At 63.2% G+C, this 110,596-nt stretch carries 113 protein-coding genes (2 of these 113 only partly in view); 69 read left to right on the top strand and 44 right to left on the bottom strand.

All coding sequences use genetic code 11. From position 1 onward, the window contains the following. Positions 1-693: the end of a DNA mismatch repair protein MutS gene (gene mutS, locus GBJ34_RS09085; RefSeq protein WP_151718950.1), read on the top strand. The gene continues 1,947 nt to the left of window position 1, outside the view; only the last 693 of its 2,640 coding nucleotides appear in the window; the start codon falls outside the window, past its left edge; the stop codon is at positions 691-693. A 32-nt stretch (positions 694-725) separates the two neighbouring features. On the opposite strand, the gene GBJ34_RS09080 is transcribed toward mutS, so the two are convergent. Both GBJ34_RS09080 and hrcA read right to left on the bottom strand, forming a co-directional pair. After that, positions 726-1,259, bottom strand: coding sequence for a nucleotide exchange factor GrpE (locus tag GBJ34_RS09080; RefSeq protein ID WP_151718949.1), 534 nt, complete (start codon positions 1,257-1,259; stop codon positions 726-728). A gap of 24 nt (positions 1,260-1,283) precedes the next feature. Continuing rightward, positions 1,284-2,354 (bottom strand): heat-inducible transcriptional repressor HrcA, encoded by a 1,071-nt coding sequence (hrcA, locus tag GBJ34_RS09075; protein WP_151718948.1) that lies wholly within the window; start codon positions 2,352-2,354, stop codon positions 1,284-1,286. Between the two features lie 123 nt (positions 2,355-2,477). Between hrcA and rph the strand changes: the two genes are divergently transcribed. From rph to hemW, 3 genes are read left to right on the top strand one after another with little or no spacing between them, the layout of a single operon-like run. Further along, a complete protein-coding gene (rph, locus tag GBJ34_RS09070; RefSeq protein WP_151718947.1) occupies positions 2,478-3,200 on the top strand; it encodes a ribonuclease PH in 723 nt (240 codons plus the stop codon). Then, positions 3,187-3,801, top strand: coding sequence for an RdgB/HAM1 family non-canonical purine NTP pyrophosphatase (gene rdgB / locus GBJ34_RS09065; RefSeq protein WP_151718946.1), 615 nt, complete (start codon positions 3,187-3,189; stop codon positions 3,799-3,801). The genes rph and rdgB overlap by 14 nt, the downstream gene beginning before the upstream one ends. Continuing rightward, a complete protein-coding gene (gene hemW / locus GBJ34_RS09060; RefSeq protein ID WP_226341104.1) occupies positions 3,798-4,970 on the top strand; it encodes a radical SAM family heme chaperone HemW in 1,173 nt (390 codons plus the stop codon). Before rdgB ends, hemW begins: the two co-directional genes overlap by 4 nt. Positions 4,971-4,974: 4 nt before the next feature. On the opposite strand, the gene GBJ34_RS09055 is transcribed toward hemW, so the two are convergent. The 7 genes from GBJ34_RS09055 to hemJ form a co-directional block, all read right to left on the bottom strand. After that, positions 4,975-5,925, bottom strand: coding sequence for a ParB/RepB/Spo0J family partition protein (locus tag GBJ34_RS09055; RefSeq protein ID WP_151718944.1), 951 nt, complete (start codon positions 5,923-5,925; stop codon positions 4,975-4,977). Beyond that, positions 5,922-6,749 (bottom strand): ParA family protein, encoded by an 828-nt coding sequence (locus GBJ34_RS09050; protein WP_151718943.1) that lies wholly within the window; start codon positions 6,747-6,749, stop codon positions 5,922-5,924. The genes GBJ34_RS09055 and GBJ34_RS09050 overlap by 4 nt, the downstream gene beginning before the upstream one ends. Continuing rightward, entirely contained in the window at positions 6,742-7,356 is a 615-nt protein-coding gene (rsmG, locus tag GBJ34_RS09045; protein ID WP_151718942.1) for a 16S rRNA (guanine(527)-N(7))-methyltransferase RsmG, read from the bottom strand. Before rsmG ends, GBJ34_RS09050 begins: the two co-directional genes overlap by 8 nt. After that, the gene (gene mnmG, locus GBJ34_RS09040; RefSeq protein WP_192931158.1) at positions 7,356-9,221 is read right to left on the bottom strand and encodes a tRNA uridine-5-carboxymethylaminomethyl(34) synthesis enzyme MnmG; all 1,866 of its coding nucleotides are present in this window, start codon (positions 9,219-9,221) and stop codon (positions 7,356-7,358) included. Before mnmG ends, rsmG begins: the two co-directional genes overlap by 1 nt. A gap of 12 nt (positions 9,222-9,233) precedes the next feature. After that, positions 9,234-10,526 (bottom strand): tRNA uridine-5-carboxymethylaminomethyl(34) synthesis GTPase MnmE, encoded by a 1,293-nt coding sequence (mnmE, locus tag GBJ34_RS09035; protein WP_151718940.1) that lies wholly within the window; start codon positions 10,524-10,526, stop codon positions 9,234-9,236. A 22-nt stretch (positions 10,527-10,548) separates the two neighbouring features. After that, entirely contained in the window at positions 10,549-11,820 is a 1,272-nt protein-coding gene (gene rho, locus GBJ34_RS09030) for a transcription termination factor Rho (protein WP_151718939.1), read from the bottom strand. Positions 11,821-11,944: 124 nt separating this feature from the next. Continuing rightward, on the bottom strand, positions 11,945-12,394 hold the full coding sequence (gene hemJ / locus GBJ34_RS09025; protein WP_151718938.1) for a protoporphyrinogen oxidase HemJ: 450 nt from the start codon (positions 12,392-12,394) through the stop codon (positions 11,945-11,947). 414 nt (positions 12,395-12,808) lie between these two features. Here hemJ and GBJ34_RS09020 point away from each other — a divergent pair, with 414 nt between their 5' ends. The 4 genes from GBJ34_RS09020 to dnaQ are packed head-to-tail and all read left to right on the top strand — an operon-like array spanning position 12,809 to position 15,528. After that, positions 12,809-13,408, top strand: coding sequence for a Maf family protein (locus GBJ34_RS09020; RefSeq protein ID WP_151718937.1), 600 nt, complete (start codon positions 12,809-12,811; stop codon positions 13,406-13,408). Then, positions 13,405-14,244, top strand: coding sequence for a shikimate dehydrogenase (locus GBJ34_RS09015; RefSeq protein ID WP_151718936.1), 840 nt, complete (start codon positions 13,405-13,407; stop codon positions 14,242-14,244). Before GBJ34_RS09020 ends, GBJ34_RS09015 begins: the two co-directional genes overlap by 4 nt. Continuing rightward, positions 14,241-14,834, top strand: a complete 594-nt coding sequence (gene coaE, locus GBJ34_RS09010; protein ID WP_151718935.1) for a dephospho-CoA kinase — start codon at positions 14,241-14,243, stop codon at positions 14,832-14,834. The genes GBJ34_RS09015 and coaE overlap by 4 nt, the downstream gene beginning before the upstream one ends. Then, positions 14,827-15,528, top strand: coding sequence for a DNA polymerase III subunit epsilon (gene dnaQ, locus GBJ34_RS09005; RefSeq protein ID WP_151718934.1), 702 nt, complete (start codon positions 14,827-14,829; stop codon positions 15,526-15,528). Before coaE ends, dnaQ begins: the two co-directional genes overlap by 8 nt. Positions 15,529-15,576: 48 nt before the next feature. Here the strand turns inward: dnaQ and secB are convergent, their stop codons facing one another. Beyond that, the gene (gene secB, locus GBJ34_RS09000) at positions 15,577-16,074 is read right to left on the bottom strand and encodes a protein-export chaperone SecB (protein ID WP_151718933.1); all 498 of its coding nucleotides are present in this window, start codon (positions 16,072-16,074) and stop codon (positions 15,577-15,579) included. Between the two features lie 103 nt (positions 16,075-16,177). Continuing rightward, positions 16,178-16,633 carry an FxsA family protein gene (locus tag GBJ34_RS08995; RefSeq protein WP_151718932.1) on the bottom strand — a complete coding sequence of 152 codons (456 nt, stop codon included), beginning with the start codon at positions 16,631-16,633 and terminating at the stop codon, positions 16,178-16,180. Between the two features lie 93 nt (positions 16,634-16,726). Here GBJ34_RS08995 and GBJ34_RS08990 point away from each other — a divergent pair, with 93 nt between their 5' ends. Genes GBJ34_RS08990 through GBJ34_RS08980 form a run of 3 tightly spaced genes read left to right on the top strand, consistent with a single transcriptional unit; the run spans position 16,727 to position 19,014 of the window. Continuing rightward, entirely contained in the window at positions 16,727-17,380 is a 654-nt protein-coding gene (locus GBJ34_RS08990) for a Tim44/TimA family putative adaptor protein (RefSeq protein WP_151718931.1), read from the top strand. A 7-nt stretch (positions 17,381-17,387) separates the two neighbouring features. Next, entirely contained in the window at positions 17,388-18,410 is a 1,023-nt protein-coding gene (gene mltA, locus GBJ34_RS08985; RefSeq protein WP_151718930.1) for a murein transglycosylase A, read from the top strand. Between the two features lie 4 nt (positions 18,411-18,414). Continuing rightward, entirely contained in the window at positions 18,415-19,014 is a 600-nt protein-coding gene (locus GBJ34_RS08980; RefSeq protein ID WP_151718929.1) for a Smr/MutS family protein, read from the top strand. On the opposite strand, the gene GBJ34_RS08975 is transcribed toward GBJ34_RS08980, so the two are convergent. The 3 genes from GBJ34_RS08975 to hslV all read right to left on the bottom strand — a co-directional run bounded on the left by GBJ34_RS08975 (position 19,011) and on the right by hslV (position 22,075). After that, positions 19,011-20,129, bottom strand: coding sequence for an alpha/beta hydrolase (locus GBJ34_RS08975; protein WP_226341103.1), 1,119 nt, complete (start codon positions 20,127-20,129; stop codon positions 19,011-19,013). The genes GBJ34_RS08980 and GBJ34_RS08975 overlap by 4 nt on opposite strands. 96 nt (positions 20,130-20,225) lie before the next feature. Further along, positions 20,226-21,521, bottom strand: a complete 1,296-nt coding sequence (gene hslU / locus GBJ34_RS08970) for an ATP-dependent protease ATPase subunit HslU (protein ID WP_151718928.1) — start codon at positions 21,519-21,521, stop codon at positions 20,226-20,228. Beyond that, positions 21,518-22,075: an ATP-dependent protease subunit HslV gene (gene hslV, locus GBJ34_RS08965; protein WP_151718927.1), complete on the bottom strand. Its 558-nt coding sequence runs from the start codon at positions 22,073-22,075 to the stop codon at positions 21,518-21,520. The genes hslU and hslV overlap by 4 nt, the downstream gene beginning before the upstream one ends. A gap of 421 nt (positions 22,076-22,496) precedes the next feature. Between hslV and GBJ34_RS08955 the strand changes: the two genes are divergently transcribed. The 5 genes from GBJ34_RS08955 (at position 22,497) to GBJ34_RS08935 (ending at position 31,130) form a co-directional block, all read left to right on the top strand. Then, positions 22,497-25,469 carry an Ig-like domain-containing protein gene (locus GBJ34_RS08955; protein ID WP_192931157.1) on the top strand — a complete coding sequence of 991 codons (2,973 nt, stop codon included), beginning with the start codon at positions 22,497-22,499 and terminating at the stop codon, positions 25,467-25,469. A gap of 13 nt (positions 25,470-25,482) precedes the next feature. After that, complete coding sequence (locus GBJ34_RS08950; RefSeq protein WP_192931156.1) at positions 25,483-26,838, top strand: TolC family protein; 1,356 nt, start codon at positions 25,483-25,485, stop codon at positions 26,836-26,838. A 77-nt stretch (positions 26,839-26,915) separates the two neighbouring features. Beyond that, a complete protein-coding gene (locus GBJ34_RS08945; protein WP_151719158.1) occupies positions 26,916-29,063 on the top strand; it encodes an ATP-binding cassette domain-containing protein in 2,148 nt (715 codons plus the stop codon). Next, positions 29,060-30,238: an HlyD family efflux transporter periplasmic adaptor subunit gene (locus tag GBJ34_RS08940; protein WP_151718924.1), complete on the top strand. Its 1,179-nt coding sequence runs from the start codon at positions 29,060-29,062 to the stop codon at positions 30,236-30,238. Before GBJ34_RS08945 ends, GBJ34_RS08940 begins: the two co-directional genes overlap by 4 nt. 85 nt (positions 30,239-30,323) lie before the next feature. After that, entirely contained in the window at positions 30,324-31,130 is an 807-nt protein-coding gene (locus tag GBJ34_RS08935; protein ID WP_151718923.1) for a flagellar motor protein MotB, read from the top strand. Between the two features lie 43 nt (positions 31,131-31,173). Here the strand turns inward: GBJ34_RS08935 and GBJ34_RS08930 are convergent, their stop codons facing one another. Then, positions 31,174-31,608, bottom strand: a complete 435-nt coding sequence (locus tag GBJ34_RS08930) for a pseudoazurin (protein ID WP_151718922.1) — start codon at positions 31,606-31,608, stop codon at positions 31,174-31,176. 228 nt (positions 31,609-31,836) lie between these two features. Between GBJ34_RS08930 and GBJ34_RS08925 the strand changes: the two genes are divergently transcribed. From GBJ34_RS08925 to ureC, 9 genes are all read left to right on the top strand, one after another. Then, positions 31,837-33,135, top strand: a complete 1,299-nt coding sequence (locus GBJ34_RS08925; protein ID WP_151718921.1) for a flagellar hook protein FlgE — start codon at positions 31,837-31,839, stop codon at positions 33,133-33,135. 10 nt (positions 33,136-33,145) lie between these two features. Beyond that, on the top strand, positions 33,146-34,600 hold the full coding sequence (gene flgK, locus GBJ34_RS08920; protein WP_151718920.1) for a flagellar hook-associated protein FlgK: 1,455 nt from the start codon (positions 33,146-33,148) through the stop codon (positions 34,598-34,600). A 1-nt stretch (position 34,601) separates the two neighbouring features. Then, positions 34,602-35,600, top strand: coding sequence for a flagellin (locus tag GBJ34_RS08915; protein ID WP_151718919.1), 999 nt, complete (start codon positions 34,602-34,604; stop codon positions 35,598-35,600). Then, on the top strand, positions 35,597-36,691 hold the full coding sequence (locus GBJ34_RS08910; protein WP_151718918.1) for a flagellar basal body P-ring protein FlgI: 1,095 nt from the start codon (positions 35,597-35,599) through the stop codon (positions 36,689-36,691). The genes GBJ34_RS08915 and GBJ34_RS08910 overlap by 4 nt, the downstream gene beginning before the upstream one ends. Before the next feature lie 150 nt (positions 36,692-36,841). Next, the gene (locus tag GBJ34_RS08905) at positions 36,842-37,675 is read left to right on the top strand and encodes an urease accessory protein UreD (RefSeq protein ID WP_151718917.1); all 834 of its coding nucleotides are present in this window, start codon (positions 36,842-36,844) and stop codon (positions 37,673-37,675) included. Further along, a complete protein-coding gene (locus GBJ34_RS08900; RefSeq protein WP_151718916.1) occupies positions 37,672-37,974 on the top strand; it encodes an urease subunit gamma in 303 nt (100 codons plus the stop codon). Before GBJ34_RS08905 ends, GBJ34_RS08900 begins: the two co-directional genes overlap by 4 nt. 10 nt (positions 37,975-37,984) lie before the next feature. Beyond that, positions 37,985-38,551, top strand: coding sequence for a HupE/UreJ family protein (locus tag GBJ34_RS08895; protein ID WP_151718915.1), 567 nt, complete (start codon positions 37,985-37,987; stop codon positions 38,549-38,551). Between the two features lies 1 nt (position 38,552). Then, entirely contained in the window at positions 38,553-38,858 is a 306-nt protein-coding gene (locus GBJ34_RS08890; RefSeq protein ID WP_151718914.1) for an urease subunit beta, read from the top strand. After that, entirely contained in the window at positions 38,859-40,565 is a 1,707-nt protein-coding gene (gene ureC, locus GBJ34_RS08885) for an urease subunit alpha (RefSeq protein WP_151718913.1), read from the top strand. Here the strand turns inward: ureC and GBJ34_RS20515 are convergent. Further along, on the bottom strand, positions 40,562-40,735 hold the full coding sequence (locus tag GBJ34_RS20515) for a hypothetical protein (RefSeq protein ID WP_192931155.1): 174 nt from the start codon (positions 40,733-40,735) through the stop codon (positions 40,562-40,564). The genes ureC and GBJ34_RS20515 overlap by 4 nt on opposite strands. 57 nt (positions 40,736-40,792) lie before the next feature. Between GBJ34_RS20515 and GBJ34_RS08880 the strand changes: the two genes are divergently transcribed. From GBJ34_RS08880 to GBJ34_RS08865, 4 genes are all read left to right on the top strand, one after another. Further along, positions 40,793-41,326 carry an urease accessory protein UreE gene (locus GBJ34_RS08880; RefSeq protein WP_151718912.1) on the top strand — a complete coding sequence of 178 codons (534 nt, stop codon included), beginning with the start codon at positions 40,793-40,795 and terminating at the stop codon, positions 41,324-41,326. Between the two features lie 4 nt (positions 41,327-41,330). After that, positions 41,331-41,960 (top strand): urease accessory protein UreF, encoded by a 630-nt coding sequence (locus tag GBJ34_RS08875; RefSeq protein ID WP_151718911.1) that lies wholly within the window; start codon positions 41,331-41,333, stop codon positions 41,958-41,960. Beyond that, positions 41,957-42,577, top strand: a complete 621-nt coding sequence (gene ureG / locus GBJ34_RS08870; protein ID WP_151718910.1) for an urease accessory protein UreG — start codon at positions 41,957-41,959, stop codon at positions 42,575-42,577. Before GBJ34_RS08875 ends, ureG begins: the two co-directional genes overlap by 4 nt. Before the next feature lie 114 nt (positions 42,578-42,691). Continuing rightward, complete coding sequence (locus GBJ34_RS08865; protein ID WP_151718909.1) at positions 42,692-42,997, top strand: antifreeze protein; 306 nt, start codon at positions 42,692-42,694, stop codon at positions 42,995-42,997. Here GBJ34_RS08865 and GBJ34_RS08860 read toward each other — a convergent pair whose 3' ends face one another. Both GBJ34_RS08860 and GBJ34_RS08855 read right to left on the bottom strand, forming a co-directional pair. Next, positions 42,998-43,276 carry an SCP2 sterol-binding domain-containing protein gene (locus GBJ34_RS08860; protein ID WP_151718908.1) on the bottom strand — a complete coding sequence of 93 codons (279 nt, stop codon included), beginning with the start codon at positions 43,274-43,276 and terminating at the stop codon, positions 42,998-43,000. A gap of 148 nt (positions 43,277-43,424) precedes the next feature. Next, positions 43,425-44,654: an argininosuccinate synthase gene (locus tag GBJ34_RS08855; protein ID WP_151718907.1), complete on the bottom strand. Its 1,230-nt coding sequence runs from the start codon at positions 44,652-44,654 to the stop codon at positions 43,425-43,427. A gap of 122 nt (positions 44,655-44,776) precedes the next feature. Here GBJ34_RS08855 and GBJ34_RS08850 point away from each other — a divergent pair, with 122 nt between their 5' ends. Then, positions 44,777-45,526 (top strand): hypothetical protein, encoded by a 750-nt coding sequence (locus tag GBJ34_RS08850; protein ID WP_151718906.1) that lies wholly within the window; start codon positions 44,777-44,779, stop codon positions 45,524-45,526. Between the two features lie 36 nt (positions 45,527-45,562). Continuing rightward, positions 45,563-46,810 carry a threonine ammonia-lyase IlvA gene (gene ilvA, locus GBJ34_RS08845; RefSeq protein ID WP_151718905.1) on the top strand — a complete coding sequence of 416 codons (1,248 nt, stop codon included), beginning with the start codon at positions 45,563-45,565 and terminating at the stop codon, positions 46,808-46,810. On the opposite strand, the gene GBJ34_RS08840 is transcribed toward ilvA, so the two are convergent. Next, positions 46,811-47,137 (bottom strand): Hpt domain-containing protein, encoded by a 327-nt coding sequence (locus tag GBJ34_RS08840; RefSeq protein ID WP_151718904.1) that lies wholly within the window; start codon positions 47,135-47,137, stop codon positions 46,811-46,813. It abuts the gene before it with no gap. A gap of 198 nt (positions 47,138-47,335) precedes the next feature. Between GBJ34_RS08840 and GBJ34_RS08835 the strand changes: the two genes are divergently transcribed. Beyond that, positions 47,336-48,580, top strand: coding sequence for a PP2C family protein-serine/threonine phosphatase (locus GBJ34_RS08835; protein WP_151719157.1), 1,245 nt, complete (start codon positions 47,336-47,338; stop codon positions 48,578-48,580). Here the strand turns inward: GBJ34_RS08835 and GBJ34_RS08830 are convergent. Further along, the gene (locus GBJ34_RS08830; protein WP_151718903.1) at positions 48,558-49,028 is read right to left on the bottom strand and encodes an NUDIX hydrolase; all 471 of its coding nucleotides are present in this window, start codon (positions 49,026-49,028) and stop codon (positions 48,558-48,560) included. The two genes, GBJ34_RS08835 and GBJ34_RS08830, sit on opposite strands and share 23 nt — an antisense overlap. A gap of 72 nt (positions 49,029-49,100) precedes the next feature. Here GBJ34_RS08830 and hslO point away from each other — a divergent pair, with 72 nt between their 5' ends. The 7 genes from hslO (at position 49,101) to GBJ34_RS08795 (ending at position 57,411) form a co-directional block, all read left to right on the top strand. Next, the gene (gene hslO / locus GBJ34_RS08825; RefSeq protein WP_151718902.1) at positions 49,101-50,102 is read left to right on the top strand and encodes an Hsp33 family molecular chaperone HslO; all 1,002 of its coding nucleotides are present in this window, start codon (positions 49,101-49,103) and stop codon (positions 50,100-50,102) included. Further along, on the top strand, positions 50,092-50,685 hold the full coding sequence (locus GBJ34_RS08820) for a CoA pyrophosphatase (protein ID WP_151718901.1): 594 nt from the start codon (positions 50,092-50,094) through the stop codon (positions 50,683-50,685). Before hslO ends, GBJ34_RS08820 begins: the two co-directional genes overlap by 11 nt. Continuing rightward, positions 50,682-51,824 carry a CCA tRNA nucleotidyltransferase gene (locus GBJ34_RS08815; RefSeq protein ID WP_151718900.1) on the top strand — a complete coding sequence of 381 codons (1,143 nt, stop codon included), beginning with the start codon at positions 50,682-50,684 and terminating at the stop codon, positions 51,822-51,824. Before GBJ34_RS08820 ends, GBJ34_RS08815 begins: the two co-directional genes overlap by 4 nt. Before the next feature lie 61 nt (positions 51,825-51,885). Further along, complete coding sequence (locus GBJ34_RS08810; RefSeq protein WP_151718899.1) at positions 51,886-53,739, top strand: ABC transporter ATP-binding protein; 1,854 nt, start codon at positions 51,886-51,888, stop codon at positions 53,737-53,739. Beyond that, positions 53,736-55,580: an ABC transporter ATP-binding protein gene (locus GBJ34_RS08805; protein ID WP_151718898.1), complete on the top strand. Its 1,845-nt coding sequence runs from the start codon at positions 53,736-53,738 to the stop codon at positions 55,578-55,580. Before GBJ34_RS08810 ends, GBJ34_RS08805 begins: the two co-directional genes overlap by 4 nt. Further along, positions 55,577-56,797, top strand: a complete 1,221-nt coding sequence (locus tag GBJ34_RS08800) for a class I SAM-dependent RNA methyltransferase (RefSeq protein ID WP_151718897.1) — start codon at positions 55,577-55,579, stop codon at positions 56,795-56,797. The genes GBJ34_RS08805 and GBJ34_RS08800 overlap by 4 nt, the downstream gene beginning before the upstream one ends. A 110-nt stretch (positions 56,798-56,907) precedes the next feature. Then, on the top strand, positions 56,908-57,411 hold the full coding sequence (locus GBJ34_RS08795) for a L,D-transpeptidase family protein (protein WP_151718896.1): 504 nt from the start codon (positions 56,908-56,910) through the stop codon (positions 57,409-57,411). A gap of 110 nt (positions 57,412-57,521) precedes the next feature. Here GBJ34_RS08795 and GBJ34_RS08790 read toward each other — a convergent pair whose 3' ends face one another. Further along, on the bottom strand, positions 57,522-58,127 hold the full coding sequence (locus tag GBJ34_RS08790) for a CAP domain-containing protein (RefSeq protein ID WP_151718895.1): 606 nt from the start codon (positions 58,125-58,127) through the stop codon (positions 57,522-57,524). Between the two features lie 162 nt (positions 58,128-58,289). Between GBJ34_RS08790 and GBJ34_RS08785 the strand changes: the two genes are divergently transcribed. Both GBJ34_RS08785 and GBJ34_RS08780 read left to right on the top strand, forming a co-directional pair. Continuing rightward, on the top strand, positions 58,290-58,859 hold the full coding sequence (locus tag GBJ34_RS08785; RefSeq protein WP_151718894.1) for a L,D-transpeptidase: 570 nt from the start codon (positions 58,290-58,292) through the stop codon (positions 58,857-58,859). Between the two features lie 82 nt (positions 58,860-58,941). Further along, the gene (locus GBJ34_RS08780) at positions 58,942-59,139 is read left to right on the top strand and encodes a hypothetical protein (protein WP_151718893.1); all 198 of its coding nucleotides are present in this window, start codon (positions 58,942-58,944) and stop codon (positions 59,137-59,139) included. A gap of 57 nt (positions 59,140-59,196) precedes the next feature. Here the strand turns inward: GBJ34_RS08780 and hemH are convergent, their stop codons facing one another. Beyond that, a complete protein-coding gene (gene hemH / locus GBJ34_RS08775) occupies positions 59,197-60,249 on the bottom strand; it encodes a ferrochelatase (protein WP_151718892.1) in 1,053 nt (350 codons plus the stop codon). Between the two features lie 50 nt (positions 60,250-60,299). After that, complete coding sequence (locus tag GBJ34_RS08770) at positions 60,300-61,136, bottom strand: methyltransferase domain-containing protein (protein ID WP_151718891.1); 837 nt, start codon at positions 61,134-61,136, stop codon at positions 60,300-60,302. Positions 61,137-61,173: 37 nt separating this feature from the next. Between GBJ34_RS08770 and GBJ34_RS08765 the strand changes: the two genes are divergently transcribed. The 3 genes from GBJ34_RS08765 (at position 61,174) to GBJ34_RS08755 (ending at position 62,823) form a co-directional block, all read left to right on the top strand. Further along, complete coding sequence (locus GBJ34_RS08765) at positions 61,174-61,896, top strand: ComF family protein (RefSeq protein WP_151718890.1); 723 nt, start codon at positions 61,174-61,176, stop codon at positions 61,894-61,896. A 46-nt stretch (positions 61,897-61,942) separates the two neighbouring features. Continuing rightward, positions 61,943-62,200: a glutaredoxin 3 gene (gene grxC / locus GBJ34_RS08760; protein WP_151718889.1), complete on the top strand. Its 258-nt coding sequence runs from the start codon at positions 61,943-61,945 to the stop codon at positions 62,198-62,200. Positions 62,201-62,379: 179 nt separating this feature from the next. Further along, positions 62,380-62,823, top strand: coding sequence for a MarR family winged helix-turn-helix transcriptional regulator (locus GBJ34_RS08755; RefSeq protein WP_151718888.1), 444 nt, complete (start codon positions 62,380-62,382; stop codon positions 62,821-62,823). Positions 62,824-62,856: 33 nt separating this feature from the next. On the opposite strand, the gene GBJ34_RS08750 is transcribed toward GBJ34_RS08755, so the two are convergent. After that, on the bottom strand, positions 62,857-63,981 hold the full coding sequence (locus GBJ34_RS08750; protein WP_151718887.1) for a polysaccharide biosynthesis/export family protein: 1,125 nt from the start codon (positions 63,979-63,981) through the stop codon (positions 62,857-62,859). 113 nt (positions 63,982-64,094) lie between these two features. Between GBJ34_RS08750 and GBJ34_RS08745 the strand changes: the two genes are divergently transcribed. The 7 genes from GBJ34_RS08745 (at position 64,095) to GBJ34_RS08715 (ending at position 71,773) form a co-directional block, all read left to right on the top strand. Then, the gene (locus GBJ34_RS08745; protein WP_226341117.1) at positions 64,095-64,943 is read left to right on the top strand and encodes an NAD-dependent epimerase/dehydratase family protein; all 849 of its coding nucleotides are present in this window, start codon (positions 64,095-64,097) and stop codon (positions 64,941-64,943) included. Continuing rightward, a complete protein-coding gene (locus GBJ34_RS08740) occupies positions 64,940-65,563 on the top strand; it encodes a sugar transferase (RefSeq protein WP_151718885.1) in 624 nt (207 codons plus the stop codon). The genes GBJ34_RS08745 and GBJ34_RS08740 overlap by 4 nt, the downstream gene beginning before the upstream one ends. 93 nt (positions 65,564-65,656) lie before the next feature. Next, positions 65,657-67,582 carry a nucleoside-diphosphate sugar epimerase/dehydratase gene (locus tag GBJ34_RS08735; RefSeq protein WP_151718884.1) on the top strand — a complete coding sequence of 642 codons (1,926 nt, stop codon included), beginning with the start codon at positions 65,657-65,659 and terminating at the stop codon, positions 67,580-67,582. An 87-nt stretch (positions 67,583-67,669) separates the two neighbouring features. Continuing rightward, positions 67,670-69,826 carry a YjbH domain-containing protein gene (locus tag GBJ34_RS08730; RefSeq protein ID WP_226341102.1) on the top strand — a complete coding sequence of 719 codons (2,157 nt, stop codon included), beginning with the start codon at positions 67,670-67,672 and terminating at the stop codon, positions 69,824-69,826. Next, positions 69,823-70,491 carry a YjbF family lipoprotein gene (locus GBJ34_RS08725; protein ID WP_151718883.1) on the top strand — a complete coding sequence of 223 codons (669 nt, stop codon included), beginning with the start codon at positions 69,823-69,825 and terminating at the stop codon, positions 70,489-70,491. The genes GBJ34_RS08730 and GBJ34_RS08725 overlap by 4 nt, the downstream gene beginning before the upstream one ends. A gap of 75 nt (positions 70,492-70,566) precedes the next feature. Beyond that, on the top strand, positions 70,567-70,779 hold the full coding sequence (locus tag GBJ34_RS08720; RefSeq protein WP_151718882.1) for a hypothetical protein: 213 nt from the start codon (positions 70,567-70,569) through the stop codon (positions 70,777-70,779). A 115-nt stretch (positions 70,780-70,894) separates the two neighbouring features. Beyond that, positions 70,895-71,773 carry a YihY/virulence factor BrkB family protein gene (locus GBJ34_RS08715; protein WP_151718881.1) on the top strand — a complete coding sequence of 293 codons (879 nt, stop codon included), beginning with the start codon at positions 70,895-70,897 and terminating at the stop codon, positions 71,771-71,773. 55 nt (positions 71,774-71,828) lie between these two features. Here the strand turns inward: GBJ34_RS08715 and GBJ34_RS08710 are convergent, their stop codons facing one another. Both GBJ34_RS08710 and GBJ34_RS08705 read right to left on the bottom strand, forming a co-directional pair. Next, positions 71,829-75,659, bottom strand: a complete 3,831-nt coding sequence (locus GBJ34_RS08710; RefSeq protein WP_151718880.1) for a translocation/assembly module TamB domain-containing protein — start codon at positions 75,657-75,659, stop codon at positions 71,829-71,831. Beyond that, complete coding sequence (locus tag GBJ34_RS08705) at positions 75,659-77,494, bottom strand: autotransporter assembly complex protein TamA (RefSeq protein WP_226341101.1); 1,836 nt, start codon at positions 77,492-77,494, stop codon at positions 75,659-75,661. Before GBJ34_RS08705 ends, GBJ34_RS08710 begins: the two co-directional genes overlap by 1 nt. A gap of 230 nt (positions 77,495-77,724) precedes the next feature. Between GBJ34_RS08705 and xylB the strand changes: the two genes are divergently transcribed. The 6 genes from xylB to GBJ34_RS08675 all read left to right on the top strand — a co-directional run bounded on the left by xylB (position 77,725) and on the right by GBJ34_RS08675 (position 84,174). Further along, on the top strand, positions 77,725-79,164 hold the full coding sequence (gene xylB, locus GBJ34_RS08700) for a xylulokinase (protein ID WP_151718879.1): 1,440 nt from the start codon (positions 77,725-77,727) through the stop codon (positions 79,162-79,164). A 79-nt stretch (positions 79,165-79,243) separates the two neighbouring features. Next, entirely contained in the window at positions 79,244-79,918 is a 675-nt protein-coding gene (locus GBJ34_RS08695; RefSeq protein WP_226341100.1) for a transglycosylase SLT domain-containing protein, read from the top strand. Further along, a complete protein-coding gene (flhA, locus tag GBJ34_RS08690; RefSeq protein ID WP_151718878.1) occupies positions 79,918-81,993 on the top strand; it encodes a flagellar biosynthesis protein FlhA in 2,076 nt (691 codons plus the stop codon). Before GBJ34_RS08695 ends, flhA begins: the two co-directional genes overlap by 1 nt. Further along, positions 81,990-82,754 carry a flagellar biosynthetic protein FliR gene (locus tag GBJ34_RS08685; protein ID WP_226341099.1) on the top strand — a complete coding sequence of 255 codons (765 nt, stop codon included), beginning with the start codon at positions 81,990-81,992 and terminating at the stop codon, positions 82,752-82,754. The genes flhA and GBJ34_RS08685 overlap by 4 nt, the downstream gene beginning before the upstream one ends. Continuing rightward, positions 82,751-83,836 carry an EscU/YscU/HrcU family type III secretion system export apparatus switch protein gene (locus GBJ34_RS08680; protein ID WP_151718877.1) on the top strand — a complete coding sequence of 362 codons (1,086 nt, stop codon included), beginning with the start codon at positions 82,751-82,753 and terminating at the stop codon, positions 83,834-83,836. The genes GBJ34_RS08685 and GBJ34_RS08680 overlap by 4 nt, the downstream gene beginning before the upstream one ends. Beyond that, a complete protein-coding gene (locus GBJ34_RS08675; protein WP_151718876.1) occupies positions 83,833-84,174 on the top strand; it encodes a hypothetical protein in 342 nt (113 codons plus the stop codon). Before GBJ34_RS08680 ends, GBJ34_RS08675 begins: the two co-directional genes overlap by 4 nt. 60 nt (positions 84,175-84,234) lie before the next feature. Here the strand turns inward: GBJ34_RS08675 and GBJ34_RS08670 are convergent, their stop codons facing one another. Genes GBJ34_RS08670 through GBJ34_RS08630 form a run of 9 tightly spaced genes read right to left on the bottom strand, consistent with a single transcriptional unit; the run spans position 84,235 to position 88,740 of the window. Further along, positions 84,235-84,711, bottom strand: coding sequence for a flagellar basal body-associated FliL family protein (locus GBJ34_RS08670; protein ID WP_151718875.1), 477 nt, complete (start codon positions 84,709-84,711; stop codon positions 84,235-84,237). Positions 84,712-84,716: 5 nt separating this feature from the next. After that, positions 84,717-85,436 (bottom strand): flagellar basal body L-ring protein FlgH, encoded by a 720-nt coding sequence (gene flgH / locus GBJ34_RS08665; RefSeq protein ID WP_151718874.1) that lies wholly within the window; start codon positions 85,434-85,436, stop codon positions 84,717-84,719. Positions 85,437-85,465: 29 nt separating this feature from the next. Next, positions 85,466-85,888 carry a flagellar basal body P-ring formation chaperone FlgA gene (gene flgA / locus GBJ34_RS08660; RefSeq protein ID WP_151718873.1) on the bottom strand — a complete coding sequence of 141 codons (423 nt, stop codon included), beginning with the start codon at positions 85,886-85,888 and terminating at the stop codon, positions 85,466-85,468. Then, positions 85,888-86,673 (bottom strand): flagellar basal-body rod protein FlgG, encoded by a 786-nt coding sequence (flgG, locus tag GBJ34_RS08655; RefSeq protein ID WP_151718872.1) that lies wholly within the window; start codon positions 86,671-86,673, stop codon positions 85,888-85,890. The genes flgA and flgG overlap by 1 nt, the downstream gene beginning before the upstream one ends. Before the next feature lie 9 nt (positions 86,674-86,682). Further along, on the bottom strand, positions 86,683-87,396 hold the full coding sequence (locus tag GBJ34_RS08650) for a flagellar hook-basal body complex protein (RefSeq protein WP_151718871.1): 714 nt from the start codon (positions 87,394-87,396) through the stop codon (positions 86,683-86,685). A 1-nt stretch (position 87,397) separates the two neighbouring features. Then, positions 87,398-87,664 carry a flagellar biosynthetic protein FliQ gene (locus GBJ34_RS08645; protein WP_151718870.1) on the bottom strand — a complete coding sequence of 89 codons (267 nt, stop codon included), beginning with the start codon at positions 87,662-87,664 and terminating at the stop codon, positions 87,398-87,400. Beyond that, positions 87,661-87,954 carry a flagellar hook-basal body complex protein FliE gene (gene fliE, locus GBJ34_RS08640; protein ID WP_151718869.1) on the bottom strand — a complete coding sequence of 98 codons (294 nt, stop codon included), beginning with the start codon at positions 87,952-87,954 and terminating at the stop codon, positions 87,661-87,663. The genes GBJ34_RS08645 and fliE overlap by 4 nt, the downstream gene beginning before the upstream one ends. 12 nt (positions 87,955-87,966) lie before the next feature. Next, on the bottom strand, positions 87,967-88,356 hold the full coding sequence (gene flgC, locus GBJ34_RS08635; protein WP_151718868.1) for a flagellar basal body rod protein FlgC: 390 nt from the start codon (positions 88,354-88,356) through the stop codon (positions 87,967-87,969). 3 nt (positions 88,357-88,359) lie between these two features. Further along, positions 88,360-88,740: a FlgB family protein gene (locus GBJ34_RS08630; protein ID WP_151718867.1), complete on the bottom strand. Its 381-nt coding sequence runs from the start codon at positions 88,738-88,740 to the stop codon at positions 88,360-88,362. Positions 88,741-88,826: 86 nt separating this feature from the next. Between GBJ34_RS08630 and GBJ34_RS08625 the strand changes: the two genes are divergently transcribed. Beyond that, positions 88,827-90,140 (top strand): FliI/YscN family ATPase, encoded by a 1,314-nt coding sequence (locus GBJ34_RS08625; RefSeq protein WP_151718866.1) that lies wholly within the window; start codon positions 88,827-88,829, stop codon positions 90,138-90,140. On the opposite strand, the gene GBJ34_RS08620 is transcribed toward GBJ34_RS08625, so the two are convergent. From GBJ34_RS08620 to GBJ34_RS08605, 4 genes are all read right to left on the bottom strand, one after another. Beyond that, on the bottom strand, positions 90,137-90,946 hold the full coding sequence (locus GBJ34_RS08620) for a DUF1217 domain-containing protein (protein WP_151718865.1): 810 nt from the start codon (positions 90,944-90,946) through the stop codon (positions 90,137-90,139). The genes GBJ34_RS08625 and GBJ34_RS08620 overlap by 4 nt on opposite strands. Then, on the bottom strand, positions 90,943-91,347 hold the full coding sequence (gene flbT / locus GBJ34_RS08615; protein WP_151718864.1) for a flagellar biosynthesis repressor FlbT: 405 nt from the start codon (positions 91,345-91,347) through the stop codon (positions 90,943-90,945). The genes GBJ34_RS08620 and flbT overlap by 4 nt, the downstream gene beginning before the upstream one ends. Next, entirely contained in the window at positions 91,344-91,721 is a 378-nt protein-coding gene (gene flaF / locus GBJ34_RS08610) for a flagellar biosynthesis regulator FlaF (RefSeq protein ID WP_151718863.1), read from the bottom strand. Before flaF ends, flbT begins: the two co-directional genes overlap by 4 nt. 164 nt (positions 91,722-91,885) lie before the next feature. Beyond that, positions 91,886-93,103, bottom strand: coding sequence for a flagellin (locus GBJ34_RS08605; RefSeq protein ID WP_151718862.1), 1,218 nt, complete (start codon positions 93,101-93,103; stop codon positions 91,886-91,888). 263 nt (positions 93,104-93,366) lie between these two features. On the opposite strand from GBJ34_RS08605, the gene serB reads away from it, so the two are divergent. The 6 genes from serB to GBJ34_RS08575 all read left to right on the top strand — a co-directional run bounded on the left by serB (position 93,367) and on the right by GBJ34_RS08575 (position 99,815). Next, the gene (gene serB, locus GBJ34_RS08600) at positions 93,367-94,242 is read left to right on the top strand and encodes a phosphoserine phosphatase SerB (protein WP_151718861.1); all 876 of its coding nucleotides are present in this window, start codon (positions 93,367-93,369) and stop codon (positions 94,240-94,242) included. After that, entirely contained in the window at positions 94,239-94,715 is a 477-nt protein-coding gene (locus GBJ34_RS08595; protein ID WP_151718860.1) for a GNAT family N-acetyltransferase, read from the top strand. Before serB ends, GBJ34_RS08595 begins: the two co-directional genes overlap by 4 nt. After that, entirely contained in the window at positions 94,715-95,473 is a 759-nt protein-coding gene (locus tag GBJ34_RS08590) for a TSUP family transporter (protein ID WP_151718859.1), read from the top strand. Before GBJ34_RS08595 ends, GBJ34_RS08590 begins: the two co-directional genes overlap by 1 nt. A gap of 65 nt (positions 95,474-95,538) precedes the next feature. After that, complete coding sequence (locus GBJ34_RS08585) at positions 95,539-96,453, top strand: hypothetical protein (RefSeq protein ID WP_151718858.1); 915 nt, start codon at positions 95,539-95,541, stop codon at positions 96,451-96,453. A gap of 12 nt (positions 96,454-96,465) precedes the next feature. Next, on the top strand, positions 96,466-98,997 hold the full coding sequence (locus GBJ34_RS08580) for a hypothetical protein (protein ID WP_151718857.1): 2,532 nt from the start codon (positions 96,466-96,468) through the stop codon (positions 98,995-98,997). Continuing rightward, positions 98,991-99,815, top strand: coding sequence for a glycosyltransferase family 2 protein (locus tag GBJ34_RS08575; protein ID WP_151718856.1), 825 nt, complete (start codon positions 98,991-98,993; stop codon positions 99,813-99,815). The genes GBJ34_RS08580 and GBJ34_RS08575 overlap by 7 nt, the downstream gene beginning before the upstream one ends. Here GBJ34_RS08575 and GBJ34_RS08570 read toward each other — a convergent pair. After that, positions 99,812-100,588, bottom strand: coding sequence for a glycosyltransferase family protein (locus GBJ34_RS08570; RefSeq protein ID WP_151718855.1), 777 nt, complete (start codon positions 100,586-100,588; stop codon positions 99,812-99,814). The two genes, GBJ34_RS08575 and GBJ34_RS08570, sit on opposite strands and share 4 nt — an antisense overlap. Further along, complete coding sequence (locus GBJ34_RS08565) at positions 100,588-101,778, bottom strand: glycosyltransferase (protein ID WP_151718854.1); 1,191 nt, start codon at positions 101,776-101,778, stop codon at positions 100,588-100,590. Before GBJ34_RS08565 ends, GBJ34_RS08570 begins: the two co-directional genes overlap by 1 nt. 134 nt (positions 101,779-101,912) lie before the next feature. Here GBJ34_RS08565 and GBJ34_RS08560 point away from each other — a divergent pair, with 134 nt between their 5' ends. The 3 genes from GBJ34_RS08560 (at position 101,913) to GBJ34_RS08550 (ending at position 104,748) form a co-directional block, all read left to right on the top strand. Continuing rightward, positions 101,913-103,247, top strand: coding sequence for an oligosaccharide flippase family protein (locus tag GBJ34_RS08560; RefSeq protein WP_151718853.1), 1,335 nt, complete (start codon positions 101,913-101,915; stop codon positions 103,245-103,247). Between the two features lie 143 nt (positions 103,248-103,390). Then, the gene (locus tag GBJ34_RS08555) at positions 103,391-103,600 is read left to right on the top strand and encodes a hypothetical protein (RefSeq protein WP_151718852.1); all 210 of its coding nucleotides are present in this window, start codon (positions 103,391-103,393) and stop codon (positions 103,598-103,600) included. 431 nt (positions 103,601-104,031) lie between these two features. After that, positions 104,032-104,748, top strand: coding sequence for a sugar transferase (locus GBJ34_RS08550; protein ID WP_151718851.1), 717 nt, complete (start codon positions 104,032-104,034; stop codon positions 104,746-104,748). A 131-nt stretch (positions 104,749-104,879) separates the two neighbouring features. Here the strand turns inward: GBJ34_RS08550 and GBJ34_RS08545 are convergent, their stop codons facing one another. Continuing rightward, the gene (locus GBJ34_RS08545; protein WP_151718850.1) at positions 104,880-106,157 is read right to left on the bottom strand and encodes a Wzz/FepE/Etk N-terminal domain-containing protein; all 1,278 of its coding nucleotides are present in this window, start codon (positions 106,155-106,157) and stop codon (positions 104,880-104,882) included. 6 nt (positions 106,158-106,163) lie between these two features. Continuing rightward, positions 106,164-107,108 carry a P-loop NTPase gene (locus GBJ34_RS08540; RefSeq protein ID WP_192931153.1) on the bottom strand — a complete coding sequence of 315 codons (945 nt, stop codon included), beginning with the start codon at positions 107,106-107,108 and terminating at the stop codon, positions 106,164-106,166. 322 nt (positions 107,109-107,430) lie between these two features. Here GBJ34_RS08540 and GBJ34_RS08535 point away from each other — a divergent pair, with 322 nt between their 5' ends. Next, positions 107,431-108,387 carry a glycosyltransferase family 2 protein gene (locus GBJ34_RS08535; protein WP_151718848.1) on the top strand — a complete coding sequence of 319 codons (957 nt, stop codon included), beginning with the start codon at positions 107,431-107,433 and terminating at the stop codon, positions 108,385-108,387. A 3-nt stretch (positions 108,388-108,390) separates the two neighbouring features. On the opposite strand, the gene GBJ34_RS08530 is transcribed toward GBJ34_RS08535, so the two are convergent. Then, entirely contained in the window at positions 108,391-109,140 is a 750-nt protein-coding gene (locus GBJ34_RS08530; RefSeq protein WP_151718847.1) for a WecB/TagA/CpsF family glycosyltransferase, read from the bottom strand. Positions 109,141-109,494: 354 nt separating this feature from the next. On the opposite strand from GBJ34_RS08530, the gene GBJ34_RS08525 reads away from it, so the two are divergent. Next, positions 109,495-110,596, top strand: partial view of a hypothetical protein gene (locus tag GBJ34_RS08525; RefSeq protein WP_151718846.1) — the 5' portion only. Its footprint extends 314 nt past the window's final position; 1,102 of the gene's 1,416 nt are visible here — the first part of the coding sequence; its start codon is at positions 109,495-109,497; its stop codon lies beyond the right edge, outside the window.

Here is a 110,596-nt window from a genome sequence, read left to right as displayed (position 1 = left end):
CAGGCGGGGTCCTATGTGCCGGCGCGACGCGCGCATATCGGGCTGGTAAGCCAGTTGTTCAGCCGTGTCGGTGCCAGTGACGATCTGGCGCGCGGGCGATCCACCTTCATGGTGGAGATGGTGGAGACCGCGGCGATCCTCAATCAAGCCGATGCGCGGGCGCTGGTGATCCTGGACGAGATCGGGCGCGGCACCGCCACCTATGACGGGTTGAGCATCGCTTGGGCGACGCTGGAGCATCTGCATGACGTGAACCGCTGCCGCGCGCTGTTTGCCACCCATTACCATGAGATGACTGCGCTGGCGGGCAAACTGCCGGGGGTGGAGAACGCCACCGTCGCCGTGAAGGAATGGGAAGGCGAGGTGATCTTCCTGCATGAAGTGCGGAAAGGCGCGGCGGATCGCAGCTATGGCGTGCAGGTCGCGCGGCTGGCAGGCCTGCCTGATCAGGTCATCGAGCGCGCCAAGGTGGTGCTGGAGGCGCTGGAGGCCGGCGAGCGCGCGGGTGGCACGCGGCAAAAGGCGCTGATCGACGATCTGCCGCTGTTTCGAGCCGCAGCCCCTGCCCCGGTGAAAGCCGCGCCGAAGCAATCGCCGGTGGAAACCGCCCTGCGCGCGGTGAAGCCGGACGAATTGACCCCGATGGCGGCACTTCAACTGGTCTATGAATTGAAACAGGCGCTGGCGGAATAGCCAGCGCCTGCGCGTTCATCCGGGTGGAGCGTTCAGCCTGCGGTGTTGGAGCTGACCCCAACCTGCGCCGGGCGCAACAGGCGGTCATGCAGCAGGAAGCCTTCGGTCAAAACCTGAATGATCTGCCCCGCCTTGGTGCCGGGCAGCGGGGCCTCGAACATCGCCTGATGCTGCTGCGGGTCGAAAACATCGCCGACCTCAGGCACGATCGGCGTCACACCATGCTTGCCCAGAACCGAGATCAGTTCGCGCATCGTCAGCTCCACGCCTTCGATCAGGGCAGCGGATTGGGCACGGTTTTCCTCCGTCACCGTCGCAAGGGCGCGGCGAAGGTTGTCATGGACCGGCAACATATCGCGGGCCAGCTTGGAGCCGCCATATTGCTCGGCCTCGCGGCGATCCCGCTCGCCGCGCTTGCGGGCATTTTCCGCATCTGCCAGCGCCCGCATGAAGCGGTCGCGCAGGTCATCCCGTTCTGCACGCAGTGCCTCCAGCTCATCGGCACCGATGAACTCTTCAAACTCTTCCAGGTTCAGATCCTTCGATCCATCCTGATCCTGCGCCATATTCCTCGTCCTCTCTTCGCTTCGTCACCGCCCGCGGTCGGACACCATCCGACCGAGCAGCTGCGCCGTATAATCCACGATCGGAACGATCCGCCCGTAATTGAGGCGAGTCGGCCCGATCACGCCCACGGCACCAATGATCTTCCGATCAGCGTTCATATAGGGAGAGACCACCAAAGAGGAACCCGAAAGTGAAAAGAGTTTGTTCTCGGAGCCGATAAAAATGCGCACCCCATCGCCCTGCTCCGTCAAGTCGATGACATCGGCAATATCCTGTGTGCGTTCGAGATCATCGAACAGGTGGCGGATGCGCGTCAGCTCTTCGAGATCGGCGGAACCATCCAGCAAATTGGCACGGCCACGCACGATCAGCCGCTCGCTCGGCTCGCCCGCATTTTCCCAGACGGCCAAACCGCGTTCCACCAGAGCCCCGGCCAGGCTGTCAATCTCGCGGCGGCGCTGTTCGATATCACGGCGGACGGAGCCGCGCAGATCCGAGAAGGTGCGCCCCTCGGCCAAGGCATTGAGGAAGTTCGCCGCTTCCCGCATCGCTGAGGGCGTCAGACCGGGCGGCGGGGTGAAAAGGCGGTTCTCCACATGGCCATCGGCAAAGACCAGCACCACCAATGCCCGATCCTGCGCCAGATGGATAAACTCGATATGCTTGATCGGTGCCTCTTCATGCTTGGGGGCCAGCACGATGGAGGCACTGCCGGTCACCCCCGACAGCACCGCGCCCACGCGATCCAGCATCATGTTCACATCCGGCGTCGCCGCATCCACCGTGGCATCGATCCGCTCACGATCGGCATGGGCGACCGATCCGATTTCCAGCAGCCCATCAACAAACAGCCGCAGGCCAAGCTGCGTGGGGATCCGCCCTGCCGAGATATGCGGGCTACCCAGGAGGCCAAGATATTCCAGATCCTGCATCACATTGCGAATGGTCGCCGCGCTGATCCGCTCCGAGAAATCGCGGGTCAGCGTGCGCGAACCCACGGGATCGCCCGAGGTCAGATAGCCCTCGACCACACGGCGGAACACCTCCCGCGAGCGGGCATTCATCTCAGTCAGGAGTTGCGGCGTATCCATCATCTTCTTGCCCGGGCCACGGCTCTGCCCCAAATGTGGGTGGTGGCTTCATCTGCGTCAATAACGGTTGCACTCGCAAGACCGCGATGCGTATTTGATCGGGAAATTGAACTTGAGGAAAGCAAGATGCGGCCGTCCGGACGGAAACTCGATCAACTGCGCAATGTCAGCATTGAAACAGGTGTCACCAAACATGCAGAGGGCTCCTGCCTGATCCGCATGGGCGATACCCATGTGCTTTGCACCGCGACCATCGAAGACAAGGCCCCGCCCTTCCTGAAGAACACCGGGCTGGGCTGGGTGACGGCGGAATATGGGATGTTGCCGCGCGCCACCAATAGCCGCACCCGGCGTGAGGCGGCAGCGGGCAAGCAGAGCGGCCGCACCCAAGAGATTCAGCGCCTGATCGGCCGGTCGCTGCGCGCGGGCGTCGATCGTTCGGCCCTGGGCGAACGTCAGATCGTGGTGGATTGCGATGTAATCCAGGCCGATGGCGGCACCCGCTGCGCCTCGATCACCGGCGGCTGGGTGGCGCTGCGCCTTGCAGTGAACAAGCTGCTGAAGGCCAATCTCATCACCAGCGACCCGATCATCGATCATGTGGCGGCGGTGTCCTGCGGCATCTATGCCGGGCAGGCCGTGCTGGATCTGGATTATGCCGAAGATTCCACCGCCGGGACCGATGGCAATTTCGTGCTGACCGGATCGAAGCGAATGATCGAGGTGCAGATGTCTGCCGAAGGCGCGACCTTCAGCCGGGCCGAGATGGACGAGTTGCTGACCCTGTCGGAGCTGGGCATCGAGGCGCTGGTGGCAGCGCAAAAGGCGGCGATCGATGGCCGGGCGTAAGTTCACGGGCGACCAGCTTCTGGTCGCCACCCATAACAAGGGCAAGCTGGAAGAGATCGCCAAGCTGCTGGAACCCTATGCGCTGCGCGTCAGTTCGGCGGCGGAGTTCAACCTTCCAGAGCCGGTGGAGTCGGAAACGACCTTCATCGGCAATGCCCGCATCAAAGCCCATTCCGGGGCGCAGGCGACCGGCCTGCCTACACTTGCCGATGATTCCGGCCTGTCTGTCGCCGCGCTTGGTGGTGCCCCCGGCGTCTATACCGCCGATTGGGCCGAAACTCCGCAGGGGCGCGATTTCCCGATGGCGATGGCGCGGGTCTGGTCAGAGCTGGAGGCGCTGTCTGCGCCCCTGCCCCGGCTGGCCAGCTTTCACTGCACGCTGGTCATGGCCTGGCCGGACGGGCATGACGAGGTGTTCGAAGGTGTGATCAAGGGTCAGATCGTCTGGCCCGGCCGTGGTGATCAGGGCCACGGCTATGATCCGATCTTTCAAGCTGATGGCCATACCGAAACCTTTGGGGAAATGGACCGCTGGCAGAAGAACGAGATCAGCCATCGTGCGGATGCGTTTCGCAAGCTCATTGAGGGATGTTTCACGTGAAACATTCGGGTGCGGAAGATTGGCAGAATGCGGGCTTTGGCCTTTATTTCCATTGGCCCTTCTGCCAATCGAAGTGCCCCTATTGCGATTTCAACAGCCATGTCAGCGCGCAGATCGAGCAGGATAGCTGGTGTGACGCCTATCTGACTGAGATCCGACGCCTTGGGGATCTGGTGCCGGACCGCATCTTGCAAACCGTCTATTTCGGCGGCGGCACCCCGTCGCTGATGCCCCCGAAGACGGTGGAGCGCATTCTGGATGCGGTGCAATCCACCTGGCGCATCGCCAATGATATCGAGATCACGCTCGAGGCCAATCCGACCTCGGTAGAGATCGACAAGCTGACCGGCTTTCGCAGTGCCGGGGTGAACCGTCTGTCGCTGGGATTGCAGGCGTTGCGTGATGAGGACCTGCGCCGTCTGGGTCGGATGCACAGCGCCGCAGAGGGATTGCGCGCGCTTGAGGTCGCCGGTTCTGTCTTTGCCCGGCACAGTTTCGACCTGATCTACGCCCGGCAGCACCAGAGCCTTGTCGATTGGGAGCAAGAACTGCGCGAGGGGTTGAGCTTTGGCGCAGACCATATGTCGCTCTATCAGCTAACTGTCGAGGACGGCACAGTCTTCGGCCAGCGCCATGCGCGCGGCATGTTGCACGGGCTGCCGACCGAGGATCTAGGTGCCGATTTCTTCGACCTGACACAGCAGATCTGCGAGGACGCCGGTCTGCCCGCCTATGAGGTGTCGAACCACGCCCGGCCCGGCATGGAATCGCGACATAACCAAATCTACTGGAATTCCGGCGATTTTGGCGGCATTGGCCCCGGCGCGCATGGGCGGTTGACGATTGGCGGCAAGCGTATTGCCACAGCTGCCGAACGCAGCCCCGCCGTTTGGCTGGCACAGGCCAATAGCGGCACAGTGCAGGATATCGATCATAGCTTGGGCAGCGAGGAAATTGCCGTGGAGTTCCTGCTGATGGGGCTGCGGCTGCGCCAAGGCATATCCATGCGGCGCTTTACCGAATCCAGCGGCATGAGCCTGCCCGAGACCGCGATCATCGAGCTGGAAGAGCTCGGCATGGTGGAGCGTGTGGATGATATGCTCAGGGCGACCGCTGCCGGTCGCCCCCTGTTGAACGCCATCCTGCGCAAGCTGACAGAAGCGCTGTAGTGCCTCAGATCATGTCGCGACGCGCCAGCGATAGCGCGTTGCAGAGGAAATCCAGATCATCGAGCGAGTTGTAGCGGATCGACAGAACCCCCGCCTCGCCGCCTGGCTCATGCCGGATGGTGACACCCATGCCGAGATTGGCTGACAGGTCGCCCTGCAACGCCCGTGTATCGGCATCAACCTCGGGTCCTGTGGTGCTACGACCGCCGCCAGTGGACCTTCCACCACCCTTCGGCGCGGGCTTGCCAGCCTCATCGCGCACCAGATCCTCTGTCGCCCGCACACTCAACGCCTGATCGATGACTTTCTGTGCCAGTTCACCCGGATTTTTCGCGGTGATGAGGGCACGGGCGTGACCTGCCGACAGCTTGCCCTCCACCACATGCGCCTGCACATCTTCCGGCAGGTTCAGCAGGCGAAGCAGGTTCGCGATATAGGAACGGCTTTTCGACAGCGCTTCACCCAGACGTTCCTGGGTATGGCCGAACCGATCCATCAATTGCCGAAACGCCAGCGCCTCTTCGATCGGATTCAGATCAGCGCGCTGGATATTTTCGATGATTGCGACTTCCAGCACCTCGTGATCGTCAAAATCACGAATCAACACCGGCAGTTCATGCAGTTGCGCCATCTGCGAGGCGCGCCAGCGGCGCTCACCCGCGACGATCTCGTAATGCCCTGCGCGATCCGCAATCGGCCGGACGATCAAGGGCTGCAAGACGCCCTTGGCCCGGATGGAGGCCGCAAGATCATTCAGATGATCGTCCGAGAATTGCCGACGCGGCTGGTTCGGGTTGCGATGCAGCTTTTCGATGGGCAGCATGTCCGGGCGCCGGCGCGGCGCGGCCGCCGCTTGCTCGGGCACCTCCGCGACGGCGGGTGAGAGGTTGATATCTGCCATCAACGCGGACAGACCGCGCCCCAACCCCCGGCGCTCTGGCTTGCGATCGGTCATGCGTTCTCTCCCTCACTGCGAAACCTGGTCCCGGCGCGTGCCGCGATCTCTGTGGCAAGCGCGCGGTAGGCCTCGCTCCCCTTCGATGTCGGGTCATAGGACAACACCGGCAACGCAAAAGAAGGTGCCTCGCTGACACGAACATTGCGCGGGATCATCGTGGTGAAAACCAACTCACCCAAGGTTTGCCGCACGTCATTTTCCACCTGTTGCGACAGGTTATTGCGACCATCATACATCGTCAGCAGCACACCTTCGATGCGCAGGTTGGGATTGGCGCTTTCCCGAACCGTGCGAATGGTCAACATCAATTGCGACAACCCTTCCAGCGCAAAGAACTCTGCCTGCAGTGGAATCAGCACCGAATGCGCAGCGCAAAGTGCGTTCACCGTCAACAGATTGAGCGATGGCGGGCAATCGATCAAGATATAGTCAAGCTCCAGCCCGTCAATATCGCGATCCCGCAAGGCATCATGCAGCAGGAAACTGCGCTTTTCGTTCGATACCATCTCAATATCTGCCGAGGCCAGATCGGCATTGGCAGGACAGACCAACAGGTTCGGAATCACCGTGGTCTGCACCGCGCTGCTGACCGGCATATCCTCCAACAGAATATCATAGCTGGTCACGCTGCGCTGTGCGGCTTCGACGCCCAGGCCGGTCGAGGCATTGCCTTGCGGATCCAGATCGACGATCAGCACCTTGGCACCAAGCGCCACAAAGCCGGCCGCAAGGTTGATTGTGGTCGTCGTCTTGCCCACGCCACCCTTCTGATTGGTGATCGCGATGATCTTCGGCAGGCGCGGACGCGAAGGGTCAGACATGGCGTATCTCACTCAGGATCAGGATTCGGGCTTCGGCCTGGGTCAAGCTTGTCACCTCTTTCAGATCGAAGTGCCAGCGCTTTCGGGCGTCAGACAGCTCTTGCTCGAAAGTCGCACCCTTTGGAAAGATGGCCTGGCCATCTGGTGCAAGATGGCGATGTGCAAATCCACAAAGTACATCCAGCGCCGCAAGTGCCCGGGCCGAAATGACATCGGCACCCTGCGGTGCCAGCGTCTCGATTTTTTCCGTCGCAACCTTTACCGGCAGATTCAGCTGTCGCGAAACTTCGCGCAGAAAGGCTGATTTGCGCTGATCGACTTCGACCAGCGTCACACGCGCCTGTGGCGCGATCTCACGGGCAAGGATGGCAACCACAATTCCAGGCAGGCCACCACCCGACCCGAGGTCAACCCAATGCCTCAAATCCGGCTGGATCAGCGGTAAAAGCTGTGCCGAATCCAAAATGTGACGATCCCACAGGGCATCCAACGTTGATTTTGCCACCAGATTGACCACCGGGTTCCACTTACGAATCAGCCCGGCATAGGTTTCAAGCTGGTCCAGTGTTTCACGTGAAACATTGGCAAGCAAATTCTGCATCGTCATCAATCGGCCACCTTGCGAAGCGGCGCTTTCTTCAGATGTGCCAACAACAGCACCAGGGCGGCGGGTGTCATGCCCTCGATCTTCCCGGCATGGGCAAGGCTGCTGGGGCGCAGGCGATTGAGCTTCTGCAAAAGTTCCCCGGACAAGCCCGAAAGCGCCGCATAGTTGAAATCCGCAGGAATCAACATCGCCTCATCGCGCCGCAATGCCTCAACGTCATTGGATTGGCGTTCAGAAAAGCGCGCGTAAAGAGCATCTATCTGAACCTGCGTCTGGATATCCGCCGGAAGCGCCGCAAACTCTGGCACTGTCGTGGCAAATTGCGCCGGCTGAACCTCGGGATAGGTCAACAGATCAAGGGCCGTGCGTCTGCCGCCATCCCGGCTGACCTCGATACCGATCTCGCGCGCCTCACCCGGTGTCAAGCTGACGCCACGCAGCAAATCGGCACCGCGTGTAACCTGCGCCATCTTATCCTCCCAGATCGCTGCGCGCTCCGGCCGCACGCAACCAAGGCGCATCCCGAGCGGGGTCAGGCGCTGGTCCGCATTATCCGCCCGCAGCGTCAGTCGATACTCAGCGCGCGAAGTGAACATGCGATACGGTTCACTGACACCAAAGCCGATCAGATCGTCGATCATCACACCGATATAGCTGTCTGTCCGGCTGAATGTCACCGGATCGGCGTCGCGGACCAATTGCACGGCATTCACCGCCGCGACCAGGCCTTGGGCGGCGGCCTCTTCGTAACCCGTCGTGCCGTTGATTTGCCCGGCAAGGAAAAGCCCCGGCAAATGCTTGCTTTCCAGACCCGGCTTCAACGCACGCGGATCAAAATAGTCATATTCGATGGCATAGGCCGGTTGCAGGATCTTCACTGCCTCCAAGCCCCGGATCGACCGCACATAGGCTTCCTGCACCTCGATCGGCAGCGAACTGGAAATGCCGTTGGGATAGACCGTGTGATCATCGAGCCCCTCGGGCTCCAGAAACACCTGATGGCTGTCCTTATCGGCAAAGCGAACCACCTTATCCTCGATCGAGGGACAATAACGCGGCCCGACACCTTCGATATGCCCGCCATACATCGCCGATCTTGACAGATTCTGCCGGATGATCTCATGCGTTGCCGCATTGGTATGGGTGATGCCGCAGCTGATCTGCCGCAGCGCCGGGCGCTTGTTCAGGAAGGAAAACATCACCGGATCGGCATCACCATCCTGCCGATCCAGAATATCCCAGTTGATGGTCCGGCCATCAAGCCGCGGCGGTGTGCCGGTTTTCAACCGCCCGCGCGGCAAGCCAAACCCGGCCAGCCGCTGTGCGAGCGAGATCGACGGTCGATCGCCCATCCGCCCGGCGGCATGGCTGACATCGCCGATATGGATCAATCCGTTCAGGAAGGTTCCGGCCGTCAGGATGACAGCCTTTGCCGCAGTCTCGGCCCCGTCCGCCAGGACCACGCCCGTGACACGATCCCCTTGCTGGATCAGGTCGGAAACCTCAGATTCCAGAATCGTCAGATGCGGCTCAGCCTCCAGTGCGGCGCGCATCGCGATGCGGTATTGCTTGCGATCCGCCTGGGCGCGCGGCCCCTGCACCGCCGGTCCCTTACGGCGGTTCAGCAGCCGGAACTGGATCCCGGCCTGATCGGCAACGCGGCCCATGACCCCATCCAGCGCGTCGATCTCGCGCACCAGATGGCCCTTCCCCAGGCCACCAATCGCCGGATTACAGGACATCGTTCCGATATCCGCCATACGCAGCGTGATCAGCAGCGTCTGTGCGCCCATCCGCGCCGCCGTGGCCGCTGCTTCACATCCCGCGTGACCAGCACCGATCACAATGACATCGAAATGTTTCACGTGAAACACTCCTCATTTCCCGATACAGAATGACGAGAAGATCTCGCCCAGAATATCCTCGACGCCGACACGGCCGATCAGTTGATCAAGGCCCCGGATCGCCCGCCGCACGTCCTCGGCAACCAGCTCGATTCGATCTGGCCCATGCTGTAACTCATCCAGCGCGGATTCCAAAGCCGTCACAGCGCGGGTCACCAGCAAACGATGCCGTTCCCGGATCAGACTGCCCGAACCGGAAATGCGTCTGGCCAGAATCTGCCCGATTTCGGCAACAAGCGCATCAATGCCTTGCCCGGTCCAGGCGGAGATCATCCGATAACCGTGACCCTGTTGCAAATCCGCCTTGCCGATGACGACAATATCCTCGGGCTGCAAATCCATCGGCAATGCCTCTTCGGGCGCGCCAAGAATGATGATGCGTAGATCGGCAGCCTCGCCCCGTGCACGGGCGCGGGCAATGCCAATCGCCTCAATCTGGTCTGCGGTCTCTCGCATTCCCGCAGTATCGAGCAAGGTCACGGGTAGCCCCGCCAGATCCAGGCGGACCTCGATCACATCGCGCGTGGTGCCTGCGATTTCAGAGGTAATTGCAGCCTCTCGCCCCGCCAAAGTATTGAGAAGTGTGGATTTTCCGACATTCGGCGCACCAAGGATCGCAACTTCGAACCCGTCGCGCACCCGCTCGGTCAGCGTCGATTCCTGCAATTCGCGCTTCATCTCGGCGATCAGCCCGATCAGGATCTGCCGCACTTCCGGTGTCACGTCGACGGGCACATCCTCTTCGACGAAATCGATCACTGCTTCCAGCAGCGCCGCTGCCCGCAACAGCCCTGGTCGCCAACCGTCAATCCGTCGCCCCAGGTCTCCGGCAAGCACCCGAAACGCCTGTTTGCGCTGCGCCTCGGTCTCGGCATCGATCAGGTCGGCAAGGCCCTCCACTTGGGCAAGATCCAGACGGCTGTTCTCCAGCGCCCGACGGGTGAATTCCCCCGCCTCTGCCAACCGTAAACCGGGGATTTCACCCAGAACACGCAGCACGGCAGAGGTCACGGCGGTGGAGCCATGGAGTTGCAGCTCAGCGACGTCTTCGCCAGTAAAGCTTTCGCCTGCGGCAAATAAAAGCACCAGACCTTCATCCAGAACCTCACCTTGCCACAAGATCTTGCGTAAGGCGGCTTGCCGTAACGGTGGAAGGCTGCGGCCTGTCAATTGGGCCACAATCCCGTGCGCCTGTGGGCCAGAAAGCCGGATCACGGAAACACCCGCCCGGCCCCTGGCTGTTGCCAAGGCGAAGATCGTGTCCATCACATAACCCCTAGCCTGCGGATCAGGTGTTCATCGAATCGAAGAAATCCGCATTCGATTTGGTCTGTTTCAGCTTGGAAATCAGGAATTCGATGGCATCCGTGGTGCCCATCGGGTTCAGGATGCGGCGCAGGACATAGGTTTTCTGCAAATCGGTCTTCTCGACCAGCAGATCCTCTTTCCTTGTGCCGGATTTGAGGATGTCCATCGCCGGGAAGACGCGCTTGTCCGCGACTTTGCGGTCAAGCACGATCTCGCTGTTGCCGGTGCCTTTGAATTCTTCAAAGATCACCTCGTCCATCCGGCTGCCGGTATCGATCAGCGCGGTAGCGATGATGGTCAGGCTGCCGCCCTCTTCGATATTGCGCGCCGCCCCGAAGAAGCGTTTCGGGCGTTGCAGGGCGTTGGCATCCACACCGCCAGTCAGCACCTTTCCGCTCGACGGCACAACGGTGTTGAAAGCGCGGCCCAGACGGGTGATCGAATCGAGCAAGATCACCACGTCGCGCTTGTGTTCGACCAGACGCTTGGCCTTTTCGATCACCATTTCGGCGACCGCGACGTGCCGGGTTGCCGGCTCGTCGAAGGTTGAGGACACAACCTCGCCCTTCACTGACCGCTGCATGTCGGTGACTTCCTCGGGGCGTTCGTCGATCAGCAGCACGATCAGATAGCATTCAGGGTGGTTGACCTCGACCGAACGCGCGATGTTTTGCAGCAGAACCGTCTTACCCGTGCGCGGCGGTGCCACGATCAGGGCGCGCTGGCCTTTACCGATAGGTGCCACCAGATCGATGATCCGGGCCGAGCGATCCTTGATGGTCGGATCCTCGATTTCCATCTTCAGACGCTCATCCGGGTAAAGCGGCGTCAGGTTGTCGAAATGGACCTTGTGCTTGGCCTTTTCGGGATCATCGAAGTTGATCCGCTCGGCTTTCACCAGGCTGAAATACCGCTCATTGTCGCGCGGACCCTGAATGACGCCTGAAATCGTGTCGCCGGTGCGCAGGCTGAAGATGCGGATCATGTCTGGGCTGACATAGATATCATCCGGGCCGGGCAGATAGTTGGCCTCAGGGCTGCGCAGGAAGCCGAAACCGTCCTGCAACACTTCCAGCACGCCGTCGCCGCCGATCTCCCAACCCTCTTCGGCATGTTCCTTGAGAATGGAGAACATCATCTCGCCCTTGCGCATGGACGGCGCGTTCTCGATCTCCCATTCCTCGGCCATCGCCAGCAGTTCGGCCGGGGTTTTGGCTTTCAGATCGGAAAGGTTCAGGCGTTCAATGGTCATGGATTTGCTCATCCGCAAAGGCCCCTGACAGGGGCTCGGGCATTCTGGTCATCGGGAAATGCGTCAGGCCGGACGGCCCCGCTTGAACGCCACATAAGCGCGCAAGGTGCGAAAGTCAATGAAATCAGAATTTCACGATCACCGAGGCCACGATCACCACCATCAGAAGCGTGGGCAATTCGTTCATCATCCGGTAGCGGCGGCCGCTGAGCGTGTTGTTCCCCGCCGCGAAATCCTTGCGCCGGGCCGCCAGCCACATATGGAACCAGGTCATCGCCAGCACGCAGGCCGCCTTGCTCCAGGGCCAGAGCATCGACCAGTCCACAAGACCCGGGATCATCACCATGCAAAGGCCGAAGATCCAGCTTGCGATCATCGCCGGGTTCATGATCCCCCGCAAAAGCCGCCGCTCCATCACCTGGAACAGCGCATCTGTCTCACTGCCCTTTTTCACCACCTCGCTGTGATAGACGAACAGCCTTGGCAGGTAGAACAGCCCTGCCATCCAGCTGATGACCGAGATCACATGCAGGAATTTCACCCAGAGATAGGATTCAGCGAGAAAGTCGATCATGGCGCATCCCTTCGGCCTGACCCTCCTAAATAATATTAAAGAAAAGAAAAAGGATTGATGATGTAAGGCCCGTGGATAACCGGATATCCGGGGTCTTCCCCGGTTTTGCCCACAGGTGCCGGGCCGGGGATAAGTGCTGTATTCCAGAGGGCGGCAGTTCTAGATCAACTGTCTAAGAATTTGTAATCATGATACTATTTCATGAACTATCCGTCCACAATCGATCTAACCCGATTTTTGGCTTCGTGTGGGTAGGCGGGTTCTCCCCGCGACGGGGGAATCCCTCTCCACAAGTGGACAAGATCCGTGGATGTCTTGACAAGATGGGTGTGGCGTCGGCATCCCCGTTCGAACAGGTTTCGGTCCCGGATCCGGGCGCAGGAACAGAACCGGATTTTCCACAGGGCTTTCCCCATGCCACGTCCCCTTCTGCTTGCCTCTGCCTCCGAGACACGGCTTGCGATGTTGCGCAATGCCGGGCTTGAGGTCACGGCAATGCCCGCGCGTATCGATGAGGAAACCATCCGCCTGGCCCTGGAGGCCGAGGGTGCACATCCCCGCGACATTGCCGATGCCTTGGCCGAAATGAAGGCGCGCAAACTGGCCGACCGTAACCCGGAGGCGCTGATCTTGGGCTGCGATCAGGTGCTGCAATTCGACAATTGTGCCTTCGGCAAGCCCACCTCGCCCGAGGATGCGCTGGCGCAGCTGCGTCTGATGCGGGGCAAAAAACACCAGCTTCTGTCGGCGATCGTGCTTTACGATGCGGGCAAGCCGATCTGGCGTCATATCGGCAGGGCCGATCTGACCATGCGTGACTTCAGTGAGGACTGGTTGCAAGCCTATGTCACGCGCAACTGGGACAGCATTCGCCACTCCGCCGGTTGCTACAAGCTGGAGGAGGAAGGGATCCGCCTTTTCACCTCGGTCGAAGGTGACTACTTTACCATTCTGGGGCTGCCGCTCTTGCCGCTGCTCGGCTATCTTGAACTCAGGGGCTTTATCGAGGCATGACCTATCATCCGCGCATCCCGCTTGCTGGCGTCATTGGTTACCCGGTCGCGCATAGCCGCTCGCCTGCCCTGCACGGGTTCTGGTTGAAGCGTTACGGGCTGAAGGGCCATTATGTGCCGCTGGAGATCGCGCCGGGCGATTTTGAGGCCGCGCTGCGCATGTTGCCGAAAATGGGCTTTGTGGGGGTGAATGTGACGATCCCGCACAAGGAAAACCTGCTGCGCATCGCCGATATCGTGACGGATCGCGCCGCCCTGATCGGGGCCGCCAATACGGTCATCTTCCGCAAGGACGGCAAGATCCATGTCGACAACACCGATGGTCTGGGCTTCATCGCCAGCCTGCGGCAAAGCGCCCCGGATTGGCGCCCGGGGGATGGCCCGGCTGCGGTATTCGGGGCGGGTGGTGCGGCCCGCGCCGTGGTTGCCGCGCTGTTGGAGGTGGGCACGCCCGAGGTTCGCATCGCCAATCGCACGCGTCTGCGGGCCGAAGGCTTGCGCCAGGATTTCGGCACCAAGGTCGTGGTCTATGACTGGACGCAGGCCGGGCAGATGCTGGAAGGGGCTAAGACCGTGGTGAACACCACCGCCCTTGGCATGACCGGCAAGGCCGAATTTGGCGTGCCGCTGAACGCACTGGAACGCGGGGCGCTGGCCACCGACATCGTCTATACACCGCTGAAAACCCAATTTCTGATCGAGGCAGAGCATCGCGGTGCCCGCGTCGTGGATGGGTTGGGGATGCTGCTGCATCAGGCAGTTCCGGGGTTTGAGCGATGGTTTGGCCATAAGCCCGAGGTAGATGAGGAAACCCGCCGCGTGGTTCTTGCGACATGAGGCCATTCCGGCTTGGCCTGACCGGCTCCATCGGCATGGGAAAATCGACAACGGCTGGGTTTTTCGCGCGCGCGGGCCTGCCGGTCTGGGATGCCGATGCGGCTGTGCACAGGCTTTACGCGCCGGGCGGTGCGGCAGTTGCGCCGCTGTCGCAGCTTGTGCCCGACTGCATCCGCGATGGCGCTGTTTCACGTGAAACGTTGAAGGCGGCGATTGCCCAGGATGGCGGTCTGCTGCCACGGATCGAGGCGCTGGTGCATCCTCTGGTAGCTGCCGACCGCGCAGCATTTCTTGAAGCGGCGCAAAGCGATATTGTCGTGCTCGACATCCCGTTGCTGTTTGAAAAGGGCAGCGAGGCGGAAATGAATGCGACCCTTCTGGTCACCGCGCCGCCTGCCCTGCAACGCAAGCGCGTGCTTTCGCGCCTTGGCATGACGGCCGCGCAATATGAGCTGATCCTGTCGCGCCAGATGCCGGATCGTGACAAGCGCGCCCGCGCGGATCACATCATCGAAACCCTGAGCCTTGCTGCCGTTCAGGCGGCGGTAACCGCCCTGATCGCTTATATAAGGGAGGCAAGCGATGCGTGAGATCGTGATGGATACCGAAACCACCGGGTTCGAGCCATCCGAGGGCGACCGTATCGTCGAAATCGGCGCGGTGGAGTTGATCAACCACATGCCAACCGGCAAGGTTTTCCACGTTTATCTGAACCCTGAACGTCCGATGCCGCGTGCGGCTTTTGAGGTGCATGGCCTGGGCGATGATTTTCTGCGCGACAAGCCGCTGTTCAAGCATGAGGCGCAGAATTTTCTGGATTTCGTGGGCGATGCCAAGCTGGTCATCCATAATGCCAGTTTCGACATGAAATTCCTGAACTGGGAATTGCGGGTCAACGGCTTTCCCACCCTGCCCAATGATCGCGCCATCGACACACTGATGATCGCGCGCAGCAAGTTTCCGGGCTCTCCTGCCTCGCTGGACGCGCTGTGCCGCCGCTTTGGCATCGACAATTCGATGCGCGAAAAGCATGGCGCGTTGCTCGACTCGGAAATTCTGGCAGAGGTCTATCTGGAGCTGATCGGCGGGCGTCAGCCCGATCTCGTTCTGGCCCCTGCCAGTCAGCCGGGGCCGCAAAAGACCCAGGCGCAGACCGACAGCGACTGGCGCCCGCGTCCGCGCGCAGTACCGCTGCCGTCGCGGCTTTCAAATGAGGAAGCCGCCGCCCATGAGGCCTTTGTGGCCAAGATGGGCGACAGCGCAATCTGGCTCAAGCGGCGCTAGACGCGAGGGCGTGTGTCCAGCACGCCCTGCCCCCGCGCCGCAGCTTGATTATTGAACGGGTTGGGCTTCGGCTTGCTGCGCCTGGGCGCGGCGGGCGAGTTCCTGGCGATACAGCGCCAGATAATCCACGGTGTCGATGTTCAACGGCGGGAAGCCGCCATCGCGCGTCAGATCCGAGATGATGCGACGGATGAAGGGGAACAGCAGACGCGGGCATTCGATCAGCAGGAAGGGGTGCAGCTGGTCTTCCGGCACGCCTTCGACATGGAAGATGCCGCCATATTCCAGCTCCAGCAGGAACAGCGTCTCTTCGGTGTTCTTGTTCTTGGAGGTGACGCGGAACTTGTTCAGAACCTCATACTGGTTCTCGGCGGCGCGCTTGCGCGCATCCAGGCTGACCGCGACCTGCACGTCAGGCTGCACATCGCCGCCCGCCATGCCCTTCTGGGCCACCACATTCTCGAAGGACATGTCGCGCACGAACTGCGCCAGCACGCTCATCTTCACCTGCGGCGCTGCTGCGGCCGCTCCATTTTCTTCGGACATTTCATACTCCCGCCCTGAGGCTCAAACCGGCTTCTCTCTAGCAGGCTGTGCCGCCTGTCTCAATGCCGCAGTCTTGTTTGGGGCCTGCTGCCGTTTGGCCTGGCTATTCGCGGGTCCAGCCGGATTTGCCACGCGGTGGCGTGTGATCCGGGTCCAGCTCGATAAATTCGCCATCAATCACCACATCGGGTCGGCTGCGCACGCCGAAATCGACACGCGATTTCACCCGCCTTTCCAGATTGCGGCTGATGGCGCGCTGCACATGCGGGATCAGCAGGACAAGACCGATCACATCGCCCAGAAAGCCCGGCGCGATCAGCAGCAGGCCCGCCAGCATCTTCAGCCCTGCACCACCTGCGGGGGCCACGCCCCCGCCATTCATCGCGGCCCGCAGATCCAGCGCGACCTTCTCGCCCGTGCGGCGCAAGACTGCCGCGCCAAGGATCCCGGTCCCTAAGATGATGGCCAGCGAGGCCAGCAGGCCGATCCGGCCGCCAATGGTGATGAACAGGGCAATTTCTGCCAATATCCAGACGATAATCGGGCCAAACAGCCGCATCTTGCCTCTCTCCGCATTCCATGAGGTGGACTTGTCCACACCCCTTCCCTACATAGGGTTTCAAGCCCGACGTTACCACATCCAGAGGTCCGCATGAACGACGCCCTGATCCAACTTCTTGTGCTTGCCGGCATCGCGGTCTTTCTCATTCTGAAGCTGCGTTCGGTTCTTGGCACGCGGGAAGGGTTTGAAAAGCCGCCGCTTGCGACACCGGAGCGCGAGACGCCGCGCAATTTCGAGGTGATCGAAGGTGGGCCCGATCTCGACATCACCGATCATGTCTCGGAGGGCTCCGACAATGCCAAGGCGCTTGCGGCCATGAAGCAGGCCGAGCCAGGCTTTTCCGTCAATACCTTCCTGCAAGGCGCGCGTGGTGCCTATGAGATGATCCTCATGGCGTTCGAGCGGGGCGATCTGTCGCAGGTGCGCAATTTCCTCGCGCCCGAGGTTCTGGAAAGTTTCACCGAGGCCGTGGCCGCGCGTGAGGCGCAGGGTCTGACGGTCGAGGCCAATTTTGTCGGCCTGCGCGAGATGGTGCTGCAAGAAGCCACCTTCAATCCGGCGACCCGCCGCGCCGAAGTGACCGTGCGCTTTGGCGGTGAATTGACCACCGTTGTGCGCAACAAGGCGGGCGAGATCATTGAGGGTTCTGCCACCGAGGTGAAGCGTCAGCGCGATGTCTGGACCTTTGGCCGGACCATGGGTGCCGCCGATCCGAACTGGCAACTTGTGGCCACCGGGGAATGATCGCGCCATGCGGATCCTGCTCGCGGCGCTTCTGGCTCTTTTCATGACCGCGCCCGAGGGAGCCCGGGCCCAGGTTCTGACCTTTGAGGAACTGGACGGCTGGGCCGAGGATGATCCGCGCGACGCGCTGACCGCCTTTCTGGAAACCTGCGACCTGCTGAAAGACCCGCTTTGGGCACCGCTTTGCAAGCTGGCGCGGGATGCGGGTGCCAGCCCGGAAAGTGCGCGCGCCTATTTCGAGATGTTCTATCGCCCGGTGCTGATCGGCAATCCGCCTGCCCTGTTCACCGGCTATTATGAACCTGTGCTGGATGGGTCAACCACCCGCACTTCGCGCTATCGTTACCCGATCTATGCCCGTCCGCCGGAATTGCGCGACGGCACAGCCTTTTTCTCGCGCGCACAGATCGAGGGCGGTGCGATTTCGGGTCGCGGGCTTGAAATTGCCTGGCTTGACGATCCGGTCGAGGTGTTCTTTCTGCATATTCAGGGCTCTGGCCGCATCCGCCTGCCCGATGGCCGCATGATGCGGGTGGGCTATGCCGGCAAGAATGGCCATGCCTACCGCTCGGTTGGCAAGGAAATGGTGCGCCAGGGCACCCATACACCGGATCAGGTTTCGGCGCAGTCCATCCGCTCTTGGGTGCGTTCCAATCCGGGGCCGGGCCATGCCATGCTGGATCACAACCCGTCTTATGTCTTTTTCCGCCGCCTGCCCGATCTTGCTGCCCATAAGGGGCCGATCGGTGCGATGGGGCGGTCGATCACGGGTATGCGCTCGCTTGCGGTTGATCCGCGCTTCAACCCCTTGGGTGCACCGATCTGGATCGAGAAGGATGGTCGCAACCCATTGCGCCGCCTGATGGTGGCGCAGGATACCGGCGGCGCGATCAAGGGCGCACAGCGTGCCGATATCTTCTTTGGCACCGGCGATGCGGCGGGCGATGCGGCGGGCACAGTGAAAGATGGCGGCCGGATGCTGGTGCTTTTGCCCATCGATCTGGCCTATGCCATGAACCCGGAGGGTTAATTGAATGGCCCGCCGCCGCTCCCTGCGCCCGGATGAGGCCGAGCTTTGGCAAAGCGTCGCGCGCACGCTGCGCCCGATGCATGGTGCGCCACCGCTGCCAAAGGCCGAGCCCGAGACACCCATGCTGTTTCCCCGGATCGAGGCACCCGCCCCGCCCGCGCCAAAACTGAACCGTTTCCGCATCGGTGAACGGCAGGATACCGCCCCCCGTCACGATGTGCAGCCGGACCTGGCGGCGCGCCTCGCCACGGCACCGCTGGCGATGGATGCCAAAAGCCATGCGCGGATGATCAGGGGCAAGCTGACACCCGAGGCCCGGATCGATCTGCATGGCATGACCGTCTCCGAGGCGCATCCAGAGCTGATCCATTTTATCCTCAACAGCTGGTCACGCGGCCTGCGGCTGGTGCTGGTCATCACCGGCAAGGGCAAGCAGGGGCCGGATTTCGGCCCGATTCCGATCCGCTACGGCGTATTGAAACACGAGGTGCCGCGCTGGTTGCGCCTTGCGCCGATCGGCCCCTGCGTGTTGCAGGTGACCGAGGCGCATCTGCGCCATGGTGGCGCAGGTGCCTATTACGTCTATCTGCGGCGCGGACGTTAGCGGTTCAGCTCGTTCGCGACGGCGCCCACGGGGGCAAGCACGATCTGGGTCGCGCTTTGCACCGTCAGCACCACACCCGGCAACAGGCCAGTGCGGCCGCGCTGATCCGACAGGAAGGCACTGTTGACCTCTTGCACACGGTTCATCAATTGCAGCAGCGCCGGACTGTTGCCCAGATTGAAATGCCCCGATCCCGCATTATAGGCTTTGGTATCCACAAAGGTGACCTTCAGATCGGCCACGCGCGTGATGTCCTTCAGATTGCCCAGACGTTCCGGCTGTGCGGTCAGCTTGGCGGATAGGTTCAACAGCGAATCGCGATCCGATCCGAAGATCAGGAAGGGCTGCGGCAACGCGCCATAGGCCTTGGCTTGCATCCGGAACACATCGACATCGATATCCGGCGAGATCAGCATGACCCCGGCCATCTTGTTCTTGAGCCGCATATCGCCACGGATCGCGATCTGGCGCAGCGCCTCCATTGTCAGGGCCGAACCCATCGAATGCGCGACCAGCACGATGCGTTCCGCACCGGCATCGGCGGCTTCGGTGATCAGCCGCTCCAGACCGTCGCGGGCGAACATGGAGCTGTCGCGATCCGCGACATAGCCCAGCGGATTGCCCGCGGAGGGCCAGCTGTAATGCAGCGTCACGCCTGGCATATCCAGATCATGGGTCAGTTGCGCGATGCGATACAGGCCTTCGGCAAAGGTGTTGTTGAAGCCGTGAACATAGATCACCGCATCGCGTTTCCCGCGCGGCAGGTCCCGGAACGCGTGGCGCAGCGATTTATGGAACTCTGCAGCGCTGGGATAGATATCGGCTTCGGTGGTCAGAAAATCTTGCGTCGGGTCGGGCTTCGCGTTCTGTCGGGTGAAGGTGATGTCGCCGATCGTGCGCTCCGGCGGGATCGACACCACAAAGCGGGCAAAGCGTTCCTGTTCGGACCGGCTGGCGTCAAAGCGGCCGGTTTGCGGGTCGATGCCGCGAGTCGTGCCGATATAGATTTCCTCGACAGCGCCTACAGCCGCAGCTTCGGGCACGACAATGATATTGCCGCGCGATGAACAGGCGGCGATGGCCAGCAGGCAGACCACAAACAGGATGTGACGCAAGGCAACTCTCCTCCACCCGCGCCCCGGTATCCCTGACACCGGGGCCATCATCGCGACAGTGTTCGCTTATTTCGCGATCTTCGCCAAGTCCGAAGGTTACAGCACATAGCGGCTGAGGTCGGCCGAGGCTGCAAGCGCGCCAAGGTTGGCCTCCACAAAAGCCGCGTTCACCTCGATCATCTCGCCGCTGCGGTCGGGCGCGGTGAAGGACAGTTCCTCAAACACCCGCTCCATGATCGTATATAGGCGGCGCGCACCGATATTCTCGACCGTGCGGTTCACCTCGGCGGCGATCCGGGCCAATGCGGCAATCCCGTCCTCGGTAAAGCCCACCGTGACTGTCTCGGTCGCCATCAGCGCGGCATATTGCCGGGTCAGCGCATTATCTGTCTCGGTCAGGATGCGGACGAAATCGGATTCGGTCAGCGCCTGCAATTCCACGCGGATCGGCAGACGGCCCTGCAATTCCGGCAGCAGGTCCGAGGGTTTGGCGATGTGGAAGGCACCGCTTGCGATGAACAGGATATGATCGGTCTTCACCGGCCCATATTTGGTGGATACCGTCGTGCCCTCGATCAGCGGCAGCAGGTCGCGCTGCACCCCCTCACGGCTGACATCGGCACCCCGCGCCTCGGCCCGCGCGCAGATCTTGTCGATTTCGTCCAGAAAGACGATGCCGTTATGCTGCACCGAATCCAGGGCCGCGGCCTTCACCGCCTCATCATCCAGCAGCTTGTCGGCCTCTTGTCCCAACAGGATTTCATAGCTGTCTGCCACCGTCATCTTCTTGCGGCTGGTGCGGCCGCCAAAGGCCTTGAACAGATCCTGCAGCCCCTGCATCTGCATTTCCATACCATTGCCGCCGCCCATCATCGGCAGCGCCGGGGTCTCCTGCACGTCCAGCTCGATCACGGTCTGGTCGAGCTCCCCGGATTTCAGCTTCTTGCGGAACATCTCGCGGGTCTGGTCGCGCGCATCCTTGCCGGCAATCGCCTCGATCACCCGGTCTTCGGCGGCCTGCAGCGCCCGCGCCCGCACCTCCTCGCGCATCCGCTCGCGCGTGTCGTTCATCGCGGTGTCGACCAGATCGCGGATGATGCTGTCCACATCGCGGCCGACATAGCCCACCTCGGTGAACTTCGTGGCCTCGACCTTCAGGAAAGGCGCGCGGGCAAGGCGGGCCAGACGGCGCGAGATCTCGGTCTTGCCGACCCCGGTCGGCCCGATCATCAGAATGTTCTTGGGGTAAACCTCATCGCGCAGGTCATCGCCCAGCTGCTTGCGCCGCCAGCGATTGCGCAGCGCCACCGCAACGGCGCGTTTGGCATCCGCCTGGCCGATGATGAAGCGATCCAGTTCCGAGACAATCTCGCGCGGGGTCAGGTCGGTCATTTCGAGATCTTCTCTACCGTCAGTTTGCCATTGGTATAGACACAGATATCGGCGGCAATCGCCATGGCACGGCGCGCCACATCCTCGGCGGGCAGATCGCTTTGCATCAGCCCACGCGCGGCGGCGAGGGCAAAATTGCCGCCCGATCCAATGGCGGCCACGTCATGTTCGGGTTCCAGCACATCGCCCGCCCCGGTCAGCACGAACAGGTCGCGCCCGTCGGTCACGATCAGCATGGCCTCCAGATTGCGCAGGTATTTGTCCATCCGCCAGTCCTTGGCCAGATCGACGCAGGCGCGCGCCAATTGGCCCGGCGTTGCCTCCAGCTTTTTCTCCAGCCGTTCCAGCAGGGTGAAGGCGTCGGCAGTGGATCCGGCAAAGCCACAGACCACCTCATGGCCGCCCGCCGTCAGGCGCCGCACCTTGCGCGCCGTGCCTTTGATGACGGTTTGCCCCAGGCTCACCTGGCCATCGCCCGCCACCACAACCTCACCGTGTCGGCGCACCGCCAGGATCGTGGTGCCATGCCATCCGGGAAATTTGTCTTCCGCCATCGGATCCTCCGTCTTGGCCGCAATATGGGCTGCGCGGTCGGGGCGGACAAGGTGCGCCGAGGGCCGCTAGATGTGGTAACGGAACCACAGCAGATTGTGGATTTTTTGCGGCAAGCCGGGTCTGGCGTCGCAGAATGCGCTGCGAGGCCGCATAAATTCTGCATCGCAGAAAATCAAATCTTAGCAGAAGCTGACTTTAGACCTCACTAAATCTAGCGAAACTGCCCCGGTTTCGGGCAAGTCGGCGCTGCCGGGAAATCGGTTCAAAGCATTCTGAATTGAGGAGATTTTAGGGCACCTCGCCAACTAACCCCTAGAATTTGTGTCAGAACGCCGCTATTCCTGTTGGCAATCGGATCCCGAAAAATCGGGACCATAACAACTCCGGGCCGAGCAGCCCGATTTGAGGCGGAGTAGTAAGATGGTTCAGGCGATTGATTTCGCCGTCCGCAATTCTGCGGGCGCGGTTGTTCATGGCACGGCTGGTGGCGGCGGTGCAAACTTCATCCAGATCGGTTCCGGCGAACAGGTTTCCTTGAATCTGTCGCAATCCAGCGTGCTCGGTTACGAGCGTCGCGGCGGTGACCTTGTGGTGAAGCTGGTGGACGGCAATGACGTTACCCTCAGCGGTTTTTACAACACCCAGCCGGGCCATTTGAACCGGCTCTATATCTCGTCCGGCGGCGAGGTGACCGAGGTCATGTTGCAAAATGCCGGCGTCGATGGTCCGATTGTGGCCAGCTATGGCCCGGTGGACGCCTGGAACAAGTTTTCGACCGTCGACGATCTGCGCTTTGAATCGCCTGACGCCTATGCGAATGCCCAGATCTATTCCGACGAACCGGCAGGCATGGGTGCTTTCGCCCCGGGCCTGCTGGGTGCGGGTGGTTTGGGTGCGGCTGCGATTGCGGCTGGCCTTCTGGGCGGCGCGGCTCTGCTTGGCGGCGGTGGCGGCAAGGGTGATGGCGACGGCACCCCTGGCGACGACGATGACGACAACACCCCCGGTGATGACGATGACGACAACACCCCCGGTGACGACGACGACGACAACACCCCCGGTGATGACGACGACGACAACACCCCCGGTGATGACGATGACGACAACACCCCCGGTGATGACGATGACGACAACACCCCCGGTGATGACGACGACGACAACACCCCGGGTGACGACGATGACGACAACACCCCGGGTGATGACGATGACGACAACACCCCGGGTGATGACGATGACGACAACACCCCCGGTGATGACGACGACGACAACACCCCGGGTGACGACGATGACGACAACACCCCGGGTGATGACGACGATGATGATGACGATAACGGCAACGACCATGCGGTGCCGACCGTCGACAATCCGAATGCCGACTACACACTGACCACCAACACCAAGGACCCAAAACTGACCGTGACCGGCACCGGCGAGCCGGGCGATAAGGTTGTGGTCGTTGTGGGCGACAAGACCCAGACCACTGTCATCAATGACAAGGGCACCTGGGGCGTGGTCTTCGAGGGCAAGAACTTCCCGAAAGACGGCGATTACAGCGCCGATGTCACTGTCACCGGCGGTGGCAAGACCTGGAATCTGGACGGCCCCGACTTCCTGATCGACATGACCCCGCCGCCGGTTGCCGCCACCCAGGGCGTGCAAAGCGTGGGCGACGTGGAAAATGCCGCCGAATACAAGGATGGCGTCACCATTGGCGGCACCTCGGAAGCGGGCGCAACCGTCAAGGTCGAGATCAACGGCTATTCGCACAGCGTCAAGGCTGACGCCAAGGGCGAGTGGAAAGTGACCTTTACCACCAGCGAGCTGCAGGATGGCGAGCGCATCTATGATGCCAAGATCACCGCAACCGACCCGCTGGGCAACAAGACGGTCATCAACGAAAAGGTCGTGATCGACACGCTGGTCAATGTCGCCTTTGACGATACCCAGATGGGCGACAACGTGATCTCGGGCGCAGAAAAGGCCGCTTCGGCAGGGATCACCCTGACCGGGACGGGCGAAGCTGGTGCCACGATCACCGTGACCTTCGAGGGCAAGGAACGCACCGCGACCGTGGCCAGCAATGGCACCTGGTCGGTGAATTACGGCAGCGGTGACTTCAAGGCCGGCACCTACGATTCGACCGTGACTGTCTCGATCAAGGACGCGGCTGGCAACACCACCTCGGACAGCCATGTCATCAAGGTGGATACCCAGGCGACCGGCACGATCACCTCCTATTCGACCACCGACAATGTGGATGACCGCATTCTCAACAATGTCGAGGCGCAGGATGGTCTGACGATCACCGGCACCGTCGAGGCGGGTTCCACCGTGCAGGTCTCGTTCGACGGCAAGACCTTCCACGCGGCGACCGTCACCGGCACCACCTGGACTGTCGATATCCCGGCCAATGAGATCCCGTCGGGCGAGAAGCTGGCCAATGTCGTGGTCAAGCTGGAAGATCGCTATGGCAATACCGAAACGCTGAACGACACGCTGCAAGTGGACCGCGTTGTGCGCGACTTCACGGTTGGCAAGTTCGCGGGCGACAACGTGCTGAACGCCGAAGAGCGTGACGCGGGCGTGACGCTGAGCGGCAAGGTCGAGGCTGGCGCAACCGTCTATGTGACCCTTTCCAGCGGTGCGACGGCGCAGACTGTGGCCAACAGCTCTGGCAACTGGTCGGTGAAGTTTAACACCGCGCAGCTGCCCGAGATGGCCAACGGCACGATTGAGGCGTCTGTCTATGCCAAGGATGTGGCTGGCAACTTCTCCTCCACGACCCTGATCCCGATCAAGGTGGATACCGAAGCGCCGGATGTTGCGAACTTTGTCCGCTTCGAGAAGGATGTGGATGGCGGCATGACCAGCGTTCGCCTGGACACCTCTGGTGACTATTCGGCCAACTCGGAAGATCAGTATGCGTTCACCCGTGTCAACACGGATGGCTCGATCACCAAGCTGACGACCGACTCGGCAAATCTGGGTGGCGATACGCTGTTCGAGTTCACCAATGGCAAAGTCCCGGATGGCAGCTATCTGGTGGTGACGGCTGAAGATCGGGCCGGCAACGAATCCAGTTCGCTGATCGTTGTGGACAACAAGGGCGCTGCAAGCGCGATCAATCTGTCGAATGTGGGTCTGTCGGACTTCGACTTCAGCCAGATCGATCTGCGTGAGGCAGCCGGTGCCAAGCTCACGCTGTCGGCCGCTGATCTGAACAAGATCACCGGCCTGGGCGACGAGCTGCTGATCAAGGGCGGGGCTGACGACTACGTCACTCTGACTGGCTTCGGGTCGGCGACCGTCAAGACTGAGGGCGGCTATCACATCTATACGCTGGGCGACACCGTCCTGCGTATCGAGGATGATATCAACGTCAACACCATCTGACGAGGGGGGCACCATGCCCGGCCAAGGTCAACAAGTGTGGTCCGGAGCTTTGCGCTCCGGCCCGGTTGTCGCGCTCACCCTTCTGCTTGCAGGATGTGTGGGTGGCGGATCGGGGGGTTCCAAGTTCGGGTTCGGGTCTTCGACGAACACCGATCAGGCCAGTCTCGCAGCCGGGGGCGGCGTTTCCGCGGCCCGGCAAGACGCCGAAAGCCGGTCTGCCGTCATTGGCGACCTGCTGTCGCGCCAGACCATCCTGACCGGCAATGGTGCCTATGCCCAGATCGCCCAATCGGTGATCGAGGCAAACTCCGGCCCGGCCCGCGCCGAATTGCGTGTGGCCCGGCTGAAAGCCGAAGCTCGGTCGAAAAACTGGCTTCCTTCCATCAAGCCCTCGCTGTCGCTGACCGATCTGGGTGAAACCTTCGCCTCGCTGATCGTGGAGCAGGTGTTGTTTGATGGCGGTGGCCGCAAGGCGGAACGCGCCTTCGCCGCTGCCGATGTCGAAGTGGCCGCGACCTCGTTGGCGCTGGATTACAACCAGCGCGTCTATGAGGGGCTGAACCTCTATATCGTGAAACAGCGCGCGCTGGAGCAAGCAGGTCTTGCGGATCGCGCCGCTGGTCGCATGGCGGAATTTGAGCGGATCGTCACGATCCGCGTCGATGGCGGCATGTCGGATCGGTCGGAGCAACAGGTGATCCAGCAGAAGGCCGCAGAGATGCGTGCCACCGCCAGCAATGACCGCTTCCAGGCGGCGCAGGCAATGGCGGAACTGAACACGATGGCCTCGCGCGATCTGGGCGGCGTCAGTGGTCTGGGCAACCTGCCCGCCGATGCCAATGCACCCGAGCCGCTATCGGTGGTCAAGGCCCGCGCCGAAGCCACCCGCACCCAGGCTGAGGCCGAGGTGGTCCGCGCCGGCTATCGGCCCGGCCTGAAGGGCATCGCCAATATCAATCAGGATGGCGATATCGAAAGCGGCCTTTCGGTCGAGTTCGACAATGCCTTGGGCCTTGGCACCGGGGCCGAGCTGGACGCGCTGGCAATGACCAAAGAGGTCACGGACCGCCGTGTTGCCAAGACGGCGGAACAGGCCAATCGCGATATCGTGGCGCTTCAGCATGAAATTGCGACGCTGACTGCCCGCCAATCCGAAGGGGCCTCGGTTCTGGCCCAGGGGGAAACCACCCTCGCCATGTTCACCGAACAGTTCAAGGTGGGGCGCCGGACCCTGATGGAGCTGGTGAACATGTTTGAAAGCGTGACCGCGATGCAGCGGGAACAAGCCGGTCTGAAATATGAAATTGCCCTCAAGCGTCTGCAGATCGCGCGCGACCGGGGCATCTTGGTCAGTGGGGCAGCGTTGTGAGCAGCGAAAATCGCGTCATCGCCTTTGACATCAATGCCGCAAGAGTGGCGAGCGGACAGCAGGCCAATCGGCCTGCCATGCCCGTTTCTGCGGATGCGGCACCGCAACGCCAGACGGAAAAGCTGCTGGCCCGCGCCCGGCTGACCTCGGTCTATCTCGGGCTGGTGGGTGCAGATACCTCGGTCTCGGATCTGTCGGAACAGATCGAGCTGGCCACCCGCACCAATGATCTGCCCGGCCTGCACGAGATTGCGCGTGCCCTGGGCGGCATGGGCATGGCGGCCCGCGTGGACCGTGTGAAGGATCTGGTGCCCGCGCTTTGGCCCGCCCTTGTGCAGATGACCTCGGGCCAGCTGGTGCTGGTGCTGGGTCAGTCTGAGGACAGCATCACCATCTATGATCCAAGCCTTGCCGACAAACGCTCGGATGTGGCGCTGGAAGAATTTACCGCCGTCTATGACGGGCTGTTGATGCGCGCGCGCCCCTCGATCCAGGCGCTGGAAACCCGCCATATCGAGGATGCCGCGCGTCCGCATTGGTTCTGGGGTGAGTTCCGCAAGTTCAAGCGCCAGCTTACCGAAGTGGCCGCTGGCTCGCTGGTGGCCAATCTGTTGGCGGTCGCCGTCGCGATGTTCTCGTTGCAGGTTTATGATCGGGTGATCCCGCATCAGTCGCAGGCGACGCTGTGGGTTCTGGCCATCGGTGCCATGCTGGCGGTGATGATGGAAGCCTTCCTGAAAATCGCGCGCTCCACCCTGATGGACCTGACCGGCCGCCGGATCGAGCTGGCGGTGCAGGAACGTTTGATGGAACGCCTGCTGGGGATGCGCGGTGGCCCCGGACGCGCCGGGCCGTCGCAGACCTTTGCCGCGATGCGCGAATTCAGCGCGGTGCGCGAGTTTTTCACCTCGACCACCATCGGCACGCTGGCCGACCTGCCCTTCCTGTTCATCTTCTTCGCGCTCGTCGCCTCCATCGGCGGCAGCCTTGTCTGGGTTCTGGTCATCGGTGCCGCGCTGATGGTGCTGCCGGGTATCTTCCTGCAAAAGAAGATGATGGCGCTGACCAAGGACACGCAGGGCGCATCGACCCGCGCGGCGCGGCTTCTGTACGAGGCGGTGTATGAGCATGAAACCGTCACCACGCAGCGCGCGCAGGATCGTATCCGCCGTATCTGGGCCGAGCTGAGCACGCTGTCGGCTGTCAAGAACTCCGACCAGCGGCATCTGTCGTCGATGCTGACCTATTGGGCGCAGGCGATGCAGCAGATCACCTATATCGCCGCCGTGGTGATCGGGGCCTATCTGGTCTTCGCCGGGCAGTTCACGGTCGGCACGATCATCGCCATCGGCATTCTGACCTCGCGCACCCTTGGGCCCCTGTCGCAGGTGGCGGGCACACTGGCACGCTGGGCCAATGTCAAAGAGGCGCTGATCGCGCTGGATGCCATCGCCGATGCGCCGCAACAGGAAGAGGCTGGGCGCCACTATCTGCGCCGCGACAAGATCGCCGGGCATTACGAGCTGCGCAATCTGGAATTCAGCTATGATCCGAAAGCGGCGCCGGTGCTCGATATCGCCGGGATCTCCATCCCGCAGGGCCAGCATATCGCGGTTCTGGGGGCCAATGGTTCCGGTAAATCGACGCTGCTGCGCCTTCTGGCCGGGCTGTTTGACCCGACCAAGGGCCGCGTGCTGATCGACGGCGTTGATCTGGCACAGGTGCATCCGCGCGATCTGCGCCGCGGTGTCGGCTATCTGGGGCAAGATGTGCGGCTGTTTGCGGGCACGATCCGCGACAACCTGAACATGACCCAGCTGGAACGCGATGATGATCGCATGATGGCGGCGCTGGATTTTGCCGGTCTTGGCCCCTTCGTGCGCAACCATCCGCGCGGTCTGGATCTGGAGATCCGCGAGTTGGGCGAGGGGCTGTCGGTGGGTCAGAAGCAGTCGATCGGCTGGGCCCGGCTTTGGCTGCAAGACCCGTCGGTCGTATTGCTGGACGAGCCGACCGCAGCCCTTGACCAGACGCTGGAGGCCACGCTGGTCAGCCGGTTGCAGCATTGGCTGCAGGGCCGCACCGCGATCATCGCAACGCATCGCGTGCCGATCCTGCACCTGACCGAACGCACGCTGATCCTGCAAAACGGCAAGATGGCCGTCGACGGGCCGCGGGATGCCGTTCTGGCGCATCTGAGCAAACAGGCGGGGGCCGGGGCATGAGCGCGACTTATGATGACGATCTGGCGCATGGCAATCGCCGTCCGTCCTATATCATCTGGACCATCGGCGCCGCCGTTCTGGTCTTTCTGATCTGGGCCAGCTTTGCCTGGCTGGCCGAGATCGTCCACGCGCCGGGCACGATTGTGTCTTCGTCGCGGCCGCAGATCATCTCGAACCTCGAGGGCGGCATCCTGTCAGAGATGAACGTGGCCGAGGGCGATGTGGTGGAGCAGGGACAGGTTCTCGCCCAGCTTCAGGGCACGCAATACAAATCCATGGTGGATGATCTGACCGACCAGATCGCCACGCTGGAAATTCGTCGCCTGCGGCTGGAGGCCGAGGCGCTTGGCGTGGTTGAATTCGACGTGCCCGCCGATATCGCCGCCCGCGTGCCCGATATCGTGGCGTCTGAAACCGCGCTGCTTCATGCCCGCCTTTTTGACTTCAAGATGAAGCGCGAGGGCGCAGAGCAGGTTCTGGTTCAGGCCCAGAAAGAGATGGATATCGTTGCCAAGATGGTGGAGCTGGAGGTCGCCCCGAAGATCGAGCTGACCCAGGCCAGCAAGGCCAAATCCGAGGCCGAGGGCCGTCTGAATGACGTGATCACCCAGATGGAGCTGGACCGCGCCACCACCTATTCCGACACGCTGGCCAAACTGGCCACCCTGCGCCAGCAGCAAAAGACCGCGCAGGACCAGTTGACCCGGACCACGCTTGTGGCGCCGATGCGCGGTGTGGTGAACAAGCTGTCGATCACCACCATGGGCGGCGTCGTGCGTCCGGGAGAAGAGATCATGCAGATCATCCCTCTGGGGGACGAGTTGTTCATCGAGGCGCGGGTGAAACCCTCTGACATCGCGCAGGTCCGCAAGGACCAGGAGGCGACGATCAAGCTGACCGCCTATGATTACACGATCTATGGCACGCTGAAGGGCAAGGTCGATTTCATCTCGGCCGATACGTTCAAGGACCCGAACGCCCGCGCGGCCGATGGCGACCCCCATTACAAGGTGACGGTGCGTGTGGATCTGACCCAGCTGACCGAGCGCCAGCGCAGCCTGGAAATCCGTCCGGGTATGCAGGCCGATGTGCAGTTGCAGACTGGCGGCAAGACGGTGCTGACCTATCTGACCAAGCCGCTTTACAAATCGCAGGAAGCCCTGCGCGAGCGCTGATTATCCGGTCAATTTGACCCTTTAAGCCCTGATTCACCCGGAGCCACTAAGTCTGGTTCCGGGTGGGATAGATTTGGGGTGTGTGATGGCCGGCAAGAATACTGCCGCGCCCGTCATCATCAAACGGAAGAAGATCATCAATGGCGGCGGGCACCACGGCGGGGCGTGGAAAGTGGCCTATGCCGATTTCGTCACCGCCATGATGGCGTTCTTCCTGCTGATGTGGCTTTTGGGCGCGACGACCGAAAAACAGCGCAAGGGGGTGGCGGATTACTTCAATCCGACCATCACCATGTCAACAACGGGCAGCGGCTCCGATGTGTTGGGGGGCGACACCTCGATGCAAGCCACGACAAGTGTCTATTCCGGCACCATCGAGCAAAAGGGCCAATTGCCCAATGATGAGATGACGCAGGCCCAGTTACACGAGGCCAAGGCAGACATCGACAAGGCGCTGACCGCATTTGGCGGGGAAAGCATGACGATGGAACGCGCGCTGCGTCATGTCGTGACCCGCGTGACGGATGAGGGGCTGACCATTGAGGTTTTCGATCTGGACGATGTCCCGCTGTTTCGCGCCGATACCGCCGAGGCGCAGCCGGTTCTGGTCGATATCGCAACCGTGGTGACCGAGGCGCTGGCGATCACCCGCAACAGTATCGCGGTGAACGGGCATGTGCGTTCATATCCGGTGACGCTGATTTCCAACCCTGTCTGGAGCCTGTCGGCAGCCCGGGCCGAAACGATGCGCGCCCTTTTACAGCAAAAGGGGATGCCGGCCACACGGTTGCGACGCGTCACCGGCCATGCGGATCGGGTGCCCGTCACCGCCGACCCGCAGGCGATCCGCAACAACCGCCTGGAGGTGGTGTTGTTGCGGCGGGACCGTTGAAGGGGCCGGCCCCGCCCGGATCGGGTGAGGCCGGCGGAGTGGTTCAATTGACCTGCGCCAGCGCGGCATCCATGCGTTCGCGCGCCTTCTTCGGCATCTTGGCCCCTTGCGCCACCGCCAGATTGGCCGGAGCATCGCCCACCTGGATCAGCGCGACCATGCCCATGGCGAAATGCGGGGTGCATTTCACGCCGTAAAGCCCGGCCTCGGTCACTGTCAGCGAAAACTCCTCATTCACCTTGCTTTTGAACGGCTCCACCCCGGCGGGCAGGATTTCCTTAATCGCCTCGACATTGTGGCTCTTGTCGGTCGGGATGAAGTGGATCACGTCGCCCGCTGCGGCTTTCACGAAGGCGGGTTCGAACACCATGGTGCCGGCCTCGCCCTTGTTCTTCATATGGATCTCGATTTCGGCGGCCCCTGCGGCGCTGGCCAGGCCAAGGCAAAGGGCTGCGGCGATGAAGGACATGCATTTCATGCTGATTCTCCTGTGGCGCGGGTCGATATGGCCCGTTGCCCCCGGAGATAGCGCCGTGTCGCGCGCGCCGATTTGACCAAGCGCAAACGCAGGCGAAAAATCTACCCCAGACACAGGATTTATGCCGGGATCTGCGTGGAATGCGCGGGATTTTAGCGATTAGGCAGAAATTAAGTTGCAGCGGTCACTCTGGCGAAGAACGGGATTCGAAGCTCAGAAAGGCGGCCCATGTCCATTTCCTCCGCGCTGAATGCCAGCGTCTCTGGTCTGAACGCGAATTCGTCGCGGCTTGCGACCATTTCCGACAATATCGCGAATGCCTCGACCCATGGCTATAAACGGTCGGTCACCACCTTTGAATCCATGGTCCTGTCCTCTGCGGCGGGGGCCGGGCAATACACGGCGGGGGGCGTGCGGTCGCAGGCGACCCGGTTGATCGATGAACGCGGGCCACTGATCGGCACCTCCAATGCGCTGGATATCGCAGTTACCGGGCGCGGAATGCTGCCGGTGACACGCAGCGCTGCGGGCGTCGGCGAAGGCGGGCTGCTGATGACCACGACGGGTGCCTTCCGCACCGATGAGAACGGCGTGTTGAAAACCCCTTCGGGGCTCGTCCTGCTGGGCTGGCCCGCCAATGGCGATGGCACGATCCCGACCTTGGCGCGCGATTCCGCCTCGGGCCTGGTGCCGGTGGTGATCGATGCCAATCAGCGCGCGGGCGATCCGACCACGCGGATGAAGCTGGGCGTCAATCTGCCCGCCACCGCCACTGCGCCGGGGGCGAGCGGCGATGCGATCCCGCTCTCCGTCGAATACTTTGGCAATCTCGGCACGTCCGAGACGCTGGAATTCACCTTCACCCCGACCGTGGGTGCCACCGCCGCATCCAATCAGTGGCGGCTGGAAATTCGCGATGCCGCCCAGGGCAATGCGGTGGTGGGGGAATATGTGCTGAGTTTTGATGGCAGCCGCGCCGATGGTGGCACACTGTCCTCGGTGACGCAGGTTTCCGGCGGTGCTTATGATGCGGCGGAGGGAACGGTCAGTCTGAACCTGGCGGGCGGCCCTCTGACCCTGACGCTGGGTAAGCTGGCGGATCGTTCGGGCCTTACGCAGCTTGCCGATGCCTTCTCTCCGCTCTCGGTGACCAAGAACGGTACGCCGGTCGGGAAACTGAGCGAGGTGACGATTGATGAGGGTGGGTTGGTTCGTGCGACCTATGATACGGGCTTCACGCGCACGCTCTATCAGATCCCGCTGGCCGATGTGCCCAATATCAACGGCTTGACCGCGCTGGATGACCAGACCTTCCGCATATCCAATGATTCCGGCGCCTTCTTCCTGTGGGATGCGGGCGATGGCCCGACCGGCACGGTGGAGGGGTTCGCGCGCGAAGGTTCCACCACCGATATGGCGGAGGAACTGACAAATCTGATCCAAACCCAGCGGGCCTATTCCTCAAATGCCAAGGTCATCCAGACCGTCGACGAGATGCTGCAGGAAACCACCAATATCAAACGCTGAGGTGTAAGAGATGAGCCTTGCTTCCGCCCTTGGATCGGCCCTGTCGGGGCTTTCCGTCTCCGGTCGCCTGGCCAACCTGGTCTCGACCAATATCGCCAATGCGGCAACACCCGGCTATGCGAAGCGCGAGGCGGAGCTGGGTTCGACCCTTCTGGGTGGCCAGACCTCTGGCGTCACCATCACGGCCTATTTGCGCGATGTGGATGCTTATCTGCTGAACGAACGGCGGGCCGCCAGCGCCGGGCGTGCCGGGGCGCAGGCGGAGCAGGCCTTCCTGACCAAGCTGGAGACGGCCTTGTCAGGCAATCTTCTGTCCGGCGGCCTGTCGGATCGGTTGGCAACATTTGAATCAGCTCTGATTGCGGCCGCGGCGCGCCCGGACTCGGAGTCGTTCTTGGCAAATGTGCTGACCGGGGCACAGGGCATCGTCGATCATCTGAACAGCGCAGAGGCGATGCTGCAATCGGCACGGACCGAGGCGGATGCCGCCATTGCCGACCAGGTGGATCAACTTAACACCGCGTTGCAACAGGTGCAGGATCTTAACACCCGCATTCAGGTTGCCAATGCAGCCGGGCGCGATACCAGCGCGTTGCAAGACCTGCGCCAGAGCCAGATCGACCGGATCGCAGGCATCATCCCCATCGCGCAAATCCCGCGCGAAGGCGGCGTGGTGGCGCTGTATTCGACGCAAGGCGCGCCCCTGGTCGATGGCCGCGCCTCGCGCTTCGATTTTACCCCGACACGCGCGATCACCGCCGATGCCACGCTGCAAAACGGTGCGCTGGGCGGGTTGATCTTGAATGGTCGTCCGATCGGCACGGACGCGGTCGGGCTGGTCGAAGGCGGAAGCCTTTCAGCCGCCTTCGATATCCGCGACCGCCTCGCGCCGGAAGCGCAAGCCCGGCTGGACGGGGTCGCGCTGGAGTTGGGTTTGCGTTTTCAGGCCACCGGCCTTGATGGCACCTTGTCATCCGGGGCGGCGGGTCTGTTCACTGACGCGGGAGCCCGGGCTGATATGGCGGCCGAGGTCGGGCTTGCGGGCAGGCTCCGCATCAATTCTGCCGTCGATCCAGCGCAGGGCGGTGGGATTTGGCGCCTGCGCGACGGAATCGGCGCGGCGAGCCCTGGCAATGTCGGACAAACCAGCCTGCTGACGGCCTATCATCAGGTTCTGGGCCAGTCGGCAGCCGCCATCAGCGCGTCGCTTCCCACCGGCAGTCGAACACTCGCCGGTCTTGCCACGGATCTACAATCCTATGCCGCGCGCCAGCGAGTGACCGCGGACGAAGCCCTGACCTTTGCTGAAGGTCGGCTCGGAACCCTTCAGGCAGAGGAATTGCTGCAGGGCGTAGATAGCGATCAGGAACTGCAAAAACTGCTGCTGATCGAACAAGCCTATGCCGCCAATGCGCGCGTCATTCAGGCGATCGACAGCATGATGAACACATTGTTGGAGCTGTGACATGACCCTGCTTTCCATTGGCGACCTCGCGCAGAGCCTCATGCTGCGGCAAAATCTTGGCTTTGCCAAAAGCCGCATGAACATCTTGACGCAAGAGATGGCCTCGGGTGTCAAGTCCGATCTAGCTGCCGCGCTACGCGGCAATACCGGCACATTGGCTGGGCTCAATGCTGCGATGACCCGGATCGAAGGTTTTGGTCGCGCAACCACCGAACTGAGCCTTGAGGCCGAAATGATGCAGGCAGCCTTGGGTGCGTTCAGCGATCTCGCGACCAGTCTGGCCCTGCCGTTGCAGGCCGCGCAAACTGCTGGCGCGGCGGGATTTGAGGCGCTTGCGCAGGACGCGCGGAACAAGTTCAACACCGCCATAAGCCTGTTGAACAGTGAAAGCGCCGGACGGGCCCTCTTCTCCGGTGCGGCCTCCGATCTCCGGCCTTTGCCGCAGGGCGAGGATGTCCTTGCAATGCTGGGCGCGCTGGTCGCCGGGGAAAGCACAATGAGTGTGATCCGTGACCGGGTCGAACAGTGGTTTGATGATGCCGCTGGCTATGCTGCGCTTTATCAGGGCGCGGAGGCCAGCGGGTCGATTGCCGTATCACCGACCGAACGCAGTTCCGTCGCGATCACGGCGATGGATCCTGCAATTCGTGCAAGCCTGAAGGCGCTGGCCCTTGCTGCGCTCAGCACAAATGGCGCAACGGCGCTCGATGATGAGGGACGGATTGCCCTTGCGGCAGAGGCGGGCGCGCGCCTTGGCGCCTCCGAACAGGCCCGCGCCGATCTACGGGCCGGGCTTGGGGTGGTCCAGGCGCGGCTGGAGGCCGCCGCGACAGGCAACACCGCCGAGAAAACGGCCCTGGGCATTGCGCGCGCTGCACTTATCGAGGCCGATCCCTATGAAACCGCTACGGAGCTGACGGCCGCACAGACACGGCTTGAAACCATCTATGCCATCACTTCGCGTCTGGCGACGCTCAGTCTTGCGAGCTATCTGCGATGATACGGCTGGCCATCTTGTTGTTGCTATGGGCGCTGCCGGCGCAGGCCGGGCCGATCCGCATCAAGGATCTGGTCGAATTTGATGGGGTCCGGGGCAATGATCTCGTGGGCTATGGTCTGGTTGTCGGTCTGAACGGCACGGGCGACGGGATCCGTAACGCGCCCTTTACCGAAGAGATCATGGCCAATCTGCTGGAACGGCTCGGCGTCAATGTCACGGGCGAACAGATCCGGCCCAAGAATGTCGCGGCGGTTTTCGTGACGGCGCGGCTGCCACCCTTCGGCCGAAGCGGGGGCAGGCTGGATGTCAGCGTCTCTGCGATTGGCGATTCAAAAAGCCTGCTTGGTGGCACATTGATCATGACGCCGCTCAATGGCGCGGATGGTCAGATCTATGCTGTCGCGCAAGGCACGGTGATTGCGGGCGGGATTTCAGCCGAAGGCGCGGCGGCGCGGGTGGTGCAGGGAGTCCCGACGGCGGGTCTGATCCCCTCGGGCGCAAGGATCGAGCGCGAAGTCGATTTTGACTTTACAGCGGTCACATCGCTCCGGCTTGCCCTGCGGGAACCCGACTTCACCACGGCGGCCCGCATCGAAACCGCGATCAATCGCGAATTTGGCCGCACCGTCGCCACGATGACCGATGCCGGGACGGTTGCGCTGGATCTGACGCGTTCGAAAATGAGCTCTCCAGCGCATGTCATGCGACGGTTGGAAAACCTTTTGGTGGAGCCTGAAACCCGCGCAAGGGTTGTGGTCGATCAGAGGTCGGGGACCATCGTCATGGGGGCGGATGTACGGATCAGCCGGGTTGCAGTTGCACAGGGCAACCTGACCCTGACGGTCGAAGAGGCCCCGATGGTGGTGCAACCCAATCCGTTTTCCATGGGTGAGACAGTTGTCGTGCCGCGCAGCAATGCGCAGTTGGAGAAAGACCCGGGAACAGGCCTTGCCATGATGCCAGAAACCGCGACGCTATCCGATGTCGTGGCGGGACTGAACGCCCTTGGCGTCGCGCCATATGACATGATCGACATTCTGAAAAGCATCAATGCCGCGGGGGCGCTTCATGCGGAATTCGTGGTGCAATAGGTCGTCAAATTCGATGTGATGAAAATTCACACAAATCGCACTTTTTTTCATCACGCTGCTTCCTGGGTGTGAATGGCACCCATCTCGCAGCGGCCAGTCATTTGTGAAACCTAGGGTGTCATGCAACCTCTTCCTCGAAAGGGGAGGGATATGCTGGATGCCCATCTGCAGGTCGGGTTGCAACGCAGTCGCGGTGAGGCGCGGCTGAGCTTGATCGCGGGTGACAGCAAAGCGCGCATCGCAGATTTGCATCAATCCGGATCTGCCAAGATCATGTTGCCGAACCGGGCGCTGGAAGAGGGGGTCTTTCTCAATACCTCGGGCGGCCTGACTGGTGGCGACAGTCTGCAATATTCTCTCAATCTCGCCCCTGATGTGGCGTTTACGGCAACCACGCAAACGGCGGAACGTGCCTATGCCAGCCTTGGCGATCAGGCTGTGGTCGAGATCGGGCTGGAGCTTGGTGTTGGTGCGCGGCTTGATTGGTTGCCGCAGGAAACCCTGATCTATGACCGTGCCCGATTGCGACGGCGCACGCAGGCAAAGCTGGGCTGTAATGCCCGACTGCTGCTGGCTGAAACGGTTGTTCTGGGCCGTCAGGCAATGGGTGAAACGCCTGACCATGCGGCGCTTCGGGATCTGCGGCGGGTCACGCAGGCCGGCCGGCCGATCTGGTGTGAAAACCTGTGTCTGGATGCAACCAGTCTCGCCGCGCGCTCTGGTCCCGCGCTTCTGGGCGGAGCGCGGTGCTTTTCAACCATTGCCCTGATCGCGCCCGAGGCCGAGGCGCAATTGCCGCTGATCCGTGATCTTTTGGCGGCCGAGGGCGTGTCGGTTGCGGCATCCGCCTGGAATGGGCGGCTGATCCTGCGGCTGACTTCCGAACATCTTTGGCCGTTGCGCCAGCATTTGGCGCGCATCCTGACCCGGCTGCGGGGCAAACCAATGCCCCGTGTCTGGCAGTTGCATGGAGATATCATATGAACCTGACCCCGAGAGAGCGGGAAAAGCTGCTGGTCAGCCTGGCTGCGATGGTGGCGCGCAACCGTCTGGCCCGCGGCGTCAAGCTGAACCACCCCGAGGCCATCGCGCTGATCACCGATTTTGTTGTTGAGGGTGCGCGCGACGGGCGCAGTGTCGCCGATCTGATGGCGGCAGGTGCCGGGGTGGTTGCGTCCGAGGACTGTATGCCGGGTGTGCCCGAGATGATCCATGCCGTCCAGGTCGAAGCCACCTTTCCCGATGGGACCAAGCTGGTCACCGTTCATCATCCGATCCGCTAGGGAGACAAACATGAAACGCATCCTGCTGCCGCTGCTGTTGCTTCCCCATATGGCGCTGGCCCATGGCGGCGCGCCGATTCACAGCCCCTTTGCCTCGGGACTGGCCCATCCTGCAGGCGGGCTGGACCATGTTCTGGCCATGGTCGCGGTCGGCCTTTGGGCGGTGATGATTGGCGGGCGCGCGATCTGGGCGCTGCCGCTGGCCTTTGTGGCGGCGATGATTGCGGGCGGTCTGGCCGGCGCGCTGGGCATTCCGCTGCCGGGGGTGGAGCCGATGATCCTGGCCTCTATCGTGGTGCTGGGGGTGGCCGCCGCGCTGGCGCTGAAGCCGAAACTGACCCATGCCATTATTTTTGTGGTAATTTTCGGCGTATTCCATGGTCATGCCCACGGGGCCGAGGGGCCAGCTACCGGGCTTGCGGCCTATGCCGCGGGCTTTGCCCTGATGACCATGGGGCTGCATCTGGCCGGTGTCGCCATCGGGGCGACCCTGATGCGCTTTGCGCGTGGGGTGCTGCCGCGCGTCTTGGGTGGGCTGACGGCGCTGGGCGGCGTTATCCTCGCGATCGGGGGCTGACATGATCCCGGGCGAGCTTGTTGCGGCCGAGGGCCACCTGATCCTGAATGACGGGGCAGAGGTCACCGTGTTGATGGTGGCCAATACCGGCGATCGGCCGATCCAGGTTGGCAGCCATTACCATTTTGCCGAAACCAATGCCGGGCTCAGCTTTGACCGGACGGCTGCGCGCGGCAAGCGGCTGGATATCGCCTCTGGCACCGCGGTCCGGTTTGAACCGGGGCAAAGCCGCGAGGTGCGGCTGGTGCCCCTGGCCGGTCTGCGCCGGGTCTTCGGCTTCAACCAGCAGGTCATGGGGGATCTTTGAATGGCGGTGAAAATCTCGCGCCCGGCCTATGCCGCGATGTATGGTCCGACCACCGGCGACCGCGTCCGTCTTGGCGATACTGAGCTGTTCATCGAGGTCGAGCGCGATCTGACGATCTATGGCGAGGAGGTGAAGTTCGGCGGCGGCAAGGTGATCCGGGACGGGATGGGGCAAAGCCAGATCCCGCGTGCGGGCGGGGCGGTGGATACCGTCATCACCAATGCGCTGATCCTGGATCATACCGGCATCTACAAGGCCGATATCGGGTTGCGTGACGGGATGATTGCGGCCATCGGCAAAGCCGGAAATCCCGATACCCAGCCAGGCGTCACCATCATCATCGGGCCTTCGACTGATGTGATCGCGGGCGAGGGACGGATCGTGACCGCGGGCGGGATGGATGCGCATATCCATTTCATCTGTCCGCAGCAGGCCGAGGATGCGCTGCATTCCGGCGTCACTACCATGCTGGGCGGCGGCACCGGGCCATCGCATGGCACATTGGCCACCACCTGCACGCCGGGGCCATGGCATATCCACCGCATGTTGCAGGCGCTGGACGAGATCCCGATGAATTTCGGGGTATCGGGCAAGGGCAATGCCTCGCGCCCCGAAGGGTTGATCGAAATGGTCAATGCCGGGGCCTGCGCGCTGAAACTGCATGAGGATTGGGGCACCACGCCTGCCGCCATCGATTGCTGCCTGACGGTGGCCGACGATATGGATGTGCAGGTAATGATCCATACCGACACGCTGAACGAATCCGGCTTCGTGGAAAACACGCTGGCCGCGATCAAGGGCCGCACCATTCATGCCTTCCATACCGAAGGCGCAGGGGGCGGCCACGCGCCTGACATCATGAAGGTGGTCAGCAGCCAGAACGTCATCCCGTCTTCGACCAATCCGACGATGCCCTATACCGTGAACACGGTGGAGGAGCATCTGGATATGCTGATGGTCTGCCATCATCTGGATCGGTCGATCCCCGAAGATGTGGCCTTTGCCGAAAGCCGCATCCGCAAGGAAACGATCGCTGCCGAAGACATCCTGCATGATATGGGCGCGTTTTCGGTGATTTCCTCTGACAGTCAGGCGATGGGTCGCATCGGCGAGGTGATTACCCGCACCTGGCAGACCGCCCACAAGATGAAGTTGCAGCGCGGGCGGTTGGCGGAAGAGACCGGCGCGAATGATAATATCCGCGTCCGGCGTTACATCGCGAAATACACCATCAACCCGGCGATCACCCATGGTCTGTCGCGGCATATCGGATCTGTCGAGGTCGGCAAGCGCGCCGATCTGGTGATCTGGAACCCGGCCTTCTTTGGGGCCAAGCCCGAGATGGTCCTGATGGGCGGAATGATCGTGGTGGCCCAGATGGGGGATCCCAATGGCTCGATCCCGGTGCAGCCGATCTATTCGCGCCCGATGTTCGGGGCTTTGGGGCGCGCCCGGCACATGAGCAGCGCCACGTTTTTGTCAGCGGCGGCGCTGGCAGGCGGGCTCGGGGCCGAATTGGGGCTTCAAAAACGGCTCTATGCGGCGGAAAACACCCGCAAGATCGGGAAATCCGACATGCGGCTGAATGCAGCCACACCCCATATCGAGGTGCATCCCGAAACCTATGAGGTCCGCGCCGATGGCGAGCTGCTGACCTGTATGCCAGCGGTGGAGCTGCCTTTGGCGCAGCGCTATTTCCTGTTCTAATGCAGAAGGCGCGGCACCAGACGGCGGATCGGACAGCCTGGTCGCGAGGTCAGCAGCGGCCGGACTTCTGTGTCATCATCGATACTGTCCCCTTCAGTGTCGGCGGCGCGCAATCGCCGCAAAAGGGCGCGCAGCGCCATCAGTTCCTCTTCCGGGTCGGGTTTCCGCATGAAAGGCCCCTTTCTGTGCAAGACCCGACCACCCTGCGATCCGAAGGTTAACGAATCATGGCACAATTGACCGCGCATCAGATCCGACCGGCAGGCACCTGGTTGCGCGCCGATGGCCGGGTGATCCTTGGCTATGACGCGCGGCTGCTGCGCCGCAAGCGGCTTGAAGCCGAGGATGGCACCGGGTTTCTGGTCGATCTGAAGGCCACGACCGGGGTGGATCAGGGTGACGCGTTCGAGCTGTCCGACGGGCGGTTGATCGTGGTGATTGCCGCTGAAGAGCCGGTGGTGGAGGTGCGGGGTGATCTGCCACGTCTTGCCTGGCATATCGGAAACCGGCACACGCCCTGCCAGATTGGCGCCGATCACCTGGTGATCCGCCGCGATCATGTGCTGGAAAAGATGCTGACCGGGCTGGGCGCGCGCCTGACCCTGCGTGTCGCGCCCTTCCACCCCGAGGGCGGTGCTTATGGTCATGGCCGCACGATGGGGCATGAACATGGGGGCCACGACCATGGCTCACATGATCCTGACGGACAGGCCTTTGGTCTGCACCACCATGGTGACGGCGTGTTTCACAGCCACGGATGACGCGATGGAAGACCGGCTGCGCCTGATACAATGGCTGTCGCCCGCCTTTCCCATCGGCAGCTTTGCCTATTCGCAGGGGCTGGAACAGGTGATGGCGGAGGGCACCATCCGCAATGCGGCGGATGTCGAGGTCTGGCTGCGCGATGTCTTGCGCTTTGGCTCACCGCAGATGGATGCCGTCTTTGTCGCGCAGGCCATGGCGGGGGCGGATCCTGATATGCTGTCGGACCTGATCCGGGCGCTGGCAAGCTCGGCCGAGCGGGATATCGAGTTGATGGAACAGGGCCGGGCCTTTACCGCGCTGATGAGCGAGATCCGCGGTGAAAACGTCTCTATACGGCCCTATCCGGTGGCTGTTGGCCTTGCGCTGCGGGGCTTGGATGTGACGGTGGGGGAGGCTCTGGCACTGTTTCTGCAAGGATCGGCGGCACAGATGATTTCTGCCGCGACGCGGTTCCTGCCGCTGGGCCAATCGCAGGCACAGGCCATTCTGGCGCGTCTTGCGCCCCTGATTGCCGGGATCGCCACCCGGGCCGCCGCCACGCCGCTGGACGAGATCGCGACCTTCACCCCCGGGGCGGATATGGCGATGATGATGCATGAAACGCTGGACGTAAGGATCTTCCGCACATGACAAGCCCGAATGGACCCCTGCGCGTCGGCATCGGCGGCCCCGTTGGTGCGGGCAAGACCACGCTGACCGAAAAGCTGTGCCGGGCCCTGGCGCATCGCTGCTCCATGGCGGTGGTGACCAATGACATCTACACGCGCGAGGATGCCGAATATCTGACCCGCGCGCAGGTCCTGCCGTCAGAGCGTATTCGCGGTGTGGAAACCGGCGGTTGCCCCCATACCGCGATCCGTGAGGATGCCAGCATCAATCTTGCCGCCATTGCCGATCTGCGGGCGCAATTCACCGATCTGGACCTGATCCTGATCGAGTCCGGCGGTGACAATCTGGCGGCGACCTTCTCGCCCGAACTGGCCGACCTCACGATCTATGTCATCGACACGGCGGCGGGGCAGGACATTCCGCGCAAACGTGGGCCGGGTTTGGCGCGTTCGGACCTTCTGGTGGTGAACAAGACCGATCTGGCACCGCATGTCGGGGTGGATCTGGATGTGCTGGAAGCGGATACGCGTCATGCGCGTGGGGCGCGACCTTATGTCATGGCGCGGTTGCGCCATGGGCAAGGTATCGAGGACATCACGAGATTTCTGGAACATGAGGGCGGGTTGCGCCTGGCCTAGCCGCTCTGCGACTTTGCCGTTCTACGACTTTGGTTGAGTTAACCCTACGTCAGCCTTGTAAGCTGTCATTCGCCTGTCATGGTCACCGCTTGAGATCGGCGACAGGTGACCAGAATGTTCGTGACCCCCTTTCAAGCGGCCCGACTGTCAACGCAGACAGGGGTGATGATTGCCGAGGCGCAGATGGTCATTGCCATGCGCCTATGGGGCATGGCCGGGCTGTGGAATGTGACACCGGGTGAAACGCTGCGCATGGTGCAGGAAAAGACCGAGGCCGTGATGCAATCGGCGGCCCTGGCCAGCACCGCGATGTTGCGGGGGCGTGATGGCGGGGCGGTCGCGCTGGCGGCGCTCCAACCCGTGCGCCGCCGCACCCGCGCCAATCTGCGCCGCCTGCAGGCGCGTGGCCCGAAACTCTGATCACCCCAGCAGTTTCACCAGACCCATCGCCACAGCCGGGTTGCCACTGAGCTTCAGCTTGCCGGTGGCCAGCGCCATCATCGGGTTGAGTTTGCCTTTCAGCAGGCTGACAAGATTGTCGCGGCTGAGGCGCAGCGTACAATCGGCCTCCCGATCGGCGGTGGAGGCTGTGCCATTCGCCAGCACGATCACACCCTCTGCGCCGCAATCAAATTTCAGGCTTCCACTGAAGCTGCGGCTTTCCAGCACCTTGCGGATATCTGCGGCGATCTGTTCCATAAAGCCCCTTTCCGGTTTTCACCAGCTAGCGGGGGAGCTTCCCGCGGGGCAATCCGGTCGTCGCGTCAGCCGCAGATGCGCCGTTGCGTCATGTGAAAAAGGCCGCCCCGAAGGGCGACCCTGTCATCACATCAAGGCCGTGCCTTGCTTATTTCTTGGCCACGCGGGCATTGCGCGTCGCGATCAGCTTCAGGCGCAGCGCGTTCAGGCGGATGAAGCCTGCGGCGTCTTTCTGATCATAGGCACCTGCATCTTCCTCGAAGGTCACATGCTTTTCGCTGTAAAGCGAATGATCCGACCAACGCGCCACGGTGCGGGCCACACCCTTGTAAAGTTTCAGCTTCACGGTGCCGGTGACATGTTCCTGCGTCTTGTCGATAAGGGCTTGCAGCGCCTCGCGCTCGGGGCTGAACCAGAAGCCGTTATAGATCAGTTCCGCATAGCGCGGCATGATCGAATCCTTCAGGTGACCCGCCCCGCTATCCAGCGTGATCTGTTCGATGCCGCGATGCGCTTCCAGCAGAATGGTGCCGCCGGGGGTTTCATAGACGCCGCGCGACTTCATGCCAACAAAGCGGTTCTCGACGAAATCCAGCAGGCCGATGCCGTGCTTGGCGCCATATTCGTTCAGGCGCGTCAGCATCGTGGCGGGCGACAGCGCCTCGCCGTTGATTGCGACTGCATCCCCCTTCTCGAAAGTGACTTCGATGAATTCGGGCTCGTTCGGGGCATCCTCCACCGCAACGATGCGTTGGGCAACGTAATCGGGGGCCTCGATCGCCGGATCTTCCAGCACGGTGCCCTCGGACGAGGTGTGCAGGAGATTGGCATCAACCGAGAAAGGTGCCTCACCGCGCTTGTTCTTGGCGATCGGGATCTGGTTTGCCTCGGCAAATTCCAGAAGTTTGGTGCGCGAGGTCAGATCCCATTCGCGCCACGGCGCAATCACATGGATCGACGGGTCCAGTGCCAGCGCAGACAGCTCGAACCGGACCTGATCATTGCCCTTGCCGGTTGCGCCATGCGCTACAGCGTCAGCGCCGTGGCGCTGTGCAATCTCCACCAGATGTTTGGAGATCAGCGGCCGCGCGATAGAGGTGCCGAGAAGATAGAGCCCCTCATAAACCGCATTGGCGCGGAACATCGGGAAGACGAAATCGCGCACGAATTCCTCGCGCACATCGACGATATGGATATTCTCGGGCTTGATGCCCATCAACTCGGCCTTGGCGCGGGCCGGTTCCAACTCTTCGCCCTGACCCAGATCGGCCGTAAAGGTGATGACTTCGCAGCCATATTCGGTCTGAAGCCATTTCAGGATGATCGAGGTATCAAGGCCGCCGGAATAGGCGAGCACGACTTTCTTGGGCTTGGACATGGGCCGCTCCATCGGTTTTGCCTGCGATTAAAGGGAAATCCCCGCAAGAGCAAGCGGTGCCACAGGTTGACAGGGGCGTGAGGCTCTGACTTGAGTGACGCCAGACGCGGAAGGAGTGACAGATGAAGGCCTGGGCAATTTTCGTCCATTCGATCCGGCAGGTTTTCGGCAACTTGCCGGAGGCATTGCATGTCTCGGGCCTGCTGTATCTCGTGCAACTGGCGGTGGCGGTCGGATTGGGCGTGACGCCCGGCAGCATCGACCCGACCGCGACCGACATCACGCCCGACCGCGCGCTGGCCGTTCTGGTGGTCGTGCTGGTGATGCTGGTCTGCACCCTCTGGATTGCGGTTTCGTGGCATCGCTTCGTGCTGCTGGGCGAACGTCCGAATGGCTATATCCCCGCTTTCAATCTGGCGCGGATTGCCGATTATGGGGCCTGGTCGCTGCTGATCGGGCTGGTTGTGGTGGCACTGGCCGCTGTGGTCTTCATTGCGGCGAGCATCCTTCTGGTGTCCACGCTGGGGCAGCAACCCGTCGCTGCCTGGCTTGCGATGCTGATCACGATCGTTGCGGCCTTTGCGGTGCTGTATCGCCTCAGCACGGCGCTGCCGGGTGTGGCGCTGAACCGCAAGACCGGCTTTGCCGATGGCTGGGTCGCGACCACTGGCGAAACCCAGACCGTGCTGATCCTTGCCTTCTTCACCGGGCTGATCGGCATCGTGCTCAGCACGCCGCTGTCGCTGATGTCTCCGGGGTCCATGATCGCAATGCTGTGGGAATTGGCGACGGGCTGGGTGCAACTGATGGTCTCGGCCTCGATCCTGACCACGCTTTATGGCCATTACATCGAGAAACGGCCGCTGGTCTGACTTGCCAATTCCTGTCAGGCGCGGCAAACCCTGTGCATGACCGATTTTGTCAACAACGCCCGCCTCACCACGGCAGCCCTGCGCGACCTGTTTGATCCCACCCCCTTGCAGCGCAACGACCATCTGTCGGCGCGCTATGGAGCCGAGATTTACCTCAAGCGCGAGGATCTGACGCCGGTGCGCAGCTACAAGCTGCGCGGGGCCTTCAACGCCATGCGCAAGGTGCGCGAGGCCGCACCCGAACAGCGTCAGTTCGTCTGTGCAAGTGCCGGCAATCATGCCCAGGGCGTGGCTTATGCGTGTCGGCATTTCGGGGTGAAGGGCACGATCTTCATGCCGGTCACCACGCCGCAGCAGAAGATCGACAAGACCCGCACCTTCGGGGGGGGCGCGGTCGAAATCGTGCTGACCGGCGACTATTTCGACCAGACCCTGGCCGCCAGCCAGACCTATTGCCGCGAGATGGGCGCGCATTTCCTGTCTCCCTTCGATGATGGCGATGTGATCGAGGGACAGGCGAGCGTCGCGGTCGAGATGTTCGATCAGCTGGGCAGCGCACCGGATCTGGTGATCCTGCCGGTGGGCGGCGGTGGGCTGGCCTCCGGCGTCACGCGCTATCTGCGCGAGGTCGCGCCGCAGACCGATTTCCGCTTTGTGGAGCCGTTGGGGGGCGCAAGCCTGACCGCTGCATTGCAGGCGGGTGAGCCGGTGACCCTGCCAAGGGTCAACAGCTTTGTGGACGGTGCGGCGGTGGCACGGCTGGGGGGGCGGACCTTTGACGCCCTGAAATGGGCCGATCCTGCGCAGGTTCTGTTGGCGCCCGAGGATCGCATCTGCATCACCATGCTGGAGATGCTGAATGTCGAAGGCATCGTTCTGGAACCGGCCGGGGCGATGTCGGTCGATGTGCTGCCGGTGCTGGCTGACAGCATCAAGGGCAAGACGGTGGTCTGTGTGACCTCTGGTGGCAACTTCGATTTCGAACGCTTGCCCGAGGTGAAGGAACGGGCGCAGCGCTATTCCGGGCTCAAGAAGTATTTCATCCTGCGGATGCCGCAGCGACCCGGGGCGCTGCGCGAATTTCTGAACATGCTGGGGCCAGAGGATGACATTACCCGGTTCGAGTATCTGAAGAAATCCGCGCGCAACTTTGGTTCCATCCTGATCGGGATCGAAACACGTCAGGCCGCGCAATTCACCCACCTGACCGCGCGGCTGGATCAGGCAGGCTTTACATATCGCGATATCACCGGGGACGAGGCTTTGGCCGAGTTTCTGATCTGATCAAGCAGCCTTCCGGCGGGCCAGTCCTTGAACAAGGGCATGCCGCGAGTCTTCGTAAAGCTGTCGCAGCCCCGCAAGATCGAAGGCGTCACCACACCCTTCGGCACAATGCCGCTCACCGTCCTGGCAGCTCAGCGCCAGCGCGCTCAGCCCGAGATTGAGCGCGCCGCCCTTCAGGAAATGCAGATCTGCACCCAGGTTCGCAGGATCTATGCCGATCCGGGCGATCGCCTCGTCGGTTTCTTCCAGGAACAGGCTTACAACCTCATCAAACCCTTCTTCGCCCACCTCGGCGCATAATTCGTCTACCCTGCTCCAATCGATCATCCCGATCCCCTCTCTGCGTGATCCACCCATCTTCATCATGGGGCAGCTGCCTTAAGAAACGGTTATGCCGACTTTGGATCCGTAGGTGTGAAACGGGGCATTTGATCGTTCACCCTCTCTTAAGCGACGGATGTGCAGACTGTCCGCCAGATCTTCGCGGGGGCAGATGTGCGCTATTCAAACCGGCATGTTCCGAAAGTGGCTCCGGTGGCGCAAGGCCCGCGACGGGTGCTGGTTGTCGATGACAGCCGGGCGCAGCGGCGGGTGCTGACCCTTTCCCTGCAACGCTGGGGCTATGAGGTGTCCGAGGCCGCCTCCGCCGAGGAGGCGCTGCGGATCTGCGCCGCGCAGGCCTTCGATATCGTGTTGTCGGATTGGGTGATGCCCGGCATGACCGGGTTGGAATTCTGTAAGGCTTTCAGAGCCTTGCCGCGTGAAGGATATGGGTATTTCGTCCTGCTCACCTCCAAATCCGAAAAAGGCGAAATTGCAGATGGGCTGGATGGTGGTGCGGATGATTTTCTGACCAAGCCGGTCAATCCAGATGAATTGCGCGCGCGCCTGCGCGCGGGGGAGCGGATCATCGGGATGCAGCACGAACTGATCGAGAAGAATCGGCTGATCGGGGCCACGCTGGAAGAATTGCGCGTGATCTATGATTCGCTGGATCGCGATCTGATCGAGGCGCGCAAGCTGCAACAAACCCTTGTGCGCGAACGCAACCGCCAGTTTTCGGGTGGCAGCGCCTCGATCCTGTTGCGCCCCTCGGGCCATGTCGGTGGGGATCTGGCCGGGTTCTTTGATATCAGCGCGCGGCGGATCGCGGTCTATTCCGTCGATGTTTCGGGCCATGGCGTGGCCTCGGCGATGATGACGGCGCGGCTGGCGGGGCTGCTGTCGGGATCTGCCCCCGATCAGAACATCGCGCTGACCGGCGGGGTTGACGGCAATCGCGGGGCCTGGCCGCCGGAAATGGTGGCCTGGCGGCTGAACCGGATGATGCTGGATGACATCCAGGTGGAACAGTATTTCACCATGGCCTATGCCGAGATCGATCTGCTGACCGGCAAGGTGATGCTGGTGCAGGCGGGGCACCCGCATCCGATGCTAATCCGCCGCTCTGGCACCGTGGAGGAGTTGGGGCAGGGCGGTATGCCGATCGGCCTGTTGCCCAATGTCATTTTTGATCGGGTTGATACCGTGCTGGAGCCTGGTGACCGGCTGTTTCTCATGTCGGATGGCGTGACCGAATGCCCGGATCCTGCGGGTGCGGAATTCGGGGCCGAGGGGCTGTGCCGCTTCCTGCGCGATCATGCGAGCCTGGCCGCACCCGATCTGTTGGAGGCGCTGGTTTGGGCGTTGAACGCACATGCGGGCGGCGGCGACTTCCCCGATGATGTCTCGGGCGTGCTGTTTCAGTTCACCGGGGCGCAGCCGGGATAATGCCTGGCATTCGCGTCAGGGCGTGCCGCAAAAAGGCACGGTCGCCCGCATTGCCCAGCAGGTCATGCGCCTCCCATGCCGGCAGCCAGACCGCGCGATGGCCCGGTTCGGTCGGGGGGCCATGCGGGCGCACCGGGCGGGCCAGATAGATGCTACAGACCTTTTCGGCCCATAGATCATAATCGGGCATGAAGCAGAAACGGCGAAAGGCCCCGAGCCGTCGCTCGATGCGGATGGTCCAGCCGGTTTCCTCCATCACCTCGCGATGCAGGGCGGCAATCGGATGCTCGCCGGGGTCGATGCCACCACCGGGCAATTGAAACTCGGGCTTTGGCGCGGATTGGAAGGTGGTCAGGATCTGATCGCCCTCCAGCAGCACCGCATAGACCCCGGGCCGCCGCTTGTAGCGCTGTCCTGCCCTTACCGCCTCACCATAGCGTCGTATCATACCCTTGGGCCCCGATCTTGCCGTCCCTATATGAACGGGATATGCCAGCACCGGCGCTATCAGGAAACCCCCATGACCATCGGAACGCAGATCGCCTGGGACGATACCGTCCTGCCATTTCAACTTGACCTGTCGGATATCCGCGGCCGCGTGGCCCGGCTGGATGGTGTGCTGGATCAGGTGTTGAAGCAACATGCCTACCCGCCGCAGATCGAGGCGTTGGTCTCGGAGGCCGCGCTTCTGACCGCGCTGATCGGGCAGACCATCAAGCTGCGCTGGCGGTTGTCATTGCAGATCCGCGGCACCGGCGCGGTGAAAATGGTTGCGACCGATTACTATGGCCCGACCGAGGATGGCCAGCCCGCGCGCATTCGCGCCTATGCCCATTTTGAGGCAGACCAGCTGGAACAGGTCGAGAAACCCTTCGATCTGCTGGGCCCGGGCTATTTCGTGATCGTGATCGATCAGGGGCAGGGGATGACGCCCTATCAGGGCATCACGCCGCTGACCGGCGATTCGCTGGCCGATTGCGCCCAGACCTATTTCGCCCAGTCGGAGCAGCTGCCGACGCGCTTTGCCCTGACCTATGGCCAAAGCCAGATGCCGGGGGGCGCCCCGCATTGGCGTGCAGGCGGCGTGATGATCCAGCATATGCCCAAGGCCTCGCCCTTTGTTGCGCATGATGGCGGCTCGGGCGCGGACGGCTTGTTGCAATCCAGCGATATCGTGCAGGGCGAAGAGGGCGACAACTGGAACCGCGTGAACCATCTGCTCGACACCGTCGAAGAGATGGAGCTGATCGGGCCAAGCGTCGCGCCGACCGATCTGCTGATCCGCCTGTTCCATGAGGAGCAACCGCGCGTCTTTGACGCGCAGCCGGTGCGCTTTGGCTGTTCCTGCTCGGCGCAGAAGGTGCGAGATGCGATGTCGATCTATTCGGCCAAGGACTTGCGCCACATGACCACGCCCGAGGGGATCGTGACCGCCGATTGCCAGTTCTGCGGCGCGCATTACGAGTTCGATCCGGCAACGCTGGGCTTTGAGGCCCGGAAGGCAGAGCAGGATGGCGCCTGAGGATCTGGCGCGCCTGCTGGACCCGCCGCGCGCGGGTCTCGACAGTTCGGATTACGATCTGAACCCAGAAATCACCCTGCCGCCCGGGCGCAAGCTGCGGGCGGCAGCGGTCTTGATCGGCATCTGCGATGGGGCGGCGGGGCCGTCTGTCCTGCTGACCAAGCGCGCCTCGGGGCTGAAGCACCATCCCGGCCAGATCGCCTTTCCCGGTGGCAAGATCGAGACCTCTGATGCATCGCCCGAGGCAGCCGCGTTGCGCGAGGCGGATGAGGAGGTCGGACTGGATCCGGCACAGGTTCAGGTCATCGGCCGCCTGCCCGCGCATGAAACCGTGACCGGCTATGCCGTGACGCCGATTCTGGGCCATATCCGCGATGCCTTTGCACCCCGCGCGCAGGCGGGTGAAGTGGCTGAAGTGTTTCAGGTTCCGCTGGCACATCTGTCAGACCGGCGCAATTTCCGCATCGAACAACGTATCTGGCTTGGCCAGTGGCGGCGCTATTACGCTGTGCCCTATGGCCCCTATTACATCTGGGGCGCAACCGCGCGGATGCTGCGCGCCCTGGCGGAGCGGATGGCATGAGAATCGAGGATGATTGGATCACGCGTGGGGGCACCCAAGCCCTGTGCCGGGCGCTTTCACAGACAGGCCATCGCGCGCTGTTCGTGGGCGGTTGTGTGCGCAATGCGCTGCTGGGGGTGCCGGTCTCAGATATCGATCTTGCAACCGATGCCTTGCCCGAAACAGTCTCTGATATTGCCAAAAAGGCCGGTTTCAAGGTGGTGCCCACAGGCATTGCGCATGGCACGGTGACGGTGATTGCCGGTGGCATCCCGCATGAGGTGACAACCTTTCGCCGCGATGTGCAAACCGATGGGCGCCGCGCAGTGGTGGCGTTTTCCGGCCAGATCGAGGAAGATGCGAAGCGGCGCGATTTCACCATGAATGCGCTTTATGCCGAAGCCGATGGCACCGTGATCGATCCGCTCGGCGGGTTGCCTGATCTTCTGGCGCGCCGTCTGCGCTTTGTGGGCGATGCCGAAACCCGCATCCGCGAGGATTATCTGCGCATCCTGCGGTTCTTCCGCTTTCACGCCTGGTATGGCGACCCGGATCATGGGATCGATGCCGAGGGGCTGGCAGCCTGTGCGGCCCTTTCTGCCGGAATAGAGACGCTTTCCGCCGAGCGGATCGGGGCCGAGATGCGCAAGCTTTTGGCGGCGCCCGACCCTGGGCCCGCCGTAGCCGCCATGGCACAGGCGGGGATCCTAGCGCATGTGCTGCCCGGGGCGGATCACCGGGCCCTTGCGCCTCTGGTGCATCTGGAAGCTGATCTGCCGCCACGCTGGCTGCGGCGTCTGGCGGTGCTGGGGGGCGAAGATCCGTCTGATATCTGGCGGCTGTCGCGGGCGGAAAGTCGCGATTTTGGCCTGCTTAGAGACGCATCGCGCGAAGATGGCAGCGCCGCCGTTCTGGGGTATCGCCTGAAATCGCACCTGGCCGCAGATGCGATCCTTGCCCGTGCCGCGATGATCGGTGCCCCGCCGCCGCCCGGCTGGCAGGGCGAGGTTGCGCGCGGGGCGGATGCGCGTTTCCCTGTGGGCTCCGCCGATCTGATGCCCGCGCTGACTGGTGCGGCGCTTGGCGCGCGGCTGAAAGAACTGGAACAGCTCTGGTTCGCATCTGACCTGCGCGCAACCAGGCAGGATCTGCTGGGCTGAACTTTTCCTTCTGCGCAAAAAGGACTATATGAGGCCTCCGCTCTAGGGGAGGCTCTTCGACATGTTCCGCTTTTTTGAAGGGCTGGTTGACCCTTATCAGGCTTATGCGCGCAGCGACACGCCGCCGCGAAAGCTCTGGCCGTTCCTGCGGGATTATATCCGCCCGTTCCGCAAGGTGTTTGCGGCTACGGCGGTGCTGTCGGTGATCGCCTCTGCGATGGATGTGGCGATGATCTGGTATGTCGGGCGTCTGGTCGATCTGCTGAGCCAGGGTGGCCCGGCGCAGGTCTGGGCCGATTATGGCACCGAGATCATTCTGGTCGGGCTGTTCGTGCTGATCGTGCGACCGATGCTGATCATCTCTAACGTCGCACTTTTGCACAATACGATCCTGCCGAACTTTGGCACGATGATCCGGTTCCGCGCGCATGACCATGTGATGCGCCAGCCTGTCGGATGGTTTGAGGGCGATTTCGCCGGGCGGATCGCCAACCGGGTGATGCAGACGCCGCCGGCGGCCGGAGACGCGGTGTTCCAGACCTTCGATGCCGTGGCCTTTGCCAGCGTCACCATGGTCGGTGCCGCGATCATGCTAGCGGGGGCCGATATCCGGCTGTTGCTGCCGATGATTGTCTGGTTGCTGCTTTATGCGGCGCTGGTGCGTTGGACCCTGCGTCGTGCAGGGCCCGCGGCCAAGGCCAGTTCCGACGCGCGCTCGGCGGTGACGGGGCGTGTGGTCGACGCCTATACCAATATCCATTCGGTGAAGCTGTTTGCGCATCACGATATGGAGATGCGCCACGCCACCGAGGCGATCGAGAACGCCCGCACCACCTTCCAGCAGGAAATGCGCATCATCACCAAGATGGATCTCGCGCTGACGGTGCTGAACGGCTTCCTGATCGTGTCGATCACCGGCTGGTCGTTGTTGCTGTGGTATCAGGGCGCGGCAAGTGTTGGCACGGTGGCGGCGGCAACCGCACTGGTGCTCCGGTTGAACAACATGACCTATTGGATCATGTGGGCAACCACCTCGCTTGTGCAGGCGCTTGGCGTGGTGCAGGAGGGGATGGAGACCATCACCCAGCCCATCGGCCTTGTCGATGCGGGCGGTGCCCAGGCATTGCAGCTGAGCAAGGGCGAGGTGAAATTTGAAGGCGTGTCGCATCATTACGGGCGCGGCAGCGGGGGCTTGCGCGATATCAGTCTGACCATCCGGCCGGGGGAACGGATCGGCGTGGTCGGGCGTTCGGGGGCGGGCAAATCGACCTTGGTCAAGTTGATGCTGCGCTTCTATGATTGCGAGGCGGGGCGGATTCTGATCGATGGTCAGGACATCGCCCATGTCACGCAAGACAGCTTGCGCCGCGAAATCGGTATGGTTCAGCAGGATTCGAGCCTGTTGCATCGCTCGGTCCGGGAGAACATTCTCTATGGCCGCCCCGATGCCAGCGAGGAGGCGATGATCGCCGCTGCCAAGCGGGCCGAGGCGCATGATTTCATCCTGACGCTGGAGGATCCGCAGGGGCGCAAGGGCTACGACGCCCATGTCGGCGAACGTGGGGTCAAGCTGTCGGGCGGGCAGCGCCAGCGTGTGGGCCTCGCGCGGGTTATCCTGAAGGATGCGCCGATCCTCATTCTGGATGAGGCGACAAGCGCGCTGGACAGCGAAGTGGAAGCGCAGATCCAGGAGGCGCTATATGGCGTGATGCAGGGCAAGACGGTGATCGCGATTGCACACCGCCTGTCGACCATCGCGGCAATGGACCGCATCGTGGTGCTGGAGGATGGCGGCGTGGCCGAAGATGGCACCCATGCCGAATTGCTGGCACAGGGCGGGCTTTATGCGCGGTTCTGGGCCCGACAATCGGGAGGCTTCATCGGCATTGACGATGCCGCGGAGGAGACGGCGTGAACCTGACCCGACGCCTTGGCGCGCTGATCGACGCCTTCGATCCGGCAGAGGGGCCGCCGCCGCAACAGCTGGGCGCCTTCTTTCGCTGGTCGCTGCGTGGCGCCTGGCACCCGCTGATCGTCGCGGGCGCGATCTCGGCCATGGCGGGCACGACCGAGGTGGTCTCGGCGGTGATCCTTGGCTGGGTGGTGGATGCGGCGGTGAGCGGCGGACCGGCCGGGTTCTTTACCCAGAATGCGGCTCTGTTGCTGCTGTTTCTGGGCTTTTACATGGTGCTGCGGCCGCTTGCCTTCGCGGCCTCGGCCGCGTCAAATTCGATCATTGTCGGGCCAAATGTGATGCCACTGGTGCTGAGCCGGTTGCATCGCTGGACGCTGGGCCAATCGGTCACCTTCTTCGACAATGATTTCGCAGGCCGCATCGCGCAAAAACAGATGCAGGCCGCGCGCGCCACCACCGATGTCGCGACAGAGATGATCAACACCGTCTGTTTCGCGCTGGCCTCGGTGATCGGCTCCGCCATCTTCCTGATTGCGATCGACGCCTGGATTGCGCTTGCGATGATGCTGTGGCTGCTGGCCTATCTGGCGCTGATCCGGTTCTTCTTGCCCAAGGTGAAGCGCAATTCGGCGGCGCGGGCCGGGGCGCGGGCCATGGTCTCGGGGCAGGTGGTCGATACGATCACCAATATCAAGACGGTGAAACTGTTCGCCCATGCCGCGTTCGAGGATCAGGTCGCGCTGAAAAGCATGGAAGTGTTCCGCGAGCGCAGTCTCGAATTCGGCACGATTTCCACATGGTTCCGCTTTTCGCTGATGACGCTGGCGGGGGTTCTTCCGGTGGTGCTGATCGGCAGCACGGTCTGGCTGTGGCAGCAGGGCCACGCCACGGCGGGCGATATCGCGGCGGCTGGGGCTGTCGCGATGCGCATCGCCCAGATGACCGGCTGGGTCAGCTTTACCCTGATGTCGATCTATACCAGCATCGGCGAGGTTGAGGATGGAATGCGCACGCTGGCGCAGCCGCATGTCCTGGCGGATGCCCCGGATGCAATCACGCTGGGGCGGATTTCCGGCGCGATCCGCTATGACGATGTGACCTTTGCTTATGGCCATGGCCGGGCGGGCATCCATGGTGTGACCCTGCATATTCCGGGTGGCGAAAAGATCGGGATCGTCGGGGCCTCGGGTGCGGGGAAATCCACCTTGGTCAGCCTGCTTTTGCGGCTCTATGATACTGAAAAGGGCAGGGTTTCGGTGGATGGCCATGACGTGCGCTCGGTCAGCCAGGAAAGCCTGCGCCGTCAGATCGGCATGGTCACGCAGGAAACCGCGATGTTCAACCGATCGGCCCGGGACAATATCGCCTATGGCCGCCCCGATGCCTCCGAGGCCGAGATCATTGCTGCCGCCACCGCCGCGGAGGCGCATGAGTTCATCATGGCGATGGAGGATCATCAGGGGCGGCGCGGCTATGACGCCTTTCTGGGCGAGCGTGGCGTGAAGCTGTCTGGCGGGCAAAGGCAGCGTATCGCGCTTGCGCGGGCCTTCCTGAAAGATGCACCGATCCTTGTGCTGGACGAGGCGACTTCGGCTCTGGACAGCGAGGTCGAGGCCAGCATTCAGGCGGCGCTGGATCGGGTGATGCAGGGCAAGACCGTTCTAGCCATTGCACATCGCCTGTCGACCATCGCCGCGATGGACCGCATCATCGTGCTGGATCGCGGCCAGATCGTCGAGGAAGGCACGCATGAGGCCCTGCTGGCGAAAGGGGGGCTTTACGCGCGCTATTGGAACAGGCAATCCGGGGGCTTCATCGTCACCGAAGAGGCAGCGGAATGAAACTGACCATCGCCCGGCTGGGCCATCATGGCGACGGCATTGCCGAAGGGCCGGAGGGCACGATCTTTGTGCCGGGGATGCTGCCGGGCGAAGAGGTTGAGGGCGAGCTTTCGGGGAATGTGCTGACGGGCGTGAAGATCGTGACGCCGTCGGCGGATCGGGTAAAGCCGGTTTGCAGCCATGCCAAAACCTGCGGCGGCTGCCAGATGCAGCATGCGCGCGACGGGCTGGTGGCTGACTGGAAGCAGGGCATTGCCGCCGGAGCCCTGGCCGGGCAGGGGCTGGAGGCACCGCTGCGTCCGATCCTGACCTCGCCGCCGCGATCGCGCAGGCGGGCGACCCTGGCCGCGCGGCGCACCAAGGGCGGCACCCTGATCGGCTTTCATGCGCGTGGATCGGATACCATCATCCCGGTGCCGAATTGCCAATTGCTGCATCCCGATCTGATGGCGGCTATGCCCGCGCTGGAGGCGCTGGTGATGGCGGGCGGCTCGCGCAGCGGCACGCTGGACCTGACGGTGACGCGCAGCCTTGCCGGGCCCGATGTCGTGGTGAAAGGCGGCAAGCCGCTGGATGCGGACATGCATCTGCAACTGGCCCGCATCGCCGAGGCGCATGGCCTGTCGCGCCTGACATGGGAAGATGAGGTCGTGGCGCTGCGCGCGGCCCCGATGCAACGCTTTGGTCGCGCGCTGGTGGCACCGCCGCCGGGTGCCTTCCTGCAAGCCACCGCCGAGGGCGAGGCCGCGCTTCTGGCCACGGTGCGCGAGGCGGTGGGCAAGGCATCCCGCATCACCGATCTGTTCGCGGGGTCTGGCACTTTCAGCCTGCCTTTGGCGGAACAGGCCGACATCCACGCCGTGGAGGGCGACGCGGCGATGATGACGGCGCTCGACAAGGGCTGGCGCATGGCGGGGGGCTTGCACAAGGTGACGGTGGAAACTCGCGATCTGTTCCGCCGGCCGCTGGAGCCCGATGAGTTCAAGGGCGTGGAGGCCGTGGTCATTGACCCGCCCCGCGCGGGCGCCGAGGCGCAGACTGCCACACTTGCCCGATCCAAGGTGCCGGTGATTGTCATGGTGTCCTGCAACCCGGTCAGCTTTGCGCGCGATGCGCGGGTATTGACCGCAGCGGGCTATAAGCTCGACTGGGTGCAGGTGGTCGACCAGTTCCGCTGGTCCCCGCATGTGGAGCTGGTCGCGCGTTTCGCATTGTGAGCCCCCGCACAAAGCTGTGATGCGACTGTGCCACCCTGCACCTATGCGAAGCATTCCCGAACGTGCCAAACTGCGTTAAGGGACGGAAAAAAGAAGACTCGGGCAGTTCCATGGCTTTTCTGCGTATTCTCCTCCTCGTGGGCCTTGCCTTCGGGTTGGCCGCCTGCGGTGGTGGCGACAAGAAGTTCCGCACCTATCGCGGGCCTGCGGTGACGACGATTCAGGTCCATAAGGCGGACCGGAAGATGTATCTGCTGCATAAGGACAAGGTTCTGAAGCAGTATGATATCGATCTTGGCTTTGCGCCGGTTGGCCACAAGCAGTTCGAGGGCGATGGCAAAACGCCGGAAGGTGCCTATTACATCACCCATCATAACCCCAAAAGCCGCTACCATCTGTCGGTCGGGGTGTCCTATCCCGATGCGTTGGACCGCGCCTATGCCGCTTCACAGGGCAAGTCACCCGGTGGCGATATCATGATCCATGGCCGGTCGGATTACAAAGGCACCAATAAGGGCGACTGGACCGCGGGCTGCATCGCAGTCACCGACAAGGAGATTGAAGAGATCTATTCGATGCTCCGCCAATATACCCCGATCTATATCCTGCCCTGATCGATCCTGATCCGGCATGACGAAAAAGGGCCCGCGAGGGCCCTTTTGCATATCCGACTGCCCTACCGACGCGTGCGCGGGGCACAACCGGACCGCGCACACGCGCGATGTCACTGGATGGGGGCGCCGTTGCCGTCCATCTCGGAGGTGACGGTGCGGCCAAGCGCGGTCGCGGTCACATTGGCCACCGGGCCACGGGTGCTGTCGCCGGTGACAAGTGTCCACCAGATCTTGCCGCTTGGTTCCTGATACCAGCCGAAGCCCAGCTCATTGGCCTTCGGGTCCATCAGCACGCCCAGCGTATCGGGTTGCGCCGACCATTCCGCCAGTGTCTCCAGCTCCGACTCGTAGGTCTCGGAAATCACCTCGCCCTGCAGGTGGCCGACATAGCCCGCGCGTTGCGCCCGCAGCAGCGGTGATGATCCGTCCGAGCCAAAGTGCCAGGGCCTGCCCTGCGCCGACATGTCGCGCGAATGCGCGGCCGCAGCGGCATTGAGCGCGGCATTATATTGCACTGGCACCAGCCCGCGCGCGGCCCGCAGGGTGTTGAGCGAATCGCTGACCCGCCCGGGGATCTCTGCCGCCTGCCGCTTGTCGATCCTGAAGATCGTCGGCAGCGGGCGCCCATCTGCGCCCAGCGTGGGCGCCGGAGGTTCACTGGAGCAGGCTGCCAACAGAGCCGTCATACAGACGGCCAGAACCGGAAGTCTCGTCATTTATCAAACACCAAAGGCTGCGGACCTGCTGTCTTTAGCCAAAGCGCCGCGCAGGATCAAACGCAACTCTGCGTGAAATCGCCTGATGACACCTGTTTGATTTGCGAAATGGCAACAGTGCAGCTAGAAACCGCCGAAATATCTAGTTGAGGAGATCGGTCGATGTCTGCCGATGCGTCGTTCAAGCCCACCCGCCGGACGGTTCTGGGTGCAGCCGCTGCGGCCCTTGGGGCCAGTGCCCTGCCCGCCCTTGCACAGCAGGCGCCGGTGCGCAGCAATATCGCCAGCTTTCGGATGCTGGATTGGCAGCCCTATTTCCCCGATCTGCAAAAGGGGGCCATGCTGGTCGATACCCAGTCGCGCTGCCTGCATTACTGGTCGGCGGATCAGGCGATCTACAAGCTGTATCCGACGTCGGTGCCGCTCTCGCCGGAACTGACCCGTCTGGGCCGCACCACGATCATCAAGAAGGACCCGGCACCAAGCTGGCGTCCGACACCGTCGATGCGCGAACGCAATCCCGACTGGCCCGCCTTCATCCCGCCGGGCCCGGATTGCCCGCTGGGCACCCGCGCCATGTGGCTGTCCTGGGAATATTACCGCGTTCATGGCACGCATGACACGCGCAAGATTGGCCGCAAATCGTCGAATGGTTGCATCGGCATGTATAATGAACATGTCGAGGAACTGTATGATCTGGTGCAGATCGGCGCACAGGTTCTGTTGATCTGAGGTTGCGCCACGGCGATGATGACGTTTCCCGGTCCTGTCGGCATCGCCTGCAGGGCCGGTCGCATTTCAGGAGCTTGAGAAGATGCAGACCCTTTCCAAGAAGGCCCTTGCCCTTGCCGCCGTGCTGACCCTGGCGGGGCTGCCCGCCTTGGCGCAGCCGGTTGTCGTCGAAGAGGTGGAACAGCCCGTGGCCGTCGCCACCGCGCCGGCCTCGTCAGGCGGGGCGATCGCGGTGCCGCTCTTGGGCCTGCTGGTGCTGGCAGCCGCGCTGGCAAAGTAAAGGGCACGCGCGGGGCCAGATGGCCTCTGGCCCCCCGAAACGGGGACGCGCGACAGTCTAGATCCAGCCGCCCAGATTTTCGCGGATCACCGCCGTCAGCGCGGTGATATGCGCGGGCTCTGCGTTCAGGCAGGGGATATAGGTGAAGACCTCGCCGCCCGCATGTTCGAAGCTTTCGCAGATCTCGCCCTTGATCTCCTCCAGCGTCTCGATGCAATCGGCGCTGAAGGCGGGCGCAATCACGGCGATGCGCTTCTTGCCCTGTTTCGCCAGTTCGGCCACATGCTCCACCGTATAGGGGCGCAGCCATTCTTCGCGGCCAAAGACCGATTGGAAGGTGGTGGTGATCTCTGTCTTGTCCCATCCCAGACGCTCGCGCAGCAGGCGCGAGGTTTTCTGGCATTTGCAGTGATAGGGATCGCCTTCCTCCAGATAGCGTTTCGGCATCCCGTGATAGGATACGACCAGCATGTCGGGGCGATGGTCTAGGCTGGCATAGGCCCGCTCCACCGAGGCTGCGAGGGCCTCGATATAAAGCGGATGCTCAAAGTAATCCGGCACGGTGCGCGCGGCAGGCTGGCGCTTTTCCTGCATCAAGGCGCGGAAGAAGGCATCATTGGCCGTCGCAGTCGTGGCCCCCGCATATTGCGGGTAAAGCGGGAAGAACAGGATCTTTTCACATCCCGCCGCCACCATGGCCTGCACCTTCGACTTGGTGGAGGGATTGCCGTAGCGCATACAGAAATCGACCATCACCCGGTCACCATATTCGGCCTTCAACGCTTCGGCCACCGCATGGGTCTGATCGCGCGTGATCGTCATCAGCGGGCTTTCATTGCGCGCCTGATCCCAGATCAGCTTGTAATTCGCGCCGCTGGTGAAGGGGCGCTTGGTCAGGATCACCAGTTGCAGCAGCGGTTGCCATTTCCAGCGCGGCAGGTCGATGACCCGGTGATCCGAGAGAAACTCGTTCAGATAGCGCCGCATCGACCAGTAATCGGTCGCATCCGGCGTGCCGAGATTGGCCAGAAGCACCCCGATTTTCCGCGGCGGCAGCGCCGGATGATCGGCGGGGGCGGCACTGGTGCCAGCACTATGCGCGTCACGCATGGGTCTCTCCTCAGGCTTCTCCCCCTGAGATAGCGGTGAACCGCCCGGGGTCAACTGTCGTTTTTTGTCGCAGGATCGGTGCCGGTGTCGCGTGCGGCCTTCAGTGCATCTTCCAGCCGCATGGTCGCCGATCCGGGCCTGAGCGGCTTTTGCTGGCTTTCATGCGGCGACCAGCCGGTCAGACAGATCACCTCGAAACTGGCGGGGATACGGCCATCCTCGGTGCCGAAGGCCTGCGCATAGCGTTGTGCTGCCTCGATCATCACGCGGCGCGGGGTAAAGGTCCGGCGGCGTTCATGCAGGGCATTGGTTTCGCCCATGGCCCGCAGATCGGCCATCAGGTGGAACAGATCACGATAGCTTGCCCTGCGCTGGAAACTGTCCGCCACCGGCAGATTGAGGCCGGAACGTTGCAGCAGCGCGCCCAGATCGCGGATCTCGCCCATTGGCAGGACGCGCGGCGACAGGCCGCCGGTCACCGCAATCTCGGCTTCGGCAAGACTGGCACGCAGTTCGTGCAGGGTTTGTCCGCCCAGCATGAAGCCCAGAAACAGCCCGTCCGCCACCAGCGCGCGCCGCGATTGCACCAATTGCCCGACCGGGTCATTCGCCCAGTGCAGCGCCATGGCATGGATCACCAGATCATGCGCGCCGGGTTCCAGATCCAGCACCTCGTCATCGGGCACAATCTTGGCACCGGGCAGCACATTTGCCCAGATCTCGGGGAAGGCACTGATGATGGCAGGCCGCGTAAACTGCCTGTTAACCGGAATCAGCCTTTCCTGAACCTCCAGCACGGCTTCTTCGTGCAGGAACAGCGCATCGCGGCAAGCGCGGCGACGGTGTTGGATCAGGGCTTGGCGGTCTGTCAGCGGCGGCGGGGTCATGCTGGCTCCTTCGGTGTGGCGACCATAGGAGGGCGGGATGAGATTGCAAGCCGCGGTGCAGCTGATTTACCCGCCGCAATGTCTCAGTTGCGATGCGCAGGTGACCAGCGATTTTGGCCTTTGCCCCCAATGCTGGCGCGATACGCCCTTCATATCCGGGCTGGTCTGCGATTGTTGCGGGGTGCCGTTGCCGGGGGATGACCCGGATGAGGTGGTGCAATGCGATGACTGTCTGGCCATTGTCCGGCCATGGTCGCGCGGGCGGGCGGCGATGGTCTATCGCGACAATGCGCGCCGCATGGTGATGGCGTTGAAACACGGTGATCGGCTGGATCTGGCCAAGCCTGCGGCGGGCTGGCTGAAACGGGCGGCAGCACCGCTGTTGCAGCCCGATACGCTGCTCGTGCCGGTGCCGGTGCATTGGCTGCGGCTGATCCGGCGGCGTTACAATCAGGCGGCGTTGCTGTCGGCGGCGCTGGCGCGGCATTGCGCATTGCCGCATTGCCCCGATCTGCTGATCCGCAGCCGCAACACCCATAGCCAGGAAGGGCGCGACCGCGAAGGACGATTTCTGAATGTCGAAGCCGCGTTTCGCCTGAACCCGAAACGCGCCTGGCAGATGCAGGGTCGTCCGGTGCTGCTGGTCGATGATGTCATGACATCGGGTGCCACTTTGGCGGCCTGCACGGATACCTTGTTGGAGGGTGGGGCGGCACGGGTCGATATTGTCGTCATGTGCCGCGTTGCGAAGGAGGGCTGATTGACTGTAGCTTGCGCGGGAAATTGCCCCAGTCGCGGACCCCGCCATGAAAACCGTCGAAATCTATACCACCCCCACCTGCCCCTATTGTCTCGCCGCCAAGCGGCTGCTGACCAAGAAAGGCGTGGCCTTTACTGAAATCGATGTCAGCCGCGACCCGGATCTGCGTCTGGCGATGACCGATCGCGCGGGCGGTCGGCGGACGGTGCCGCAGATCTTTATCGGTGGCCAGCATGTTGGTGGCAGCGATGATCTTCACGCGCTGGATGCAGAAGGTGGCCTAGATCCGCTGCTGGAGGGCTGAGCCTTGCGTTGCGCCCTTGTGCAGCCCGCTGTCAGCGATGGGGCCGGGCGAAACCATGCCCCGGCCCTGGCCCATGGGCGGGTAGCAGCGCCTGCGGCGGGCGTGTTGACGCCAGAGCGCGCCAGCCGTCCCGGTTTCCGCCGTGATTCAGAATGCGCCAGCCCGTTCGGGGGGGCGTGATGTCCGACAAGACCGACGATCTGGCGATCGCCTTGTTTGGCGAACTGTTCATGGCGGATCAACTGGCCCGCAACCGCATCTCCAAGGTGCTGCCGCGCGGGATGGAACTGTCGCATTTCGGTGTGTTGAACCATCTGGCGCGCATCAATGAGGAACGCACGCCCGCACAATTGGCCCGTAGCTTCCATGTGACGCGGGGGGCGATGACCAACACTTTGTCCAAGCTGGAATGGGCAGGCCATGTGCATATTCGCCCGGATTGGGACGATGCGCGGCGCAAATTCGTCGCGATCAGCCCCGCAGGCCGTGCCGCGCGTGATGCGGCGGTGCAGGCCATCGCGCCGCTGATTGGCGATGTGGTGCAGGCGCTGGGTGCCGAGCGCGTGCGCTCTGTCCTGCCGGTTCTGCGCGAAATGCGCACAAGGCTGGAGGCCGAGGACTGAGCCCCGGCCGGACTGGCCGCGCGATCTGGGCGATCAGTTGCTCAGATCGCGGACACGGGTTCCGATGCCCAGCAGATCATAGGCCATGCGCACCGCTACGCTGTTATTGACCAGCGAGCTTTCGGTAACCATCACCACATCGCGATCCTCGATCAGAAACTCGCCGGCGCTGAACAGCCCGTCTGCAGTGGTCAGGTCGATGGCAAAGACGATACGGTCCTTGCTGGGGCCGGTGCCATCGCTGCGCACATGTTTGGCATCATAATCACGCAGGATCAGCACACCGCCCGGATTGGCGCGCGTGTCCTTCAGCCCGCCCGCCAGCGAGGCTGCATCCAGCGCGTTCAGCTTGTCATCGGTGAAGGGGATCTGCGCCTGTTTATTGGTCGCGCCGAGCGACAGGAAATACCGCTCGTCATTTTCAACATAGACCTTGTCGCCGCCGCGCAGGGTGGTGTCGAGGCTGGGCGATTTCATCAGCCGTTTGGCCGAAATCCCATAGAGTTTGCTGCCGCGCATCAGCCGGATCTGCGGGTTGGTCAGATCCTTGGAGATGCCGCCGCCCTGGGCGATCAGGCTCAGCACGGTGAAATCGCGGTCCGGCATCACCACGGCACCGGGTTTCTGCACGCCGCTGATCAAGTCGACCGAGTTTTGCCGCCCCGCCTCATGGCGCAGCTGGACCTGGGCCGAGGGGATGATGGCGCTGAACTTGTCCTGAATCGTGGCGCGCGCGCGATCAGGCGACATATTGGCGATATAGACGCGGTCCACATAGGGCAGGAAGACCTCACCCTCGGGCGAGACGCGGATGGATTTCAACTCCACCACCTTCTGGCCCGCCTGCGCGAGCAGCGAGCTGTCGCCATTGTCCCAGATCGACAGATCAAGCACATCGCCAGACTGGATCTGCGGCGAGGACGGTCCGCGCACACGGTCCAGCCAGCCGGTCGGATTGGGGTTGGCCTTCTTTGGCCAGCTGCTCAACTGGGGCAGGGTGTCGCGATTGACCGGGAAAACCGCAAAGCTGGCATCTTCCTTTTCCGAGCCGCTGATGACCTGTTCGGCGCGCGGCGCACTTGCCGGGCCATCGCCGCAAGCGGAGAGAACGGATATGCCAGCCGAAAGCAGAATAAGCTTTCCGGTTTTCTTGATCATAATTCACTCCGGTCTCGTCACACCTGGCGGGGTGGACATATGCAGCCTGCGCAAGATACTTGGGCGCATTCATAGGTTCAACGCCCAAATGCGGGCCGGGATGGGGATTGGCGGTGATCTGTGTTCTTGGTGCCAATGGCAAGATCGGGCGGATTTTGCAACGGGCATGGGCCGATCAGCCGGTCTTTTGGCAGGGGCGGCAGGGTCAGGTTACCAAGGGCCTGCGCTGGTCGCTGCTGGAAGATGCCGCGCCACCTGCGCCCGCGCCGGATCTGGTACTGATAAATCTGGCCGGGGTGGTGCGCGGAAGCGATGAAGATCTGAACAAAAACAGAGATTTGGCTGCGGCTGCCTGTGATCTGGCGGATCGCTGGCAGGCGCGGCATGTGTTTCATTGCTCTTCGGCGGCGGTTTATGGCGCGGCGGGGCTGGATGGTCTGCTGCTGGCCGAGGATGGTCCTGCGCGACCGATCAGCGGCTATGGCGCGGCCAAATTGGCAATGGAACGGTCGGTCGCGGCGCGGTTGCGGGATGGTGGCCCGGGGCAAACCTGCCTGCGCATTGGCAATATCGTCGGCGCCGATGCGCTGATCGGCAATGGCCGCGCGGGCGAGGATGTGCGTCTGGATCCGGTGCTTGGTCAGCCGCAGGGGCCGCTGCGCTCCTATATCGGGCCCGCGGCTTTGGCGCGGGTGCTGGCCGGTCTGGCCGATCTGGCTCAGCGCGGGGCGGATCTGCCTGCGGTGCTGAACATCGCGGCCCCCGGGCTGGTCGGTATGGCCGATCTGTTGCGGGCGGCGTCGATCCGTTGGCATTGGGGGGCGGAGAACCCGCAAGTGCTGGGGCGGGTCGGGCTGGATACAGCCCGGCTTGAGGCTTTGCTGCCGGGCATTGCGGGCCGCGCCGATGCGGCGGCGATGGTGGCCGAGTGGCGTGATATGGGTCTGGGAGGGCCGCAATGACCCTGTCGAAACGTCTGTTTGATCTGGCGCTGGCCTTTCTGCTGGTGGCGCTCCTGGCGTTGCCCTTCGGCATTCTGCTGATCGTGCTGCTGCTGGTGCAGGGGCGGCCGATCTTCTATGTCGCCGAACGGATGAAGGCGCCCGGGCAGCCGTTTCAGTTGTGGAAGCTGCGCACCATGTCGGTGGTGGCGACGGATTCCGGTGTGTCCGGCGGCGACAAATCCGCCCGCGTGACCCGGATCGGGCGGCTGCTGCGCCGCGCCCGTCTGGATGAGGTGCCGCAGCTTTGGAATGTGATCCGGGGTGATATGAGCTTTGTCGGCCCGCGCCCGCCCTTGCGGTTTTATGTCGAAAAATTCCCGGAGCTTTACGCCGAGGTGCTGAAAAGCCGGCCCGGCATTACCGGCCTTGCGTCGCTGCATTTTCATGCCCATGAGGAATGGCTGCTGCGGCAATGCCACAGCGCGGCCGAGACCGATGCGGTCTATTCCCGCCGATGTGTGCCCAGAAAGGCAAAACTGGACCTGATCTACGCCAAAAACCGCAATTTCTGCTTCGATCTGCGGCTCATTGCTGATACCGGGGGGCGGGTGCTTTTCAAAAAGCTGTTTCGGCTGTAACTCCGTATACAGTGGGACAGTGGCGCGACGCTTCGGCGGGCGCGCTTTTTGGGTTTGGCCGCGATCATTGTGTGTCGGCCGTATAGGGAAGCCATGAAACAGATCCGGACGGCCCTTTTTTCCTTTCAGCTGCGCCTGACCCGGCGCGGCAAGCGCGTCATCTTGCTGCTGATTGACGTGATCCTGCCGCCGGTGGCGCTGCTGGCCAGCCTATTGCTGATGCATAAGGGGCTGGGGATGCTGTCTCAGGTCCCGGCGCTGCAATATTATGTGCTACCCGGTCTGGCGATCCTTGGGGGGCTGGTCTCCTACCAGTTGGGCCTGCCACGCATTCAGCTGAAATCCTATGAAACCGCCGCGATGATGCGCACCGGCGTCTATGCTGCGATCATGACCATCTTCACGACAGTGCTGCTGGTCATGACGGTGCCCAGCTTTCCGCTGGTTGGCGTGGTCACCTATGGGCTGCTGCTGTTCATGGGTTCGGCCAGCCTGCGAGTGGCCCTTCTGGGCATCCTGCTCTGGGTGTTGCGGCAGGGGCAGCCCAAGCATCGCGTGCTGATTTACGGTGCGGGCACAACCGGGGTGCAACTGGCCGCGGCCCTGCGCTCGCATGAGCGGATCACGCCGGTCGCCTTCATCGACGACAATGTTGCGCTGCAATCGACCATGGTGGCGGGGCTGCGCGTGTTGTCGCCCGACAATCTGAAGCGGGTATCAGAACGCTATCAGACCCAGCGGGTGATCCTTGCCATGCCCTCGGTCTCGCCGCCGAAAATTGCGCGGCTGACCCGCAAGCTGCGCGAAATGGGGCTGAAGGTGCAGTCGCTGCCGTCCTTTTCACAGCTAGTCGGCACCGAGGAGCTGATCGACACGTTGAGCCCGGTCAATCCCGGCCAGTTTCTGGGGCGTGAACAGATCGATCAGGGTCTGGCCCGCGCGTCAGAGGCCTATAGCGGCAAATCGGTGCTGGTTTCGGGTGCCGGCGGGTCGGTCGGGTCGGAATTGTGCCGCCAGTTGCTGCGCTACAAGCCCGCGCGGCTGGTGCTTTACGAGGTCAGCGAAGTCGCGCTTTACAACGTGGACCGCGAGCTGCGCGAACAGGCCGAACGGGCGAAGGTCGAACTTGTCTCGGTTCTGGGGTCTGTCACGGATTCCCGGCTGACACGGATGGTGATGCAGAATTACGGCATCAATGTCGTGTTCCACGCCGCCGCCTATAAACATGTGCCGCTGGTTGAGCATAACCCGATTGCGGGCCTTGCCAATAACGTGCTGGGCACCCGCACCATCACCGAAGCCGCGCATGAGGCCGGGGTGGACCGCTTCATCATGATCTCTACCGACAAGGCGGTGCGCCCGACCAATATCATGGGTGCCTCCAAGCGGCTGGCAGAGCTGGTGGTGCAGGATATGGCCAAACGCTCGCGCGGGACGGTGTTCTCGATGGTGCGCTTTGGCAATGTTCTGGGGTCGTCGGGTTCGGTCATCCCGCTGTTCAAGGAACAGATCGCGCGCGGCGGTCCTGTCACCCTGACGCATGAGGATGTGACGCGCTTCTTCATGACGATTTCCGAGGCCGCACAACTGGTGCTGCTGGCAGGGTCGTTCTCGGATCATCAGACCTCGCGCGGGGGGGATGTCTTCCTGCTGGATATGGGCAAGCCGGTGCGCATTCGCGAACTGGCGGTGCAGATGATCCAGGCGGCGGGCTATTCGGTGCGCGACGGCGATCACCCGGATGGCGATATCGAGATCCTGGTGACCGGCCTGCGCCCCGGCGAGAAGCTGCATGAGGAATTGCTGATCGGCGAGGGGCAGTTGACCACGCCGCATAGCAAGATCCTGCGCGCGCGTGAGGAAAGCCTGTCAGAGATCGAGATGGCCTCGGCGCTGCGCGCGCTGCGCACGGCGGTGGCCACCGGCGACCCCGAAGCCGCGCGCGAGGTGGTCCGTCTCTGGGTCAGCGGGTATCAGTGCCCAACCCACACTCAGGCTGAGGCAATCGCCGGACAATGATTCGTGGAAAGTCGCCCAAGCATGATTGTTGATGCAGCGGCTTTCTTTTAAGGTGCCACAAGTTCCGATGTGCAAGGCAGACGACGCATGACCTATATGGCCGCCCGCAAAGCCCGGCTTCTTCTCGCAAGCTCCCTTTTGGCCATTGGGGTCCATCAGGGGGCCCATGCCGAAACCACCCGCGCGCCCAGCCTGAATGGCTATGGTGTCAGTGGGTTGATCGACATGCCCTCAGGCGAGATGCAGCCGGACGGTTACCTGACCATGTCGACCGCCCATTGGGGGCCGATCAGCCGCACGACGCTGAGCTTCCAGATTTCGCCGCGCATGTCCGCGAGCTTCCGATTCCTTGGGATCCGGGACTGGTCGGATTGTATGCCGGCCTGTAATGCCACGACCTTCGGCACCTATTACGACCGCTCCTTCGACTTCCGCTATCAGCTGCTGACCGAGGGGCGCTACATCCCTGCCGTGACGGTCGGCCTGCAGGATCTTGCCGGGACCGGCGTTCTGTCGGGCGAATATATCGCGGCGACCAAGCACATCACCCCGGCGGTGAAGGCAACGGTCGGCCTGGGTTGGGGCCGGTTGGGCAGCCATGGTGCCATCGGTGCGCCCTTTGGGGAGCGCGGCCGGATCGATATCGGCAAGGGCGGCAAGTTCAACTTCGATCAATGGTTCCGTGGCGATGCCGCGCCCTTTGCCGGGGTCGAGTGGCAGATCAATGACAAGCTGACCTTCAAGGCGGAATATTCGTCCGATGCCTATGTGGTCGAAGACAAGCAGCGCGGCACTTTCCGGCAGCGCAGCCATCTGAACTATGGCCTGGAATATTATGTGAACGAGTGGTTCCAGGTCGGCGGCTATTACATGTATGGCAGCGAGGTCGGCCTGACCGCGCATTTCATCATGAACCCCAAGCAGCGCCCGATGGGCAGCATCAAGGATACCGCCCCCGATCCGGTGAAGCTGCGCCCGTCGCGGACCGCTGATCCCGAGGCCTATTCGACCGATTGGGTCACCCAGGCCGATGCGGCACCGATCCTGATCACCAACCTGAACAAGCGCCTGCGTCCCGACGGGATCGAGGTCGAGGCGATTTCCTACAGCGCCGATCGCGCGCTGGTGCGCATCCGCAACCAGCGTTACGACGCCGAGGCCCAGGCCATTGGCCGCGTGGCCCGCGCCATGGCACATGCGATGCCGGAATCGATCGAGACCTTCGAGATCGTGCCGGTGGTCGACGGCCTGCCTGCCTCGCGCGTGACCATGCGCCGTTCTGATCTGGAGCGGTTCGAGAACAGCCCGACCGCGGCGGAATCGATGCGCGCGGCGACGGTCATCTCTGCCCCCGGATCGCAAGCCGGTCTGACCTACGACCCGGAGCTTTATCCCGATTTCACCTGGTCGCTGAGCCCCTATAACCGCATCCGCCTGTTCGATCAGCGCGGATCGCCGTTCAAGATGGATGTCGGCGCGCGCCTTGCGGCACGGCTGGAATTCGCGCCGGGCTGGGTGCTGGAAGGCTCGGCTGTGAAGCGGCTTGCGGGGAACCTTGGCAATATCCCGCCCGCCAAACCCTCGGCCCTGCAAGAAGTGCGCTCAGATGTCGAACGCTATGACGCCAATGGCGATCCGGCGGTGGAACGGCTGACGCTGACGAAATACGCCTATCTTGGCGGTGACGTCTATGGCCGTATCTCGGCGGGCTATCTGGAGCGTATGTTCGGCGGTGTTTCGGCCGAGGTGCTCTATAAGCCGGTCAACAGCAAATGGGCCATCGGTGCCGAAGCCAACTATGTTGCGCAGCGCGACACCGATGGTCTGTTCGGCTTTGGCGAATATGACTACCGCGTCGCGACCGGCCATATCTCGGGCTATTACAACTTTGCGCCGGGTTATCATGCCCAACTGGATGTCGGCCGCTATCTGGCGGGAGATGTGGGGGCAACACTGAGCGTGGACCGCGAATTCGCCAGCGGCTGGCGTGTCGGCGCCTTCGCCACCAAGACCAATGTCTCATCCGAGGACTTCGGCTCCGGCTCCTTTGACAAGGGGATTCGGCTTGAGGTTCCGCTGGCATGGGGCACCGGGCGTCCGGGTCGCAAGACCTATGAGACCACGATCCGGCCGTTTGGTCGCGATGGCGGCGCGCGTCTGGATGTCGAGGGCCGTCTTTACGAGGCGGTGCGCGATTATCACGAAGAAGGCATCGACGCCCAGTGGGGGAGATTCTGGAAATGAGCAGGTCTTCTCTGCTGATCGCGGGCCTGCTGTGCAGCGCCCTGGCTGCCTGTGGCAACCAGACCGAGATTTCGCCGGTTCTGGGGGCCATCACCCAGGCTGCCAAGGGGGCCACCACCAAGGCCAAAGGCCCCGCTGCACCGCCCGCCGAGGTGACGCGGGCCGATCTGGCCCAGCTGAAGGTTCCGGTCATCAAGGGCGAGTTGAAAAGCGGCAATGCCACGTTCTATCTCGTGCCGATTTCGGTGAAGGGCAATGTCCAGACCTGGTCGACCTCGGACAAGCTGACGGTGACCTTCCGCGATAGCGTGATGTCGGAAACCCGGGGATTCGGTCCCGACATCATGCAATCAAGCGGTCCGACCCTTGCACAGCTTCGTTCGGGCAATAGCACGCATCGCCGCAGCTATGTTTATCTGGATGGCGGCGACCAGCTGATCCGCATCAGCTATGACTGCACCGCCCGTTCGGCGGGCCCTGCCACAGTGACTGTGGTAGGGCTGCAACATTCGACCACTCATGTGGTCGAGACCTGCACCGCAAATGGGGCCAGTTTCACCAATGAATACTGGTTCGAAAACGGTGGAAAACTTCGTAAATCCAAAGAGTTACTGGTTTCCGAATGGGGCCATCTCGAACTCGCGCGGGTTATTGACGGTGGCTAGGAAACTGGCTTCCTTTACTAGTCCCGTTATGCTATCGCGTGGGCAATCGCCAATCTCAAGTGTATGGAGAAAACTATGAAAAAGCTTGCTGCTCTCGTCGCCGTTGCTTCGGTCATGTCGACCGCTGCCTTCGCTGGCGGCCCGGTTGTCGTTGAAGTCGAACCGACCCCGGGTGTGGTCGTTGCTCCGGCTTCGTCGGGCTCGCTCGGCGCTGGTGCCGTGGTTGCTGGTCTGGCCGGCCTGGCGCTCGTCGCCGCTCTGGTTGCCAACGACTCGGGCGATCACTAATCGTCCCTGTTGCCTCAGGGCAGCGGATGATACAGGGGGCTCGCGTAAGCGAGCCCTTCTGCTTTTCCGGGGGCTACTTGCCTTCGGGGCAGCACAGGACCGGGGAGATGTCATCGTGAAACGTGGTTTGGTCCGCAGATTACGCCGCATCTTCGTGCGTGCCGGCAATGCCAATCTGGGCATGGCGGCGGCTGGCGTGACCTTTTATGGTCTGCTGTCGATGTTTCCGGGCATCGCCTTCATCATCGCGATCTGGAGCTTTGTCGCCGATCCCGGCGCGATTCGGCAGGAGATGGAGCTTCTGGCCGATTTCATGCCCGCTGACGCCTATTCCCTGCTGCGCACGCAGGTCGAGGCGCTGCTGAGCACGAATAGCAGCGATCTGGGGCTGACGACCTTCATATCATTGCTGGTTGGCCTGTGGTCCGCGCGTGCGGGCGTGCAGGGCATGATGTCGGCCCTGAATGCCGTCCACCACCGCCCCGATCATGGCAGCGTCCAGGGCGCGCTTCTGGCGCTTGTGCTGACGCTTGTACTTGTGGCGGTGGCGCTGACTGCGCTGATTGCCGCGATCATCGTGCCGCTGGGAATCGCGCTGCTGCCGCTCGGGGCGCTGGCCGCAATCACGCTTGAGGCCGTGAACACGCTTTTCGCCCTTGGGCTGGTGGTGCTGGGGCTGGCCCTGACCTATCGCTTTGGCCCGAATCGCGAGGAGACACAGCGTATCCGCCTGCTGACCCCCGGCCTTCTGGTGGCCGTTGTGCTGTGGTTCGCGGTCTCGCGCGGCTTCGTGCTCTATCTCGCGCATTTCAACACCTATAACAAAGTCTACGGCTCGCTTGGGGCGGTGGTGATCCTGCTGATGTGGCTCTATCTGAGCGCCTATGCCATCCTGTTCGGTGCGGCTGTGGACGCCGAAATGGAAGGCGTGCCGGAGAAGGGCCTGCCCCCGGATGATGAGGGCAACAGCGATGAAAAAGGGGCGCCGGTCTGATCCGGCACCCCTCTGTCGATCCTCACGGTCTGACGGTGCCTAAGCACCGAGTCGGTCAGTAATCCTTTTCCTTGAAGATCCCGATGCTGGTGCCGCCATCGGCACCCACCGACCCGCGCAGGGTGATCGAATCGTTGAGATCGAGGTTCAGGTTGATCTTGGCCTGACCATCCCCATCGACCTGCACCTCGGTATAGGCGTTCTGCGAGATGTATTTCCCGGCCTTCAGTTCGGTTTCGCCTTCGGCATTCGTGCTGATGTCCAGATCATCCAGGCCAAAGCCCTTGCGCAGCTTGCCCACGATGCCGTCGCCGCCCTTACCCGCGAGAGTGGCCACTGCAGAGGCCAGCTGTGCCGCCTGGAAGGCCGAAAGCGAGGTCAGGTCGCGCCCGAACAGCAGCCGCGCGAGAACCTCTTCCTCGGGCAGTTCGGGCGAGGAGACAAAGCTCACCTTCGGTTCGCTCGCCATGCCCTCGATCTTCACCGAACTGGTGATGCCGTCGCTTTCATTGGACGCCAAGACCAGAAGATAGGGGTCGAAATCGCCCTGCAATTGCAAGGTCGCCTGGGTGATGTTCAGCCGCTTGCCGAGGATGTCGAGGCGACCGCGCACCAGATCGAACGCGCCGGACGGCACGACATTGGCGGTGGTGCCGCTGACGCGCAGCTCGCCGCCCATCTCCAGATCAAGGCCGCGGCCGCGCACGAAGATGCGTTGCGGGGCGGAGATACGCAGATCCAGCGGATAGGCCACGCTGGTGCCGCCCGATCCGCCGCCGCTGCCATCGTCCAACAGACCTGCGCGGGCGCGGGTGGCGCGCACATCGGCGGGTTCGCCCACATGTTTCAACTCGTCCAGCCCCTGTGCCGCGCCAAAGCTGGTGGATGGGATTTTCAGCTCGGTCTCGTTGAGTACGATATCGCCGCCGATCAGCGCGCCACCGGCCAGCGGGCCGTTGACCGTCACCCTGCCGTTCAGCCGGGTCTGAAACAGTTGCGGATCGCGCAGTTGGACCTGATTGAGTGCGATGTTCAGATCGCCAGCAAAGGGCGCGGCAAGCCCTGCACCGCCGCTGACGGTAAAGCTGCCACCGCTGCTGATGCTGCCATTCAGGTTCAGATTGGCCCGGCCCCCCGCAAGGTTGATGGTGCCGCCCAAGCCATCGATCGAGGCGGGCGAGGACGGATGCGCGATACGCAGACCTTGCAAGGTGATCGCGCCCCCCAGTGAGGCAGGCGCCAGCGGCCCGTTCAGCCGCAGGTCATAGCGCAGGCCCCCCGACACCGTGGTCGGTCGCAGGAAGGCATTGGCAAGCCCCGCTTCGGCCCCGCCTGCAATCGCGAGATTGGCCGAGCCGAAATTGGCCGCCACCCGGCCCCGCACCGTGGTGTCGATGCCGCCGGGGCCGCGCACGGCCAGATTCAGATCATAGCCTTGCCCGTCATCCACGGCGCTGCCGCTGACCGTAAAGCGTCCGGGAAATTCCGGCACCAGCAGGGCCAGATTGGTCAGTTCTGCCTGCAGATCGACCTGGCGATGCGTGCCATTGATCGCGCCCGATGCCTCGGCCCGCAATTGCGGATTGGCGAGCGTCGCCTTGTTGATCTTGATACGCCCGTCAGTCAGCGCCAGATCGGCGGCCAGACGGCTTTCGCCCGCCAGCAGTCGGTCTGCCTCGGGCTGGCCGATGGCAAGGCCGCTGCCGGTGGCGCTGGCGGTCAGGGTGCCGTTTTCCGGCGTGCCCTTGAAGGCCGCCTGCGCGGAAAGGTTACCGCGATAGCTGCCGCCAAGCGCGCGCAGGTCGCGGAAGTTCAGATTGGCGGTCAGGTCATGGCCCGCAGCCGCGATCTTGCCGCTGGCATTCACCGCAAGGCTGGCCGCGTTCACCTCAAGCTTTTGCAGATCGACGGTGCTGCCTGCGAAATTCGCCGCCGCCACGATGGTGGAGGGGCCACGCAGCAGATTGTCGACCTCGGCCACACCCATGGCAAGGCCGTCGCCGGTGGCATCCAGCGTGGCGCTGCCCGCATCGGGCGTGCCGGTGACTTGAGCGCGGCCCTTCATGCTGCCGCGATAATTGGGGCCAAGCACCGAAAGATCGGCGAAATCCAGATCCGCCGTGATGTCGCTGCCCGCTGTCGCAATGGTGCCTGATGCCTTGGCGGTCAGACTTGCGGCCTGCAGATCAAGCCGTTCGAGCCGCGTGCCGGTCTCATCGCGCCGCGCCACCAGATCGATGGTGGAGGGACCCGACAGCAGATTGTCGACTTCGGCTACGCCGATGCGCAGGCCCTGACCCTCGATCTTGCCGCTGGCGTCAAAGGCACCAGTCAGAAGGGCGGTCTGGCCGGAAAGCGTGGCATTGACCTGACCGGCAAGTGCCGGTTGCCCCGCCAGATCGGCAAAGCGCGCAAGGTCGGTGGCGCGCAGATTGCCCTGACCGCCGATTGTCAGCCCGGCTTCCAGCCCGGTGATCTTCAAGCCGCCGTCAAAGGCGTAATCGCTGCCGTTCAGGCGCAGCACCGGCAGGTCGAGATTGTCCTGTCCCTGTTGCCAACGGAAACCGACCTGGCCCGTCAGCCGGTCGCCAAGCGCCTTGGCCAATGCCGCGTCGGTGGGGGCAAGCCCGTCAGTCACGATATCCAGCAGGCCTTCGGCCAGCGGTTTGCCATCGGGTCGGGCAATGGTGCCGCCACCGCTGATCCGGGCATTGGCCGCCTTGAAGTCATCGCGGTCGAGGCCGGTCATAGTGACATCGGCGGTCCAGCGGTCGCCGGCCGTCGCATCGAATTTCAGCGCCAGATCGGCATGGGTAATAGATGTGCGCTGATCGGTGGTCAGCGGAAGAAGCACCGGCTGGCCGTCAAGGCCAAGTTGCCCTGTGACGTCAAAGCGTTGCGGCAGGCCATCCGCGGCCAGTTGTAGCGAACCGCCCAATTCCATCGCGCGGGTGACAAGCTGGAAACTGTCCAGATCCAGCACGCCGGCGGCGGTCTTCTCGCCCTCGGCCTTCAGTTGCACGCTATTGCCAAAGAATTCCGCGTAGTCGGGCAGGAAGAGCGGGGCAAGATCGCCATCCAGATCGGCACCGAATTTCGTGCCCCCACCTTCGGCCATGGCGACGGAAACCTGTCCGGCCAGCCGCTCCGCCCCGTCAGAGGCCAGGGTAAGGTCCGCGGTGTAATCGGTCAGCGGCGCTTCGCCCTTCACCGTCAGTTCCACCGCCGGGGTTCCGGGCAGGCCCATCAGGCTGGCCGCGATGCCTTCGGCCCCTTCAGCGGCCTGCAGGTCGATCTTCAACACCTTGCTGCTATTGGTATAGGCCGCATCCAGCACGATCTTGCCGGCAGGCCCGGTGCCTGTGCGCACCAGATCCAGCTTGGCTTCGCCCTCGCCGCCGGAAAGCGACAGGGCCGCATTCAGCGTGGCCTCGACCGGCTGGCCCAGCACGCTTTCGCCCAACTCGATCCGTTTGGCGGCGACCTGTCCGATATTCACCGAAACCGGCAGTTCCGGCAGGGCAAAAGGCGTGGCTTCGGGTGAAGGCAGGGCGGTTTCGCTTTCACCTGCAGAGGGAAGGCGCGCCAGAATGATTTCTTCCGCGCTGAGTGTATTGACAGAGACCCGGCCCGCGAACAGCGCGGAGCGGTTCCAGTCCAGCACCACATCGCGCAGCGTCAGCCAGATCCCGTCATCATCGGCGATGCTCAACTCGGCAATCGTCGCTTGCGAGGAGAGCGCCCCGGTAAAGCCGGTGATGGTGATCTTGCGCCCGGCCCCAGACAGGTTGTCTTCCAGCAGGGCGGTCAGATAGCTGCGATCATCCTCTTGCGCGCTGGCGGCAAATGGCAGGGCACAAAGGGCGAGAACCAGAATACGTTTCATCAGAAAGCCTGCCCGATACCGACATAGATCTGAACGCCGTCCCCGGTGTCGACGCTGCCCTTGATCGGGGTCGCGACATCGAAGCGGATCGGGCCAAAGCCCGTGGCATAGCGCAGGCCAAGGCCCGCGCCCGCGTGCCATTCGCCATTGGCACCGCCGAATTCGGTGGCACCAACATAGCCTGCATCGGCAAAGGCCACGAGGCCGATGGTCTGGGTGACGCGCGCCCGCACCTCGCCGGACAGGGCTGCAAAGGCCATGCCGCCGATCTTGTCGCCATAGATGCTGACATCATCGACGCCAAGCGACTGGTAGGGTTGCCCCCGCACCGTGCCGCCGCCGCCGGAATAGAACAGATAGTCGCGTGGTGTGGCCAGCAGATCGGATCCGGTCACCATGCCGAATTGCGCGCGCCCGGCCAGCGTCACCGGGCGTTCTTCGCCAAAGGTGACATAGGTGCGCCCGTCCGCCTTGATCTGCGCCCCGCTGTCGGTGATGCCAAAGCCCAGGAAAGGGCGTAGCTCGGCATTGACGAAAAAGCCCTTGTGCGCATCAAGCTTGTCGTCGCGCTTGTCCCAGGTCACGCCGATGGGAAAGGCGATATGCTTGTAGGTATATTCGCTGATCGAATCCGAGATCTTGGCATAGCTGTATTCCAGCCCCGCCTTCGCCGTCAGCTCTTCCGAGAAGTAGTGCGAGAAGCTGGTGCCGAGCGTCATGATATCGGCGTTGAAGTCTTCCTCGTCCAGATGGCCGAACTCGGTCGAGAAGCTGAGGGTGGTGTCCGGCGTCAGCGTGGCCGGGCGATCCACCGTCACGCCAAGTGTGTAGTCGATGCCGCTGGATTGCGCGCCGATATTGGCGATTTCGCCATCGATCTTCAGCCGTTCACCGCCACCCAGCAGGTTGCGATGCAGCCAGTAGCCGGTGAGGTTCAGCCCCTCAAAACTCGCAAGTTCGGCCCCGATGGAATAGCGGCGCAGCTTGTCCTCGACCAGCGTTGCAGTAATGTCGAGGTAATCGGGGCTGCGGATGCCCTCGGCCTCGGTCAGCGATACCGATTTGAACACGCCGCTGCGGCGCAGGCGCTCGGCGCTGCGACGCAGATCCTCGGGATCATAGACCTCACCCTCGGGCAGACCTGCGATCTTGTGGATCCGGCGCTCGCGCATCCGTTCATTGCCTTTGACGATCAGCTTGCCAAAGCGCAGCTTCGGCCCGGGCTTCAGCCCGATATCGGCGGCCAGCGTGTTGGAGCGGTGATCGGCCACCACATTCTGGTCGGCGACTTCGGCCTTGGCATGGCCCACATCGCGCCAGCCATCGACGCCGGTCTGCACCGCCTCGCGGACGACGCCACTTGCCGCGGTCTTGCCGGGGGCGAAATCCTCCGGCAGTTCGGTCTGCGGGGCAAGCGGCGCGACCCGGGTCTGCGAGAATTTGAACTTTGGCCCGGGATCGACAGTGACCTCGATCCGCCCCACCTGCGCGGGGGCGTCCAACGGCGGGATATTCGCGGCCTCGCGCCCGTCTATCAGCACATGGATCACGGGCGCATAATAGCCCAGGCCATAAAGCGTGTTCAGCAGCGGTCCGTATTCGCCTTGTGCTGCGGCAAACAGATCCTCGGCAGAACTACGATCCTCGCGCCGGGCGGCCAGAACCGCCGATGCCGCGCGCAGGTCGGATTTCAGCGCATCCGAATCCGGCCCGGTCACGGTGAAGCGGATCTTGTCCTCTGGCTTGTCTTCGGCCTGCAGGCCTGTGGTCATTGCAAGACCGGCCAGTGAAACGGCGATCACGCCGGCAAAGGGTCGCAAGGAAAAAACAGACACGCGGAAACCCCCTGAACATTCATCGCGCCGAATATCGCAGTTTGGGCGGGCAATCTCAATCCGACACTCCGGCCGGACCAATAAAATCTTGTATCCATCTGATCCTTGGACGCTATTCTTTGTGTCAGCGTCCAAGGATCCCGGCAAAGCGGTGTTACCGCGAACACTAGCCATGGACGCAAGGCCGACAGCGGCTTATGCAAGTGCAGGGATTCAGGGAGGAAACACCGATGTTCATCGGGCTTGATCTTGGAACATCCGGCCTGAAGGGCCTTGTCATCGATGCCGACCAGAAGGTTCTGGCCGAGGCGACTGCGCCCTTGACCGTCACCCGCCCCGCTGAAGGCTGGAGCGAGCAGGCCCCGGCCGACTGGATCACGGCGGCGGAAACGGTGATGGCGGCGCTGGCCGCGAAGATGAGCCTTTCGGCTGTGCGCGGCATCGGTCTGTCGGGCCAGATGCATGGCGCGACGCTGCTGGACGGTGCCGATCAGGTGCTGCGCCCCTGCATCCTGTGGAACGATACCCGCGCCCATGCCGAGGCGGCGGCGCTGGATGCGCGCCCCGAATTTCGCGCGGTTTCCGGCAATATCGTCTTTCCGGGGTTTACCGCGCCCAAGCTGGACTGGCTGGCGCGGCACGAGGCCGAGCTGCGGGCCAAAGTTGCCAAGGTTCTGCTGCCGAAGGATTATCTGCGCCTCTGGCTGACCGGCGAACATGTCGCAGAAATGTCGGATGCGGCGGGCACCAGCTGGCTGGATACCGGGGCGCGTGACTGGTCGGATGACCTGCTGGCTGCAACCGGCCTGACCCGCGATCAGATGCCGCGTCTGGTGGAAGGGTCCGAGGTTTCGGGGACGCTGCGGGCGGAGCTTGCCAGCCGCTGGGGCCTGCCCGCCGGTGTGGTCGTGGCGGGCGGTGGCGGTGACAATGCCGCCTCAGGTGTCGGTGTCGGCGTGGTGCGGGCGGGTGATGCCTTTGTCAGCCTTGGCACATCTGGCGTGCTGTTTGCCGCCAATGACGGCTATCAACCGGCCCCGGAAACGGCTGTGCATACTTTCTGCCACGCGCTGCCGCAGACCTGGCACCAGATGGGGGTCATTCTGGCCGCGACCGATGCGCTGAACTGGTATGGCCGCTTTGTCGGCCATGATGCGGCCGCGCTGACCGGAGAGCTGTCGGGCCTGCAAGCGCCGGGCAAGGCGGTCTTCCTGCCTTATCTGGGCGGCGAGCGCACGCCGCTGAACAATGCCGCCGTGCGCGGCGCATTTACCGGGCTGGAACACGCGACCGACCGCGCGGCGGGCACCCGTGCCGTGCTGGAGGGCGTAACCTTCGCGATCCGCGATTGTCGCGATGCGCTGGCCGCGACCGGCACCAAGCTGGAACGGCTGATCGCGGTCGGCGGCGGCACGCGGTCGGATTACTGGCTGCAAGCCATCGCCACCGCCTTGGGCGTGCCGGTGCTGCTGCCCGAGGCCGGTGATTTCGGCGGGGCCTTCGGTGCCGCGCGTCTGGCGCTGATGGCGGCAACCGGTGCCGGGGCGGAAATCGCGACCCTGCCGCCGATTGCCCGCGCGGTGGATCCTGTCGCGGCACTGTCGGATGCATTTGACGCGGGCCATGCCCGCTACCGCGCCGCCAGCCGCGCGATTTGCGGGATGGAATGAAAAGCGGCCCCAGCTAACGGATTGGCAAGATTCGGGCCCTAGGCTGTCGGAAACGACGCCATCGGAGAATCCGAACCCCATGCCGGTCCTTCTGCTGCGGCTGCTGCCGATCCTGTCGCTATGCTTTGCCGATATGGCCCGCGCCGAGGCCGATCTTTGTGATCGGGCGGCGATGCGGGCAGCATCGGAAACCGGCGTCCCGCTGGAGGTGCTGCGCAGCCTGACCCGGGCAGAGACCGGGCGCAATCGCAACGGCGTGCTGGAACCCTGGCCCTGGGCGGTCAATCAGGCCGGGCAGGGTTATTGGTTCGACAGCGCCGATGCGGCGGCGGACTTTGTGACCGCCCAGCTGGACCTTGGGGTCACAAATCTTGATATCGGCTGTTTCCAGCTGAACCATCGCTGGCATTCCGAAGGCTTTGTCTCGCTTGCCACGATGTTCGACCCGGAGGAAAATGCGGTCTATGCCGCGCGTTTCCTGGCTTCGAAATACCGGGAAAGCGGCGATTGGGTGCAAGCGGCCGGGGCCTACCATTCCGGCACCGAGGAATTTGCCGGGAAATACGAGGCGCGATTTCGCGAGATATTGCAAGATCTTGCTCCAGCCGAGATCCGGCTTGCCGATCTGACGGGGGACGCGCCCGCGCCAAGGGTGAACGCCTATCCGCTGTTGCAGGCGGGTGGCACGGGCGGAACCGGATCGCTGGTGCCGCGCACTGATGGCATGGGATCGCTGTTCGCGAGGGTCCGGTGATGCCCGCAATCTCCATCCGCGCGCTGTATCAACCCACCGTCATGCTGGCGCTGGCCCTGATGGCGGTGGTTGCGATGATGGTGCTGCCGGTGCCGACCTGGCTGCTTGATATCGGCCTTGCAGCCTCCTTCGCGTTGGCGATCCTGATGTTCACCGTGACATTGTTTGTCGAACGCCCGCTGGATTTTTCTGCCTTCCCCACCATCCTTCTGGCCTCGCTGATGCTGCGGCTTTCGCTCAATGTCAGCTCCACCAAGCTGATCATCGGGCAGGGCCATACCGGCACCGATGCGGCGGGCCATGTCATTGAGGGCTTTGCCAATTTCATCATGGGCGGCAGCCTGCTTCTGGGCCTCGTCATCTTCTGCGTGCTGCTGATCGTGAATTTCATGGTCATCACCAAGGGCGCTGGCCGCATGGCCGAGGTCGGGGCCCGCTTCGCGCTGGACGGAATGCCGGGCAAGCAATTGGCGATTGATGCCGATATGGCCGCAGGGGCGATCACCCATGCCGAGGCGCGGCACCGGCGCGAGCAGGAACTGGCAGAGACCAACTTCTTCGGCTCGCTCGACGGCGCGTCCAAATTCGTCAAGGGCGATGCGGTGGCGGGGTTGCTGATCACCGGACTGAACCTTGTTTTCGGGCTCGTAATGGGCATCGTCGTGCATGAAATGCCCGCCGCCCGCGCCTTTGAAACCTATGCGATCCTGACGGTCGGTGATGGGCTGGTGACCCAGATCCCGGCGGTGATCATCTCGGTCGCCTCCGCGCTGTTGCTGGCGCGGGGCGGGGCCTCGGGCTCCATTGATGTCTCGTTTTTCCGCCAGTTGGGTCAATATCCGGCGGCGCTTGGCACGGTTGCGCTGTTGCTCGCGCTGTTTGCGCTGGTGCCTGGCCTGCCTTTTCTGCCCTTCATGGCCGGGGCAGGTGCGCTCGCGGCCGCCGCCACTTACCGGATGCGGCAGCCAGTCCTTGCCGCTCAGGCAGAACCCCCGCCGCAAGATGCGCCGCTTGCCCGCAAATCCATGGGCGATGTGCTGGATTTCGATGAGATCCATATCGAGTTCGCGCCCAATCTGGTGGCGATGGTGCTGGATCCGGCGACCGGGCTTGATGTGCGGATCCAGAACATGCGCAGCCATATCGCCACCAGCTATGGCTTGATCCTGCCCGAAATCCGGCTGACCGATGATGCGCTTTTGCCGCCTGGCACCTACCGCATCCGCCTGCAAGGGGTGGAGCGCGTCCGCGACCGCCTGATGCCGGAACGCGTGCTGGTTCTTCTGTCCGAGGCGCAGGAAGCCCCGCCCGGCATCGATATCCGCGAGCCGGTTTACGGTGCCCCCGCGCGCTGGATCGAACCCGATAATCAGGAAATGGCGGCGCTGTCCGGCCTGACCGTGGTCACCGCGCCTGAGGTGCTGGCGACCCATATGCTTGAAGTCATCAAGGCCAATCTCGCGCGGCTTCTGTCGCTGAAAGGTCTGCGCCGCCTGCTGGATGAATTCGTCAATGTCTCGGATCCCCAACGGGCCGAGGCGAACAAACGCCTGCTTGATGACCTGATCCCGGATCGCGTGCCGCATGACCTGCTGCTGTCGGTGCTGAAACTGCTGCTGGAGGAGCGGGTCTCGATCCGCAACCTGCCCCTCACGCTCGAGGCCATCGCCGAGGCGCGAGGCCTGCCTTCGCCCGAGGCGGTCTGCGAGCATGTCCGCCAGCGGCTGGGCTTTCAGATCGTTGCCGATCTCAAGCGCGCCGATGGCACGATTCCTCTGCTGCAACTTGCCCCGGAATGGGAGCGCACCTTCACCACCTACCAGATCGAAGGCGATCGCGGGGCCCGCGATGTGGCATTGCCGCCGGAGCAGTTCGGCCGCCTCGCCACTGCGCTGGCCGAACGGATTGGTCAGGTTGCCGAAGGCGGCACCCAGGTTGCGCTGGTGACATCATCGCTGCGCAGGCGGTTTCTGCGCACCGTGCTGGGGGCCAAAGGCTTGGCGACGCCGGTTTTCTCTTATGAAGAGATCGGGATGGAGGCGCGCCCCGCCATGCTCGGGGTGATTCCGGCGTGACTCCGTTGCTGGCCCATATTGCCGACCTGGTCGGGCTGAGTGAGCCCCTGTTCCTCGGCTGGTTTCTGGTCTTTCTGCGAGTATCTGCGGCGGTCGCGCTCATGCCCGGCTTTGGCGAGGCCAGTCTGCCCGCGCGGGTGAAACTTGGCGTGGCGGTCGCACTTTCGCTGCTGGTCCTGCCACTTGTGCAAACGGGCCGCGACATCTCCGTTGCGGTGTTGCTCGCCGAAATCGGCATCGGTGTCCTCTTGGGGCTCAGCCTGCGGTTGCTGATCCTTGCGCTGCAAACCGCGGGTGCCATCATCGCGCAGTCGATCTCGCTGGCGCAGCTTTTCGGCGGTGCGGGGGAGCCGCAGCCGGTGATCGGCAATTTTCTCACTCTCGCCGCCATTGCGCTTGCCCTGGCAGGTGGTTTGCCCGCCAAGGCGGTGCACCTGCTCGTGCTGTCCTATGATCTGCTGCCACAGGGCGGGATCCCGACCCCTGGCGAAATTGCCGATTGGGGTGTTAGACAGGTTGCGCAGGGGTTCCGCCTCGCCTTCTCGCTGGCCGCACCCTTCGTCATCGCGTCATTGCTTTACAATGTTGCACTTGGTGTCATCAACCGGGCCATGCCGCAGCTGATGGTCGCCATGGTGGGGGCACCCGCAATCACGCTTGGTGGCATCGCGCTTTTTGCCATTGCCGCACCGCATATGCTGGCAATCTGGCAGCTCGCGCTGGAGCGCAGTCTGACCACACCGCTGGGCAGCACGCCATGAGCGCGGGAGGTGAGGGGGCCGCAGACCGCCCGCATGAGGCCAGCCAGAAACGGCTGGAGGACATGCGCAAGGAGGGCCGGATTGCACGCTCGCCCGATCTGCTGGCGGCCGGGGCCTATGCGGGCTTCGTTCTGGCGGCGACCACCCTCGGCGGGTGGAGCCTGCATCGCATCGGTGCTGCGCTTGTGCCAGCCCTTGACCGGCCAGAGGCGTTAGCCCCTTTGTTGCTTGGCTCATCCCGCGCGATAGTGCCCGGCTTTCTATTGCCGCTTGCCCAGGCGTTGTTGCCGCTTCTGGTGCTGCCTGCGCTTTTTGTTTGCCTGCTTTTGGTGTTGCAGCGCGCATGGTTGGTGACGCCGGCCAATCTGCTGCCGCGTCTGTCGCGTGTTTCCCCCTCGACGATCGCGGCTCAGAAATTTGGCCTGAACGGCCTGTTCGAGTTTTTCAAAAGCAGCATGAAGCTGGGGCTGACGGCGTTGATTCTCGGGGCTTTCCTGGTTCAACGGCTTGATCCCATGCTGGGCAGCCTTTGGCTGGAGCCAAGGGCGGCAATGGGCATCCTTTTGATCCTGTTGCGGGATTTCTTGATTGTTGTCGCGGCGATGGCGGGCGCCTTTGGCGGTGTGGATTATCTCTGGCAGGCCCTCCGTCATCGCCAGCAAGCCCGAATGTCGCGCCAGGAAGTGACGGAGGAGCATCGCGAGGCCGAGGGTGATCCTCAGGCCCGGGCGCATCGCCGCGCCCGTGGCCAGGAGATTGCGATGAATCGGATGCTCCGCGATGTGCCAAATGCAGATGTGGTGATCGTGAACCCGACCCATTACGCCGTCGCGCTGGCATGGGACCGCGGCTCGGGGCGGGCCCCGATCTGTATCGCCAAGGGAATGGACGAGATCGCGGCCCGGATCCGGGAGCGGGCCCTTGCGGCCGGCGTCCCGATCCAGAGCGATCCTCCGACCGCCCGCGCCCTTTACGCCACGCTGGAGATCGGAGACGAAGTCGGACGCAAGCATTACAAGGCGGTGGCCGCGGCCATCCGTTTTGCGGAGATGATGCGCCGCAAGGCGGGGCGGCGCGGATGAAGCCGGATGAGATGCTTGGGCAGCTCGCCCGCTTGGCAGGAATGATTCAGGATCAACGGCTGGAGGCGTTGCGACGGGCGCAAGTGCGTCAACAAGCAATCACGGCACAGCTTGAGGCACTTGACGCGCCATCGGCCTGCGATCTGTCACCGATCCATACGCGTCAGGCCGAGTTGCTTTATGGCCAGTGGGTGGATGCGCGCCGGCAGATTTTACACCAACAACTCGATCAGCAGGGGCTGGTGTGCCGAGAGGCATTGGCGGCCGCCCGTCTGGCCTTCGGCAAGACACAGGTGCTGCAACAGCTTTCGCAGGCGCACATGTCCAGGGGAAAATGACGGCACAACAGGCAATGCCCCAGAAGGGGCATGGTCAGGGCATTCACGCGTGATACGGTTTCAGGAATCGCGTCGGCCGATATCGGTGATCAGCACGTTCTTCACCGTGTCTGGCATCAATTTGACGGCCACATCGCGCAATTGGCGGCGCAGCCTTTCCAGGTTTTGACCATCCGTGAAGGCCCCGCGGAAGCCGCCGGTATTGGCGTGATCAAACATCACCGAAAGAAAGGCGTCACGCAACTTGGGCTCCATGTCATAGACCGTCGCGATGCTGCCGGCCTTTGCTTCGATCGCAAGCGAGATCACCACGATGGATTCGATGCGCGCACCCTCGATCAAGGGGATGATGAACGGGTTGCTCATCTTGGCATATTCATCTGTCTCGGAAGGATCATCGCTGGTCTCATCACCGGGGTCCACGTCAGGGTCAGCCATGGCTGTCGCATCCGGGGGGGGGCGCAAGAAATAACCTGCCGCTACGCCGCTTCCTGCAACCAGCAGCACGACCAGTATGAGCATGATGAGATTTTTCATCGGCGTCAGAACGGCAAGAGGATATCGGCAACCTGCTGGCCATAGCGCGGTTGCTGCACATCGCTGATCTGGCCGCGCCCGCCATAGGAGATGCGGGCACCCGCGATCTTGTCATAGGTGATCTCGTTCTGGCGCGAGATGTCGACGGGGCGGACATAGCCGGTCACGATCAATTCGCGCAATTCGTAATTCACCCGCACCTCCTGCTGGCCTTCGATACGCAACACCCCGTTCGGCAGTTCTTCCACTACGGTGGAGGCGATGCGCAGTTCCAGCTTCTCGTTGCGCGACACGGAACCGTCGCCGCGATAGCTCGAGGCGGAGGACGTCTTCACAGCTTCCGACATACTCGCGCCTTCCGGCAGCTTCTCGTTGAGGCGCTGGGGGATGCCGAACAGGGACGGCACCCCCATCGCGTCACTTCCGGCACGGCTGCGCCCGGTGCTGTTCGAGATCTCTGCGCTATCATCGATCTTGATCACCACGGTCACGATATCCCCGCGTCGCTGCGCCCTTCGCTCCCCAAACAGCGACTCCCGGTTTGAGGCCCAGAGGGAGGACGCACCCGTGGAGGTCTCCGGTGGGAGATCGACCGGAAGAGGTGTCGCATACATGGCATGTTGCTGGATGCCACCTTCAATCGGGGTGAAGTCGGGGGATTTTCCAACCATATCAAGGCGGCCACAGGCCGTCAGGCATAGCAATCCCAGGCAAACTCGTTTCATGGCGGGGCTCATCGATATGGGGCAGGGGGTCATTGTGAATTGGCTATGGCCGCGACGGTGCCGTCAGCACGCACGGATCCGGTGACCGTGCTGCGGGAGGAGAGGTTCATCACGCGAATCATGTCGCCCACACCACCGCGAGCGAGCGACCGTCCCTCGGCCGCGATGCGCAGCCCGCTGACATGGTAAGTGAGCGTGACGATCTGGTTGCGATCGACCAATGCGGGCGGGCCGATTTCATCCATGCGGATCGGACGCCCGGCATAAAGCGTCACCCTGGCTTCCTGCCCGACCACCTCGTCAGGGTTCTGAAACCCGTCGCGCAGATCCTGCGGCACCATGGCGAGATCCGCCGCGGCAATGACGGTCGCGGCGCGGATCGTGCGCGCCGGGGCGACGCTTTCGGCGATGGCGGGCTGTGCCAGCAGGGCAATCAGGATCGGCCAGCGCATCACCGCACCTGTGCGGTGGCCGACAGCATCTGGTCGGCAGCGGTGATGACCTTGGCGTTCAGCTCGTAGCCGCGCTGGGCCTTGATCAGCTCGGTGATTTCGCGCACCGAATCGACGGTGCTTTCCTCGAGATAGCCTTGCCGCAGGGTGCCCAGACCCTCCGCACCCGGTATCGCGACCAGAGCGGGGCCCGAAGCCGCTGTTTCAAGATAGAGATTGCTGCCGATGGCCTCCAACCCCTTTTCATTGGTGAAACCGGCAAGGTTGATCTGGCCCAGAAGCTGCGGCTGCACCTGATCCAGAAAATGGGCATAGACCTCGCCCTGGGCATTGATCGTGATGCTGCGACTGTCGGCCGGAATGGTGATGCCCGGCACGACCTCATAGCCGTCGGAGGTGACGATCAGCCCGTCTGCGGTGCGTTTCAGCCCGCCATCGCGGGTATAGGCCGCATTTCCCGAAGGCAGGGTGACCTCAAGGTAACCACGCCCCTCAATGGCGATATCGAGATCACCGCCCGTCTGCGCCAATGATCCCTGTGCCAGCACCCGCGCCACCGAGGCGGGGCGGACACCAAGGCCCAGCTGCACGCCGGTCGGCAGCATCGTGCCATCCGAGGCCGAGATCGCGCCGGGCCGGGCGATCTGCTGGTAATGTAGATCGGCAAATTCGGCGCGTCGGGCATTGTAGCCCGTCGTCGACATATTGGCGAGGTTGTTGGAGACGACATCGACCCGCATCTGTTGGGCGGCCATACCACTCGCGGCGATCTGCAAGGCTTTCATATCAATCTCCTAGCGGCCAAGGGTCTGGATGACGCCACGCAGGCGCTCATCCTCGCGATCAAGGAAGGACTGGCCCAGTTCATAGGAGCGCTGCACATCGATCATGCGCGAGACCTCGATCACCGGGTTGACATTGCTGCCCTCCAGCTGGCCTTGCAGAATGCGGCCTTCGGCCTGAGGCACCTCGCCGCTGAGGGCTGCAAACAGCGTCCCGCCCTCATGGATCAGCGTATCGGGATCTTCCGGCATCCAGAGGCCGAGCTGGGCCAGCGGCGCGCCATTGGCCGAAAGAGTGCCGTCTGGTGAAAGCGCGATCATCCCGGCATCGGAGGGCACGAAGATCGGGGCCCCGCCTGCATCCAGCAGACGGTAGCCGTCGGGATTGACCAGCTCGCCGGTGGCCGATTGCGTGAAGCTGCCGGCGCGCGTCAGGCGGTTGCCCGCGGGCGTGTCGATCAGAAAGAAACCCTCGCCCTCGATGGCAAAATCGAAACTGCCGCCGGTCATCGAAAAATCCGCAGGTGTCAGGTCGATATTGCGTCCCGCGGCACGCGCCATGGACAGCGACGGCGCGCCCTGCATCCGGTGAACAAATTCGGAAAAGATCACGCCTTCGCGCCGGAAGCCGGTGGTGGAGGCATTGGCAATGTTGTTGGCAATGGCTTGCAATTCCCGCATCAAGCCGGATTGCCGGGTCAGGGTAGTATAGGCGGTGCTGTCCATCTCAGCCTCCGATCATCACGGGAACCAGCTGGTCCTGAAAAAAGCTCACAAGGGTGGCGGTCATGAAGCTCATGCTGACCCAGAAGACGATGAGCATTGCGGCAACTTTTGGCACAAAGGTCAGCGTCATCTCCTGGATCGAAGTGAGGGCCTGAAACAGCCCGATGGTGATGCCCGCAATCAGCGCGACAACCAGCAGGGGAGAGGAGATCTTCACCGCGATCCACAGCGCCTGGCGCAGCAGATCAAAGATCAGCTCCGGGCTCATACCGGCATCCGCAGGATCTCCTGATAGGCCTCCACCACCTTGTCGCGGACGGTCACGACGGTTTCCACGGCCATTTCGCTGGCCGCGAGGGCCTGCACCAAGGCATGTGGGTCGGCTCCGCCCAACATCGAGGCGCGAGCCGCGGCCTCGCCCGCCGCAAGGACGCTGGCGAATTCATCCGCCGCGCCCAAAAGCCCATGCATTCCGGCGGTTTCACCGCCTGGCTGTGCCGGGACCGCGCTTCGCGTGGCGGCATAGCCCTGGGCTGCAAGTGTCGTGCGCAAATCCATTCTGGATCTCCCTTATCTGCGCAGAAGTTCGAACAGACTCAGTGTCATCTGACGTGCCTGATCGAACATCCTGAGATTGGCGTCATAGCTGCGCTGCGCCTCGCGGGCGTCAGCCACCTCGGTCACCAGATCGACATTGGAGCCGTCATAGTGTCCGGTTTCATCGGCCAGAGGGTGGCCTGGTTCGAAGATGCGGGTCAGCGGCGCATTGTCGAGCCGGACCGGCCCGGTCACCACACCTTCCGGCCCATATTCGCCCGCAACCTCTTGAAACGAGGTGACTTTGCGGCGGTAACCGGGCGTGTCGCTATTGGCGATGTTTTCCGCGACATGGCGCAGGCGCCCTGACTGGGCTTGCATCCCACTGGCGGCATAGTTCAGCGATCGCAAAAGGTCCGACATGGGTCAACGTCCTCTGCCAAGGCTGTTGCGCAAAACGGAGGAGGTGCTGCGGTAGATCGCCAGCGCCATCTCATGTTGTTGCCGCAGCTCCACTGCCTTCACCATCTCGGCCTCCAGCGAAACCGTGTTGCCATTGGGCGATGCCGCCCCGGCCACCAGCCGATCATCTGCCATGCTGTCCGCGGCCGGGCCGAAATGACCCGGTCGGGTGCCACGCAGCTGCGTAGTTGTCGCGCGATAGGCCTCGTGGAATGGCGGCAAGTCACGCGCCTTGAAGCCGGGCGTGTCGGCATTGGCAATGTTGCGCGCCACCTCGCCCTGACGCGCGCCGGCATGGGCGGCGAAGGCCTGCGCCATTCTGACGATTTCCAGTTTTTCAAACATCGGGGCTTCTCCCTCGATCACCTTCAGAAAGGCTTAAGGGTGATTCCTTTAGAAAGGGTAATCAGCGAACGAAGAGGAAACATAAGATGTGGGTATTTGCAGGCCTGCAGGCCGAAATCGGCGCGGTGCAACCGGTTCACAGGCTTGGCAGGGTGGTGGAACTGGCGCGCGGCATGGTGGTGGCAACCGGCCTGTCAGGGCTGGCAGTCTTGGGCGACCGTGTGGTGATTCGGGCCGGATCGCGTGTCCTGCCGGGTGAGGTTGTGAAGATTGCGCGCGATCTGGTCACCATCTTGCCGGAAACCGCGCCTGAGGGCGTAGGCATTGCGGATGCCGTGATCCTGGAGGGGGTGCCGTTGATCGCGCCGGATGCGAGCTGGATCGGCCGTATCATCGATCCTTTCGGGCAGCCATTGGACGGGCGTCCCTTGTTCCGTGGCGGGCAGGATAGGCCGCTGCGGGCAAAGGCCCCGGCGGCGGCGCAGCGCAGGCGATTGGGGGCGCGGCTGGCGACGGGGATGGCCGTCTTCGACACCCTTCTGCCGGTTGTGCGCGGCCAGCGGATCGGGCTTTTTGCGGGTTCGGGTGTCGGGAAGTCGTCGCTGCTGGCGCGCTTCGTCCGCGGGATGGAAGCTGATGTGGTGGTGATCGCGCTGATCGGCGAGCGCGGCCGGGAATTGCGCGATTTTACCGAACGAGCCTTGGGTGCGCAGGGGTTGCGGCGGGCGGTGGTGGTGACCGCAACCTCCGACCAGCCGGCGTTGACCCGGCGCCGCTGCGCCTGGACTGCGATGGCGGTGGCCGAACATTTCCGCGATCAGGGGCTGCATGTCCTGTTTTTGGCGGATTCTGTCACGCGATTTGCCGAGGCTCATCGCGAGATCGCCCTTGCCTCGGGCGAGGATGGCAGTTTGCGCGGCTATCCTCCCTCAACCGCGCATATGATCATGTCACTCGCGGAGCGCGCCGGACCTGGCCTTGAAGGTGCCGGCGACATCACGGCCATATTTTCGGTGCTGGTCGCGGGGTCCGATATGGAGGAGCCGGTGGCCGATATCCTGCGCGGTGTGCTGGATGGCCATGTGGTGCTGGATCGACGGATTGCTGAACGCGGCCGCTTTCCGGCGATCGATCTGTTGCGATCGGTTTCCCGCGCGCTGCCTGAGGCAGCGACCCTGGCGGAGAATGCGCAGATCGCGAAGGTGCGCCGCTTGCTTGGCGCGTATGAGCAATCCGAAATGATGGTGCGGGCCGGACTCTATCAACCCGGAAGCGATGCGTTGATCGATGACGCGGTGCGGCTTTGGCCCGCGATTGAAGCCTATCTGGCCGAGGATGCCCCAAACGGTGTGTCAGAAAGTTTTCGGAGATTGCAGGAGGTTGTGCTTGATGATGGCTAGACCCGGCGTGACAGGCCGCCCGCTTGCAGGATCTGCAGGGCGGCAGATCCGCGGGACGATAGCGCGCTTAATCCTTCGGCCATTTCGGCACGGATCAGATACTGCTTCATCAACTTGTCAAGCTTGGCACTGTCGGTGAATTGCGCGGCCTCGCTGCTGCCGAACATCGCCTTGGCCTTGCTGCGCAGGGCCGAGGCCTGTTGGTCGACATTCAGGCTGCCGAAGCTGCTGGGCAGGCCGAAGGCGGTCTGGAACATGGTGCGCAGCGGCTCGGATCCGATGATCTTGAACCATTTGGTCGCGTCGCTGCTGCGCGAACCTGCAAGGTCCGGCAGTTCCCGTTCTGCAAAAAGTGCGATGCGAAATGTGCCATTCGCCTCACCCACGACGGTTTCAAACCGCCGCGCGCGGTATTTCGACAGCATTTCATCGGGAAAGTCCGACAGCTTGTTGCGGGGGATGTCGAAGGTGCCAAAGCTGAACGCCTCGGCCAGTTCGGCATAGCGCTTGTCGCTGAGCTTGTTGGCCAGGGATTTGCTGTCAAGTGTGTCACTTTCCAGCACCTTGCGGATGAAGAAGCGGTTGTTGATATCATCGGACAGGCCGACCGCGCCAAGCGCCACCGTCAGAAGCCGGCGATCCGCCACCAATTCTTCTGCGCTGTTGATGCTTCCGATCTTTGCACGAAAATAGGCCTCATCGCGCTGGCTGACCGGATTGGCATCGACAAGCGCCATCTGCCGTTCCTGCGTCCGCTTCAGGAAGGCCCAGCCTGCATAGCCGGAAAGTGGCAGCGAGATCGTCATGATCGTCTTGCGGCAAACAGCCGCTCCTCGCGCGGAAGAAGGCTGCGCAAGGCGCGGAGCGCCTGATAGGGCTGATCTTCCATGACGGCGCGGCTGGCCAATGTCAGCTGCAACCGGCTGTCCGGGTCGGTCAGCACCTGGCTCAGCTGTTCGATGCCGCGCAGCAATTGCTGGCGGGCATCGGCCGCATCGGCATCACCGGACAGCACCAGTTGCGCGATGTAGCAGACGCGCCGCACCGGGGTTGTCACCTCTTCGGGGTGGATGGCGTCGCGCAGGCGCAGGATATGGGCGTTCGGGGTCATCACGGCAATGCGCGAGCGACGATCCCCGTTTTCGATCACGGCACCATTGATTAAAACCCGTTCATGCGGGCCAAGTTTCAGCACCAACCCGGTCATGCCGCCTCTCCCTCACCACGCAGGCCACGCATGATGGCGGTGTTGATTTCGATCAGGATGTCGACGGAGCCATGGCCCTGCATGACTTTACGGCCATGCTGTTCGGTAAAGCGGAACAGATAGACGATGCGGGCCCGCAAGCCATCGGGCAAGGCATTCTCGGCTTGCGCAACGTCCAGCGCGAAGGCGCGCCAAAGTCGTGTGTTTTCATGCAAGGCAGTGATGAAGCCGGTGAAGTTCCGGTCCTTGTCCTGCGCGGCACGGGTCAGACGTTGGGTGACGCGGGCCAGCAGATCATATTCGATCTGGCGCGCCGAGCGAAGCGGCGTTTCAAGGCGGCCATAGGCGGCTTGCGCGAAATGCTGGGCATTCATGGGGCATCCTTCCGGTATTTGGGGGCCGGTAATTGGGGGCCGGTATAGGCAGCCATGATCGCGGTCCGCGAACTGGAGCAGGATCCGGGAAACCGGAATTCACGATGGCGAATTCACGACGGCAGGTGGGCCCGTGGTGCCTGGGGCAGCACGGGCCGTATCTGTCAGCGGAACAGCGACAGGATCGTCTGTGGTGCCTGATTGGCAATCGACAGCGATTGGATCCCCAGTTGTTGCTGGGTTTGCAGCGCCTGCAACCGTGCCGAGGTCTCTTCCATATCGGCATCGACCATGGCACCGATGCCGGTGGTCAGCGCATCCGACAGCTTGCCGACGAAATCGGCCTGAATCTCGATCCGCTTCTGGGCAGAGCCAAGATCGGCCGAGGCATTGATCGCGGCTTGCAGCATGGTCTCGATCCGGCCAAGAGCATCTGTCGTATTGGTCGTCACATCGATCTGAGACAGCGCGCCCAGACCACCGGCCCCGGCATTGCTGTACTGACCGCTGACCGACAGGTCCTTGGTGCCGTCATTCACGAAGGCAAGCTGCCCGGGGTTTGCGCTGTCGTAATTGACTACCAGCCCATCGATACCAAGCGCGTCAATGGCGTTTTTCAGCCCGACCGCGATCATGTCGGGCACCGTATTGGCCATGGAGGCATTGGCCGTATCAACGTCATTCGCGGTCACCGTATAGCTGACCGAGTGATTCCCGATGCGCAACGCGATCTTGTCGCCGGCAGCCCAGGCATTGGTGCCATCGGCCACAGTGAAATCACCCGTGCCGCCCGCGCCATCCAGCGCCAGCACGAAGGTGTCGCCTGCGGTGGAGGCCGTGCCGGAGGTGGTGAAAACATCGTTGGCGGTATAGGTGCCGAAGGCCAGATCATGCCCGTTCACCGTGATGGACGAGGCGACGGTGCTGGTGCCAGCACGGTCCAGCGAGGCCAGCACGCTCATCGAGGCGGTGGTGCCATTGACGAGGTTCATCCCGTTGAACTGTGCCGCACCGATGACCGACCCGATCTGCCCGGTCATCGCATCGATATCGGCCTGGATCTTGGCGCGATCGACATTCTGGCCCTGCGCGGCCACGATCTTGGCCTTGATATCGGTCAACAGGTTGGTCACCGTTTCAGCAGCTTCGCGCGCCACGGTGACGGTGGAATTGCCGAGCGCCAGCGCGTCGGAAATGCCGTCAAAGCCCTTCACATCCGATTCCATCACCTTGGAAATCGCCCAGACGGCGGCATTGTCCTTGGCGCTGGCCACCGATTTGCCGGTGGAAATCTCGTTCTGGACCTTGTTGAGATTGGCGTTGATGCCCTTCATCGTCTGAAGGGCAACCATTGCGCCGGTATTCGTCAGAATGGACGACATGTCCCTATCCTTCGTGCAGTGCCGACGCTTTGCGTCCGGCAAGAAGCGGTTTGGCTTTCGCGCCCTGCGGTCACCTGTCCGGCACCGCGCCAGCCCGTCATGGGTTGCCCCTTGATTGATGGGGCCGAAGTTCTAACAGAACCCTAATGCGCGAGGTCCGATTATCGCGCATTTGAGGGGTTCTGGCCCCGCATCTCGCTGCGCACTGGCGCGGGGGGCCGGGATCCTTTATCGATGCGGCGGACCCTATCCGCGAGGCCGCCATGCAGATCGTCACCCTTCTGACCAATCCCGAAACGCCGGTGCTGGACCGGATCACGGTGGAGGCGCTGCGCAATGCCTGGGGCGGTGGCGATGCGCGCTGGCTTGATCCGGGGGTGGCGGCCGAATTTGCGGTGCCGGATATGCCCGACAATCGCTGGCAGGTCTGGGAAGACATGCAGAAGCTGCGCGTCGATCTGGTGGTGCAGCCTGAGGCCGGGCGGCGCAAGGCGCTGCTGCTGGCTGATATGGACAGCACCATGATCCAGCAGGAATGCATTGACGAGCTGGCCGATGAGGCGGGCGTGGGGGCCTATGTTGCCAGCATCACCGCGCGCGCGATGAATGGTGAGCTGGATTTCGAGGCTGCCTTGCGTGAACGGGTCGGCCTGCTGAAAGGTCTGTCGGAATCGGTGATCGAACGGGTTTACCGTGACCGCATCACCTTCATGCCCGGTGGCGCGGCACTTCTGGCGACGATGAAGGCCCATGGTGGATATGCGGCGTTGGTCTCGGGCGGCTTTACCGCCTTTACGGCGCGGGTGGCAGAGGCGCTTGATTTTGACGAAAACCGCGCCAATACGCTGCTGGCGGCCGATGGCAAACTGACCGGCGAGGTCGGGATGCCGATCCTTGGCAAACAGGCCAAGCTGGACGCGCTGGAGGAAATCGCGGCGCGACTGGGCTTGGATATGGCGCAGACCATGGCGGTGGGCGATGGGGCCAATGATCTGGCCATGCTGAACCGGGCAGGCGCAGGCGTGGCGCTGCACGCCAAGCCCTCGGTCGCGGCGCAATGTGATATCCGCATCAATCACGGCGATCTGACCGCGCTGCTGTTCATTCAGGGCTATGCGCGCGAGGAGTTCGCGGCGTGATCGTCCGCCCCGCGACCCTGGCCGATGTGCCTGCAATGACGGCGCTGCTGAACCGCATCATCGCCATCGGCGGCACAACCGCGCATGAGCAGCCGTTTTCCGAGGCCAGCGTGCATCACCATTACGTCGAGGGCCCGGCGCTGATCTGCGGCTTTGTGGCCGAGGCGGATGGGCTGCTTGGTTTTCAGGCGGTGGGGGTGAACCCGGATCTGCCCGCGGGCTGGGGCGATATCGGCACCTTTGTCGATACCGACCGTCAGCGCAGCGGGGCGGGGGCTGCGCTGTTTGCAGCCACCTGTGCCGCATCGCGCGCCGCAGGGCTGATCGCGCTGAATGCCACGATCCGGGCTGACAATATCCCGGGGCTTGGTTTCTATGGGCGGCGTGGTTTCGTCGATTATGCCCATGACCCCGATTACGCCCTGAAAAGCGGGCAGGTGGTGGGCCGTATCTCGCGCAGGTTCGATCTGTAATGTTTGAAGTGTCCCTTGATATCGCGGCGATGCTGATCGCGGCGGCCTTTGCTGCGGGCTTCATCGATTCCATCGCGGGGGGAGGGGGCCTCATTACCCTGCCCGCGCTGATGCTGGCAGGGGCCAGCCCGGTGCAGGCGCTGTCCACCAACAAGGTTCAGGGCTGTTTCGGGGCGGCGACCGCCGCGCTGTCCTATGCCCGGGCGGGCCATGTGAACATGCGCAGCCAGATGGGATCGGCGGCGATTGCCTTTGGCGCATCCTGTCTGGGCGCGCTGGCGGTCAGCTGGTTGCCGACCGATGCGCTGCGCTATGGTCTGCCGGTGATCCTGATCGCCATCGCCCTGTTCTTTGCGCTGAAACCCGGCCTCAGCGATCAGGACCGGGTGGCGCGGGTTACGCCTGCGGTCTTTGCCGCGACCGTGGTGCCCTTCGTGGGCTTTTATGACGGCTTGCTTGGCCCCGGGGCCGGGGCCTTTTACATGATCGGCTTTGTCATGGTTGCGGGTTACGGGGTGTTGAAGGCCACGGCGCATACCAAGCTGCTGAACTTCGCCTCCAATATCGGCAGCCTTGCGATCTTTGCCATGCAGGGCGCGCCCTGGTGGGCCATCGGTCTGGCGATGGGCGCGGCGCAGATCGCAGGCGCGCGGATCGGGTCGCGGCTGGCGATGCGGGTGGGGGCCAGGATCATCAAGCCCTTGCTGGTCATCACATCTTCGGCGCTGGCGCTGCGGCTGATCTGGCAATTGTGGTAAGCCGCCCCTTGCATTGACCGCAGCCTGCCCCAAGATCGGGGCGCAGAGCCATTGCCGGGAATCCCATGCGTTTTGCCCTTCTTCTTGCCCTGATCGCGGTCGCGGGCCTTCTGGTCTGGCGCTTTCTGCCAGTGAAAACCCTGACGGATGCGGAATTTTCCGCCCGCTATGCCACCGCCTTGCCGGCTGCGCCTCCGCAATCGGTTTATCATCTGGGGCATAGCCTTGTCGGGCGCGACATGCCCGCCATGCTGTCGCAGCTGATGGGCAACCGCTATCACAGCCAGCTGGGCTGGGGTGCCTCGATGCGCAATCACTGGCAGGATGACGTGCCGGGCTTTGCCGAGGAAAACGCGACCGAGGCCTTCCGTCCCGCCCGCGCGGCGCTGGTGTCCGGCGAATATGATGCCATCGTCCTGACCGAGATGGTCGAGCTGAAAGATGCGATCCGCTATCACGACAGCGCAAGGGCGCTGGCCGATTGGGCGGGGTTGGCCCGTGCCGGGCGCGCGGATGCGCGCCTTTACCTTTTCGAGACATGGCACCGGCTGGATGACCCGGCGGGGTGGGAGGCGCGGATTGCAAGCGACCTGCCGGCCCTGTGGGAAGGCCAGATCCTGCGCCCGGCCATGGCGGCCTCGGATCAGGTGATCCATGTGATCCCAGGCGGGCAGGTGATGGCCGCGCTGGTCAAGCGCATCGAGGCGGGCGAGGTGCCGGGGCTTGCCGCCCGCGCCGATCTGTTTGGCCGCGATGGTGACGCGCCCGACATGATCCATCTGTCGGATCTTGGCCATTACGCGATGGCACTGACCCATTACGCCGTACTGACCGGCAAAAGCCCGGTTGGCCTGCCGCATATGTTGCTGCGCGCCGATGGTAGCCCGGCGGATGCCCCAGATCCGCAGGCCGCGCGTGTCATGCAGGAGGTGGTCTGGCAGGTGGTGACCGGCTATGCTCCGACCGGCGTCAAAGGGTAAAGGGGCATATGCATGTCGGTCTGGTCGCTGCTGGCAGAGATCCTGTTTGTCGGCCACAGCCTTGTCGGCCCCGACCTTGCACCTATGGTCGAGGCCGGTCTGCGCGCGCGCGGGCAGGAGGATCTGGCGGTCGAGGCGCAGATCATCAATGGCGCGCCGCTATCCTATCAATGGGAGAAGGCTGCCGAAGCTGAAGGCGTTGATGGCCGCGCTCGTCTGGCCGGTGGCACGGTTGATGCGCTGATCCTGGCCGAAGGCGTGCCGCTGGCCAGCGCGATCCAGTGGAATGACAGCGTGGCGCAGGTCGCGCAATGGGCGGACCTTGCATGGCAGGCCAATCCGGCGACGCAGGTCTATATCTACGAGACATGGCACAGCCTGAAATCCGGCAGCGGCGAGGCGGTGGACCATGATCCCGGCGCGGATCAGCCTTGGGACGCAAGGATCACCGCGGATCTGTCGAAATGGGAAAGCCTTGCGGTGCAGGCCGATGCTGCGCGTCCGCCAGGCGCGCCGCCCCTGCGGGTGATCCCTGCGGGGCAGGCCATGCTGCGGGCGGCCGAGGCCGCGAAGGCCGGCGCATTGCCGGGGATCGGCGATATTTCCGACCTGTTCAGTGATGACATCCACCCCAACGGCAAGGGGCTTTACCTGATTGCGGTGACCCATATCGCGGCACTGACCGGCGAAAACCCGGAAGGTCTGCCCGCAAGGCTGGGCCGTAGCTGGCAAAGCCGCGATGCCCGCATCACGGATGAACAGGCGCTGGCCTTGCAGCGCATCGCCTGGGCGGCGGTGCAGGCGCAGGAACAGCGCGAGGCGGGGCGCCAGGCCGCAGCCCCTGCCGCCGTTGCCCCGGTCGATACGCCCGCCGCAGCCCCGGTCGTTGCGGTGGCCTCTGATCCCGTAACGCCCCCGGCACCCATTGCCACCGTTTCCACAGTCATCGCGCCCGCAATCACTGGCCCGCTGACCGGGGTGACCAACCCCAATCTCGCGCTTGGGCTGGCCGGGGTGAATGACTGGTCAGTGCAGCAGCCCTTTCTGGATGTGATGAAGACCGCCCGGCCATGGACCGGCCATATCGGCGATCAATGGGGCGGCATGGATCATGACGCGCTGGCGCGCGACGGCTGGCTGGATGCAGATGGCTGGCCCAATGCCATGCCTCCCGGCATCAGCGGCATCGCCACGCTGGTCCTGACCGATCTGCCCGAGGATGCGGGCGCGGTGGCTGGCCATTACATCCTGCGCTGGCAGGGCAAGGGCACCCTGCGTGTTGAGGGGCGGGCGGAAAACCAGCGCCCCGAGGCGGGCGGCATCGGCTTTGACTATACGCCCGGCGAGGGCGCGGTGATCGTGACGCTGACCGAGATCGACGTGACCGATCCGATCCGCAACCTGAGCCTTGTCCGGGCCGACCGCATGGCGGCGCTGGACGGCGGCGCGATCTTCAACCCCGACTGGCTGGATCGTATCCGGGGCGTGAAGCTGATCCGCTTCATGGACTGGATGATGACCAACAACGCCACCCTGTCGCAGATCGAGGACAGCCCGAAATTCAGCGACTATACATGGGCGCGCAATGGTGTGCCGGTCGAGGTCATGGTGGCGCTGGCCAATGAGCTGGACGCCGATCCTTGGTTCACCCTGCCGCATCTGGGCGATGACGCGCTGGTGCGGTTCTATGCCGAAAGCGTGGCGGATCTGCTGGAACCGGGCCGCAAGGCCTGGGTGGAGCTGTCGAACGAGGTCTGGAACTGGCAGTTTTCGCAGGCGCATTGGGCCGAGGAACAGGGCAAGGCCCGCTGGGGCCGCGATAGCACATGGGTGCAGTTCTATGCCCTGCGCGCGGCCGAGGTTGCTACGATCTGGTCGGATGTGTTCGGCGATGCGGCACCTGAGCGGCTGGTGCGTGTGATCGCCACGCAAACCGGATACACGGGGCTGGAGGCGCAGATTCTTGATGCCCCCCAGGTTCTGGCCGAAGGGCGGCCCGCGCCGAAAACCGCCTTTGATGCCTATGCGGTGACCGGCTACTTCGCGGGTCTGCTGGTGATCGACGAAAAGCTGCCCATGGTGCGCGACTGGCTGACCGAGAGCGCCAAGGCCGATCCGGCGCGGCCTTTGGCGCTGGCAACGGTCAAGGCGGCGGAAGAATTGCGCGATGGTCGTCACTCAGGTCTGGTTGAGGACACGGTTCAGGATCTGCTGACCCGCGTGCTGCCCTATCAGGCCGAGGTGGCCAAGAAGGCCGGGCTGCGGCTGGTGATGTATGAGGGCGGCAGCCATCTGGTCGGCATGGGGCAGGCGGTCGATGACGCGGACGTGTCGGCCTTCCTGCAAGGTCTGAGCTATACGCCAGAAGTTGCCTCACTTTACGCCGAGGTGATGGGGGCTTGGGCCAAGCTGACCGATACGCCCTTCAATGCTTTTGTCGATGTCTACAGCCCCGGCAAATGGGGCAGCTGGGGGGCGCTGCGGCATCTGACCGATGAAAACCCGCGCTGGCAGGTCGTCGCGAAAGGATGCGTTGAATGCTGAGCGTGATCATCCCGGCCTCCAATGAGGAAGGCTATATCGGCGATTGCCTTGGCGCGCTGTTTGCCAGCGCCGCGCCGGAGGGCGGGGCCGAGGTCATCGTGGTCGCCAATGGCTGCAAGGACCGCACGGCAGAGGTGGCGCGCGGCTTTGCCTTCCGGGCGCAGGCCATGGGATGGAAGCTGAAAGTGCTGGATCTGGCGGAGGGAGGCAAGCCCGGCGCGCTGAATACCGGCGATGCCACCGCGCAGGGCGATCTGCGCTGCTATCTGGATGCCGATGTTCTGGTATCCCCGCCCCTGATGGCGCAGCTTGTCGGTGCCTTGGCAGGCACCGCGCCCAGCTATGCTTCGGGCAGCGCCATAGTGCCGCCGGCCAAATCATGGGTGACGCGGGCCTATGCGCGGTTCTGGCAGCGCCTGCCCTTCGCGCGCAGTGTGGCACCGGGCTACGGGTTGTTTGCGGTCAATGCGGCGGGGCGTGCGAGATGGGGCGATTTTCCCGCCATCATTTCGGACGACACCTTTGTGCGGCTGCAATTCCGCCCGTCAGAGCGCGTGCAGGTCGCTGCCAGCTATCGCTGGCCGATGATCGAGGGGTTTTCGGCGCTGGTGCGGGTGCGCAAGCGCCAGGATGCGGGCGTGGCCGAGATCGCGGCGAAATGGCCGGATCTTCTGGCGCGCGAGGCCAAGGTGCCGCTGGGCTTAAGCGGGATCCTGTCGCTGGCCTTGCGCGATCCGTTGGGCTTTGGCACCTATGCAGCGGTCTCATTGGCGGTGCGGTTGAAGCGCGGTGGCGCGGGCTGGACGCGGGGGCGCTAGGCATTCGCGCTCAGGTCCAGCCAGCCGCAGCGGCGCGCCAGATCCTCGACCGGCGTGTCGATCCCCACGGCCATATCGGCGCGGAAATCGGCCGAACGCCGCGCCCGCCACAGGTCGCGCCGCAGATGCAGGCCCGACCGGCTGATCTTGGTGATCGGCGTGCGCAGCGGCAATTGCCCTGACCATTTGCGCTGCATCGCGCGATAGCATTCAGTGTAATCGGGGCCAAGCGCGCCGTGAAAGCGGTCATTATGGATGCAGGGCAGGCTGGTAGCCCATGCGTTCAGCCCGCGCGACCGGGCCAGTGCCACGATATCGGTGCCATACATATGCCAGCCCGGCAGGGCCTCATCAAAGCGCAGGCCGGAGGCGCGGCGCAGGATGATGACCATCTCGTCATAGCTTTGCACCGGCATCGGTGCCTCGGGCACGCGGCCCACGATCTGCCCCAGCGAGGAAGACCAGACCGGCCCCCAATGCGCGCCATCAAGACCCACGCCAAAAGCCCCGATCAGCGCCCAATTCGGGTCATGCGTCGTGACTTCGGCAATCCGGTGGCGCAGCAATGCGTCCCAGCCTTTGGGGAAATAGACATCCTGATGGGCAAAGACCACGACATCGCCCTTGGTCGCATCCAATGCGCGGTTATAGGCGATGGAGGCTGAAGGCGCGTTCCATTCACATTGCAGGCGCGCGATTTCCGGCAGGGGCGAGCGCCGCAGATTGGCAGCCAGAATCGCCTCGGAATTGCAGGCGGCGGCGATGTCGAACATCAGGCGCTCCGAATGAACTGTGCGAGCTTTGCGGCCTCGCGATCGATATCATGGCGCACCATCACGCGCGCCCGTGCCGCCTGTCCCATCCGGCACAGTCTGTCATAGGGCATGTCACCCAGCGTATCCATCGCATCGGCCAGGGCCTGAACATCGCCTGCTGGCACCAGAATGCCGGTTTCCGGCGTCACCAGTTCCGGCACACCGGCGATGGCGGTGGCGATCACCGGACGGCCCGAGGCCATGGCCTCCATAACCACCATTGGCAGTCCCTCGGCGAAGGACGGCAGGATCAGCGCCTGCGCCTCGTCCAGCTCGGCCTTGACCTGTTCCTCATCCAGCCAGCCGGTCAGGGTGACATGGCGGCGCAAGGTATGACGCTCAATCAGCGCCTCGATCTCGCCGCGCAATTCGCCATCCCCGACCAGCGTCAGCCGCAGGCCGGGATGCAGCCGTGCGGCCTGTGCCACCGCCTCGATCAGCAGGGGAAAGCCCTTTTGTTCGGTGAAACGCCCGATGGCGACAAGCCGCAGCTTCTGCGGCATCGGCGCGACGGTGGCAAAATGCGAAGGCTCGATGCCGCAATGCACCACCTTGATGCGCGGCCATGCCCCGATCGGGGCCCAGCGGCACAGCTGGCTGCGCCCGAAACTTGAAATTGCCACAGTGAAGGCCGCAGCGCGCGACTTTTCCCCAAGCGACAGCGCGCGCGGGGCGTCAAATTCCTCGGGGCCATGCACGGTATAGGACCAGCGCGGGCCACCCAGGACATGCGCCAGACAGGCGACAGTCGCGGAGTTTGTGCCGAAATGGGCGTGCAGATGCTGGATGCCCAGCTGTTTGCAGCGGCGGGCGATTTGCGCAGCCTCAATGACATAGAACAGATGCTTCAGGCGCATCCGCGCGCGCGCACCCATGCGAAGGGATGTCTGCACGGCGTGCATGGCCCGCAGCGGATGCATCAACATCCAGCGCAGCGCCAACAGGATCAGATGCAGGCGGTTGCGCTCCAGGACATGTTCGGTCAACTCGTCCTCGGCCTTGTCATGCGCATCCTTCAGATTGCGCCGGTCCGAGCGCATCGCAAAGCGATGCACGGACAGCCCCTGACGCTCCAGCGCCTGGATCTCGCGCCGGATGAAGGTGTGCGATGGGCGCGGATAGGTATTGATCAGATAGGCAATCTTCACGGCGGGTCCCGGCAGTCTTGAAAAATACGTCGCGGCGGCCTGTCCTTTGCAGCAGCGTCTTCGGTTATACACGCGCATGTGGCCGAAGCATGGCACGATTGACCCTTTCTCGCAGCCCGCCTAGGGTCGCGCGCATGAGCGAGCATCGCGCCCCCCTTTTCAGCCGCGTGCTGCGCGGATCGGCCCTGACAGCCGGGTCTTACGCCATATCGCAGGCGCTGCGGCTGGCCTCCAACCTCATCCTTGCGCGCCTGCTATTCCCCGAGGCCTTCGGGCTGATGGCGCTGGTCTCGGTGTTTCTGGTTGGCCTTGCGATGTTTTCCGATGTTGGCATCGGGCCTGCCATCTCGCAAAGCCCGCGCGGCGACGAGCCGGATTTTCTGAACACCGCCTGGACCGTGCAGGTGCTTCGCGGGGTGATCCTGTGGCTTGCGACCTGTGCGCTGGCCTGGCCCGCCGCCCGGGTCTACGACGCGCCAGAGCTGTTGCAGTTGCTGCCCGTTGCCGGCTTGACCCTGCTTCTGGCCAGTTTCAACCCGACGCGGATCGACACTGCAAACCGGCATCTGCTCCTGGGGCGGTTGACGGCGCTGGACCTGACGGCACAGATCATCGGCATCGTGGCGATGGTCGTGCTGGCCGCGGTTATGCGCTCGGTCTGGGCGCTGGTGATCGGGGCGCTGATCGGCACCGTTGCCAAGCTGACCCTGACGCATTTCTTCCTGCCGGGAGAACGCAACCGCTTTCGATGGGAGCCAAGTGCCGGGCGCGATCTGGTCAATTTCGGCAAATGGATCTTCCTGTCCACCGCCTGCGGCTTTCTGCTGTCGCAGGGCGACAAGGCGATCCTTGGTGCCTATCTGCGGCTGGACGAGCTGGGCATCTATAATATCGGCTATTTCCTGGCCTCATTCCCGGTGCTGCTGGGCGGGGCGGTGACCGGGCGCATCCTGATCCCGATCTATCGGGATCACCCGCCGGCCGCGAATGCCGAGAACGCGATGCGGTTGCGGCGCCTACGGTATACCATGACGGGCGGGATGCTGGCCCTTCTGGGGCTGATGGGTTTTGTGGGTCAGCCGCTGGTCGGGTTGCTCTACGATGATCGCTATCTTCATGCCGGGATCATTCTGGTGGCCATCGCCTGTGTGCAGCTGCCGCAGGTGATCGGCATGACCTATGACCAGTCGGCGCTGGCCGCCGGAGATTCGCGCACCTACTTTATCGTGATGGCGCTGCGCGCGGGCCTGCAAAGCCTGTGCTTCTGGATCGGTGCCTCCAGCCACGGGCTGGAAGGGGCGCTGATCGGGCAGTTTCTGGCGATTCTGGCGGCGCATCCGATCATCATCTGGCTGGCCCGGCGTCACAATGCCTGGGATCCGCGCCATGATCTGCTGTTCGGCAGCCTTGCCACCCTGCTTTTGCTGGCGATCCTGTGGTGGAACTGGGCAGGATTTGCCCAGCTTTAGCACCAAAATGCCATGAGGCTGCTGAAGTCGCGCCGCTTTTCCGCCTTATTCCGTGCTTAACGTTAACCCTGTAGCGCGCCCCGGGTTGGAAAACAGAGGGTCCAGCCCAGGGCGCGCTTCGGGCAAAGCGAGGGGAACGGCAGATGGTTATCGGCGTCATGGCTTCCGGGATCGTTGCAGGCATGATCGGTGTGATCGCCATGCTGATTGCAGGGTTCTCGGTTCTCGCGGCCCTTGCCTTCTACCCGGTCGCGGGACTGATCGGGGCCATCACCTTCATCGCCATGATTGCAAGCCGCAGCGCCAGTTTCACGATGCCTGTCGCCGAGACCCATGAACTGCAGGTGCAATAAGCGACTGCATCCTGTCGGGAAACAGTAGGTCCCGGCACGGTTCAACGATTCAAGCGCGGATTTCGTCCGAAGACCCAAGGCCGGTGCTTTTGCCCGGCCTTTTTCATTGCCCGAATCACTTCGAGCCTCGCCGGGATCGCTGTGGCCATACTCTCCCTAGGGTGGTAGGAAATCAATTGGGGCGACAAAATGGCGATGAGGTGTCAAAATTTCCCCCCGATTTTCGCGGTTAACGCCCCCGTAAGGTTACCAATCCCTGTCGCCTTTGCCGGGGCAAACAAGATAAAATGCTTCTTGGGGGCGTATCTTGTTGAGTGATAGCCATGCTTCGCAATTCGATATGCGTGTTGACGACCCTGGGAGATCCCATGGGTAATTCTGCGGTCGGAACCATGCGTGTTTTCGGCATTAGTGTTTACGGGTGACGAACAATGACAATCAGTTACCCGCGTTTTCAAGGGGCGCGTCCTGTCGTGCCGCACAGCTTGCCCACGCAGATCGGGCAGAAGGCCGGGTCTCGGACGACGTCCGCGCAGCGTCCGGGCCTGTATCGCAACTTTTTCAAGCGTGCGCTTGATGTGACGGCCATTCTTCTGGCCGCGCCCATCGTGTTGCCCTTGGTCGGCGCGCTGGCCTTCGCGGTGTCGCGCGATGGCAGCAAGCCGTTCTACAGCCAGCAACGCGTCGGCCGTCATGGCCGGTCGTTCCGGATGTGGAAGCTGCGCTCGATGGTGCCCGATGCTGATGAACGGATGGAGGCCTATCTGGCATCCGATCCGGCAGCGCGTGCCGAATGGGACGAGACCCAGAAGCTGAAGAATGACCCGCGCGTGACGCCGTTCGGGCGGCTGCTGCGCAAAAGCTCGCTGGATGAGCTGCCGCAGCTCTGGAATGTCTTCATCGGTGACATGAGCCTTGTCGGCCCGCGTCCGATGATGCTGAACCAGCAGGCGCTCTATCCCGGCATGGCCTATTACGCGCTGCGCCCGGGGATTACCGGCTATTGGCAGACCGCTGGCCGCAACCGCACCACCTTTGAGGCGCGGGCGGAGTATGATGGCGTTTACGAAGAGAATCTGACCTTCGGCACCGATATGGGCATCCTTGTCCGCACGGTGGGCGTTGTGGTCAACGGCACTGGCTGCTGAACGGGCGGCCCGCGCGATACAAGACCCGATCAGACAAAACCCGCCGTCAGCCTGACTGACGGCGGGTTTGTTGTTTCCATCACGATTAGGCGCATCGGCTGTGCCAAGCCTCAGGTCTCAGGTCTCAGGTCTCAGGCGCGGAAGCGGGACGGCAGCGGCAGGTTGCGGACCCAGTCCCAGGCGCGCTCCAGCAGGGTTGGGCGTTGCGGGCTGCGCAGGTTCAGATCTGGCACCACGATGACGGGGCGGATATCGACCTCGCGCTGCATCTGGGCGGCGCTGCGCAGCACCGGGTTCAGCAGGTCCAGAATGAAGGCCAAGGCAATCGCGCCAATCAGGCTGGCCATGGTGCCCGCAATTGCGATCTTCTTGCGGCCACCGCCATTGGGATAGGCCGGGGTAAGCGCGCGTTCCAGCAGGGTGAAATGCTCGGCATGGTTTTCCTGCTCCAGTCGCAGGGTGGTTTCTGCCTCGGACTTGCGGGCGGTCACCATTTCGAACTGGCTTTGCAGTTGCTCCTGCTGGCGGGCATAGGCGTTCAGCGTCCGCTCCACCTCGGGCGATTGGGCCGCCTGTTGCTCAAGGGTTGCGCGCTGCGCGTCCAGCCCGGCTTTCTGCCGGTCCAGCACCGCGATCTGCGCCGTCAGATCCTCGATCCGGCGGCGATCTGTCTCGCGCAGGCGTTCCTTGGCCTGAAGCGCGCTGCGCTCGGCCTCCAGCGCCAGCATATCCTGCGCGATGCGGCGCAGATCGGTATCCAGCCCCGCCCGCACCGTGGCGCTGTCGCCCTCAAACGCGGTCAGATGCGCATTCTTATAGGCCGCAATCTCCGATTCCAGCGCCGCGATCTGTTGCAGGATGCGGGCCTCTTCGGTCTGGAAGAACAGATAGGTTTCGCGCGTGCGGCTGGCCTGTTGCGCCACCGACATATCCAGCACGCTCTGGGCAAAGTCATTGGCGACGCGGGCGGTCTGTTCGGCCTCCCCCAACCGGGCGGTGATCAGCAGCGCAGACACGCTGGCCGGTGCGCCATAGGCCTGCTCACCGGCACCCGCAATGGTTTGCAGGCTGATCGCGCTGCGCAGGGCATTGACCTTCTGGTCATCGCTCATCCCCGGAGCATTGGCGAAGATCCCGTGGCGTTCGGCCATGGCCAGCATGTTCTCACGCGTGGTCAGGCGCTGTTCAATCGCTTGCAGCACCGCAGCGGTCTGGCTGCGCGCCTGTTGCTCCTGCCCATCGATCACCGGCGTCTGCACTTGGATGACGGCCGACGCCTCATAGCTTTGCGACCGTGACAGCGCCAGCATGATGGCGACCACGGTGCCGAGCAGGACCAGCACGGCGATCAGCAGCCGCCGGCGCAGCAGCAGGTTCACAAATTCTTCAATGCTTTGAATCGGACCCATGGACACTCACGACTTGCGATAACGGTAGCGGCGCAGGCTGCTTTCCTGCGCGCGGTTCATCACCACGCCCATCAGCGTGGTGCGCCCGTCGAACAACCGTTCGCAGGCGCGGATATCCTCGGCGGTGGTGCGGGTCGCATCGGCAACCAGCAGCACCGCATCGACATGCGGCAGGATCGAGATCACATCATCCGATCCAAGCGCGGGCGGCAGGTCCAGCACCATCACGGTCGGGTCCAGATGATCGGCAATGGCACGCAGCGTTTCGGCGGTTTGCGGCGCCAGCAGGGTTTCGGCGGCGCCGGTGACCGGCTCGCCATTGAAGGCCAGCGCCAGATTGCTGCCGACCCGGCGCAGATGGCTTTCCAGGGGCTGCTCGCCCGACAGCATGTCGCGCATCGGCCCGGTGCCAGTGCCGAACAGCCGGGCAAGATCGGGGTGGCGCAGTTCCAGATCCAGCAGCACCGTCCGGGCCGAAGGCATACGCGCCAGCGCCAGCGCCAGATTGGCTGCGATCAGGCTTTTGCCGCAGCCATGCGTGGGCGAGGTGACGGCAATGCGTCGCCAGCCGCGTTCCTGCATGGCCTGCACCAGACGGGTGCGCAGGATGTCGAATTGCGCGGTTACCGTATGCTGTGCGGCATCGGGAAACAGACCGTTTCCGGCCAACAGCGCGCTGTCCAGCGTCACCGGGCTCAACGACTCCCAGACCTTTTCGGGGCGGATCGCGGGCTGTGGCGGTGGGCTGAACACCTCCATCGGGCCGGCATGGGATTGCGGATCAGCCGGGCGGATCGCGGGCACGCCACGGCCGCGAAATACAGAAATGCCAGGGCTGCGCAGCGGGGCGTCATGGTCGAGACGGTCGAGAAAATCGGTATCCCTGCGCATGGAACCCACCATATCCGCGACGGAATAGCCCTCAGAGAGCAAAATCCTGTGTTTCGTCATCGGTCGTTCCGGGCTCCAGCATTGCGGCGAAATGGCCGCCGCATCATTGTGCTTTGCCCGCAGGACTGCAGGCCGTTCGGCCGGATAAAGATTGGCGGCACCGCTTGCGCCCTGTCGCCAATGGATTCGTCCGGGCCCCCGCCCAGTCTGCATTGACTATCAGATATGGGCCGGAAATGAAAGGGTGGCAGCGGGTTGCCGGCATCACGTCAGGGCGATCCGGCGGGGTGGCGCGGGGGCTGCGCTGACCGAGAAATGCCACGATGGCGGGGCATAAGGGCCGGGTGCGGAAACGGGGACGATTCGGGTGACGGAGAGCGGCGTGGCGGGGCAGATTGTGGATGCGGTGGTGATCGGGCGCAATGAGGGCGCGCGGCTGGCCACCTGTCTGGACAGCCTCGCCGGTCGGGTGCGGCGCCTGATCTATGTCGACAGCGGATCAAGCGATGGCTCACCCGATCTGGCGCGGGCCAGGGGGGCCGAGGTTGTGGCGCTGGACATGACCAGACCCTTCACAGCGGCGCGGGCGCGCAATGCCGGGCTGGCGCGTCTGGCCGAAGGGCTGCCGCCTGATTTCGTGCAGTTCGTCGATGGCGATTGCGAGGTGCAGCCGGGCTGGATCGCCGCCGCGCTGGAGACCATGCAGGATCTTCCGGCGGCGGTGGTGGTGTGTGGGCGCAGGCGCGAACGCTTTCCTGGGGCCTCGGTCTATAACCGGCTTTGCGACCGCGAATGGGACACGCCGATCGGGCAGGCCACAGCCTGCGGTGGCGACGCGCTGATGCGCTATCCGGCGCTGGCGGCGGTGGGCGGCTATGATCCGACCCTGATCGCGGGCGAAGAGCCGGACCTGTGCCTGCGCCTGCGCCGTGCAGGCGGCGAGGTCTGGCGCATCGCTGCCGACATGACGCTGCATGACGCGGCGATCCTGCGCTTTGGCCAATGGTGGCGCCGCACGCGCCGCGCCGGTCACGCCTTTGCCGAAGGGGCGTTCCGCCATGGCGCGGGGCCGGAGCGGCATTGGGTGGCCGAAACCCGGCGCGCGCTGATCTGGGGCGCGGGCTTGCCGCTGGCCGCGATCCTGCTTGCACTGATCCACCCGGCCTTTCTGCTGCTGTTGCTGGCATGGCCGCTGCAATGGCTGCGCCTGACCCCGCGCATGGGGGCAGAGGCCGCGTTTTTTACGGTTCTTGGCAAATTGCCCGAGGCGCAGGGCGCGCTTGGCTTTCACCTGAACCGCTTTCTGGGGCGGCGGCGCGGGCTGATCGAATACAAGTAAGGCTTAGCCCCGGCTGGTGATTGCCTTCACCGCCTCGCCGGGCAGCAGCTTGAAACAGGCCCAATAGCGCGGCACCAACCGCCCGGGATTGGAGGCCATGCGCCAGGCCCATTCCATGGCGATGCGGCGCACCCAGTCGGGCGCGCGTTGCTGGGTTCCGGCCAGAAAATCAAGGCCCGCGCCAATGCTGGCAAAACCCACATGCGGGGCCAGTTCGCGCCCACGCGCAGCCAATGCCTCTTGCTTGGGGGCACCAAGCGCCAGGAAGGCCAGCCCGATATCGGCGGCCTCCAATTGCTTCAGCAGGGCGGCGGCCTCGGCGCTTTGCGGGTCAAACCCCATCGGCGGCGCGATGGTCAGCGCGATATCCAGACCGGGGATCGCGGCGCGCATCGCATCTGCCGCTGTGTGCAGCGCGGCCTCCGTCGTGCCGACAAGCGCCACCTTGCGCCCGGTTTGCGCGGCCACCCGCGCCAGCGGCAGCACCATGTCGGAGCCGGGCACCAGATCGACGGGCCGGCGTGCCAGACGCGACAGCCAGACGATGGGATTGCCATCCGCCACCACCAGATCCTGCGCGGCATAGGCGGCGCGGAAGGCCGCGCTGGTCTTCAGCTTCACCAGATGATCCAGATTGATCGTGGCCAGCGCAAAGCCCTGCCGCGCGACAAGGCGCGACTTCACCGCCGTCAGCAGCGCCGCCGCATGGGGCACGTTGACAGTGATCGTGGTGGCATCGAAACGGAACTGCATGGCTGGCCCTTGAAGCGGACGCCGCGGGAATGGCGCGACGGACTGGTCTGAACGGCGGGCTTCTAGCACAGAACCGGCCTGATTTCAGCCATCCTTGCCTGAAAACACTTTGTTTCCGGCCTGTGCGTGGACAGAAAGCCCGGCTTGGCGCATAGCGGCAGCCATGGCACGGCCCCTTTCCCTTTCAAGGCGGACCGCCGGTCCCGGGTCCAGTGGCGCGGTGGCCCTCAGCGTCATGCCCGCTTGTTGGAGATGTGCGACGCCGATGCTAGGCTGCGGCTGGCCCAAGCCCCGTGCAGCCAGCCTCCGCAAAGCCCACCCCCGCAAAGCCATGCCCTGCAAAGGACGCGCCCGGTGATCATCACGCCCAACCCTCTTGCCTGGCTTGTGCTGCTTGGCTGGCCGCTGGTCGTGATGCTGATGTTCAAGCGTATGCCGCGCGACCGCGCCCTGATCTGGGCGGTGCTCGGTGCCTATTTGCTGTTGCCGCCCGCGATGGCCTTCGATCTGCCGGTCTTGCCGGGGCTGACCAAGGACAGCCTGCCGGGCCTTTCCGCGCTGGTGGTGGTGACCTTCCTGCTGGGGGATCGCGGATCGTTGCTGCCGGAAAGTTGGGCCATGCGGGCGCTGATCGTGCTGTTCGTGCTGGTGCCCTTTGGCACGGTGCTGACCAATGCGGAACGGGTTCCGATGGGGCCGGGCTCCATCCAGGGCTTGCGGATCTATGACAGTGTCGCGGCGATCGTGAACCAGATGATCGAGGTGATCCCGCTGTTTCTGGCGCGGCGTTACCTGGCCACGCCCGAGGCGATGCGCAACATGCTGATTGCGCTGGTGACGGCGGGGCTGCTCTATTCGCCCCTGATGTTGATCGAGGCGCGGTTGTCGCCGCAGATCAACGTCTGGGTCTATGGCTATTTCCAGCATGACTTCTTCCAGACCATCCGTGCCGGGGGCTATCGGCCCATCGTCTTCATGCCGCATGGCCTTTGGGTCGCGTTCTTTGCGCTGATGGCGCTGCTGTCGGCGCTGGTCTTCCTGCGCGAAGGCCCGGCGATGCGGCGGCCCAAGCAATTTGCGATCCTGCTTTGGCTGCTGTTGATGCTGCTGATCTGCAAAAGCCTGGGCGTGATGATCTATGCGGCGCTGCTGTTCCCGGTTGTGTTGCTGTTGCCACGCCGGATGCAGGTGCTGATCGCAACCGCCTTTGCCGCCATTGTCATCATCTATCCGGCCTTGCGCGGCCTGCATCTGATCCCGCTGGACCAGATCACCGATTTCGCGCGCAGCCTGTCGCCGGATCGGGCCTATTCCTTCCAGTTCCGTGTCGACAATGAAGAGGCGCTGCTGGCCCATGCGGCGCAAAAGCCGTGGTTCGGCTGGGGCGGCTTCGGGCGCAACCTGCTCTATGATCCCTTCACCGGCGAAGGTCTGTCGATTGCCGATGGTGCCTGGA

The sequence above is a fragment of the Gemmobacter serpentinus genome (genome assembly GCF_008973825.1).
GTDB lineage: Bacteria > Pseudomonadota > Alphaproteobacteria > Rhodobacterales > Rhodobacteraceae > Gemmobacter > Gemmobacter serpentinus.
The sequence above is the reverse complement of the archived record's forward strand: the minus strand, read 5'-3'. Positions and strand labels throughout refer to the sequence as shown.

What these genes read in the sequence shown, in the direction of transcription:
- hemJ (WP_151718938.1), bottom strand. Translation starts at nt 12,394, where the DNA reads ATGATCGACTTTCTCGCTGAATCCTATCTCTGGGTGAAATTCCTGCAT.
- coaE (WP_151718935.1), top strand. Translation starts at nt 14,241, where the DNA reads ATGAGGCCATTCCGGCTTGGCCTGACCGGCTCCATCGGCATGGGAAAA.
- GBJ34_RS08680 (WP_151718877.1), top strand. Translation starts at nt 82,751, where the DNA reads ATGAGCGCGGGAGGTGAGGGGGCCGCAGACCGCCCGCATGAGGCCAGC.
- GBJ34_RS08730 (WP_226341102.1), top strand. Translation starts at nt 67,670, where the DNA reads ATGACCTATATGGCCGCCCGCAAAGCCCGGCTTCTTCTCGCAAGCTCC.
- rph (WP_151718947.1), top strand. Translation starts at nt 2,478, where the DNA reads ATGCGGCCGTCCGGACGGAAACTCGATCAACTGCGCAATGTCAGCATT.
- GBJ34_RS08720 (WP_151718882.1), top strand. Translation starts at nt 70,567, where the DNA reads ATGAAAAAGCTTGCTGCTCTCGTCGCCGTTGCTTCGGTCATGTCGACC.
- GBJ34_RS08875 (WP_151718911.1), top strand. Translation starts at nt 41,331, where the DNA reads ATGGAAGACCGGCTGCGCCTGATACAATGGCTGTCGCCCGCCTTTCCC.
- GBJ34_RS08840 (WP_151718904.1), bottom strand. Translation starts at nt 47,137, where the DNA reads ATGATCGATTGGAGCAGGGTAGACGAATTATGCGCCGAGGTGGGCGAA.
- flbT (WP_151718864.1), bottom strand. Translation starts at nt 91,347, where the DNA reads ATGACCGGGTTGGTGCTGAAACTTGGCCCGCATGAACGGGTTTTAATC.
- GBJ34_RS08605 (WP_151718862.1), bottom strand. Translation starts at nt 93,103, where the DNA reads ATGTCGTCCATTCTGACGAATACCGGCGCAATGGTTGCCCTTCAGACG.
- GBJ34_RS08740 (WP_151718885.1), top strand. Translation starts at nt 64,940, where the DNA reads ATGACCCTGTCGAAACGTCTGTTTGATCTGGCGCTGGCCTTTCTGCTG.
- GBJ34_RS08930 (WP_151718922.1), bottom strand. Translation starts at nt 31,608, where the DNA reads ATGAAATGCATGTCCTTCATCGCCGCAGCCCTTTGCCTTGGCCTGGCC.
- GBJ34_RS08900 (WP_151718916.1), top strand. Translation starts at nt 37,672, where the DNA reads ATGAACCTGACCCCGAGAGAGCGGGAAAAGCTGCTGGTCAGCCTGGCT.
- GBJ34_RS08800 (WP_151718897.1), top strand. Translation starts at nt 55,577, where the DNA reads ATGAAACTGACCATCGCCCGGCTGGGCCATCATGGCGACGGCATTGCC.
- GBJ34_RS08925 (WP_151718921.1), top strand. Translation starts at nt 31,837, where the DNA reads ATGTCCATTTCCTCCGCGCTGAATGCCAGCGTCTCTGGTCTGAACGCG.
- GBJ34_RS08770 (WP_151718891.1), bottom strand. Translation starts at nt 61,136, where the DNA reads ATGACCCCGCCGCCGCTGACAGACCGCCAAGCCCTGATCCAACACCGT.
- GBJ34_RS08755 (WP_151718888.1), top strand. Translation starts at nt 62,380, where the DNA reads ATGTCCGACAAGACCGACGATCTGGCGATCGCCTTGTTTGGCGAACTG.
- GBJ34_RS08910 (WP_151718918.1), top strand. Translation starts at nt 35,597, where the DNA reads ATGATACGGCTGGCCATCTTGTTGTTGCTATGGGCGCTGCCGGCGCAG.
- hslO (WP_151718902.1), top strand. Translation starts at nt 49,101, where the DNA reads ATGACCATCGGAACGCAGATCGCCTGGGACGATACCGTCCTGCCATTT.
- flgH (WP_151718874.1), bottom strand. Translation starts at nt 85,436, where the DNA reads ATGAAACGAGTTTGCCTGGGATTGCTATGCCTGACGGCCTGTGGCCGC.
- GBJ34_RS09015 (WP_151718936.1), top strand. Translation starts at nt 13,405, where the DNA reads ATGACCTATCATCCGCGCATCCCGCTTGCTGGCGTCATTGGTTACCCG.
- GBJ34_RS08550 (WP_151718851.1), top strand. Translation starts at nt 104,032, where the DNA reads ATGACAATCAGTTACCCGCGTTTTCAAGGGGCGCGTCCTGTCGTGCCG.
- GBJ34_RS08790 (WP_151718895.1), bottom strand. Translation starts at nt 58,127, where the DNA reads ATGACGAGACTTCCGGTTCTGGCCGTCTGTATGACGGCTCTGTTGGCA.
- GBJ34_RS20515 (WP_192931155.1), bottom strand. Translation starts at nt 40,735, where the DNA reads ATGCGGAAACCCGACCCGGAAGAGGAACTGATGGCGCTGCGCGCCCTT.
- GBJ34_RS08780 (WP_151718893.1), top strand. Translation starts at nt 58,942, where the DNA reads ATGCAGACCCTTTCCAAGAAGGCCCTTGCCCTTGCCGCCGTGCTGACC.
- hslV (WP_151718927.1), bottom strand. Translation starts at nt 22,075, where the DNA reads ATGGCGGAAGACAAATTTCCCGGATGGCATGGCACCACGATCCTGGCG.
- hemH (WP_151718892.1), bottom strand. Translation starts at nt 60,249, where the DNA reads ATGCGTGACGCGCATAGTGCTGGCACCAGTGCCGCCCCCGCCGATCAT.
- flgC (WP_151718868.1), bottom strand. Translation starts at nt 88,356, where the DNA reads ATGTCGGACCTTTTGCGATCGCTGAACTATGCCGCCAGTGGGATGCAA.
- GBJ34_RS08555 (WP_151718852.1), top strand. Translation starts at nt 103,391, where the DNA reads ATGGTTATCGGCGTCATGGCTTCCGGGATCGTTGCAGGCATGATCGGT.
- GBJ34_RS08650 (WP_151718871.1), bottom strand. Translation starts at nt 87,396, where the DNA reads ATGGACAGCACCGCCTATACTACCCTGACCCGGCAATCCGGCTTGATG.
- GBJ34_RS08785 (WP_151718894.1), top strand. Translation starts at nt 58,290, where the DNA reads ATGTCTGCCGATGCGTCGTTCAAGCCCACCCGCCGGACGGTTCTGGGT.
- GBJ34_RS08815 (WP_151718900.1), top strand. Translation starts at nt 50,682, where the DNA reads ATGAGAATCGAGGATGATTGGATCACGCGTGGGGGCACCCAAGCCCTG.
- mnmE (WP_151718940.1), bottom strand. Translation starts at nt 10,526, where the DNA reads ATGGACACGATCTTCGCCTTGGCAACAGCCAGGGGCCGGGCGGGTGTT.
- rsmG (WP_151718942.1), bottom strand. Translation starts at nt 7,356, where the DNA reads ATGACGATGCAGAATTTGCTTGCCAATGTTTCACGTGAAACACTGGAC.
- GBJ34_RS08735 (WP_151718884.1), top strand. Translation starts at nt 65,657, where the DNA reads ATGAAACAGATCCGGACGGCCCTTTTTTCCTTTCAGCTGCGCCTGACC.
- GBJ34_RS08955 (WP_192931157.1), top strand. Translation starts at nt 22,497, where the DNA reads ATGGTTCAGGCGATTGATTTCGCCGTCCGCAATTCTGCGGGCGCGGTT.
- GBJ34_RS08625 (WP_151718866.1), top strand. Translation starts at nt 88,827, where the DNA reads ATGTGGGTATTTGCAGGCCTGCAGGCCGAAATCGGCGCGGTGCAACCG.
- GBJ34_RS08570 (WP_151718855.1), bottom strand. Translation starts at nt 100,588, where the DNA reads ATGTTCGACATCGCCGCCGCCTGCAATTCCGAGGCGATTCTGGCTGCC.
- GBJ34_RS08560 (WP_151718853.1), top strand. Translation starts at nt 101,913, where the DNA reads ATGAGCGAGCATCGCGCCCCCCTTTTCAGCCGCGTGCTGCGCGGATCG.
- GBJ34_RS08915 (WP_151718919.1), top strand. Translation starts at nt 34,602, where the DNA reads ATGACCCTGCTTTCCATTGGCGACCTCGCGCAGAGCCTCATGCTGCGG.
- dnaQ (WP_151718934.1), top strand. Translation starts at nt 14,827, where the DNA reads ATGCGTGAGATCGTGATGGATACCGAAACCACCGGGTTCGAGCCATCC.
- GBJ34_RS08880 (WP_151718912.1), top strand. Translation starts at nt 40,793, where the DNA reads ATGGCACAATTGACCGCGCATCAGATCCGACCGGCAGGCACCTGGTTG.
- ureC (WP_151718913.1), top strand. Translation starts at nt 38,859, where the DNA reads ATGGCGGTGAAAATCTCGCGCCCGGCCTATGCCGCGATGTATGGTCCG.
- GBJ34_RS08950 (WP_192931156.1), top strand. Translation starts at nt 25,483, where the DNA reads ATGCCCGGCCAAGGTCAACAAGTGTGGTCCGGAGCTTTGCGCTCCGGC.
- GBJ34_RS08765 (WP_151718890.1), top strand. Translation starts at nt 61,174, where the DNA reads ATGAGATTGCAAGCCGCGGTGCAGCTGATTTACCCGCCGCAATGTCTC.
- GBJ34_RS08935 (WP_151718923.1), top strand. Translation starts at nt 30,324, where the DNA reads ATGGCCGGCAAGAATACTGCCGCGCCCGTCATCATCAAACGGAAGAAG.
- GBJ34_RS08670 (WP_151718875.1), bottom strand. Translation starts at nt 84,711, where the DNA reads ATGAAAAATCTCATCATGCTCATACTGGTCGTGCTGCTGGTTGCAGGA.
- GBJ34_RS08645 (WP_151718870.1), bottom strand. Translation starts at nt 87,664, where the DNA reads ATGAGCCCGGAGCTGATCTTTGATCTGCTGCGCCAGGCGCTGTGGATC.
- GBJ34_RS08830 (WP_151718903.1), bottom strand. Translation starts at nt 49,028, where the DNA reads ATGATACGACGCTATGGTGAGGCGGTAAGGGCAGGACAGCGCTACAAG.
- hslU (WP_151718928.1), bottom strand. Translation starts at nt 21,521, where the DNA reads ATGACCGACCTGACCCCGCGCGAGATTGTCTCGGAACTGGATCGCTTC.
- GBJ34_RS08990 (WP_151718931.1), top strand. Translation starts at nt 16,727, where the DNA reads ATGAACGACGCCCTGATCCAACTTCTTGTGCTTGCCGGCATCGCGGTC.
- GBJ34_RS08980 (WP_151718929.1), top strand. Translation starts at nt 18,415, where the DNA reads ATGGCCCGCCGCCGCTCCCTGCGCCCGGATGAGGCCGAGCTTTGGCAA.
- ureG (WP_151718910.1), top strand. Translation starts at nt 41,957, where the DNA reads ATGACAAGCCCGAATGGACCCCTGCGCGTCGGCATCGGCGGCCCCGTT.
- GBJ34_RS08750 (WP_151718887.1), bottom strand. Translation starts at nt 63,981, where the DNA reads ATGATCAAGAAAACCGGAAAGCTTATTCTGCTTTCGGCTGGCATATCC.
- flaF (WP_151718863.1), bottom strand. Translation starts at nt 91,721, where the DNA reads ATGAATGCCCAGCATTTCGCGCAAGCCGCCTATGGCCGCCTTGAAACG.
- mltA (WP_151718930.1), top strand. Translation starts at nt 17,388, where the DNA reads ATGCGGATCCTGCTCGCGGCGCTTCTGGCTCTTTTCATGACCGCGCCC.
- GBJ34_RS08530 (WP_151718847.1), bottom strand. Translation starts at nt 109,140, where the DNA reads ATGCAGTTCCGTTTCGATGCCACCACGATCACTGTCAACGTGCCCCAT.
- GBJ34_RS08695 (WP_226341100.1), top strand. Translation starts at nt 79,244, where the DNA reads ATGCCGGTCCTTCTGCTGCGGCTGCTGCCGATCCTGTCGCTATGCTTT.
- GBJ34_RS08795 (WP_151718896.1), top strand. Translation starts at nt 56,908, where the DNA reads ATGGCTTTTCTGCGTATTCTCCTCCTCGTGGGCCTTGCCTTCGGGTTG.
- rdgB (WP_151718946.1), top strand. Translation starts at nt 3,187, where the DNA reads ATGGCCGGGCGTAAGTTCACGGGCGACCAGCTTCTGGTCGCCACCCAT.
- flgG (WP_151718872.1), bottom strand. Translation starts at nt 86,673, where the DNA reads ATGAAAGCCTTGCAGATCGCCGCGAGTGGTATGGCCGCCCAACAGATG.
- GBJ34_RS08905 (WP_151718917.1), top strand. Translation starts at nt 36,842, where the DNA reads ATGCTGGATGCCCATCTGCAGGTCGGGTTGCAACGCAGTCGCGGTGAG.
- ilvA (WP_151718905.1), top strand. Translation starts at nt 45,563, where the DNA reads ATGACCGATTTTGTCAACAACGCCCGCCTCACCACGGCAGCCCTGCGC.
- GBJ34_RS08890 (WP_151718914.1), top strand. Translation starts at nt 38,553, where the DNA reads ATGATCCCGGGCGAGCTTGTTGCGGCCGAGGGCCACCTGATCCTGAAT.
- GBJ34_RS08710 (WP_151718880.1), bottom strand. Translation starts at nt 75,659, where the DNA reads ATGAAACGTATTCTGGTTCTCGCCCTTTGTGCCCTGCCATTTGCCGCC.
- GBJ34_RS08945 (WP_151719158.1), top strand. Translation starts at nt 26,916, where the DNA reads ATGCCCGTTTCTGCGGATGCGGCACCGCAACGCCAGACGGAAAAGCTG.
- GBJ34_RS09055 (WP_151718944.1), bottom strand. Translation starts at nt 5,925, where the DNA reads ATGACCGATCGCAAGCCAGAGCGCCGGGGGTTGGGGCGCGGTCTGTCC.
- GBJ34_RS09080 (WP_151718949.1), bottom strand. Translation starts at nt 1,259, where the DNA reads ATGGCGCAGGATCAGGATGGATCGAAGGATCTGAACCTGGAAGAGTTT.
- GBJ34_RS08540 (WP_192931153.1), bottom strand. Translation starts at nt 107,108, where the DNA reads ATGACGAAACACAGGATTTTGCTCTCTGAGGGCTATTCCGTCGCGGAT.
- GBJ34_RS09050 (WP_151718943.1), bottom strand. Translation starts at nt 6,749, where the DNA reads ATGTCTGACCCTTCGCGTCCGCGCCTGCCGAAGATCATCGCGATCACC.
- rho (WP_151718939.1), bottom strand. Translation starts at nt 11,820, where the DNA reads ATGACCATTGAACGCCTGAACCTTTCCGATCTGAAAGCCAAAACCCCG.
- GBJ34_RS08865 (WP_151718909.1), top strand. Translation starts at nt 42,692, where the DNA reads ATGTTCGTGACCCCCTTTCAAGCGGCCCGACTGTCAACGCAGACAGGG.
- flgA (WP_151718873.1), bottom strand. Translation starts at nt 85,888, where the DNA reads ATGCGCTGGCCGATCCTGATTGCCCTGCTGGCACAGCCCGCCATCGCC.
- GBJ34_RS08810 (WP_151718899.1), top strand. Translation starts at nt 51,886, where the DNA reads ATGTTCCGCTTTTTTGAAGGGCTGGTTGACCCTTATCAGGCTTATGCG.
- GBJ34_RS08545 (WP_151718850.1), bottom strand. Translation starts at nt 106,157, where the DNA reads ATGGGTCCGATTCAAAGCATTGAAGAATTTGTGAACCTGCTGCTGCGC.
- grxC (WP_151718889.1), top strand. Translation starts at nt 61,943, where the DNA reads ATGAAAACCGTCGAAATCTATACCACCCCCACCTGCCCCTATTGTCTC.
- fliE (WP_151718869.1), bottom strand. Translation starts at nt 87,954, where the DNA reads ATGGATTTGCGCACGACACTTGCAGCCCAGGGCTATGCCGCCACGCGA.
- GBJ34_RS09020 (WP_151718937.1), top strand. Translation starts at nt 12,809, where the DNA reads ATGCCACGTCCCCTTCTGCTTGCCTCTGCCTCCGAGACACGGCTTGCG.
- GBJ34_RS08820 (WP_151718901.1), top strand. Translation starts at nt 50,092, where the DNA reads ATGGCGCCTGAGGATCTGGCGCGCCTGCTGGACCCGCCGCGCGCGGGT.
- GBJ34_RS08725 (WP_151718883.1), top strand. Translation starts at nt 69,823, where the DNA reads ATGAGCAGGTCTTCTCTGCTGATCGCGGGCCTGCTGTGCAGCGCCCTG.
- GBJ34_RS08590 (WP_151718859.1), top strand. Translation starts at nt 94,715, where the DNA reads ATGTTTGAAGTGTCCCTTGATATCGCGGCGATGCTGATCGCGGCGGCC.
- hrcA (WP_151718948.1), bottom strand. Translation starts at nt 2,354, where the DNA reads ATGATGGATACGCCGCAACTCCTGACTGAGATGAATGCCCGCTCGCGG.
- GBJ34_RS08995 (WP_151718932.1), bottom strand. Translation starts at nt 16,633, where the DNA reads ATGCGGCTGTTTGGCCCGATTATCGTCTGGATATTGGCAGAAATTGCC.
- flgK (WP_151718920.1), top strand. Translation starts at nt 33,146, where the DNA reads ATGAGCCTTGCTTCCGCCCTTGGATCGGCCCTGTCGGGGCTTTCCGTC.
- secB (WP_151718933.1), bottom strand. Translation starts at nt 16,074, where the DNA reads ATGTCCGAAGAAAATGGAGCGGCCGCAGCAGCGCCGCAGGTGAAGATG.
- GBJ34_RS08895 (WP_151718915.1), top strand. Translation starts at nt 37,985, where the DNA reads ATGAAACGCATCCTGCTGCCGCTGCTGTTGCTTCCCCATATGGCGCTG.
- GBJ34_RS08850 (WP_151718906.1), top strand. Translation starts at nt 44,777, where the DNA reads ATGAAGGCCTGGGCAATTTTCGTCCATTCGATCCGGCAGGTTTTCGGC.
- GBJ34_RS08585 (WP_151718858.1), top strand. Translation starts at nt 95,539, where the DNA reads ATGCGTTTTGCCCTTCTTCTTGCCCTGATCGCGGTCGCGGGCCTTCTG.
- GBJ34_RS08630 (WP_151718867.1), bottom strand. Translation starts at nt 88,740, where the DNA reads ATGTTTGAAAAACTGGAAATCGTCAGAATGGCGCAGGCCTTCGCCGCC.
- GBJ34_RS08675 (WP_151718876.1), top strand. Translation starts at nt 83,833, where the DNA reads ATGAAGCCGGATGAGATGCTTGGGCAGCTCGCCCGCTTGGCAGGAATG.
- GBJ34_RS08580 (WP_151718857.1), top strand. Translation starts at nt 96,466, where the DNA reads ATGTCGGTCTGGTCGCTGCTGGCAGAGATCCTGTTTGTCGGCCACAGC.
- serB (WP_151718861.1), top strand. Translation starts at nt 93,367, where the DNA reads ATGCAGATCGTCACCCTTCTGACCAATCCCGAAACGCCGGTGCTGGAC.
- flhA (WP_151718878.1), top strand. Translation starts at nt 79,918, where the DNA reads ATGCCCGCAATCTCCATCCGCGCGCTGTATCAACCCACCGTCATGCTG.
- xylB (WP_151718879.1), top strand. Translation starts at nt 77,725, where the DNA reads ATGTTCATCGGGCTTGATCTTGGAACATCCGGCCTGAAGGGCCTTGTC.
- GBJ34_RS08575 (WP_151718856.1), top strand. Translation starts at nt 98,991, where the DNA reads ATGCTGAGCGTGATCATCCCGGCCTCCAATGAGGAAGGCTATATCGGC.
- GBJ34_RS08940 (WP_151718924.1), top strand. Translation starts at nt 29,060, where the DNA reads ATGAGCGCGACTTATGATGACGATCTGGCGCATGGCAATCGCCGTCCG.
- GBJ34_RS08860 (WP_151718908.1), bottom strand. Translation starts at nt 43,276, where the DNA reads ATGGAACAGATCGCCGCAGATATCCGCAAGGTGCTGGAAAGCCGCAGC.
- GBJ34_RS08620 (WP_151718865.1), bottom strand. Translation starts at nt 90,946, where the DNA reads ATGACGATCTCGCTGCCACTTTCCGGCTATGCAGGCTGGGCCTTCCTG.
- GBJ34_RS08855 (WP_151718907.1), bottom strand. Translation starts at nt 44,654, where the DNA reads ATGTCCAAGCCCAAGAAAGTCGTGCTCGCCTATTCCGGCGGCCTTGAT.